Raw genomic sequence first — 83823 nt, 5'->3', positions numbered from 1 at the left:
CTGCCGCGCCGGCGCCCCGCGCCGCCCGTGTCGCCCCGCGCCCGGCGCCGGCAGGAAGCGACGACTACGAGCTGCCGCCGCTGGAACTGCTCACCGAGCCGCCCGCCAGCGAGCCGGACTACGAGCTCTCCGAGGAGTTCCTCGACCGCAATTCGGTGAAGCTGCAGCAGGTGCTGCATGATTTTGGCGTGCGCGGCGAGATCATCGACGCCAATCCCGGCCCGGTGGTGACGCTGTATGAGCTGGAGCCGGCCCCCGGCATCAAGTCGAGCCGCGTCATCGGCCTCTCCGCCGACATCGCCCGCTCGATGAGCGCGATCTCCGCCCGCGTCGCCGTGGTGGAAGGGCGCAACGTCATCGGTATCGAACTGCCCAACCAGCGCCGCGAGACGGTGTGGCTGCGCGAGATGCTGGCCAGCCACGAATTCGAGGCCGCCCGCGCCAAGCTCGGCATCGGGCTGGGCAAGACCATCGGCGGCGAGCCGGTCATCGTCGACCTCGCCCGCATGCCGCATCTGCTGGTCGCCGGCACCACGGGTTCGGGCAAGTCGGTCGCCATCAACACCATGATCCTCAGCCTGCTCTACCGGCACCGCCCGGACCAGTGCCGGCTGATCATGATCGACCCGAAGATGCTGGAGCTTTCGGTCTATGAGGGCATCCCGCATCTGCTGACCCCGGTCGTCACCGACCCGAAGAAGGCCATCGTCGCCCTGAAATGGGCGGTGCGGGAGATGGAAGACCGCTACAAGAAGATGAGCCGCCTCGGCGTGCGCAACATCGACGGCTTCAACGCCCGCGTGGCGGAGGCCACCGCCAAGGGCGAGATCATCACCCGCACGGTGCAGAAGGGGTTCGACAAGGAAACCGGCGAATTGCTGGAAGAGGAGGAGATCATGGATCTCGCTCCCCTCCCCTTCATCGTCATCGTGGTCGACGAGATGGCCGACCTGATGATGGTCGCCGGCAAGGAGATCGAGGGAGCGATCCAGCGCCTCGCCCAGATGGCCCGCGCCGCCGGCATCCACCTCATCATGGCCACACAGCGCCCGAGCGTGGACGTGATCACCGGCACCATCAAGGCGAACTTCCCCACCCGGATTTCCTTCCAGGTGACGAGCAAGATCGATTCGCGGACCATTCTCGGCGAGATGGGCGCCGAGCAACTGCTTGGCCAGGGCGACATGCTCTACATGGCCGGTGGCGGGCGCATCTCCCGCGTGCACGGCCCGTTCGTCTCCGACCAGGAGGTCGAGCGCGTCGTCGAGCATCTCAAAAGCCAGGCGCGGCCGGAATATCTGGAAGAGGTCACCGCCGAAGAAGACGAGGAGCCCGCCGCCGACGACGGCGCCGTGTTCGACAAATCGGCCAATGGCGCGCTCTCCGGCGAGGATTGCGGCGATCTCTACGACCAGGCGGTGGCGCTCGTCATGCGCGACAAGAAGGCGTCCACCTCCTACATCCAGCGTCGGCTGCAGATCGGCTACAACCGCGCCGCCTCGCTGATGGAGCGGATGGAGAATGAGGGCTATGTCGGCCCGGCCAACCATGCCGGCAAGCGCGATATTCTCCGCGAGACGCGCTGAGCCGCCTCGCCCCGCCTCCGGGCGGGGCCGCTGTTGACGACCGGCGCCGCCGGAGCGGCAACACAGGCGAAAACGGTAGCCGCGGCCGCTGCGGCAGGCCACCTTGCCCCTTTCCGTCCGGCATCCGGGCGATTAGGTATGCGCCAGCACCCTGTCGCGAAAGGTTCGGCCATGTCCCACACCGTTTCCTACCCCGAAGTCCAGCTCTTCATCGACGGCAAATGGCGTGGGGGCAGCGGGCAGGACGGCGCGCCCGCCAGCCAGAAGGTGATCAACCCGGCGACGGAAGAGGCGATCGGCACCGTCGCCCATGCCGGCCGCGCCGATCTCGACGCGGCACTCGCCGCCGCCGAGAAAGGTTTCGCGCTGTGGCGCCACACGCCCCCGCACGAGCGCTACAAGATCATGCGCAAGGCGGGCGAAATCCTGCGCGAGCGCCATGAGACCATCGCCACCCTGATGACGATGGAACAGGGCAAGCCGCTGCCCGAGGCGCGGATGGAGACGCTGACCTCCGCCGACATCATCGACTGGTTTGCCGAGGAAGGCCGCCGCCAGTATGGCCGGCTGATCCCCGCCCGCGCCGCCGGGGTGCAGCAGGCCGTCCACCGCGAGCCGGTGGGCGTCGTCGCCGCCTTCACCCCGTGGAACTTCCCGATCAACCAGGCGGTGCGCAAGGTCTCGGCCGCGCTCGCCGCCGGCTGCGCGGTGATCCTCAAGGGGCCGGAGGAGACGCCGGCGAGCTGCGCCGAGCTGGTGCGCGCCTATGCCGATGCCGGCGTGCCTGCGGGCGTGGTCAACCTTGTCTTCGGCGTGCCGGCGGAAATTTCGCAGTACCTGATACCGCACCCCATCGTGAAGAAGATCTCCTTCACCGGCTCCACCGTGGTTGGCAAGCAGCTCGCCGCGCTGGCCGGCGCGCATATGAAGCGCGTCACCATGGAACTGGGCGGCCATGCCCCCGCCGTGGTGTTCGAGGATGCCGACGTCGAGGTGGCGATCAAGCTGCTGTCGGGCGCCAAGTTCCGCAATGCCGGGCAGGTCTGCGTCTCGCCGACCCGCTTCCTCGTGCATGAGGACCTGTATTCCCGCTTCGTCGACGGCTTCACCGAAGCCGTGAAGGGCGTCAAGGTCGGCAATGGCCTGGACGAGGGCGTGCGCATGGGCCCGCTGGCCAATCCGCGCCGGGTCGAGGCGATGGAGGCGCTGACCGCCGACGCCCTCGCCAAGGGCGCCACCCTGCACACCGGCGGGGCGCGCATCGGCAACAAGGGCTATTTCTTCGAGCCGACCGTGCTGACCGACCTCTCGCCGGATGCGCGCATCCTCAATGAGGAGCCGTTCGGCCCGATCGTGCCGATCCAGTCCTTCACCTCGACCGAGGCGGTGATCGCCGAGGCCAACCGGCTGCCCTACGGCCTCGCCGCCTATGCCTACACCACCTCCGCCGCCCGCGCCGACGCGTTCGCCCGCCGGGTGGAGAGCGGCATGATCTCGATCAACCATCACGGCCTCGCCCTTCCCGAAGTGCCGTTCGGCGGCATCAAGGATTCCGGCTATGGCTCCGAGGGCGGCACCGAGGCGATGGAGGCTTATGTGAATACCAAGTTCGTCACCCAGCTCGGCGTGTGACCGAACGACCGCACGAGAGCAGTGGCATGACGCCGTCTGGAGCGGTCAACGGTAAAATAGCACTCGCCAGCGTTTGCGATGTGGGGTGTCCGTACAGCGGCCTCCACATCGCGGGTCCCGTTATGGACCGTCTCCGGCGGCGGGGCCCGTGCATTTAGTATTGCCCATTGCTTGCCATCGGGCGCGTCAAACGCTCTCCGGATGATCGGAGGGCGGCCCGGGACACTATTGCTGCGCCTTGATGACATCGCAACGATGAGACGAAACAAGCGCAATAATGACGTTTTAGGCGTCGCCGTTATTGACACGTAACTTATAGAGTGAAGAATTCACTATAATGCGGCGGTTCGCCATTATACTGGGAAGCAGAAATTTCTTCCGCGGAAAGGACACCGTAACGATAACGTGGATGTCGCCTTGTTGAATAAGGCGCGCAAGGCGCTGGGCCGTCAGGACATCGGTTCCCCGGGCCACGACTGGCTCCTGCGCCTGAATACATTCCGGCACCGGCGCCACAATAAGATTGTGAACAAGGCGATCACCACCATCGAAAAGATGCAGGCGCAGGCTTTTGACTGAATAGTCGGATCCTGTCCGGTGACATTCGAGCGATATTCGCGGCGGCACTCTGACCTGGAACAGTGACGATAGAGCCTTCTCCGATCCGGTGGCTCCTCCTGATCAAAAAGGCACACTGGACAAGGTGACAGCTTCGTCGACGCTGCCCCTGCCCCGCCCACAGGCCGGACCGCAGGACCTTTTTGGTCGAATGCCCCCTCCTGTGCTCCATTGCGCCGATGACCGACAAAGCCGCGCTTGCGATTCGCCCTTCTCTCCCGGCCGAGGCCTTTGCCGGCCCGCTCGCGCTGGTCGGCTCCGGCGCTCCGCTCGTGATGGTGCTGGGCGGCGCGGGCACGGGGAAGACCACGTTCCTGCATGCGCTGCGCAAGCATGGTGGTGGCCGACAGGCATTTCTCGCGCCCACCGGCGTCGCCGCGCTGCAACTCGGTGGGCAGACCATCCACTCCTTCTTCGGCCTGCCACCGCGCCTCGTCGACCCCGACCAGGTGCGTCCGCGCACGCCCAAGCGCACCTTGATGAAGAAGCTGGAGCGGCTCGTCATCGACGAGATTTCCATGGTGCGCGCCGACGTGCTCGACGCGGTGGACCGCTCGCTGCGCATCGCCCGCGGCACTCCCGAGCCGTTTGGCGGCGTCCAGGTGGTGCTGGTCGGCGACTTCCTGCAACTGCCGCCGGTCGTGCCGATGGCCGAGCGCGAGATACTCGGCCGTCTCGGCTACGAGGGCCCGTTCGCCTTCGACGCCCGCGTGCTGCGCGAGGTGGAGCCGGCGCGGCTGCCCTTCCTGCAGGTCTACCGCCAGACCGACGATGCCTTTGTCGGCCACCTCGCGGAACTGCGCACCGGCCGTTATGTCGGCGACGCCATCGCCGCCATCAACGCCGCCTCGCACCGCGAGCATCGGCCCGGCCGCATCCCGGTGGTGCTGGCACCGACCAATGCGCGCGTCGATGCCTATAACCGGCGCGGCCTCGAGGCCCTGCACGATGACGGCCGGCTGTATGAGGGCAAGAGCGAGGGCGAGTTCGACCTTGCCAATGACCGGCTCCCGGTGCCGGAGACGCTGGCGCTCAAGGTCGGGGCACGGGTCATGACGGTGCGCAACCATCCCGAGCGGCAATGGGTCAACGGCTCGGTCGGCACCATTACCGGCCTCGCCCCGGACCGCGCCTATGTCCGGCTCGACAGCGGCGGCATCGTCGAGATCGAGCGCACCAGCTGGGAGCGCATCCGCTACGACTGGGACGAGGCCACCGGCAAGGTCGCGGCCAAGGTGGTCGGCACCTACACCCAGCTCCCGCTCGTGCCCGCCTGGGCGGTAACGGTGCACAAGGCGCAGGGGCTGACGCTGGAGGATGTGCGGATCGACTTCGACAGCGGCGCCTTCGCCGCCGGGCAGGCCTATGTGGCGCTGTCGCGGGCGCGCACGCTGGAGGGGCTTTCTCTGGCCCGCCCGCTGCGCGCCTCCGACATCCGCATCGACCGCCGCGTCGCCGCCTTCACCGCCGCCTTCGAGAACGGCGGCGCGCTGGGACCGGCGGTGCGGGCGTTCGACGCGGACTGACCTCTTTACATATTCCTACAAGATCCATAGATTACTCTCCACACGGAGAGACGCCATGAGCTGGATCGGCCTTCGCCGCCACCGCGACAAGCTGCTGTTTGCCCTGGCCTACAGTGCCGTGGTCGCGGCCGTGCTGTTCCTGCACCCCTTGTCCGAGAGGCGCGAGCCGGTGGCCCTCGCCATCGCCGGCGAGACCGCACGCTGAGCCGGCGCGCGCCACTGGTGGAATTGCCGCTGATCCCTCATTCATGCGATGCACGGGCGGCGCCGATTCCGCGCCCCGCCGATTCATCCCCTTTGTGTCGCCACGCGCGCGGCCGAGTGACGAAGCGGACATGCTGACCAACAAGGGCAAATACGGCCTGAAGGCGATGCTTTTTCTCGCCAGGCTCGAACCGGGTTCAACCGCGATGGGACAGGAAATCGCCACCGCCAACAACATCCCGAAGAAGTTCCTCGACGCCATCCTGCTGGAACTGAGGAATGCCGGCATGCTGCGCTCCAAGAAGGGGCCGGGCGGCGGCTATGCGCTTTCCAGGACGCCGCGCGAGATTCGCATCGGACACATCATCCGTGTACTCGACGGCCCGCTGGCGCCACTCAACTGCGCCAGCAAGAGCGCCTATGTGCCCTGCCAGGACTGCGAGGATCTCGCCTCCTGCGCGGTGCGCATCACCATGAGCAAGGTGCGCGACGCCATGTCCGACATTCTCGACGGCATGTCGCTGCACGACATGGTGGTGTTCGCCCGGGTCCCGGACGCCGACCTGATGTACAACATATGACGCCGGGGGCTTCGCTCGGGGCGGGCCTCCTCGGCCTCGTCGCCCATGACAGCAAGAAGGACGAGATGGTCGCCTGGGCGCTCGCGCACCGGCAGACCCTCGCCCGCTTTCCCATCGTCACCACCGGCACCACCGGCGGGCGCATCCTCGACGCCTGTCCGGAACTGCGGCTGACGCGGCTGAAGAGCGGGCCGCTCGGCGGCGACCAGCAGATCGGCGCGCTGATCGCGCAGGGGCAGGTGCGCGGGCTGGTGTTCTTCGTCGATCCGCTCACCGCCCAGCCACATGATGTCGACGTGAAGGCGCTGATGCGGGTGGCGCTGGTCTACGACATCCCGCTCGCCCTCAACCCCGCCACCGCGCAGATGCTGATCGCGGCGCTGCGGGAATAGGGCTCGGGCGATTTTCGACCTTTGCGCCGTCCCGGCCGGGCCGCGTGCGGCCCCAGGGCCGGCCCGATGGACGCCCTATGACGCCGGATGCCTCTCGGGTCTCGTCGCGAACGGAATTCGCCCAAGCGCCCATGCCGAATCCGGATCGGCGGCGCGCAGGCGCAGCCGGAGCGCCGCGTCGGGACCCGGCCTGCGCCTTCAGAAGAAGGCCTGGTGCCCGGTGATGGCACGGCCGAGGATCAGCGCATGGATGTCGTGCGTACCCTCATAGGTGTTCACCGTTTCCAGATTCACCATGTGGCGCATCACCGGGAACTCGCCGGAAATTCCGTTGCCGCCATGCATGTCGCGGGCGTGGCGGGCGATGTCGAGCGCCTTGCCGCAATTGTTGCGCTTGAGCATGGAGATCGATTCGACCGGCAGCCGGCCCTCGTCGAACAGGCGGCCGGCGCGCAGCGCCAGTTGCAGCCCGAGCGTGATCTCGGTCGCCATGTCGGCGAGCTTCTTCTGGATCAGTTGCGTCGCCGCCAGCGGCTTGCCGAACTGCTTGCGGTCGAGCGTGTACTGGCGGGCGCTCGCATAGCAGGCTTCCGCCGCCCCCATCACCCCCCAGCCGATGCCGAAGCGGGCACGGTTGAGGCAGCCGAACGGACCCTTCAGGCCCGAGGCGTCCGGCAGCAGGTTCTCTTCCGGCACCTCGACCCCGTCCATCACGATCTCGCCGGTGATCGAGGCGCGCAGCGAGAGCTTGTTCTCGATCTTCGGCGTCGACAGGCCCTTCATGTCGCGCTCCAGCAGGAAGCCGCGGATCTCGTTGTCGTGGGCGGCCGACTTCGCCCACACCACCGCGAGGTCGGCGATCGGCGAATTGGTGATCCACATCTTGGCGCCGGAGAGGCGGTAGCCGCCGTCGATCTTCTCGGCGCGGGTGCGCATGCCGGCCGGGTCGGAGCCGGCGTCCGGCTCTGTCAGGCCAAAACAGCCCACCATCTCGCCGGTGGCGAGCCTGGGCAGGTATTTGCGCTTCTGCGCCTCGCTGCCATAGGCGTTGATCGGGTGCATCACCAGCGAGGACTGCACGCTCATCGCCGAGCGGTAGCCCGAATCGACCCGCTCCACCTCGCGCGCCACCAGCCCGTAGGAAACGTAGCCGAGGCCGGCGCCGCCATATTCCTCCGGGATGGTGGGGCCGAGCAGGCCGAGTTCGCCCATCTCGGTCATGATCTCGCGGTCGAAGCGCTCCTCCATGAAGGCCGAGGTCACGCGCGGCAGCAGGCGCTCCTGCGCGTAGTCGCGCGCCGTGTCGCGCACCAGGCGCTCTTCCTCGGTGAGCTGGCCTTCAAAATCGATCGGATCGGCCCAGTCGAACAGGGTCTTGCCGGGCTTGACGGCGGCGGTGGACGGCGCGGCGCGCATGAAAGCTCTCCCGAATGCCGGCGGCGGAGACGGGATGGGCGCCGGCGCCCTCTCTTACAACGTCGCCGGCGCGGATGCATCCGGGCGGAGGTCGCAGAAGCGGGGAGCGCGCACCGCCCGCGCCGCCTCGTCAGCGCACACTGAACAGCACCGGCACGGTGAAGGAGATCGTGCCCCCGCCCACTTCGGGCGGCGGGGCGGGCACCGGCGAGGCACGGCGCACCATCGCGACCGCCTCCCGGTCGAAGCTGGCATTGCCGGACGAGCCCACCAGCCGCGCCGAGAGCACCCGGCCCGACCGATTTATGCTGAAGGCGACGCGCGCCTTGCCGGCCCCGCTCTCGCCGCTGGGATAGCGTTTGTGACGATTCAGGTGCGCCATCAGCCGCGACCGCCAATTGGCCGGCGCACGGCTGTTGGATGTCGCCGCCCCGGCAGTGGGCGCGGCAATGCGGTCCGAGCGCTGGGCCTCGATCGAGGGCGCGGCGGAGGTGCGCGGCGCCGGGGGAAGATCGCTCTTCTCTTTCTTCTTCGGCTTGGGCTTCGGCTTCGGCCGCTCCTTCGGCGGATCGGGCTTCTCTTCCGGCGGCGGAATTTCCTGGGCGAGCGGCGGCGGTGGCGGCAGCGGCACCTCGATGTCCTTGGCCGGGCTTTCCGGCACTTCCGGCACCGGCTCCTCCTCCGGCACCGGCTCGGGCGGCGGCGTGTCCTCCACCTCCTCGGCCAGCGGGTCCGGAGGAACCTCCTCCTCCACCTTCTCCTGCGCCTCGACCATCTGCGGGCCGGGCGGCAGTTCGACCGGCTCGGCGGCCGGCGCCACCGGCATCTCCGCCAGCTCGATCATGATCGCCGCCGGCTCCTCGGCCGCGACGATGGGTGGTTCGCTGAGGATGTAGCCGAGCGCCCCGCCATGCACGGCGAGCACGATGGCACCGCAGGCGAGCCAACCGCTCGCCTCGCGCAGGCGATGTCCCGGGGTTCCCTTCAGCAGCAGAAGGCTCATGGAGCCGGCGCCCCCGGCGCGGGCGCGGCAGGCGTTGGGGAAACAGGCGCGGGGGAAACAGGCGCGGCGGATGCGGGAGCGGGGGATGCGGGAGCGGGGGATGCGGGAGCGGGGGCATCCGATGCTCCGGCAGGTCCGCCAGCCGGGGCGCCCGCCGGCGCGGTCCCCGGCGCAGCGGCCGGCTGGCCGGTCATCTCGATGCCGACCAGCGCGATCTTGAGGTAGCCGGCGCTGCGCAGCAGGTTCATCACCTCCATCAGCTCGCCATAGTCCACGGTCTTGTCGGCGCGCAGGAAGATGCGGGTGTCGCGCTTGTTCTCCGTGGCGCGGTCGAGCGTGGCGCCCAGCGTCTCGCGCGCCACATCGTCATTGCCGAGCGCGAGCACCAAATCGCTCTTCACGGTAAGATAGACCGGCTTGTCCGGGCGCGGCTGCACGGTGGCGTTGGAGGCCGGCAGGTCGACCGCCACATCCACCGTCGACAGTGGCGCCGCCACCATGAAGATGATGAGCAGCACCAGGATCACGTCGATGAACGGCGTGACGTTGATCTCATGGTTCTCGACCAGATCGTCGGTCTCGGTGCTCTGAAGCTTGGCCGCCATGTCGGCTACTCCGCCGCGGCGCGCACGCGCTGCGGGGCGGCGCGGCTGGCGTCGCGCCGGTCGAGATCGCGCGAGAGCAGCCGCAGTACCTCTGCCGAGGCGTCGCCCATCAGCACCCGATAACCCGACACCTGGCGCGAGAAGTGGTTGTAGATCACCACCGCCGGGATTGCCGCGACGAGGCCGATGGCGGTGGCGAGCAGCGCCTCGGCGATGCCGGGCGCCACCACCGCGAGATTGGTGGTCTGCGCCTTCGAGATGCCGATGAACGAGTTCATGATGCCCCACACCGTGCCGAACAGGCCGACGAAGGGCGCGGTGGCGCCGATGGTGGCGAGCAGGCCGGTGCCGCGGGTGATGGCCCGCCCCGCCGCCACCTCGATGCGCGACAGCGAGATCGACACCCGTTCCTTGATGCCGTCGGCCGGCAGCGGGCCGGAGCGCTGCAGTTCGAGATCGGTGGTGCGCAGCATGGCGCCGGCCGGGCCGCGCGGGTCGCCGCGCCGGGCCTCGTCCAGGGTGGCGCTGGCGAGATAGCCCTTAAGCGCGCGCCGCAGCCGGCCCTTGGCGAGCGCAAGCTCCATCGTCTTGGCCAGCCACACCGTCCAGGTCACCACCGAGGCGAAGGCGAGGCCGATCATCACCGCCTTCACCACCCAGTCCGCCGCCATGAACATGCCCCACGGCGACAGGTCATGGGGAAGCTGGGCGGCGACGGTGGGGTCCTCGCCCGGGTCGAGCGGCAGGCCGGGCATTGCCGGATCGGCGGTGGTGGCAGCGGCGGTGGCGGGATCGGCAGCGGCGGAATCCTGCGCCGAAGGCCCGGCAGCCGGGGAATCGCCGACCGGCGCCCCCGTCGCCTCCGGGCTCGTCGTCCCGGGATTCACGGCGTCACCGGTCACTGGCGGCACCAGCGGGTCCGCCGCCGGCGGCGCAGACGTCCCCGGCGTCGCCGTGGAGGGCGAGGCCGCCGGTGTGGACGAGGCCGGCGCCGGCGCTGCGGGAATTGGCGCGGAAGGGCTTTGCGCGGCGGGCGCCGACGGAGCGGCGGGCTGGGCGGCGGGCGCGGGCTGAACCGGCGGGCTCGCCCCTGGCGCCTGTCCCTCGACCTGCGCCCACGCTCCCACCGGACCGGCAATCAGGAGCACAACGGCGAGAAGCGCGTTCAGGGCCGGGCGGTGCGGAAGGGTCGTGCGTGTCGTCGACATGGCGGCTTTCCGAAGTTCCGGTTGGCCCACCGCCGCGACCGCGCGTGTGCGGATGTATCGGCGGAAGCCTCCTCAGTTCCGGCTTCCATAAACCCGCAGTGACGGCGTCGACAACACTAAAACGTTGGGAAACACAAATGTAGAATTCTTCGAAACAAGGACTTCAGCAGGAATATACAATTTAACATCGTTCCAGACTAAGCATTCATCCCACCTGAACACCGATCACCTTGCCGGGGTTGAGCGTCTGGGCGGGATCCAGCGCTGCCTTGACCCGGTGCATCAGCTCCAGCGCGACCGGATCGGCGTAATGCGCCAGTTCTTCCCGCTTCAGCCGGCCGATCCCGTGTTCGGCGGCAATGGAACCGTCCATCTCGGTCACGATGTCATGCACGATGCGGTTGAAGGTCTCCCACAGCGCGATGAAGGCCGCCTTCTCCATGCCCTCGGGCTGGCTGAGGTTGAAGTGGATGTTGCCGTCGCCGACATGGCCGAACGGACACGGCCGCAGCCCCGGCAGCGCCGCCAGGCAGGCGGGCAGTGCCCGCTCCAGGAACTCCGGCACGCGCGACACCGGCACCGAGACGTCGTGCTTGATCGAGCCGCCCTCGTGCTTTTGCGCCTCCGACATGTCCTCGCGCAGGCGCCACAGATTCGCCGCCTGGGCCTCGCTGGCGGCGATGACGGCGTCCAGCACCTCCCCCGCCTCCATCGCGGCCGCCAGCCCCTCCTCCAACAGCGCGCCGAGGTCGAAGGCGCGGGTCGGCGAGGAAAGCTCGGCCAGCACGTACCACTCATAGGTATTGGCCAGCGGGCGCACCGCGCCGGGCATATGCTTCAGCACCGTCTCGACCCCGAAGCCGGACATGAGTTCGAAGGTGGTCAGCGCGTCCCCCGCCTCCCCGCGCAGGCGCTTGAGCAAGGCGAGCGCGGCAGCGGGGTCGGGCACGGCGAGAAAGGCGGTGGCGCGCTGCGCTGGCTGCGGGAACAGCTTCAGCACGGCGGCGGTGATGACCCCGAGCGTACCCTCGGTGCCGAGGAATAGCTGCTTCAGGTCGTAGCCGGCATTGTTCTTGCGCAGGCGCTTCAGCCCGTTCCACACCCGCCCGTCGGCCAGCACCACCTCCAGCCCCAGCACCAACTCGCGCGCATTGCCATAGCGCAGCACGGCGGTGCCGCCGGCATTCGAGGACAGGTTGCCGCCGATGCGGCAGGAGCCCTGCGAGGCGATGTGCAGCGGAAACAGGCAACCGGCTTCCTCCGCCGCCGCGTGCACCTTGTCGAGAATGCAGCCGGCCTCCACCGTCATCGTCATGTCGACCGGGTCGACGGCGCGCACGCGGTCGAGCCGGGCGAGCGACAGCACCATCTGTCCGAACGGCATCTGCCCGCCGACCAGCCCGGTATTGCCGCCCTGCGGCACCAGCGCCACGCCGGCCCGCGCGCAGGCCTCGACGATGAACGCCACTTCCTCGGTGGTTCCCGGCCGCAGCACGGCGGGCGCCTCGCCCTGATAGAGCCCGCGCTCCTCGCGCAGATAGGGCGCCATATCGGCCGGATCGGTCAGCACATGGGCCGCGCCGATGCGCTGGGCGATGGAGGCGAGCAGGGGCGAGAGGGCGGGCATGAGCATTCCTGAACTATCGGGAGGCGTCGATGACGAGAACGTGGCCGGCGCCACCATAATCGAGGATGGCGCGGTCGGCAGTGAGCAACGGCGAGCCCAGATGCCGCGCCGTGGCGATGATGATGCGGTCGGCCGGGTCGGCGTGCAGCGTGCCGGGCAGGCGCACGCTGTCCACGGCGATGGCGGGCTCCAGCGCTGCCAGCCGAAGCGCGGGCAACGCCAGCACAGTCTCCAGCCAGGCGCCGACATCATCGGTCAGCGCCAGTCGGCCCTTCTGCACGAGAAGTGCAATTTCCCACGGCGTGATGGCGGAAACGAACACGCTTCCGGCCTCGCTGGCCCGCTCGATGGCGTCGCGCGCCTGTCGGCCGAGACGCGCGTCATCTTGCAGCGCCCAGACCAGCACATGCGTATCGAGAACGATCACGAATGCGCCGCCCAGTCGCCCTCGTCTGCCGCCGGTTCAAACGGGTCGTCATAGCGGGTGACGACGCCACGAGAGGCGCCGATCAACGGTCGCGCCGGCGAGGGTCTGACGGGGCTGAGCACCGCCACCGGCTTGCCCCTGCGGGTGATGGTTACCGGTTCGCCGGTCTCATTCATTTCGTCGATCAATCGCAGGCATTCGGCCTTGAACTGAGCGGCCGCAACGACCCTGGCACTCATGAACCTGCCTCCGCGAATTTGTACAGGAGTTATGTACATCATTCGCCCGCAATGGCAAGGTTGGACCGCGCCGGCCGGGCGTAATGCCGGACCTGACACTCGCACCCGACATGGCTCCATTGTCGCCCCACCCCTTGCCCCGGCGCGGCTTTGCCCCTATCCCCGCGCCATGGCGCCTCCTCTCCTTCTGCTTCAAGACACCAAGCTTACCTTTGGCGGCACGCCGCTGCTGGAGGGGGCGGAGCTTTCCGTCTCCGCCGGCGAGCGCGTCGGCCTCGTCGGGCGCAACGGCTCGGGCAAGTCCACCCTGCTCAAGATCGCCGCCGGCCTGGTCGCGGCCGATGGCGGGGCGCGCTTCGTGCAGCCGGGCGCGACGGTGCGCTATCTGCCGCAGGAGCCCGACCTCACCGGCTTCGAGACCACGCTCGCCTATGTCGAGGCCGGCATGGGGCCGGGCGATGCGGAATACCGCGCGCAGTACCTGCTCAGCGAACTCGGCCTCACCGGCCTGGAGCATCCCGCCAACCTGTCCGGCGGCGAGGCGCGACGCGCGGCGCTGGCCCGCGTGCTGGCGCCCGAGCCGGACATCCTGCTGCTCGACGAGCCGACCAACCATCTCGACCTTCCGGCCATCGAATGGCTGGAAGCCGAGATCGCCTCGCTGCGTTCCGCGCTCGTGCTCATCAGCCATGACCGCCGCTTCCTGCAGGACCTGACCCGCGCCACTGTCTGGCTCGACCGGGGCCGCACCAAGCGCATGGAGCGCGGCTTCGCCTTCTTCGAGGAATGGCGCGACCAGGTGCTGGAGGAAGAAGAGCGCGACCAGCAGAAGCTGGCCCGCAAGATCGTCGCCGAAGAGCACTGGATGCGCTACGGCGTCACCGCGCGGCGCAAACGAAACGTGCGCCGCGTCGGCGAACTGGCGGCCCTGCGCGCCCAGTTCCGTGACCATCGCGGCGCGCTCGGCACCGTCACCATGGCCGCCACCGAGGCCGAGGTCTCCGGCAAGCTGGTGATGGAGGCCGAGCACATTTCCAAGGCCTATGGGGATCGCGTCATCGTGCGCGACCTCTCCATCCGCATCCAGCGCGGCGACCGCATCGGCATTGTCGGGCCCAATGGCGCCGGCAAGACCACGCTGCTGAAAATGCTCACCGGCGAACTGGCCCCCGACAGCGGCAAGGCCAAAATGGGCACCAATATCGAGATGGCGACGCTGGACCAGCGCCGCGCCGCGCTCGACCCCAACCGCTCGGTGCGCGAGACGCTGACCGACGGGCGCGGCGACCAGGTGTTCGTCGGCGGCAATCCGCGCCACGTCATCGGCTACATGAAGGACTTCCTGTTCACCCCGGAACAGGCCGGCACCGCCGTGTCGCGGCTGTCGGGCGGCGAGCGCGGGCGGCTGCTGCTGGCCTGTGCGCTGGCGCAAGCCTCCAACCTCATGGTGCTGGACGAGCCGACCAACGACCTCGACCTTGAGACGCTCGACCTCCTGGAAGAGATGATCGACGACTATGCCGGCACCGTGCTGCTGGTGAGCCATGACCGCGACTTCCTCGACCGAACCGTCACCGCCACCATCGCCTATGAGGGCGACGGCAATTGGGAAGTCTATGCCGGCGGCTATTCCGACATGGTGGCCCAGCGCGGCCATGGCGTGAAGATGCGCGCGGCGGCAGCGGCGGCGCCCAAGGGGACGAGCGCCAAGGCCGCGAACAGGAACGCCGGCAGCACCACGCCCGCCCCGGCCTCGTCCAAGCGCAAATTCTCCTTCAAGGAGAAGCACGCGCTGGAACAGTTGCCCAAGCGCATGGCGCAGCTTGAGTCGGACATCAAGCGTATCAACAACACGCTGCACACGCCGAATTTCTACACCCGCGACCCCGCCGGCTTCCAGAAGGCCACCGCAGAACTGACCAAGGCGCAGGCGGAACTGGCCAAGGCCGAGGAAGAGTGGCTGGAGCTGGAAATGCGGCGCGAGGAAGCCGGCGGGTGAGCCACGCGGGACCGTGCAAGGGCGCGGCCTGCGTGCTTCGAGACGCGGCTTAGGTCCATCATCCGATCTGAACCGCCCTCATCCCCGGGCTTGACCCGGGGACCCAGCCTTGCCGCCGTGAGCCAATGGAAACCTGGGTCCCCGGGTCAAGCCCGGGGATGAGGGAGAGATCAGAGTGCCGTCATGATGCTCATCCCCCTCACCTCCCCGGACGACCCGCGCATCGACGCCTATCGCGTCATCAAGGAGCGCGATCTGGTCGGGCGCGGCGGGCGCTTCATCGTCGAGGGGCGCACGGTGCTGGATGTCGCGCTCTCGCCTCGCAACCGCTTCGCGTTGGAATCGCTGCTGCTGGCGGAAAGCCGGGTCGACGCACTCGGCTCCCTGCTGGCGCAGGCGCCGCCCGAACTACCCATCTATACCGCCAGCCAGGCGATTCTCGACGGCATTACCGGCTTCCACATCCATCGCGGCCTGCTCGGCGTCGGGCTGCGCGGGGCGCTGCCCTCGATGGCGCAGACCATCGAAGCCCTGCCGGAGGCGGCGCTGGTCGTGGTGCCGCTCGGCATCGCCAATCACGACAATGTCGGCGGCATCATGCGCAATGCCGCCGCCTTCGGCGCCGACGCGGCACTGTTCGACTTCGCCTCCTGCGACCCGCTCTACCGCAAGGCGATCCGCGTCTCGGTCGGCGGCAGCCTCGTCGTGCCCTTCGCCCGCGAGGGTTCGGCGGAAGCGCTGGTCGACCGCCTCGCCGCCGCCGGCTTCGAGCTTCTGGCCCTCAGCCCCGCCGGCGAGACGACGCTGGGCGAGGTGCAGCCCGCCCGCCGCACCGCCCTGCTGCTGGGCGCGGAAGGCCCCGGCCTGCCCGGCGCCATCCTCGCCCGCACCCGCACCGTGCGCATTCCGATGAGCGCCGGCTTCGATTCGCTCAATGTCGCCACCACCAGCGGTATCGCGCTGCATGCTCTGGCCGGCGGCCGGTAAAGCACGCGTGAGAGGCGAATCAAGGCTCGACAATCCCGGCACCGAAGCGCATTCTCAGGTGCACTTCTACAGGCGGGCAGCCGTCTGATTGATCGTCAACTCTTCAAAGCCCGAGGTTCACGCCTCGGGCTTTTTTCTGTCCGGCGCCGCTTTGGGCGGGCGGCTTTTGCTGATATGGCGGCGACCGCGCGGCTCGATCTTTGGCCGGGAGACGGAACCGATTAGGTTGGCACGACCTGATCGACGCGGGCTCCCGCCCGGCCCGAACGGAAGCTGAACGATGCCGGACCTGCCTCACCCTTCCCGCCCCGAGATCGTCAAGCTCGGCGGCAGCCTCATCGGCCACCCGCGCCTGCCGGCGCTGCTCGACGCGCTGGCGCGCCGCGGGGCACCGCTGGTGCTCGTCGCCGGGGGCGGCCCGCTGGCGGATGGCGTGCGGGCACTGCAGCCGCGCCTGGCGCTCTCCGATGCCGCCTGCCACCGCATGGCGATCCTCGCCATGGAGCAGACCGCCATCGCCTTTGCCGACCTCAGCCGCGATCCCTCGGCGCCCGGCCTCGCTCTCGCGGACACCCGCGAGGCGCTGGCCGAGGCGCACGCGCAGCGCCGCGCCGCGTTGTGGCTGCCCGCCCGCATGGTGCTGGCGGCGAGCGACCTGCCGGAGAGCTGGGAGCTGACCTCGGACAGTCTCGCGGCGTGGCTGGCGGAAAAGCTCGGCGCCGCCCGGCTCACCCTGGTCAAATCGCTCGCCGCCGCGCCGGGCAGCACCGCCCGCGAATGGGCCGCGGCCGGGCTGGTCGACCCGCTCTTTCCCGGCTTCGCCGCGCGGCTTTCCTGCCCCGTCGGCCTGACGACGGCGCAGATGCTGCTCGCCGCCTGCAACCATGGGGATGCCGCCGCATGAGCGCGACCAAGGGACGCTACCCGCGCTGGGCCTGGGCGCTCACCGGCTCCGGGCACTTCTTCACCGAATCCATCGCCCTCATAAAGTCGCTGGACGCGGTCGACCTGTTCGTCTCCAGGGCGGCTGACGAGGTGCTGCGCATGTACAAGCAGGACCTGCCGAAGGACACCCGCATCTTCAAGGAGACGACGGCCAGCTCCGCCCCGGTCGGGCGCTTCTATGAGGGGCTGTACCACACGCTGGTGGTCTCCCCGGCCTCCTCCAACACGGTGGCGAAGGCGGTGTTCGGCATCTCCGACACGCTGGTGACCAACTGCTTCGCGCAGGCCGGCAAGTGCCGCGTGCACGCCATCGTCTTCGCCTGCGACACCGCGCCGGAGATGATCACCATGGCGCCCAAGGGGCCGGTCTCGGTCTACCCGCGCCGCATCGACCTTGAGAACACTGCCAAGCTCAAGGAATTCGACGACACCGTTGTGGTGGAATCGATCGGGGAGCTGGAAGCCGCCATCGCCGCGCGGCGCCTCCACCTCGCGGACCGGGCCGCCTCCTGAGATGGCGGACGAGCGCGCGCCCGCCTCCCCGGCCAGCCCCGCCGGCAAGCCGGAAAAGGTCGCCCTCGTCACCGGCTCGCTGGCCGAGCCGCGCCTGACCAGGATCGCTGGCGAGATCACCGATGCGAGCCTCGACCCCGTCGTCGTCAATGTCGGGGTCAAGGTCGCCGCGCTGATGACGGCGGAGATCGTCGAGCGCCGGCTGAAGCTGCCCGAGGGCACCGACCGGGTACTGATGCCCGGCCGCTTCCGCGGCGACCTCGACCGGCTGGAACGCTTCTTCGGCGTGCCCTTCGCCCGCGGCCCGGACGAGGTGGCCGACCTGCCGGACTATTTCGGCCAGAAGCGCCGGGCGGCGGACCTCTCCCGGCACGACGTCACCATCTTCGCCGAAATCGTCGACGCCACCGTGCTGGATCTCGACGCGCTGGTGGCGCGCGCCTTGTTTCTCCAGGGCGAGGGCGCCGACGTCATCGACCTCGGCTGCCTGCCGGACACGCCGTTCCCGCATCTGGAAGACGCCATCGCCGCCCTTCACGAACGAGGGCTGAAGGTCAGCGTCGACAGCTTCGATCTTTCCGAACTCGCCCGCGCCACCCGCGCCGGCGCCGACTACCTGCTCAGCCTCAACGAGACCACGCTGGACGTCGCCAAGGAAGGCCCGGCGGTGCCGATCCTGGTGCCGGCGACGCAGGGCGACCTCGCCTCGCTCTGCCGCGCGGTCGATGCCTGCCTGGCCTCGGGCCAGCCCTTCTATGCCGACCCGATCCTCGACCCGATCCATTACGGCTACACCGCCTCGGTGGTGCGCTATGCCGAGCTGCGGCGGCGCTATCCCGATATCCCGATACTGATGGGCATCGGCAATGTCACCGAGCTGACCGATGCCGACACGACAGGGATCAACGCCATTCTGATGGGGATGATATCCGAACTGCACATCCAGGCGGTGCTGGCGGTGCAGGTGAGCCCGCATTGCCGCACGGCGGTGCGCGAATTCGACCGCGCCCGGCGCGAATATTTCGCCGCCCGCCAGGCCGGTGCGCTGCCGCAGGGCTTTGGCGGCGGGCTGATGGGCCTGCGCGACCGCAAGCCCTATGCCGCCGCGCCGGACGAGATCGCCCGCCTCGCCTCGGAGGTGCGCGACCGCAATTTCCGCATCGACGTGACGCAGGCCGGCATCCACATCTACAATCGCGACGGCCACCATGTGGCCAGCGAGCCGTTCGCGCTGTTTCCCCATCTCGGCGTCGAAGCCGATGGCGCCCACGCCTTCTATCTCGGGGTAGAAGCCGCCCGCGCCGAGATCGCCTTCAAGCTCGGCAAGCGCTACGCGCAGGACGAGGGGCTGAAATGGGGCGCGGCGGGCGAGATCGCCGGCAGCCCCGAGGAAGCCCACCGTTTGACATTCAAGGAAGCCGGCACGACCTTGCAGGCCAAATCCGCCAAGGCGAAAGCCGGAGAAACCCCGTGATCCGTGAAGCCATCGTCACCACCCGTTCGCTGGAAGGTGAGCCGCATATTGCGCCGATGGGCGCGACGGTGATCGAGGGCGGCTATCTGCTACAGCCTTTCCGCCCCTCGCGCACGCTGGACAATCTCGCCCGCACCCGCATCGCCGTGGTCAATTTCACCGACGATGTGCGCATCTTCGCCAGTTGCGTGGTCGGCCGCCGGCTGAATGTCGACGTCAGGAAGGCGACCTATATCGACTGCCCGCGCCTCGCCGACGCGCTCTCGCATGACGAGATCACCGTCGAGCGGGTGGAGGACGACCCGCAGCGGCCGAAGTTCTTCTGCAAGACCTATCATTCCGAAGGCCATACACGTTTCGAGGGCATGAACCGCGCCAAGGCGGCGGTGCTGGAGGCAGCTGTGCTGGTGAGCCGTCTGAACATGCTCCCCGACGAGAAGGTCGACCAGGAGATGGCCTATCTCGCCATCGCGGTGGAAAAGACCGCCGGGCCGGAGGAACTGGAAGCGTGGGGCTGGATGCTGGAGGCCGTGGCGCAGCACCGCAGCCGGCGCGCCTCATGAGCGCGCCCGCGCCCGGCCTGCTGGCCAGCGTCACCGATCTCCACGAGATGGAGCTGGCGCGGGCCGGCGGCGCCGACATCGTCGATCTCAAGCAGCCGGCCTTCGGCGCGCTGGGAGCCTGGAGCACCGACGCGCTGGCCGCCGCGGTCATGCTGTGGGGCGCCTGGGGGGAGCAACTGGGCGAGCAGGCGCGCCCGGCGCTGAGCGCCACCGCCGGCGACCAGCCGATGGTGCCGGCGCTTGTCCGCGCCGCCGCCGAGCGCGTCGCCGGGACCGGCGTACCGATCGTCAAGATCGGTCTTTCCCGCTCCCAGCACACCAATGAATGCATCGAGGCGCTGGCCCCGCTCGCCAGCCGGGTGCGGATGATCGGCGTGCTGTTCGCCGATGAAGGGCCGGATTTCGGCGTGCTCGCCGCGCTCGGCCGGGCCGGCTTCGCCGGGGTGATGATCGACACCGCCGACAAGAAGGCCGGGTCGCTCACCGCGCATCTCGACCCGCTCACCCTCGGCCAGTTCGTCGCCGAGGCGCGCCGCCACGGGCTCCTCACCGGGCTCGCCGGCTCGCTCGCGCTCGACGACATCCCGTCCCTCGTCGGCGTCGGGGCAGACTATCTCGGCTTTCGCGGCGCGCTGTGCGAGGGCGGTCGCAGCGGCACGCTCGACCCGGTGCGGCTCGGCCAGGTCCACGCCCGCCTGCGCGAACCGAGCGACCATTAGCGCCCATCCTCCGTCGTCATCCCGGCCGAAGCACCGCGCAGAGCCGGGATCGCAGACCGATCGCCTCCCGGGAAGCGATCCCGGATCGATCCTGACGGATCGTCCGGGATGACGGCGCGCGACGACTCTCCCACCTTGACTTTACCTTTCGGGAGGTTCATTCCCCCGCCCGCCGCGTGTCACCGCGCCGCAATTGGAATCCCCTAACCATGCCCTGCGACAGTACCAGTCGATTGTCCGGCCCGTGGCGGCCGGCGCCGTGAGCCGGCCTCGGGGTTGAGATCCCGTTTCGGCTCCCCGCGCCGCCTGTAAATGGCCGGTCAGCGGAAAGAGAGCCGAAATGGACGAACGGACGGAAGACCGCCGCGACGATATGTTCGTCGATGCCGCAGCCCTGGCGGCCGAACTCGCCGAAGAGCACCCCGCCGACATCGCCGAAGCGCTTGACGAGCAGGAACCGAGGACGGCCTCCGCCGTGCTCGCCAGCCTGCCGCGCGAGCAGCAGGTCGAGGTGCTGGACGGCCCCGACGTCGACCTCACCAGCGAGTTGATCGAGGCGCTGCCGGTCGAGGAGGCGGTGCGCCTCGTCTCCGACATGTCGGCCGACCGCGCGGCGGACCTGTTCCGCTGGATGGACGAGCCGGCCCGCTCGCATCTGTTCGCCCGCCTCGCGCCGGAGACGCAGGCCGAGCTGAACCGCCTGCTCGCCTGGCCTGAGCACAGCGCCGGCAGCCTGATGACGACCGAATTCGTCACCGTGCCCTCCACCTGGACGATCGGCGAGACGCTGCGCCATATCCGCGAGACCGAGCGCACGCGCGAAACAATCTACGCCATCTACGTGCTCGACCCGGACACCCAGAGGCTCGTCAAGGCGGTGACGCTGCGCCGCCTCATCACCGGCGAGCCCGAGCAGCCGATCCTCGAAGTCGCGCCCAAGCACGACCCCATCACCACCGACCCGCTGATGGACCGCGAGGAGGTGGCCAAGCTGATCTCGAAATACGACCTGCTGGCGGTGCCGGTGGTGGACGAAAACGAGCATGTGCTCGGCATCGTCACCGTCGACGACATGATCGACGCGATCATCGAGGAAGGCACCGAGGACGCGCAGAAATTCGGCGGCATGGAAGCCCTCGACGAGCCCTATATGGAGATCGGCTTCTTCAGCATGCTGAAGAAGCGCGGCGGCTGGCTCTCCATCCTGTTCCTCGGCGAGATGCTGACCGCCAACGCCATGCAGCATTTCGAGGACGAGCTGGAGCGCGCCATCGTGCTCACCCTGTTCATCCCGCTGATCATGAGTTCGGGCGGCAATTCCGGCTCGCAGGCGACCTCGCTGATCATCCGCGCGCTGGCCCTGGGCGAGATCAAGCTCAAGGACTGGTGGCGGGTGGCGCTGCGCGAGCTGCCCTCCGGCCTCGTGCTCGGCGCGATCCTCGCCACGCTGGGCATGACGCGCATCACCGTCTGGCAGCTCGCCGGTTTCCACGATTATGGCGAGTACTGGGTGCTGGTGGCGGCCACAGTCGGCGCGGCGCTGGTCGCCATCGTCACCTTCGGTTCGCTGATCGGGTCGATGCTGCCCTTCGTGCTGCGCCGGCTCGGCTTCGACCCCGCCAGCGCCTCGGCACCGTTCGTGGCCACCTTCGTCGACGTCACCGGGCTGGTGATCTACTTCTCCGTCGCCATGGTGATCCTGCGGGGCACGCTGCTTTAAAGCTGGGCAACGTCATCCCGGCCGAGCGCAGCGAAAGCCGGGATCGCCATCCGTAGCGGAACGCGATCCCGGATCGGCCTTCGGGCCGTCCGGGATGACAAATCGGACGACGGCTAAACCCCCGCCAGCACTTCACCCTGCCCGCCCATCAGCGTGTCGCCGACGATCCGGCGCGCATGGGTCCAGCCCTTGAGCATGTCCTTCAGCTCCGGCACCCGGCGGGCGAGCAGGCGCAGCGCCACCAGTTCGTGGCTGCCGGTGTCGATGAAGCCGGCCGGCAGCTCGGGCACCGCATGGGTGAAAATCGTCCCGCGCTTCATGCCGCGCCCCGCCAGCCTGCCGATGGCGCCGCCGACGCTCACCGTGCCGGCGATCATGCCGGTGGCCAGCCCCTCGCCGGCATCGCCGCCGATGGTGATGAGCCCGCCGCGCTGGCGTTCGGCCGCGCGCGGGCCGGCATTGCCGCCGATCCTCAGCACGCCGCCGGAGAGGCCGCGCCGCGAACCCGAGCCCGCCGCGCCGGCACGGGCACCCGCATGGCCGGCGAGTTCGATCCGCCCACCGGACATTTCCGCGCCGAGAAAATCGCCGGCATCGCCACTGACGCGCAGGAAGCCGCCGCTCATGCCCCGCCCGGCGAAGGCGCCGACCTGGCCATCGACGATCAGCTCGCCCTCCGACATGCCGGCGCCGACGCCGTCGAGGCGCGGATCGCCGATCTCGATCAGCAGCACGCCGTCCGGCGCGCCCTCGACGAAGAACAGTTCCGCCAGCTTCACGCTCCGCCCGCCATGCGGCACGGCGAGGTGCTCCAACTCGCGCAGCGAGAGCGGACGGGTAACCGAAGGCGTGAGGCCGGAAAGGTCGACGCGGGCCTCGAAAGGCGCGCGCGGCTTCAGGGAAACCCCGCTCATGCCGTCTCTCCCGCGCCGTTCTGCATGATCTCGCGCAGCTTGAAGTGGAACGGCCCGAGAGTGCCGCCGTAATTGCCGGCGTCGATCGCCACCACGCCGCCCTCGCTGCCGAGAGCGCAGACGGCGGAGATGCCGACCTTTGTGGCTTCCGCCACCGCCGCGAAGCTCACCCCGTCGATGACGATTTCCAGCACCGAGCCGACCTCTGCCGGCAGATGGCTCGGCACCGTGCCGCGCAGGGTCGGGCAATAGGCGTCATTGGTGGAGGCGAACAGGCCCTTATATTTCGAGCCGACCTTGGAGCCGGAGCGCACCACCCCGCCGGGGAACGGCAGGATGATCCCCTCGACCTTGCCCATCGCCGCCACCGCCGCCTCGGCCGCCCTCAGCGCCTGCCCGCGCGAGCGGGCGAGGATGAGGAAATTGCCGCCGCCGACACCCTCCACCGAGCCGGTGTCCTCGTCGCAGACGAACTCGCCCTCCATGACAGGCAGGCGCCAGAACCTCTTGTCGCCGATCTTCTTGGAAATCTGGTGCCCGTCGGCGAAGTAGCGGATGGTCTTGGCCAGCGGCACCCTCTTGCCGGTCTCGATGCCGGCATAGCAGGCGGTGGTCGGGCAGGTCAGCACGCACTGGCCGAGGCGCAGCGGCACCACCTTCTTCAACTGCTTGAAGTCCATCGCGAAGATGAGCAGGGACACGCCCGGGCGCCTGTCCGGCGTCTCCTCGGGTGTGAGCGTGCGCTCGATCCCCGCCTCGCAGCCGCAGCCGATCACCGAGGTGGCGAAGCCGGTGGTGGTGCGGCCGGCGATCAGTGCCCATTCCGGCGTGTCGGCGGTGACGATGAGGCGGGTGCCCACCATCGGGAAGGCTTCCGCGAAGGTGTCGCGGATCTCGACGCCATTGAGGATCATCGGGCGCCCTCCACGACCATCCTTCGAGGCTCGCTGCGCTCGCACCTCAGGATGACGTTGCTCTTGAAGAAGGCCGTCATCCTGAGGTGCCCGGCAACGCCGGGCCTCGAAGGATGCTCAGGCCGAAGACCGCACTCCATCCGGGCCCTCACGACGCCCCCCCTTCGCATTTCAGGATGGTCGGCCCGGCGCCGTTGCGCAGTTCGCCGTCGCTGACGCGGAAATGCTGGGCCTTCAGCCCCACCGCCTCGTCGAACCAGCGCTGCATGTCCGTGTCGACCGAGCGGTCGAAGTCGGGGCGGGCGACATGGGTGGTGCCCTGCGCGAGTTCCACCACCACGCCGTCCTTGACGATCAGCCGGCCACCCTTGAACACCAGCCGCGCCGCCGAGAACATCGCCTCGCGGTCGGCGTCCTCCGCGTGCACCGCGATGTCGGCCACCGCGCCGGGGCCGAGATGGCCCTTGTCCTTGAGCCCGAGAATGCGGGCGGGGCCGGCGCGGGTGAGGATGGCGATCTCCTCCAGCGTGTATTCGCGGGTGATCTGCGCCAGCAGCGTGTGCGCCTGCGCCGCCTTGTTGAGGGTGGCGAGCTGGGCGTTGCGGAAATCGCGGTCCATCAGCAGGCGGATCAGGTGCGGATAGGTGGTGAACGAGCCGCCATTGGGATGGTCGGTGGTCAGGAAGATCCGCCACGGGTCTTCCACCAGCAGGAACAGTTCCAGCCCGATCGCCCATTGCAGCGCGTTGACGAACGACTTGTCCTTGTACTCGAACGGCACCACGCCGCAGGCGGCGTCCAGCTCGATATCCATGCCGATGGACTTCTTCGGGCTGGCGAGGCCGCGATTGCGGTATTGCGACATGTAGTCGGCCGAGGCGGTGACGGTCTGGCCGAACATCACCTGCCCCACATCCACGGAGATGTTCGGATTGGCGTTGACCATTTCCGCGATCCGCGCCGCCGAGGAGGAAAAGCGCTTGTCGCCCTCGGTGCCGTAGGAATGGAACTGCAGATGGGTCAGGTGCAGCCGCCGTCCCTCGGTGGCGAGGATGGTGGCGAGCGTCGTCTCGTCATTGCCCGGCACGCCGAGATTGCAGCCATGCAAATGGATCGGGTGTGGCAGGCCCAGCTCCGTCACCGCGCGGATCAGCGTGGTCAGCACCTTGCGCGGGCTCACCCCGTAATGCGGGTTGGCCTCGTCGAGGTCCATCTTGCGGGCGTTGAACTTGAAGGCGTTGATGCCGCCGGGATTGACGATCTTGATGGCGAAGGCCTGCGTCGCCTCGATCATCCAGCCGACATAGGCGTTGACCTGCTCCTGCCCGGCGCCGGCCGCCAGCAGGCGCTGGAAATAGTCGTCATTGCCCAGCACCAGATAGGCGCCGGTGTCGAGATTGGGGATGTCGGCCATCTCCAGATGCGCGCCGCGCGCATTGGCGCCGAGCATCGCCGGCTCGAACACCGTGGTGTAGCCCAGTTCGGCGTAGCGGCAGCCGGTGGCGTGCGCGGTCGGCACCGCCCGCCCGCCGCCGCAGCCGCAGAAATTGCCCGGCATTTCGGGAAAGGCTCGCCGGTCCTCCTGCATCAGCAGGCGGGCGAGGTTCATCTTGCCGCCGGCGATATGGCTGTGCAGATCGATGCCGCCGGCCATGACCACGTCGCCGCCGAGGTCATACTCGGCGTCCGCCTTCAGGCCGGTGGGGGCGACGATGCGCCCGTCCTCGATCTCGATGTCACGCATGGCGCCGGCGGCGACGCCGTTCTCGCCATTGGCCGGGTCGAGCACGCGCCCGCCCTTTAGCCGCAGTCTCATCTACCCCTCCGCTATGCGACGCACAGCCTCGGCGACGCTGGGGAGCGTCGCGACGCGCAAGGCGCCGAGCGGCAGGCTTACGATGGAATCCATGCGGAACACCGTGCCGGCGTGGTCGACGCCGGGAGTGCCCACAGGGATGAGAACATCAGGTTCAGTGTCGAATACTGTCTCGGGATGGGCAAGCGCGATCAGCTTGCCGGTGAAGTTCATCGCGGCGAGGTCCGGCGGCGGCTCAGGCCGGAACGCCGAGACCCACACCAGCACGTCGGCGTCGGCCAGCGCGGCCTGCGTGGCGAACAGCGCGCCGTCATGCGCGCTTGCCTGCCCCCGCACCGCGGTGCGGAACGGATAGCCGAGCCGCCACAGCAGCAATTGGTTGGCGCCGATGATGTTGTCGCGTCCGCCGAGCGGAAACACGCCGCCGCGGGTGGAAAGGTTCAGCGTGTCGACGAGCGCGGTCGCCCGTTCCGCCACCAGATCGCCGTCGTCGAGTTCCGCCGCGTTCCAGGTCACCACCGCGTAATGAGCGTTGCGCAGTTTCTCGGCCAGCGCGGCCAGCGCCTCCGCGCCGATGCCGCCGAAGCTCTCCCCCGGCGGCCGGCGGCCGGCGACGAGGCTGCCCAGCGCCTCCAGCGCCGCCACCGGGTCGGCACTCGCGTGATGAACGATGCTGGCGCCGGCAAGCTGCGCGCTCGCCTTCTCGCCCGGCGCGCCGCCGAGAAAGACCACGGTGCGGCCCTGGTCGGCGAAAAGCGGCGTGGCGGGGAACAGCCGCTCGAACAGCCGGCCCCAGGTCGCGGCGGGGTCGTCGCCGACCACCAGCAGTACGTCGCAGCGGTTGCGCACCTCGGCCAGCGTGGTCGACAGCCAGCCGGTGCGCTGGGCGGCGGCGTAGTTCCGGAACAGCCCGTCCGAGGCGTAATGGTCGAGCACGCCGCCGAAGCGGATGGCGAGATCGACCAGCGCGCCGGCGCCGGCCATGTCGGCGCCGAACCCGCCGATCAGCGGCGAACGCGCCGCCGCGAGAATCTGATGCGCCACACGAGCCGCATCGGTCGGACCGGCCTCCTCACCGGCCACACGCGCCACCGGATCGGGCACATCGATACGCCGCAGCAGCCGCGCCGCCTCGGGGCAGACCGGAGCCCTGGCGCGAATCGCGCGGCCCTCGACCTCGACGGCAAGGTCGTCGCAGCCCAGCCCGCAGAAGCCGCAGGCCACATTCTCGATCGTCTGAACCTCGGCCATGGCCAACTACCTGATCAATCAATCGTATTTGATGTAGGCGAAGCGCAGGTCGCCGCGCGGCGTGCCTTCCAGCGCGCTGTCCGGCTCGCCCCCCGGCTGCCAGCCGACGACCTCTTCGATCTTCTTCGCCAGTTGAAAATCCCGCTCGGTGATGCCCTTGGCGTCGTGCGACATCAGCCGCACCTCGACCCAGGCATAGGAGGCGGTGATGTCGGGATGGTGCCAGGCTGCCTCGGCCAGATGGCCGACGGCGTTGATCACCATCAGCGTGCCCTTCCAGCTCGACGTGCGATAGGTGCGTCGAATCCAGCCGTCCTGCAGCTTCCAGTGCGGCAGATCGACGGCAAGGCGTTCCTCCACCTCGTTGTCGGTGAAGGTTTTTTTCGGGTCCAGCGCCATTTCCTGGCGTCCTCCTGGCGGCGTATGCCCGTTCTGTCGCGGGCGGCATTTACTGATTCGGTAGCACGCCCGCGCCGCATCCGGCAAACCCGGAAATCATCACCCGGCTTGTCCCCGACGCCCTCCGGGTCTTACCATGGCGTTCGAGGAAACGCTGGTGAACACCACGACACGTCAATTCCGCACCGCGAGCGAGCAACTGGACCGGGCGGCGGTGCGCATCACCGCGCCGGGCCGGCTGCATCTGGGATTCCTCGATCTCGCCGGTACGCTCGGCCGCCGCTTCGGCAGCCTCGGCATCACCCTCGACCGCCCCTCCACCGTGGTGCGCCTGCGCCGCGCCGGACGGCTCGTCGCCAGCGGGCCGGACGCTGGCCGGGCCGTGGCGGCGGTGGAGAAGGCGGCGGCCCGCTTCGGCCTCGACAAGCGGGTGGAAGTGGTGGTCGAGGCGGCGCTGCCGCCCCATTCCGGCCTCGGCTCCGGCACCCAGCTCGGGCTCGCCGTGGCGACCGGGCTGTGCCTCATCAACGGGCTCGACATCTCCCCGCGCGAGATTGGCGCGGCTTTGGGTCGCGGCGCCCGCTCGGCCATCGGCATCGGCGCCTTCACCGAGGGCGGGGTGATCCTCGACGGCGGCAAGAAGCGTGGCTCGGAGGCGCCCCCGCCCGTTCTCTCGCGCCTGCCCTTCCCCGAGAACTGGCGCATCCTGCTGGTATATGACCAAGGCCATCAGGGACTTAGCGGCATCGAGGAAGTGCAGGCGATGGAAGGCCTGCCACCTTTCGCCGACACGCTCGCCGGGCACATGGCGCGGCTGGCCGTGATGGTCGCGCTCCCGGCGCTGGCCGAAGGGGATGTGGATTATTTTGCCGCCGCCGTGGGCGAAATGCAGCGGCTGCTCGGAGAGCACTATGCGAGTGCACAGGGGGGCCGCTATACAAGCGGTTCCGTCGCCGAGGTGATGGATTGGCTTGAGGCGCGCGGCCTGCGCGGCCTCGGCCAGAGTTCCTGGGGTCCCACGGGTTTTGCCATTCTCGGCAGCCCCGAGGAGGCCGACCAGCTTCTCAGCGAGGCCCGCCTCCGCTTTGGCGACCGGCCCGCTCTGGCTTTCGACTGCGCCCGCGGCAGCAATGCCGGGGCGCGGGTCGAATGGCTTGCCTGCGTCGAGCAGTGCTAGCGACGGTTTTGGCGTAACGCCCGCGTCGCTCCCTCATCTTCCGCACGAGAGGCCGCAAGGCCCGATTCTGACCTAGGGAACGCACGCAATGGCGGATATCGCCCCCATTCTCCACATCATCTCGCCGCTTCGCCATGTCAGCCCGTTCGACGTCAACATGGCGGTCGATGCCGGCTACACCACCATCCTCCCCTATTCCGGGGTCACGCTCGACGAGGTCGGCGACCTGACGCAGGACATGATGTTCTCGCGCCATCCCGACGCCGCGCCCCGCACCGGCCTGTTCATCGGCGGCAAGGATGCGGGCCTCGCGCTCGACATGGCCAACAAGGCGAAGAGCGTGCTGTTTCCGCCCTTCGAGATTTCCGTCTTCGTCGATCCCGCCGGCTCCTTCACCACCGCCGCCGCCATGGTGGCGGAAGTGGAGCTGAAGCTGCGCCCTACCCGCCCCGAGGGGCTGAAGGGCGTGAAGGTGCAGGTCTATGGCGCCACCGGCGTGGTCGGCGGCATTGCCGGCGTCATCGCCGCGCAGGCGGGCGCGCAGGTGACGCTGGTCAGCCACCGCGACATCGAGGCGGTGGAGACCAAGGCGCGCGACTTCAAGCAGCGCTTCGGCGTCGACCTCGCCAGCGCCACCGGCAAGAGTGAAGACGGGAAGCGCGCGCTGGTCACGGATGTCGAGGTCGTGCTGGCCTGTGGCCGCGCCGGGGTGGAAATCCTCTCCGCCGACGTGCTGGCCGAGGCGAAGCACCTCAAGGTCGCCGCCGACGTCAACGCCGTGCCGCCCTCGGGCATTGCCGGCATCGACGCCCATGCCAACGGCACCCCGCTCGCCCACGGCGCGCTGGGCATCGGCGCGCTGACCATCGGCCATCTCAAATACCGCGTGCAGCATGAACTGCTGGAGCGCATGCGCGTCGCGCCGTCGGCGATGACCATCGGGTTCGAAGATGCCTTCCTCCTCGCGCGATCCCTCACGGCCTGAGGGCAAAGCCGATGTCGTGCTTGTCGGCATCGCCGCGCGCGGACTGGCCGCCTCCGCCCGCCGCGCCGGCCTGCGTGCGCTCGTCCTCGACCTGTTCGCGGACACCGACACGCAGGCACTGGCGCATCGCGTCGTCCGGCTGCGCCGCCGCGGCGGGCTCCGCATCGACCCGGACGACCTGCTGGAACAGCTCGCCCGCCATGCCCGGCCGGACATTCCGCTCGTGCTCGGCACCGGGTTCGAGGACGCGCCGGACCTGGTCTCGGAGCTGGCGCGCCGCTTCCGGCTGGTCGGCAGCGCCGCGCCCACGCTTGCCCGGCTCAAAGACCCGTTCCGCTTCGCACGATTGCTGGCCGAACTCGATATCCCGCACCCGCGCATCTTCACCGGCAGCGCGCCGGACAGCGTGCGGTTGTTGGAAAAGCGCGTCGGCGGCGCCGGCGGGGGGCATGTCCGCCCGGCGGTGCGGCCGCGCGGCGAGGGCTGGTATCTGCAGGAACGGCTGGAGGGGCGCAGCCTCTCCGCGCTGTTCCTCGGCAATGGCCGCGCCGCGCGGCTTCTGGCCTTTTCCGAGCAATGGTGCGACCCGTGCGACGGGGCGCCATTCCGCTATGGCGGCTGCGCCGGGCCGATCGGCATCGACGGCGGGATCGCCCGGCAGGTCGCCGGCGCACTCGACCGTGTCGCGGGAGCCTCCGGTCTCCTCGGCCTCGCCAGCGCGGACCTCATCGTCCAGGCCGAAGGCTGGCACCTCATCGAGGTCAACCCAAGGCCCGGCGCGACGCTGGACATCTTCGACGCGCCGCCGATGCCGCCCCTGCTGCGGCTTCATCTCGATGCCTGTGCGGGCGAACTGCCGGACCTCCCGCTCCTTGTCCCCGGCGCGGGCGTGGCGGCCCGGGCCGCCGGCGTATTTTACGCACCCGCCGCCCTCGCCCCGGGGCCGGATGCGCTGCCCGACTGGGTGGCCGACCGTCCCTCCCCGGGCACGCGCCTCGCGGCGGGGGAGCCCGTCTGCACGGTGTGGGCGACCGGGCACGACCTTTCCGAAGCCCGTGCCGTTCTGGCGCGGCGCATGGATCATCTTCGGTGCGGGCTGAGCATGGCCAGCCGCGCTGCTGCGGAGTAACTCTCCCATGGCAACTCTCCATCTGGAAAACCCGAGGCCGAGCGTGGCCGCACTGGCGGCGCCGCTGGTCGACAACCTCGTCGCCAATGCCCTCGCGCTGCGCCTCGGGGTGAGCCGCAGCCCCTGCGGCGCGCGCCTCGTCGATGCCGGCATCGCCGTGCACGGCGGGCTGGAAGCGGGCCGGCGCATCGCCGAAATCTGCCTCGGTGGCCTCGGCGCGGTGAGCCTCGCCACCAGCGGGCGTTTCGCGCGCTGGGGCACGATGGTCACGGTGACCACCGCCGACCCGGTCATCGCCTGCCTCGGCAGCCAGTATGCCGGCTGGAGCCTGGCGGAAGGCGATTTCTTCGCCCTCGGCTCAGGCCCGGCCCGCGCGCTCTGGGCGAAGGAAGCGCTGTTCGAGGAACTCGGTTATCGCGACAGCGCCGACCACGCCTGCCTGGTGCTGGAAGTCGACAGACTGCCGCCGGACGTGCTGGTCGCGCGGATCGCGGAAGAGTGCGGCATCGCGCCGGACAAGCTGACGCTGATCCTCACCCCCACATCCAGCCTCGCCGGCACGGTGCAGATCGTCGCCCGGGTGCTTGAAGTGGCTCTGCACAAGACCCACGCCCTGCACTTCCCGCTCGACCGGGTGGTGGACGGCATCGGTGCCTCGCCCTTGCCGCCGCCGGCGCCGGATTTCGTCGCCGCCATGGGCCGAACCAATGACGCGACGCTTTATGGCGGCGACGTGCAGCTGTTCGTCACCGGGCCGGAGAGCGAGGCCCGCGAACTCGCCGAAGGCCTGCCCAGCTCCACCTCGCGCGACCATGGGCGCACCTTCGCGGAGATCTTCACCTCCTATAAGGGCGACTTCTACGCCATGGACCCGATGCTGTTCAGCCCAGCGCGGGTTACCGTGACGGCGCTGGAAACCGGCCGCAGCTTCACCTTCGGCGCATTCCACGACGATATACTGGAGCGCTCCTTCGCATGAGGCCGGAACGATCCGATACGGTCGTCATCTTCACCGAGGACGCCGATTGGCACACGCGCCGCCTCAGGGCGGGGATCGAGCGCGAGGGCCTCGAGGTCCTCGTGCTCTCGCTCAACGATTGCGGCTTTGCCATCGGCGAGAGCGCGCACGGCCTCGTGTTGCCCGGCCTTGGCGACAGGCTGCCGGCCGCCGCCTTCGTGCGCCTCATCGCCAAGGGTTCGACCGAGCAGATCACCGCCCGGCTTGGCCTGTTGCACGCGCTCGGCACGCTCGGCGTCAAGGTGATGAACGATGCCCGCGCCATCGAGCGCTGCGTCGACAAGTCGATGACCAGCTTCCTGATCGCGCAGGCCGGCCTGCCGACGCCGCGTAGTTTCGTGAGCGAAAACCGTGCGGCGATGCAGGCGCTGGTCGACGAGGCGCCGGGCGACATGGTGCTGAAGCCGCTGTTCGGCGCCCAGGGGCGCGGCATACGCCGCATTGCTCCCCGTTCGCCCTTGCCCGAGCCCGACAAGGTCGGCGGCATCTATTATCTCCAGGACTTCGTCGCCGCCCCGGGTGCGGAAAGCTATCAGGACTGGCGGGTCTTCGTCATTGGCGGGCGGGTGGCCGGCGCCATGCTGCGCCGCTCGCCGGTGTGGATCACCAACATCCACCAGGGCGCCGTCGGCGTGGCCGCGCCGTTCGATGCCCGCGCCCATGATCTCGCCATCCGCGCCACGGCGGCGGTCGGGGCCGACTATGCCGGGGTCGACCTGATCGAGGACGCGCAGGGGCGGCTCCAGGTGCTGGAGGTCAACTCCATGCCGGCCTGGAAGGGCCTGCAGAAGGCCACCGACACCGACATCGCCGGCGCCCTTGCCCGCCACCTCGCCGAAGCGCTGTCCGTAGCCGTGCCGGCATGAACGCCGAGGCCATCGCGGGCGCCTTCCGCGCCGCCTGCCATGCCGAACTCGACGCGCTGAAAGCGGGCAACGTGCACCGCTTCAGCGCCGGACACGGCATGGAGGTGGCGCATTTCGAGCGGGCGGCGCAGGCGGCGGCGCCATTCCTCGCCGCGCCGGGGGAGCGGGTCGGGCGGCGGATCGAGACCGCGGTGGCGGCCTCGCTGGCGGCAACCGGCCTCAACACCAATCTCGGCATCATCCTGCTCTGCGCGCCGCTTGCCGCCGCCGCCGAGCGGCCGGGGGCGTTGCGGACAAACCTCGACGCGGTGCTGGCCGGGCTCGACCTCGCCGACGCCGAGGCCGCCTTCCGCGCCATCGCCGCCGCCAGCCCCGGCGGTCTTGGCCGGCCGGCCGCGCATGATGTGGCCGAGCCGGCCCGCATCGGGCTCCAGGAGGCGATGGCGGAGGCGGCGGGCCGCGACCGCATCGCCCGGCAATATGTGACGGGCTTCGCGGATGTGTTCGATATCGGCCTTGCCCGCTTCATGGAACTCGCAGGCACCGTGCCGGAGGCCCGCACCGAAGCGGTGCATCTCGCCTTCATGGCCACCTTTCCTGACAGCCACATCGCCCGCAAGTTCGGGCTGGCGACGGCCGAGCGGGTGCGGGCCGAGGCGGCGGAGGTCGCGGCGACCGTCGACTTCCATGCCCCGGCGGAAGCGCGCCGCGCGCCGCTGCACGCCTTCGACATGAGCCTGAAGGCGCGCGGGCTCAACCCCGGCACCAGCGCCGACCTCACCGTCGCCACGCTGTTCGCCGGCGCACTGCTCAGCCCATGAACGCCGCGATGTCCGCCCGCGACAGCCGCCCGTCATGCAGCGCGCTGGCCAGCAGCACGCCGGCGACGCCAAGGTCGGCCAGACGATGAAGGTCATCCGCACCGCGCACGCCGCCCGCCGCATAGACCCGCCGGCCCTGCGCCCGCGCCAGCACGCCGGACAGCCTTTCGATGTCCGGCCCCTGCCCGGCGCCGACCCGCGCCAGCGTCATCACGATCACCGCCTGCGGCCAGAGACCGGCGTCGGCGTGAAGCTCGGCCGGCCCGCGCGGGCCTTCCGCGCCGTAGTCGAGCGAGAGCAGCCCCGCGCCGCCCGCCAGCGCCGCCTCGGCCTCGGCGCGGCCGGCGAGGCTTTCGCTGCCGACCACCGGCCGGCCCGGCCCGTTCGCCACCCGGCGCGACAGTGCCGCCGGGGTGGCCTCGCCGGCATCGACCCACAGGCCGAGCCCGGGATGGCGCGCGGCGAGGCGACCCAGCACCGCATCATGGCCGCTTTTGCCGGCGATGGCGTCGAGATCGGCGATGTAGAGCGTGCGGAAGGCGCCGAGCGCCAGCAGTCCGTCGGCCACGTCGAGCGGGGCGGCGGAGGCGGACAGCGGCGTCTCGATCGGCCGATAGGCCTCGCGGGCGCCGCGCCTTGCATGGACCACCGCACCTCCCATCAGGTCGATCACCGGTATAAGTTCCACGCTGGGCATCCTTTTCGGGCAGATCGTTGAATGTTGGTTTTCGTGGTCGAAACGATCACCGGTGGCGGCCATCTCGGCGCGGCGCTTCCCGCCTCGCTGATAGCGGAAGGCGCGCTGATGCGCGACACGCTGATCGGGGATCTGGAGGACCTGCCGGGCGTGCGGGTCATCACCACTCATGATGCGCGCTTTCCCGCGCCGCCGCGCGGCACCAGCACGGCGCTGCGCCTCGGCGACGATCCGTCGTCGGTGTGGAAGCTGATGGCGCAGCAGGCGGATTGCTGCTGGCCGATCGCGCCGGAAACCGGCGGCATCCTCGAACGCCTGGCCGAGGAGTTGCGCGCGCAGTGCCGCCGCGTGGTGGCGCCGGACGCGGAGACCATCGCGCTGTGCGCCAGCAAGCACCGCACCGCGCAGGTGCTGGCGGCGGCCGGCGTGGAGGTTGTCCCCACCTGGCGCCCCGAAGCACTGCCGGCCGATGCGAGCGGCCCCTTCGTGGTCAAGCCGGATGACGGCGCCGGCGCGGCCGGCATCCACATTCTCCAGCAGGCGCCGCCCTTTTCGCCCGGTCTCATCGTCCAGCCGCTCATCGCGGGCGAGGCGGCGAGCCTCACCTTGCTCTGCCAGAGCGGGCGGACCCATGTGCTGGCCGCCAACCGCCAGCATATGGCGCGCGCGGACGACACGCTGCGCTTCACCGGCGTCACCGTCGGCGCCTTCCCGGTGGACGAGGCGCTGCGCTCCCTGGCCAATCGCCTCGGCGCCGCCCTGCCGGGCCTGCACGGCCTCGTCGGGGTCGATTATATCGCGACGGCGGCGGGTCCGGTGGTGGTGGAGGTCAATCCGCGCCTCACCACCGCCTATGCCGGCCTGCGCCGTGCGCTGGGGGTGAACCCGCTCGCCTTCGTCGCCGAGTTGATCCGCGACGGCGTGGTGCCCGACCTGCCGCATCTGCCGCCCGCCCTTCCCGTCGAAGTCCTGACTGTCGAGGTCCTACCGTGAACAAGATCGCCCGCCTGGGATGGGACGTCGGCGGCGCCCATGTGAAGCTCGCCGCCTTCGGGCAGGATGGCCGGCTGAAGGCCGTGCGCATCGCGCCCTGCCCGGTGTGGAAGGGCGAGGCGCCTCTGGCCACGACCCTGCGCGAACTGCGCGCCGAATTCGCGCCCGGCGTGCCCTCCGCCGTCACCATGACCGCCGAGGGCGCCGACCTCTGGCCCGACCGCCGCGCCGGCGTGGTGGGCACCGCCGCGCTCCTGATGCGCGAACTCGCCGGCGCCCCGCTCGCCCTGTTCGCCGGCCCGGAAGGCTTCGTGCCGCCCGAGCGCGCCGCCGAGCATGCCGATCATATCGGCTCGGCCAACTGGTACGCCACCGCCGCCGTTCTCGCCCATCTGCTGCCCGGTGGCGTGCTGATCGACATCGGCTCGACCACCACCGACCTCATCCCCTTCGGCAGCGACCGGGTGTCCGCACACGGCTTCAGCGATGCCGAGCGGCTGGCGAGCAACGAGCTGGTCTATACCGGCGCCGCCCGCACGCCGGTGATGGCGCTGGCGGCGGAGGCGCCGTTCGAGGGGCGCTTCCTGCCGCTGATGGCCGAGCATTACGCCACCACGGCCGACCTTCACCGCCTGACCGGCGACCTCACCGCGGACGCCGACCTGCACCCCAGCGCCGATGGCGGGCCGAAGACGATGGAGGCCAGCGCGCGCCGGCTGCTGCGCATGGTGGGGCATGATTTCGCGCCGCCCATGCTGCCGAAGGCGAAGGCGCTGGCCCGCCATCTCGCCGAGGCGCAGCTCGCCCGCGTCAATCGCGCGCTCGACGCCGTCGCCTCCGGGATGGAGAGCGAGCCGGAACTGCTGGTCGGCGCCGGTGTCGGCCGCTTCATGGCGGCCCGCCTCGCCGAGCGGCGCGCCCTCGCCTATCTCGACCTCGCCGAGGTGCTGACCGACGACCCCGCTCTCTCCCGCCAGGCCGCCGATTGCGCACCCGCCGTGGCGGTCGGCCTGCTCGCCGCCGCCCTCGCGCCCGCCTGACCCACACAGAACCACACCGGAACCCCGCCCATGTCCGACCGCCCGATGTCCGACCGCGTCTTCCTTCGAGGCGTCGAACTGCACGCCACGCACGGCCTGCTTGAGGAGGAAGCGCGGCTCGGCCAGCGTTTCACCGTCGACATCGACTGGTGGCTGGACGCCGGCGACGCCGCCGCGCACGACAATTACGGGGAGACGGTGGGCTATGAGAAGGTGTTCGCGGTGATCCACGAGGTCTCGTCCGGCCGGCGGTTCCACATTCTGGAAGCCTTCGCGCAGACGATCGCCGAGACCGTGCTGGCCCGCTATCCCCGGATCGAGAAGGTGCGCGTCGAGATCCACAAGCCCTCCGCTCCCATCGCCGGCATCTTCCGCGACGCCGGCGTGGAGATCACCCGCGCCCGCTGACGATGCGGCGCATCCCCCTCGATTCGACTAACCGAGCAAATGACGACCGATTCCCGGCGGCAGGGCGACACCGACGCCCCGGCGCGGGGCTTCCGGTAGCGGCATGGAGGGCTTACGTGTTGGGGAATATCTGTCGAGTAATACTCATCCCGTTTCTGTGGAGTTGATCATGTCGCGCGATGCCGTGCCCCAGCCCGTCCGTCTCGGCGACTATCGGCCACCGGACTGGCTGGTCGACACGGTGCATCTGGATGTGCGCCTGCACCCCACAGCCGCCCGCATCGTGGCGCGGCTGGCGTTGCGGCCGAACCCGGAAGGGCGCGAGGGCTCGCCGATCGTGCTCGACGGCGACGAGTTGAATCTCAAATCGGTCACGCTGGACGGCGCGCCGCTGGCCGGCAGCGCCTATGTCGCCACCTCCACCGGCCTCACCCTGCTGGCGCCGCCGCAGCGGGCGCTGACGCTGGAGATCGAGACCGTCGTCGACCCTTCCGCCAATACCCGGCTGATGGGGCTGTACCGCTCCAGCGGCACCTACTGCACCCAATGCGAGGCGGAGGGCTTCCGCCGCATCACCTATTTCCCCGACCGGCCGGACGTTCTCGCCGTCTACACCACCCGCATCGAGGCCGAGCGCGACGAGGCGCCGGTGCTGCTCGGCAATGGCAACCCGGTGGAGGCCGGCGCGGTCGAGGACACCAGCCGTCATTACGCGGTGTGGCACGACCCGTGGCCGAAGCCGTCCTATCTGTTCGCGCTGGTCGGCGGAAAGCTGGACCGGATCACCGAGGATTTCGTCACCGCCACCGGCAAAACCGTCGAACTCGGCATCTATGTCGAGCCGGGCAAGACCGCGCGCGCCGGCTACGCCATGGACGCGCTCAAGCGCGCCATGCGCTGGGACGAGGAGGCGTTCGGCTGCGAGTACGACCTCGACGTGTTCAACATCGTCGCCGTGGCCGATTTCAACATGGGGGCGATGGAGAACAAGGGCCTCAACATCTTCAACGACAAATACGTGCTCGCCAGCCCCGAGACCGCGACCGATGCCGACTACGCCAATATCGAGGCGATCATCGCCCATGAATATTTCCACAACTGGACCGGCAACCGCATCACCTGCCGAGACTGGTTCCAGCTCTGCCTGAAGGAGGGCCTCACCGTCTTCCGCGACCAGGAATTCTCTTCCGACCAGCGCTCGCGCCCGGTGAAGCGGATCGCCGATGTCCGCCTGCTCAAGGGGCACCAGTTCCCCGAGGATTCCGGCCCGCTGGCGCATCCGGTGCGCCCCTCCAGCTATCGCGAGATCAACAATTTCTACACCGCTACCGTCTATGAGAAGGGCGCCGAGGTGGTGCGCATGCTGAAAACCGTGCTCGGCGACGAAGGCTTCCGCGCCGGCATGGACCTCTATCTCGACCGCCATGACGGCGACGCCGCGACGGTAGAGGACTTCCTCGCCTGCTTCGCCGACGCCAACGGGATCGACCTGACGCAGTTCGCGCTCTGGTACGCCCAGTCCGGCACGCCGCGGCTCGCCGTCTCCGGCCATTGGGACGAGGCCGCCCGCAGCTACCGGCTCGATGTCGCGCAGACGCTGCCGCCGACGCCGGGGCAGAGCGAGAAGCTGCCGATGGTCATTCCGCTCGCCATCGGCCTGGTCGGCCCGGACGGCCGCGACCTGCCGCTCGCCCTCGACGACGGCAGCAATGCCGAGCGCGGCGTGCTGCTCGTCACGAAGCCGCGCCAGAGCTTCGTGTTCCGCGATGTCCCCCACCGGCCGGTGCCCTCGCTCAATCGCGGCTTCTCGGCGCCGGTGAAGCTCTCCAGTGACCTTTCGACGGCGGACCTGCTGTTCCTTGCCCGCCACGATTCCGACCCGTTCAACCGCTTCGACGCGACCCAGACCCTGGCCCTCAGCCATCTGCTGGAAGCGACCTCCGCCGTGCGCGCGGGCGGCGAACAGCCGGCGCCGGACGCCCTCGTCGAGGCGCTGGCGGCAACGCTCGGCGACACCTCGCTCGACCCCGCCTTCGTGGCGCAGGCGCTCTCCATCCCCTCCGAGGCCGACGTCGCCCGCGAGATCGGCGAGGATGTCGATCCCGACGCCATCCACGCCGCCCGCACGCGGCTGCGCCACGCGGTGGGCGAGGCCCTGGCCCCCGCGCTGGAGGCCGTCTATGCCCGCCATGCGCCGACCGGGAACTATTCGCCGGACGCCGCCTCGGCCGGCCGGCGCGCACTGCGCAACACCTGCCTCGATCTTCTGGCCGCCGGCGGCACGGCGAAGGGGATCGCGCGGGCGCAGGCGCATTTCGGCGCCGCCGACAACATGACCGACCGCTTCTTCGCGCTCGCCGTGCTCGCCCATGCCGCGCCCGATGCGCGGGAAGACGCGCTCGCCGCCTTCCACCGGCAGTTTCGCGCGGACCCGCTGGTGGTCGACAAATGGTTGGCTTTGCAGGCCCAGATCGCCGAGCCGCAGACGCTGGAGCGGGTGCGCGATCTCACCGGCCATGCCGATTTCGACTGGAGCAACCCCAACCGGGTGCGCGCGCTGATCGGCACGTTCGCCGGCCTCAACCCGACCCAGTTCCACCGCGCCGACGGCGCCGGCCACGACCTTGTCGCCGGGGCGGTGATGGATATTGACGGACGCAACCCGCAGCTCGCCGCGCGGCTGCTGGCCGCCTTCAAGAGCTGGCGCTCGCTGGAGCCGGTGCGGCGCGCCTCGGCCGAGGCGGCACTGCGCCGCGTGGCCGGAAAACCCAGCCTGTCGCCTGATGTGACCGACATCGTCAGCCGCTCGCTGGACTGACGGCGGCGCTCCCGCGCCCTCCCGGCCCGCAGCGATGCTTGCCGGGAGAGGTTCGGCCGGAAGAGGTTCGGCCGCAAGGGGGCGGGGCCGAAGCTTCAGTACTCGACCACGCCGTCGAGCGCGTAGTGCTTGACCGTCTTGCGGTTGGCGATCAGTTCGTCGACCGTCGGCCTACCTGTCATGGCGCGCTCCAGCGCCAGCTTCATCGCCTCGTAATTGGTGCGGTAGAGGTCGGCCTTGTCGAGATTGGCGTCCTCGGCGCAGCGCGGGTCGAGCCACACCATCACGATCATGCAGAGTTCGTCCGCCTGGTCCTTGGGCAGGATGCCCTCGGCGAGCGCGTCGACGATGGCGTCGCCGATGGCGCCCTGCACCACGCCGCCAAGCAGGTCGACATATTCCAGCGTGTGGATGGTGGCCTTGGTGGTCATCATCGTCGCCGGGCGCACCTGCTGGTTCAGGTCACGCACCACGAACATGCGGGTGTGCCCCTGCACCTGCCCCATCATCGAGGCGAAGGCATGCCCCGCCGGGCCGCGGACCGAGCCGATGAGAACCTCGGGCATCGCGTCGGTGAACTGCCCCTCGGCGGCGAGCACGGTCGCCTCGCCGGTGCGGAACCAGATGTCGCTCATGTGAACCTCTTTATTTCAGCAGCCACCCGCAAACCGGGCAAAAGCGCATAGCACCGGCGCCCGCGCGGCGTCCATGCGGCGCGGCCGCCGCCATGCGACACCCTTCCTGTCACCAGCCGCCACCCACCCAGGCACCCGCGCCACGTCCGCAGGTTGTCAATTCGTTAACTTGACTCCCCGGGACTCTGGACAGGAGGGGGTCGATTCGATTCAAATCGGAGTGATTCGGAGAGATGCGGCACATCGCTCCTGTCTACGTGGGAACGGGTTTTGGGACTTCGGGGGAGGCCGGCGATGGCTCGCGCCAACGCTGCAGGCGCGTCCGTGCGCGTACAAGCCATGCGTGGGCTTGCACGTTCGGTGGCGCGACCTGCGTATCAGCGATTGGTCGACGCCGAGCCCTTCATGCGCAAGGCCGTCCCGGCGCTGATCATTGCGTTCATCGCCTCGGTCGCCATCGCCGCGATCGTGCAGATCAACGCCTACCGTACCGAAGCCATCGCCAAGGCGAAGGACGACCTCGCGCTGTTCGCCGCCGCCATCGCCAGCGAAGCCGGCCGCCAGCCGGCCGGCTCAGTGAGCCCGGACGCGCTGTTGACCAACGCCCTGCCGCCGCGCGCCGCCGAGGATGGCCGCCGCTACGGGCTGATCGACCAGAGCGGCACAGTCGTCGCCGCCCATGATGCCGCCGCTACCGCGGCCGAGCAGATCAGCCAGCTTCTCGCCAATACACAGGCACTTACCATCTTCGCCGAGAATGCCGGCGTGCTCGACGTGGTCATGCCGGACGGCACCGCCGCCCTCGCCACGGTACGCAACCTGCCCAATGGCGCGCTGCAACTGGTCGTGGTGCAGCCGCTCTCCGGCGCGCTGGCGACCTGGCAGTCGGACACCATCCTCACCGTCACCCTGCTGTCGACCACCGGCGCGGTGCTGATGATCCTCGGCTTCGCCTTCCACTGGCAGGCGACCCGCGCCCGCGAGGCCGACGGAATCTACGAGACGGTGCGCGCGCGCATCGACACCGCGCTCTCGCGCGGCCGCTGTGGGCTGTGGGACTGGGACATGGGGCGCGGCCGCATGTTCTGGTCGGAATCGATGTTCGAGATGCTCGGCCACGAGCCGCGCGAGGACCTGATTTCCTTCGGCGAGGTGGCGGGCCTCGTCCACCCCGACGACACCAACCTCTACGACATCGCCCGCGAGATCGCCGACAAGCCCGGCCGCACCATCGACCGGGTGTTCCGCATGAAGCACGCCGACGGCCACTGGATCTGGCTGCGGGCCCGCGCCGAAGTGGTACCCCAGCACAATGGCGAGCCGCCGCATCTGGTCGGCATCGCCGTCGACGTGACCGAGGAGCGGCGGCTGGCCGAGCGCACCGCCACCGCCGACATGCGCCTGCGCGACGCCATCGAGAGCATTTCCGAATCCTTCGTGCTGTGGGACGCGCAGAGCCGGCTGGTACTGTGCAATTCGCGGTTCCAGTCGCTCTACGGCATCGGCGACGCCCATGTGGTGCAGGGCACCGATTTCGAAACCATCGCCTCGCTGGCCCGCCAGCCGGTGGTGCGCATCCCGCTGCGCCCGGAAGACCGGCCGGAGGAAGGCGCGCGGGCGTTCGAGGCGCAGTTGGAAGGCGGGCGCTGGCTCAAGGTCGCCGAGCGCCGCACCAAGGATGGCGGCTACGTCTCGGTCGGCACCGACATCACCGCCCTCAAGCGCCATGAAGAGCGCCTGATGGAGAGCGAGAAGCGCCTCATGGCGCTGGTCGCGGACCTGCGAAAATCGCAGCAGACGCTGGAGATGCAGGCGCTCCAGCTCGCCGAGCTGGCGCAGAACTACGCCGACGAGAAGACCAAGGCCGAGGACGCCAACCGCGCCAAATCCGAATTCCTCGCCAATATGAGCCATGAGCTGCGCACGCCGCTCAACGCCATCATCGGCTTCTCGGAGCTGATGGAGAGCGGCCTGTTCGGCCCGCTGGGCAACGACAAGTACAACGAGTACTGCCGCGACATCCGCGATTCCGGCCGCTATCTGCTCGACGTCATCAACGACATTCTCGACATGTCGCGCATCGAGGCCGGGCGCATGCAGCTCAACCTCCAGCCGGTGCGGCTCGACGAGGTGGTGGCCGACGCCATCCGCGTCATGTCGGTGCGCGCCGGCGAGAAGCAGCTCACCATCGTCGACGATTCCGATGCCGCCGTGGCGGTAGAGGCCGACAAGCGGGCGCTCAAGCAGATCACCCTCAACCTGCTCTCCAACGCCATCAAGTTCACGCCCGAGCAGGGCCGGGTCAGCCTGCGCACGCGCCGCTCCAAGCACGCCGCGCTGCTGGTGATCGAGGACAGCGGCATCGGCATCCCGAAGAGCGCGCTGGCCAAGATCGGCCGCCCCTTCGAGCAGGTGGAAAGCCAGTTCACCAAGACCCACAAGGGCTCGGGCCTCGGCCTCGCCATCGCCAAATCGCTGGTGGAGCTGCATGGCGGCTCGATGCGCATCCGCTCCTCCGAGGGCGTCGGCACCACCGTGGTCATCCGCCTGCCGCTGAACGGGCGCCCCGCGCTGCAATACCGCAGCAGCCGCATGCTGCCGGCCGAATAAGATCGGGTCATGAGCGAAGCCGAGGAACATGCGGTCGACTGCGTCGTGGCTGGGGCCGGCGTGGTCGGCCTCGCCATCGCCCGCGCGCTGGCGCTTGCCGGGCGCGACGTGCTGGTGCTGGAGGCGACCGGCCTCGTCGGCTCGGACACCTCGGCCCGCAACAGCGAGGTCATCCATGCCGGCCTCTATTACCGGCCCGGCACGCTGAAGGCCCGGCTCTGCGTGGAGGGGCGTGCCGCTCTCTACACCTATTGCGACGAGCGCGGCATCCCACACCGGCGCTGCGGCAAGCTCATCGTCGCCACCAGCACGGCGGAAACCGCCGGGCTCGCCGCCATCGACGCCCATGCCCGCGCCTGCGGCGTCACCGATCTCCAACCCCTGAGCGGCGCCGAGGCCCGGGCGATGGAGCCGGCGCTGAAGGCCGAGGCGGCGCTGCTCTCGCCCTCCACCGGCATCGTCGACAGCCACGCGCTGATGCTCGCTTTGCGCGGCGACCTGGAAGATGCCGGAGGCATGATCGCTTTCAACGCGCCCATCCGCGGTGGCGAGGTGACGGCGCACGGCATTCGCATCGAGGTCGGCGGCGCGGAGCCGATGCGGCTTGTCTGCGCGCGTTTCGTCAACGCCGCCGGCCACGGCGCGGTGCCGCTTGCCCGCGCCATCGCCGGCATTCCGGCCGCGGCGATCCCGCCCGCCTATTTCTGCAAGGGCTCTTATTTCACCCTGTCCGGCCGGGCACCGTTCACCCGGCTGGTCTATCCCGTCCCTGAGCAGGCCGGGCTGGGCGTGCACCTGACGCTCGATCTCGGCGGGCAGACCCGCTTCGGGCCGGACACCGAATGGGTCGACGCGCCGAATTACGATGTCGATCCGGCGCGCGGGGAGAAATTCTACGCCGCCATCCGCCGCTACTGGCCGGCACTGCCGGATGGCGCGCTCCAGCCGGCCTATGCCGGCATCCGGCCGAAGATCGTGCCGGCCGGCGCGCCGGCGGCGGATTTCCGCGTCGACGGCCCGGCCGAGCACGGCGTGCCGGGGCTGGTGCAGTTGTTCGGCATCGAATCCCCCGGCCTCACCGCCAGCCTCGTCCTCGCCGACCTCGTGGCGGCAAAGCTGGGCTGAGGAGCGCCGCCCCTATCCCCGAAGCGCCGTCATCCTGAGGTGCCGCCGCAGGCGGCCTCGAAGGATGCTCGTCAAGCCGCCATCCTTCGAGGCTCGCGGAGCCTGTCCCCGGGCTTGCCGGAGGCAAGACCCGTGGGCTCGCTCCTCAGGATGACGACGCTGAACGGGTCGCGGGCGTCACGCCCGCCTGCGGCGGCGTTTGGGTTCCGCGTGCAGCAACCGCTCGAAGGTCGCCCGCACCGCCTGCTGGGTCTCGAACAGCCGCGCTTCCAGCGTCGAGAAATCGGGCATCGCCCCGGCCCGCGCCAGCAGCCGCCGCAGCGCCGGGCTGGCCTCGGACGGCTTGAACGGGCCGGTGAGCGCCAGGCGCAGCACCTGCGTCAGATCGTGCAGCAGCCGGCAGGCATCGGCCAGCAACTGCCCGTCTTGCGCGTCGAGAATGCCGACGCGCTGCGCCGCCTCGACCACCCGCAGCGTCGAGGTGTCGATGATGCGCGGCTCCTGCGCGGCATAGGCGAGCACGAGATACTGGGCGATGAACTCGATGTCGATCAGCCCGCCCCTGGCATACTTCAGGTCCCACGGGTCGTCGTCGCCCTTCTCGTCGGCGATGGCGCCGCGCATGTCGACGATGTCGGCGGCGAGCCGGCGCGTCTCATGGGTGCCGGCAAGCACCTGCGCGATCGCCGCCTCCACCCGCGACCGGAAGCCGGGCGAGGCCGCCACCACGCGGGCACGGGTCAGCGCCATGTGCTCCCACGTCCAAGCCTCCTCGGCCTGATAGACCTTGAAGCGCGGCAGGCTCGTCGCCACCGGCCCGGAGCGGCCGGAGGGCCGCAGCCGCAGATCCACCTCGTAGAGCTGGCCGGCATTGGTCGGGGTGGTGAGCGCGCTGACGATGCGCTGGGTCAGCCGGGCGAAATACTGCCCGCCATAGAGCGGGCGCGGGCCGTCGCTCTCGGGGTGCTCGGCGTCGAAATCATAGAGCACGATCAGGTCGAGATCGGAGCCGGCGGTCATCTCCCTCCCGCCGAGCTTGCCCATCGCCAGCACCGCCAGCTCCGCCCCCGGCAGGGTGCCGTGCGCCTCGCGAAAGCGCGCCATCGCCGCCTCCTCGAGCGAGCGGATCAGCACATCGGCCAGCCGGGCGAAGGCCTCGCCGGCGCGGGCGGCGGGCAGCGTGCCGGAGAGGATGCGCACGCCGATCAGCACATGGCACTCCTGCCGGAAACGGCGGGCGCGGTCGAGCCGGTCCTCCTCGTCCTCCGCCTGGGCGAGATCGGCGGCGAGCCGGGCGGCCAGTTCCGGCTCGTCGGGAAGCGCGCCGAAAAAGGCGGGGTCGAGCAGCGCGTCGAGCAGCGAGGGGCGGTGCGCCAGCATCTCGCCGAGGCGCGGGGCCGTGCCGAGAATGGTGGCGAGCAGGCGCACCAGATCGGGATTGTGCCGCAGCGCCGCCAGCAGAGGCTGGGCGGTCGGCATTTCGCGGAAGAAGCGGTCGGCGGCGTTCAGCCCGGCATCGGGGGCACCGCCACGCGCCAGCGCGTCGACCAGCAGCGGCACGACCGCTTCCAGTTCCTCGCGCGCGCCGTCCGGGCGCAAGGCGCGGGGCTCGCCGGCCAGCCAGCCGCGCACCGTGGCGCTCGCCACCTTGGGCTCGGCATAGCCCAGCCGGTGCAGTGTCGCCAGCGTCTCGCGGTCGTCGGCCTTCTCGGGAAATTCCAGCCGCCCTTCCACCGCCGCGCGCGGCGGGGCGTCCTCGAACAGCTTGGAGTAATGGTCCTGCACCCGGGAAAGCCGCTGCACCAGCGCCTGCGCGAAGGCGGCGCGGTCCTCATAGCCCATGAAGCGGGCGAAGCCGGCCAGCGTCTCCCCGTCCTCCGGCAGGCTGTGGGTCTGGGCGTCCGCCACCATCTGCAGCCGGTGCTCCACCCGCCGCAGGAAATGATAGGCCTCGCTCAGTTCGTCGCGCGCCGCCGCTCCGATCCATCCGGTCTGCGCCAGCACGGCGAGCGCCTCCAGCGTGCGCGGGGTGCGCAGGCGCGGGTCGCGCCCGCCGGCGATGAGCTGCTGGGTCTGGGCGAAGAACTCGATCTCGCGAATGCCGCCGCGCCCCAGCTTGACGTTGTGGCCCTCCACCGCGATCGCCTCATGGCCGCGAAAGGCGTGGATGTCCTGCTTCATCGCGTGGACGTCGGCGATCGCCGCATAGTCGAGCGCGCGGCGCCAGACGAAAGGCGCGAGCTGCTTGAGGAAGTCGTGGCCGAGATCGAGGTCGCCGGCGACCGGCCGCGCCTTGATATAGGCGGCGCGCTCCCAGGTGGCGCCCTCGCGCTCGTAATAGGCCAGCGCCGCCTCCACCGAGAGCGCGGCCGGGGTCGAGGCCGGGTCGGGCCGCAGCCGCAGATCGACGCGGGCAACGTAGCCCTCGCCGGTGCGCTCCTGGATCAGCCGCACCAGCCGCTGCGTCATCCGCACGAAGAACGGCGCCGCCTCCACATCCTTGGCCAGCGGGGCGATCTCCGGGTCGTACAGCACGATCAGGTCGACATCGCTGGAATAGTTCAGCTCGCGCGCCCCATGCTTGCCCATGGCGAGCACGGTGTAGCCGAGGCCTACCCCCCCGCCCTCGGCCGCGGATTTCTTCAGCTTGCGCGCGGAAACGCCCTCGCGGGCGAGGAAGTCGACTGCCGCCGAGAGCGCCGCATCCGCCGTGGCGGTAAGTTCGCCGGTGACGGTGGCGAGATCGAACACGCCGCCAATATCGGCCAGCGCCACCGTCAGCGCGGTCTCCGCCCGCAGCCGCCGCAGCGCCGCCATCACCTCGGCCTCGTCCGTCGCCGCGCCGACCGTCGCCACGGTGGCGGCGCGCGCGCGGGCCAGCGCCTCGACCGGCTCGGCCACCAGCAGCGCCGCCAGCCGGGCCGGGTCGACACGGATGAGATCGGTCAGGAAGGGAGAATGGGCGACCACGCCCGCCAGCACCGCCCGCGCCTCCTCATGGGCGGCGAGAAGGGCCTCGATCCGCGTCCGCACGGGTTTCGGCGCGCCGGCGATAGCGTCCTTTACGGCGGCTGGAAGCGCCTGCGGCACCGGATATCCCGACGGGCGCCGCAGCCTCGCGATGAGGCTTCGATCGCCGGCCGCCGCCGTGCCGCTCTTCCTTGCCGCCATGCTGTCGTCGCCCCCTTTACGTCTTGCCGCTCGAGTCAGGCCCGGTTCAGTCCGCCCCGGTTCAGTCCGCTCCCACCTCGTCGGAGAGGTCGAGCGGCAGGTCGATAACGATCCGCAGTCCCGGATCGTTGCCTTCCAGCGACAGTGTGCCGCCGTGCAGCCGTACCACCGCTGCGACCAGAGACAAACCCAGCCCGAAGCCGGGGCGCGTGCGGCTCGCCTCCAGCCGCACGAAACGCTCCAGCGCGCGCGGGCGATCCGCCTCCGGGATGCCGGGGCCGCGATCGGCCACCACCAGCCGCAGGCGCTCGCCCTCGCGCCGGGCGGTAAGGGTGATGTCGCGCCTCTCGCCCGGCTCTCCCTCGTGTATTTCCGGCGCGCTGTACTTGATGGCGTTGTCGATCAGGTTCGCCAGCGCCTGCTCGAACAGCTCGCGCACGCCATGCATCGGCAGCGGCCCGGCGACCTCGGCCCGCAGATCGAGCCCGCTCTCGTCCGCCACCGGCTCGTACAGCTCGGCGACGCCCGCCACCGTCGCGGCAAGGTCGAAGCGCAGCATCTTCGCGCTCGCCTGCCCGGCCTCGGCGCGGGCGATCATCAGCAGCGCGTCGAAGGTGCGGATCAGGCCGTCGGATTCCTCGATGGTGCGCTCGGTGGCAAGGCGCCATTCCTCCTCCGACTGCGCCGTGCGCAGCGCGTCCTCGGCGCGGTTGCGCAGCCGCGTCAGCGGGGTCTTGAGGTCATGGGCGATGTTGTCCGACACTTCCTTCAGCCCCGCCATCAGCGCCTCGATGCGGTCGAGCATGGCGTTCAGGCTGAGCGCGAGCCGGTCGAACTCGTCGCCGGCGCCGGAGATGGCGAGGCGCCCAGAGAGGTCGCCGGCCATGATGCCGTCGGAGATCGCCGTCATCTGGTCGATGCGCTTGAGCACCCGCCTTGTGATGAACAACCCGCCCGCCATGCCGAGCACGACCAGCAGCGCCAGCCCCCAGACCGCCGGGCCGATGATGATCTGGCGCAGTTCCTCACGCTCGACGACATCGCGGCCGATCAGCAGCCGGTATTCGCCGGGCAGGAAGATCACATGCACCAGCGCCCGGCTCGGCGCGGCGGAGGCATCCTCCGAGCGCAGATAGTCGATCTCCCGCCAGCCCTGCCGATCGAGAAAGTTCAGCGGCAGGTTCAGCACATTGCCGCCGAGCGGGTCGCCGTTGAAGCTGGTGATGAGCAGCAGCCCGGCATCGGGCGCGCGGGCACGGCGGTTCACCAGCTGCACCAGCCGGGTGATGCCGCCGCGCTCGAACTGCGCCTGCATGAAGCGGGTGTCGTTCTCGATCGCCTCCACCGCCTGGCGCGTCACCAGCCGCTGGGTATGCCAGCCGAGATAGGCGATGACCGAGCCGGCGAAGACGGCGAAGACGACGAGATAGGCCGCGAGCAGCTTGAACGCGGTGGTGCGGAAGAGCTTACCGAGCGCCGTCACGAACAATGTATCCCGCGCCACGCACCGTATGGAGCAGCGGCGGATCGAAGCCCTTGTCGATCTTCGAGCGCAGCCGCGAGACGTGGACGTCGATCACGTTGGTCTGCGGGTCGAAATGATAGTCCCATACATTCTCCAGCAGCATGGTGCGGGTCACCACCTGCCCGGCATGGCGCATGAGATATTCGAGCAGGCGGAACTCGCGCGGCTGCAGCACGATCTCCTGGCCGGCGCGGGTGCAGCGATGCGCCAGCCGGTCGAGTTCGAGGTCGGCGACGCGGTAGACCGTGTCCGCCGCCTGCGGCCCGCCGCGCCGGGCCAGCGCCTCGACGCGGGCCAGCAATTCGGTGAAGGCATAGGGCTTGGGCAGGTAGTCGTCGCCGCCGGCGCGCAGGCCGGTCACGCGGTCGTCCACCTGGCCGAGGGCGGAAAGGATGAGCGCCGGCGTGGTGTCGCCGCGCCCGCGCAGGTCGGCGATCACCGAAAGGCCCTCACGGCGCGGCAGCATGCGGTCGACGATCAGCACGTCATAACCGCCCTCGCGCGCCAGCATGAGTCCTTCCTCGCCATCCGACGCCACGTCCACCACGTGGCCGGCCTCGCGGAACGCCTTGCGCAGATAGTCGGCGGCGTCGCGGTCGTCCTCGACGATGAGCAGGCGCATGGGCGACTCTTCGGCGCTCTTTCGGGCTGCCCTCCTTATATCCGCGAGGTCGATGACCGGGCCATCCTTGCCCCGCGCGGAATCGGAGGCGGCGGTGGGATTCGAATTCGTCTCCATGTACGTCATTTCGAGCCTCGCGCCTATATTGCATCCCGCCGGCGATACCGTGCCGGGGTCCTGGCATCCGCTGGCGATACCGCCGGGCTGCCTCCAAAAAGGATGACGCGGGAAGTCCTTTCGGACTCCCCGCGCCACCGAACCGGCCGCAGCCCAAGGGGCGACGGAACGAGCCGCAACCGGAACTCTCGGTCAGCCGCGCTGGTCGCCCAGGGAGATGGCGACGAAACGCGTGCCCTGCTCGGACTTGACGCGCATCAGCACGGCCTTGCGGTTGTCCTTCTTGGCGGTGGCGAGACCGTCGCGGACTTCCGCGGGGGTCATCACCGGCTTGCCGCCGACGTCGAGGATGACGTCGCCCGCCTTGATGCCGCGCTCGGCCGCCGGGCCGTTCGGGTCGACCTCGGTGACGACGACGCCGATGTCACCGGCGCCGGCGACGCCCTTGGCCGGGGCGAGCGACAGGCCGAGGCGCGGAACGCCCTTGCCGTCGGTCTCGCCGTCATCGGCATTGGCCTTGCCGGCCGAGGCGACGTCGGTGGGCAGCTGCTCCAGCGTGACCGGGATGGTCATCGACTTGCCGTCGCGCAGCACGCTCAGCTTGACGACCGTGCCGGGCTTCTTGCTGGCGATCTCGCGGGACATCTCGCGGGAGTCCTTCACGTTCTCGCCGTCGATCGCCGTCACCACGTCGCCGGGCTTGAGGCCGGCCTTCTCGCCGGGCGTGCCGGGCTGCACCTGGGCGATCAGCGCGCCCTCGGCCTGCTTGAGGTCCAGCGCCTCGGCGACCTCGTCGCTGACCGGCTGGATCTGCACGCCGACATAGCCGCGCGCCACTTCGCCGCCATTCTTCAGCGCCTCGACCACCTCGGAGACGGTCTCGGAGGGAATGGCGAAGGCGATGCCGACATTGCCGCCCGAGGGGGACACGATGGCGGTGTTCATGCCGATCACGTCGCCGTCGAGGCTGAAGGTCGGGCCGCCCGAATTGCCGCGATTGATCGGGGCGTCGATCTGGATGAAGTCGTCATAGGGGCCCGAGCCGATGTCGCGGCCGCGGGCCGAGACGATGCCCGCCGTGACCGTGCCGCCGAGGCCGAACGGGTTGCCGACCGCGACCACCCAGTCGCCGACGCGCGGAGCCTTCTCTGCCAGCTTGACCCAGGGGAAGTCGCCCTTGCCCTTGACCTTAAGCAGCGCCACGTCGGTGCGCGGGTCGGTGCCGATCACCTTGGCGGTGTAGCTCTTGCCGTCGGTGGTGGTGACGTCGACCTCGGTGGCGCCGTCGACGACGTGGTTGTTGGTCACCACATAGCCATCGCTCGAAATGAAGAAGCCGGAGCCCTGGCCGACCACGCCGCGATGGCCGGGACCGCGACGCGGACCCATGTCCGGACCGCCGGGGCCACCCGGGCCGAAGCCGAAGCGGCGCATGAAGCGCTCGATCTGCGGGGGAATGTTCTGGCCCATGCCGTCCTCGTCATTGGAGGCGACCTGTTCCTCGTCCTTCTTCACCTTCACGCTGACGACGGCGGGCGAGACCTTCTCGACGATGTCGGCGAAGGAGAAGGTGCCGGCCGGCTGGCTGGTGGAGAGCTGCGCCTGGGCGGGGGAGATCACCTCGGGCAGCACGAAGGCGCCGACAGCGCCGCCGGCGAGGGCGAGAGTGAACACGCCGGCGAGCAACCGGGAGCGGCTCTTGCGCAGCGTGGAGGAGGCAGGGGTGCGGGTCAGATTGGGCGCGGTGCGCGACATGAGTCGTTCCTCGTTCGACAAATCACTCTCCCCACCGGGAGCGTTGAACGAGAACGTAGAGGCCGTCGCCTTAACGCAGTCTGGCGGCGGCGTTAAAGTTTCGTAACGTCCGCCGGGCCTTCCGGCGAGGCCGTGCCGCCGAGCGCGACCCGCAGGCGCGCCTCTTCCTCCGGCGACAAAGGCGCCACCGCCGGGGCATCGGCGGAGCCCGCCTGCGCGGCGCGGCGGCGATAGGCGACGAACAGGCCGATGCCGCCGAACACCAGCACCGCGAACGGCGCCAGCCACAGAATGGCGTTGGCCCCGTGCCAGGTCGGGCGCAGCAGCACGAACTCGCCATAGCGGGCGACCAGATAGTCCATCACCTCGCGGTCGCTGTCGCCGTCCTGGATGCGCTCGCGCACCAGCAGGCGCAGGTCGCGCGCCAGCGGCGCGTCGGAATCGTCGATCGACTGGTTCTGGCAGACCATGCAGCGCAGCTCCTTGGAGAGCTCGCGCGCCCGCGCCTCCTGCGCCGGGTCGGGCAGCACCTCGTCGGGCTGCACGGCGGCAGCCGGGGTGACGGCGAGCGCCAGCGTCAGCAGCAGAAAGGCGAAGCCTGCGCGCATCGCCCTCATTCCGCCGGCACCGGTGAGGCGGGATCGGGCTTCACCTTCGGCTTCTTCGCCGGCTTGGGCGCGCCGACGCGCAGGCGCCGGTCGCTGAGCGACAGCGCGCCGCCGAGCGCCATGATGATCGAGCCGATCCAGATCAGCGTCACGAACGGCTTCCAATAGGCGCGCACGCCCACCCCGCCGCCCGGCAGTTCGTCGCCGAGGCTCACATAGAGCTGGCTGAACCCCATGGTGCGGATGCCCGATTCGGTGGTCGGCATGTTGCGGGCGGTGAACAGGCGCTTGGCCGATTCGATGGTGCCATGCTCGACCCCACCGCGTCGGACCGAGAACACCCCGACGAGGTCGCGGTAGTTCGGCCCGTTGCGCGGCTCCAGCCGGTCGAGGGTCAGCTCGTAGCCGCCCACCTCGAAGCTGCCGCCGACCTTCACCCCGGCGATGCGCTCCGCGTTCCAGCTGGTCTCGGCGATGATGCCGAACAGACAGACGCCGACGCCGGCATGGGCCAGCGCCCCGCCGAACACCGCGCGCGGCAGGCCGCGCAGCCGGGCGAAGGCGGTTGCCCTCGGCACCCGGCCGAAGCCGGCGCGCTCGATCACTTCGGCCACCGCGCCGATCACCACGAAGGCCGCCAGCCCCATGCCGAACGGCGCCAGCACCGGCCCGCCGCCCTGCGCATAGGCGGCCAGCGCCGCGATCACGATTCCCGCGCCGAAGGCCGCCATCAGCCGCTGGCTGGCGCCGATCAGGTCGCCGCGCTTCCACGCCAGCAGCGGCCCGAACGGCATGGCGAACGCCACCGGCAGCATCAGCGCGCCCACCGTCAGGTTGAAATAGGGCGGCCCGACGGTGATCTTCGAGCCGTCGAGGGCCTCCAGCGCCAGCGGGTAGAGCGTGCCCACCAGCACCGCCGCGGCGGCGGCGGTCAGCAGCAGGTTGTTCAGCACCAGCGCGCCCTCGCGCGAGACCGGCGCGAACAGGCCGCCCTGGCGCAGCATCGGCGCCCGCAGCGCGTAGAGCGCCAACGAGCCGCCAATGAAGAACACCAGGATGGCGAGGATGAACACGCCGCGCGAGGGATCGGTGGCGAAGGCGTGCACCGAGGTCAGCACGCCCGAGCGCACCAGGAAGGTGCCGAGCAGCGACAGCGAGAAGGCGAGAATGGCGAGAAGGACGGTCCACACCTTCAGCGCGTCGCGCTTTTCCATCACCACGGCGGAATGGATCAGCGCGGTGCCGGCGAACCACGGCATCAGCGAGGCGTTCTCCACCGGGTCCCAGAACCACCAGCCGCCCCAGCCGAGTTCGTAATAGGCCCAGTAGGAGCCCATGGCGATGCCGAGCGTCAGGAAGGCCCAGGCGGTCAGCGCCCAGGGCCGCACCCAGCGCGCCCAGGTGGCGTCGATCCGGCCCTCGATCAGCGCCGCGACCGCGAAGGCGAAGGTGATGGAGAAGCCGACATAGCCGAGATAGAGCAGCGGCGGGTGGATGGCGAGGCCGATATCCTGCAGGATCGGGTTGAGGTCCTGCCCCTCGGCGGGGGGCGGAATCACCCGGGTGAACGGGTTGGAGGTGAGCAGGATGAACAGCAGGAACGCCGTCGCCACCGAGCCCTGCACGCCCAGCACATTGGCCTTCAGCCGCGCCGGCAGGTTGTTGCCGAACAGCGCCACCAGCGCCGCGAAGATCGCCAGCACCAGCACCCACAGCAGCATGGAACCCTCATGGTTCCCCCAGGTGCCGGTGATGCGGTAGAGCAGCGGCTTGGCCGAATGCGAGTTCTCCACCACGTTCAGCACCGAGAAATCGGACTGCACATAGGCCACCACCAGCGTCGCGAAGGACAGGCCGACAAAGCCGGCCAGCACCAGCGCCAGCGTCGTGCCCACCTTCATCAGCGCCGCGTCGCCGGCCCGCGCGCCCCAGATCGGGATCACCGTCATCAGGATGGCGACGGCGAGCGAGAGCACCAGCGCGTAATGGCCGATTTCCGGGTTCATGGGCGGGTACCCCGATAAGCATCCTTCGAGGCCGCGTCGCGGCGCCTCAGGATGACGGTATGACCAGGAGGATCGTTGCGGGGAGCAACGTCATCCCGAGGCGCTCGGGCAGCGCCCGAGCCTCGAAGGATGCTCTGAGCAACGCGGCTGGAGCGTCCGACACTCCTCACGGCGTCGCCTCCCCTTCCTTCCACACGCCCTGCTTCTTCAGCGCCTCGGCGACTTCCTTGGGCATGTAGTTCTCGTCATGCTTGGCGAGCACGCTGTCCGCCGCGAAGCTGCCGTCGGGCGCGATGACACCCTCGGCGATCACCCCCTGCCCCTCGCGGAACAGGTCGGGCAGCAGGCCGACATAGGCCACGCTCATGTCCGCCCCGTGGTCGGTGACGACGAAGCGCACATGGGTGCCGTCAGTATGCGCCACGCTGCCATCCTTCACCAGCCCGCCGAGCCGCAGCCGCGTGCCGGGGCGGGTGCCCTCGGCGGCGATCTCGCTCGGCGTGCGGAAGAACACGATCGTGTCGTTGAGCGCGAACAGCACCAGCCCGGCGGCGATGCCGAGCATGCCGAGCGCGCAGGAAATGACGAGAAGGCGGCGTCCCTTGCGGGTCATGGCGTCAGCTCCCGAGCCCGAGTTCGCGCGCCAGCGCGTCGATGCGGCCGAGCGCGGCGGTGTCGCCGGCGAAATGCTGGCGCGCCTGCCCGGCGGCGCTCTTCGCCTTGGCCCCGTCGCCGAGCACGCTCCAGGCCCGCATCAGCCGCAGCCAGCCGTCGATATCGTCGCCCTGCTCCGCCAGCCGCGCTTCCAGCCGCTCCACCATGCCGCGGATCATCTGTTGGCGCTGCGCGGGCGTGAGGCTCTCGGCGGCCGCCACATCGGCCGCGCCGGGGCCGGAAGCGGCGGCGGGGGCCGGCATCTCGGCGCCGACACGGGCAAGGGCGTCGCCCAGCAGGCCGCGCCAGGGCGCGTCGGCCGGCGTGTCGGCCGCCAGCGCGCTCCAGATCGCGGCCGCCTGCGCGTTCCTGCCGTCCTGCTCGGCGGCGAGGCCGAGGAAATAGCGTGCCTTGGGGTCTTTCGGGTCGGCGGCCAGCGCCGCCTCGAACGCCGACTTGGCCGCGCCCGTCACCACCCCGCCGGCCTGCGCCATCAGCGCCTCGCCGAGCCCGGTCTCGCGCACGGCACTGGGGCCGAGCAGCCGGATGGCATTGGCCCAGGCCCGCGCGGCATCGTCGAAGCGGCCGATGCGGGCATAGATCGGCGCCACCACCTCATAGCCGCGCCCGTCATCCGGATTGGCTTCGAGATGGGTCTCGACCTTGCGGATGAGGATGGCGATGTCGGAGGGGTTCGGCTGCGCCTCCAGCCGCTGCGCCAGCGGCTGCGGCGGGTAGAGCGGCGAGCCGAGCCAGAGATACAGCCCGCCCGCCAGCAGCGGCACCCCGACCAGGGCGATCGCCGCCACCAGCCGCCGGCGCCGGTCGCCGCCGGACACGGCGCCTTCCTGCCCGATCTCGGCCGTGGCCCGCAGGATGCGACGGGCGACCTCGGCCCGCGCCGCCTCGCCCTCGGCCGTGCCGATGAGGCCGGTGGCGCGGTCGCGTGCGATCTCCGCCAGCTGGTCGCGATAGACGGCGAGGTCGGCGTCGGCGGTGCCGGCGGCCCGCGTCGCCGCGCCGGTGCGCAACGGCCACAGCACCGCCAGAATGGCGGCCGCCGTCATCAGCGAAAAGGCGATCCACAGCAACATTAGTCTTCCTCTAATGCGCTGGGGTAGCCGACCGGGACGCCGACGCCAATCCGTAACACCCTCGGTCGGATCGACGCAGGCTCACAGTCCCGCGAGTTCGCACCCGCCTGCGTCACCCCGCCACGGGGCGCGCAGGGCAGACGCGGGCTCAGCCGGCGACCGGCGACCAGGTGCCGTCGGGGTTGCGGCAGGCGGTGCCGCGCGCGGTCTGCGGCTGGCCGTTGATGTAGATGGTGTGGGTGAATTCGCGGCATTTGGGCGAGCCGCCACGCGCATAGGCCGGGCCGGGGACGATGGTGCCATAGGCGCCGCTGTCGCCGCGCCAGCTCACCGGCGCGCCCGGATTGCCATATTCCAGCGCCTGCGTCTCGGCCTCGCGAGCGCGCTGCCGGTCCTGCTGGTCGAGCGCATTGCCGATGGTGCCGCCGATCAGGCCGCCCACCGCCGCGCCGACCAGCGTGCTGGCGGTGTTGTGGCCGGCGAGCTGGCCGATCACGCCGCCCGCCACCGCGCCGATGGCCGCGCCGCCGACCGTGTTCGGATTTTCCTGCGCGGTGCTGCAGCCCGCGAGGGCCCCGGCGACAAGGCCCACGGCCACGAATTGGTATGCGCGCATGAAATTTCGTCCTCCAGCTTCGACACGGCACCTTTCGCACCAAGGAAGAGCAATAGGGCGAAAGCGCGGCCCCGTCACCTCTACCGCGCCACCTCAGGCGGCCGGCAGCCGGACCACGCAGCGCAGGCCGCCGAAGGGCGAGCGGCCGAGCGTCAGCCGCCCGCCATAGAGCCCGACCAGTTCGGCGACGATCGACAGGCCGAGCCCCGAGCCCGGCTGGGTCTCGTCCAGCCGCTTGCCGCGCTTCAGCGCCTCGGTCTGCTGCTCGGGGGTCAGGCCCGGCCCGTCATCGTCGATGACGATCTCGAAATAGTCCCGCCCGCCGCTGCCGCCCGGCATCGGGGCGACGGCGATCTCGACCAGCGAGCGCGCCCATTTGCAGCCATTGTCGACGAGGTTGCCGAGGATTTCCTCAAGGTCCTGCCGCTCGCCGCGAAAGCGCACGCCGCCGGCGACCTCCGCCTCCACCGCCACGCCCTTGCCGCGATGCACCTTGGCCAGCGTCGCGGCGAGCCGGGCGACGATCGGCTCAACCTCCTCCACCGTGGTGACGACGGAGGCGCGCGCGGCCATCCGCGCCCGCTCCAGATGATGCGCCACCTGCTCCTTCATGATGTGTGCCTGCTCGGTCACCTTGGCGGCGAGCGCGGGGTCGACGGCACTGCCGCGCGCCGCCTCGTTCTGCAGCACCGAGATCGGCGTTTTCAGCGCATGGGCGAGGTTGCCGACATGGGTGCGGGCGCGCTCGACGATCTCGCGATTGGTGTCGATCAGCGCATTGACCTCGGCGGCGAGCGGGGCGATCTCCACGGGATAGGCGCCCTCGATGCGGTCGGCCCGGCCGGTGCGCACCTCGTGCAGGGCGGCGAGCATGCGCTTGAGCGGGCGCAGGCCGAACAGCACCTGGAACACCAGCGTCAGCAGGAAGGCCGCCCACAGCACCGCCAGCGTCACCGCCAGCGCCTGGTCGAACGCCTCGACCTCCTCCTCGATCTCGCCGGCATCGGCCGCCACCGCGACGGCGTAGCGCCCGTCCTCGCCGAGGTCGACCACCCGCTCGACGATGCGCAGCCTTTGCCCGGCGGGGCCCTCGGCATACCCCTCGCGCAGCCCGGAAACGTCGGAATTCTCGCTGCGCTCGAACAGCAGCGGCAGCTTGCCCTCGGGCATGGAGCGCGAGGTCTTCACCTGCGGGGCCGGCCCGTCGGTGCGGGCGATCTGCCAGTACCAGCCGGAAATCGGGAAATTAAACAGCGGGTCGCCCAGCGTGGTCGGCTCCGGCATGGTGCCGGCGGGCGAATTGGCGACGTCGGCGACGATGGTCTTGAGATAGACGTCGAGCCGCTGGTCGAAGGACCGCTCCACCGCCGCGCGATAGACCGAATGCAGCGCGAACCCGGTGATCGCCAGCACGGCGACGCTCACCACCGTCGCCGAGACGAACAGCCGAAGCGCCAGCGAGCCGGCGCGCATCAGCGCAGGGGCTCGCTGCGCGGGCTTTCGGGCGCCACCAGCAGATAGCCCAGCCCGCGCACGGTCTGGATCACGTCGACCTCCAGCTTCTTGCGCAGGCGCCCGACGAACACCTCTATGGTGTTGGAATCGCGGTCGAAATCCTGGTCGTAAAGGTGCTCGACCAATTCGGTGCGCGACACCACCCGCCCGCCATGATGCATGAGATAGGCGAGCAGCCGGTGCTCGTGCGAGGTCAGCTTCACCTGCCGGCCATTCACCGTCACCCGGCCCGAGCGGGTGTCCAGCATGACCGGCCCGCAGGTCAGTTCGCTGGCGGCGTGGCCGGCGGCGCGGCGCAGCAGGGCGCGGATGCGCGCCAGCACCTCCTCCATGTGGAAAGGCTTGGCGACATAGTCGTCGGCGCCGGCGTCGAAGCCCTGCACCTTGTCGCTCCAGCGGTCGCGGGCGGTAAGAATCAGCACCGGCATCTTGCGCCCCTCGCGCCGCCACGCCTCCAGCACGGAAAGGCCGTCCATCTTCGGCAGGCCGATATCGAGCACCACCGCGTCATAGGGCTCGGTGTCGCCGAGGAAATGGCCTTCCTCGCCATCATGGGCGCGGTCGACGGCATAGCCGGCCTCGACCAGCGCCTCGACCATCTGGCGGTTCAGATCGGGATCGTCCTCGACGACAAGCAGGCGCACGGCGGTTCCTCAGGCACGCCGCGCAGGGTGAGCGCGGCGCGCCGAGCATGCCACCGCGCGACGCCGATGTCAGGTGCGGGCCGCCAAGCCGAGGCAGCCGCAAGGCAGGCGGCTCCCTCTCCCCGCCGGGCAAAGCGAAGGAGTTGCCTCACCCCCTCCCGCGCCAGCCGCACAATTCCCGCCCCACCGCGTTGTGCGCCTTCACCTGGCGGATGGTCGGGTCGGTGTCCTCAATCGCCCAGTTGATCGGCGCGAACGCCCCGCACGCGCCCCTAGTCGCGGCGGAAGGCGTCGTCGTCGCGCAGCCGGCCGTCGTCAGCATTGCGCCGATCAGCATCAGCCCGCGCGCGCCCCGCGCGTTCGATCGTGGAAAGCACATCGCGTTCTCCCTCCGCCACACAGGCCGCCCGGCCTTCCAGGCGTCCCTTGAGATAGATCCCCCCGGCCAGCGCGAGGGCGGCGAGGATCAGCGCCGCGCTCCGCCCGAGCGGGCTCGCCAGCAGTCCCAGCAGCACCGTCACCGCGCCACCTCCCCGGCATTGATTCGCGCCAGCGCCCCGCGCAGCGTCAGCCCCACGCCGGCCAGCATCAGCGCCGCGAACAGCCATTTCAGCGGCTCGGCGAGGCCGGCCAGCGGCGCCAGCCGGTCGGCCTGCTCGGCCACCACCGCGCCGAGCGCGCCGGCCCCGCTGATCAGCCCGCCCGCTCCTTCCGGCGTGCGCGAGAGCCTGGTGTCGGCGGGCCGCGCCCGCGCCGCGCCGGCGCTGTCGGGCGCTTCCGCCACCGCGGCACCGGCCGCGCCCGCCATCCGCTCCGCCACGGCCCGCACCTCGGCGACGCGGCGGGTCCAGCCGGCGCCGAAGGTGGCAAAGGTGCGCAAGGTCCGCAGCATGGCGAGGCGCCGGTCGCACACGCCGTCGACCAGCGTCGCCGCGTCGCGTCCCGCCAGTCCCGCCAGCGTCGCCTCGCCGATCTGGCCGTCGGCGGCGACCTTCAGCGTGCGCTGCAGCCATTTCGCCGCCTGGGCGGGGCCGGAATTCACCGCCGCGTCGAACAGCGCGTAGTCGAGCCCGGCCGGCAGATCGTCGCCGCGCACCGCGTCCCAGTACTGGCGCCGGTAGATCGCCGCCACCTCGCCCGGCTCGATCCGCCGCACCGGCCGCTGCGGCAGGCCATGGCGGGCGCGCCAGCCGTCATAGACGCGCTGGGTGACGCCCTTCATGGTCGCCCCGCCGGGATCGGCGGGGTGGTCGGCATAGCCGCCCTCATGGACGAGCACGCGCTTCAGCGCCTCGTCGAAGCTCGATGCGGTCATTGCATGGCTCCGTTGCACGATTTTTTGGGTTATTTCTGGGGATTAAGGATATGTTAACCACGCCACTACCGGAGCACGGTTGCAAAAATACCGGGCTTCCGAGACCATTTTTGCGATTAGCTGGCTACGGACGAGAGGCTCCGCTCGGCATGGCAAGAGAAGATCGACTCGTTGAAGACCTGCGCGGCATTTTCGATGAAGCACGCCGCAGTTCCGGCCAGGTTCAGGCCGAAGCGCTGCTGGCCGTGGCTCCGGTGGTGCTGAAAAGCGGCGACCCGGAGCGCGAGCGCGGCGTCGCCTATATGCGTGACCGGCTCACGCCCGAAAGCTACCGGGCGATCTGCCGCGCCATCGGCGAGGAGCTCGACCGGCTCAACGCCGAGATCGTCCGCCTGAAGCGGTTCGAGAAGATCGCCGGCGTGGTCGAGACCGCGCAGCGCCGCATCGTCGCGCGCCCGCCCGTCCTGACCCGGCCGGTCGTCACGGCGGCGAGCAAGGCCGCACCGGCCGGCGTGGCGGCACCGCGGCCCGCCGTCTCCGCCGCGCCGGCGGGCGCATCCCATCCGGCTGGTCCGGTGCCCACCCCGCCGGGCCCGGCCGAATAGCCGGCACCGCACGGCTCAGGGGGCTGGTTCGATCCGCCACTCCGGCGGCATCGCCACCAGCGCCACCCGTTCGTCCGCCGTCAGCAGCGCCTCATAGACGGACGGCGGCAGGCCAAGCCCGGCATCGGCCGGCGTGCCGGGAATTTCCAGCGCGGCGCGCCCGTCGCTCGGGTGCGCCCGCCATGTCCACAGCGCGCGGGTGACGAGGCCCGGCAGCGCCGCCAGGTTCGCGGCCTGATAGGCGGCCCGGGAGCGCGCCCGCGCCTGCGCCTCGCTCGGCAGGATGAGCAACATCATGGCCGCACCTCGTTGAGGGCCGCGTCGAGGGCCGTGGCGTCGAGCGCGTCGCGCGCCATCGCCACCGCGCTCATCTGCCCGGCCATGAAGCCGATGACGTTGGCGGCGCCGATGGTCGGTGGATCGACCGACGCGCCGCTATAGCTCGGCCCGCCCGGAGGCAGGAATTCCGCCGCCGTCGTCACCCCGTCGACCGTGATGTCCGCCGTCGCGGCGAGGTAGTCGATCCGGCCTGTCAGCGCGCGCCAGCCCTCGGTCCAGGCCCCGCCGATATGGGTGAGCGCGGACACCCCGGTGCGCCGGCCCGAGACGCGCGCGGAGCCGCTGACCAGGCTGATACCGGAGCGAACGCTGGTGCCGCTGAAGACATCGCAGAACGGCCACGGCGCCAGCGCCGCATTGGTCGCGTTCACCACCACCGCCACCGTGGTCTGGTTCACCTCCTGCGAGAAGCCCGCCGCGTCCTGAATCCTGAGGCAGTCGTTCGCGCCGTCGAACACCAGCACCGGCCGGCCGTTCGGGCCGCTGTCGAGCACGCCGGCACTGACGAGGCGCGGCTGCGCCGCCGCGATGGTCTGCAGCGCGTGCCGCCCCTGCCCGCTCTGGTCGTACCAGCTCACGGCATAGGCGCTGCCGGCGCCGGCGAAGGCGAACAGGCTCGCCGTGTCCAGCGCCCCCGCGCCGGTGAAGCCGATATCCAGCTCGGCGCCGTCGCTGGAGCGGCGCACCCGCACGCCCGGCCCGGCGTGGCCGGTCAGCAGCCGGGTCAGCCCGAAGGCCGCGAAGAGCTGGCCGGCGAAGCGGTCGAGCGGCGGCCGTGCCGGAGCGGCGCCGTGCCGGCGGGTGAGATCGAGGGCGAAACCGAACGCCGCCATCTCAATCGACCCGGTGGATGACGAGCCCGGCCGTGGTGCCGGTCGCCAGCACGCGGCGGACCAGGAATTCCAACACGCTCACCTGCCCGGGGGCGAGCGGCAGGGTCAGCGGCGCGTCGTCCGCCGCCTCGACGGTGAGGATGCGCACCGCCGCGCTCGCCAGCGTCGCCGGCACGAACACCCGCAGCCTTGCGTAGCGCGGCAGGTCGGTGGCGTCGCTCGGCGTCACCAGGGCACCGGAGCGGCCGAGTCCGGCCGGCGAGAGGGCGCGGCGGTGCCAGGGGTCCTTGGCGGAATCATAGGGCATGGATCGCTCCGAAGGTCAGAGGGTGAAGGCGAGATAGGAGAGGACGAGGCGCACCCGCCCGCCGGTGAAGCTGCCGCCCAGCGCGGTGACGCGCAGCGGCGTGTCGGCATAGAAGGCCTGCGGGCCGATCACGCCGATATTGCTGGCCCCCAGGGCGACGCCAAGCAGCCCGCCGAATTTCGAGGTCTCGCCGGCGATGCCGACCTCATAGGCGCTCGCCCCGGTCACCGCCGCCACCGTGCGGCTGGCCACGGCGAGGCAGATCGCCCGGCTGGGAATGAGCAGGGTCGAGGCAACGAAGGCCCCCGCAAGGGTCACCTCCTCCTCCACCGCGCGCAGCGTCGCGGTGGCGCCGGAGGGCGTCATCGCGAGGGCGTCGCGCCACGCGCCGCCGTCGAAAAGCAGCGAGCGCGCCTCCGCGCCCACATAGGCGCGCCAGCCGGCGCGGGGCTCCAGGAAGCGCCAGCCGCCGTCATGAAGCGCGATCTCGCCCTCGTGCCCGGCCCAGGCGCCGGTGGCGCCCGCCGCCACGATATGCCGGTCGCCCGGCACGGAGGCCGCCGGCGGCGCCATGCGGGTGCGGTCGAGCACGGCGAGCTGCGCCGCCGCGTCGAGCAGCGCCAGCGCCTCATTATGGGTGACGTGCTTCTGCGCCTGCGCCGCCGCCAGCAGCGGCAGCGCGAGATGGGGGGTGGTCTCGCTCATGGTGGTGTCCTGTGCAGTTTGGCGGTCAGAGCCGCAGCCGGGCGGTCAGCGCCGCGCCGGCGCCGACCTCGGCGGAGAGCTGGGCGATCCGCACGTCGAGGAAGGTTTGCGCCGCGCCGAAATCGGCGATCTCGTCGCCCGCCGGGTAGAGAAGAGAGGGCGCCGTGGTGGTGAAGCGCCGCCTGACGCTTGCCCCGCCGAGGATCTCGACCTCGTAGGCCTCGCCGGTCTCGCCCAGCGGCACCTCGACCAGGTCCCAGGAATCGCCGCCGCTGCGGGTGCGGCGGGTCCAGCTCAGCGTCACCCCGGCCGCGCCGCGCCGCGCCCGCGCATGCACCGGCGCGAACGGGCGCAGCGCCGCCGACGAAAGCGTGGCGGCGATCTCGGTCACCGCCGCGTCGCCATGGTCGCGGTCGGCGCCGCTGATGCGATAGACGACCGCGCGTCCGACAAGGTCGAGCCCGCGCGCCACCGGCACCAGATTGGCGTCGATTTTCATCAGTCGCGTGCCCGCGGGCCAGGCCGTCGCCGCCCGCGCCTCGGTGCCGAGCTGGCCGCGCAGCAGCCCGGACAGCCGCCAGCGCGCGGCGCCGATGAGTTCGGCCTCAACGAACTGGATCACCTCCACCGCGCCGGCCGGGTCGATCAGCGCCAGCGCATTGGCCCCGCCCAGCACCGCCTCCTCGCTCGCCCCCGCCACCAGCCCGCCATCGAGTTCGATGTCGAGGCTGGCGCGGTGCCAGCGCCAGACCGGGCCGGGAGCGAGTTCGGTCAGCGTCGCGCCGGTCACCGCCGGCGCCGCCAGCGTGGCCAGAGGCTGGAAGCTGCCGCCATCCACCGCCCGCCACACCGCGAGGCTCCCCGGCCACGGCGTCACGAAACCGCCGATCCACGCCAGGGCGGGCGTCGCCTCCCCGCTCTCCAGCGGCAGCTCGACGAGATGCACCAGCGGCGGCCCGTCGCCGCCCGGCAGATCGACCGCGCCGGCCCGCCCGTCGCGCACCGCGAGGGCGAACACCGCGGGGTCGATGCCGCGCGCGCTCACCGCCCGCGCCTCGCGGTCCTCGATCGAGACGATCTCCAGCAGCCGGGCGCGCCCGTCGCGCTCCCAGCGCAGAAGGTCGCCCGGCTCCAGCGCCAGATGCCCCGGCGGCAGGGTCAGGTTCACACGGTCGCGCCCGGCCCAGGCATCCTGCAGCCACATGTCGGCGAGCCCGGCGGCGAGACCCGGATCGGCCACCATCGCCACATCCAGCCCGGTCTCCGCCCGCGCCGCCCCGGCGAGCCGCCGCGAGACCGCGGTGGCGCGGCGGTAGTCATTATTGCCGTCGATGAAGCCAAGCGTGGCGGAAAGCGGCAATTCGCTCTCCGCCGCCCGCACCAGCGACGGCGCGGCGATGCCCTCGCCGGCGACGATGTCGTCGTCGTCCAGCACCGCCCGCACCCGCCCGCCGCGCGGGCGCAGCGACAATGCCCCGCCGCGCTCGTTGAGGTCGAAACCGAAGGCGCGCGCCAGCGGCTCCAGCGCCGCCCGGGCGGTCATCGGCCGGTCGACCACATAGCCGTCGACAATGCCGCGCAGTTCCCCGCTGGCGAGGTCCGGCACGCCGAAATCCGCCGCCAGCGCCTGCGTCAGCTCGGCCAGCGGCGCCGCCCCCAGCCGGCCGGTCAGCCAGTGCCCGGTCTGCCAGTTGGCGCCGTCCGCCCACACATTGGTCGCGCGCGGAAACACCGGGAACGGCCGCGCGTCCCAGGTCCACAGAGTGATCGCGGCGGGGTCGACCATGCGCCCGCCGGGCAGGCCGGCCGCCGCCGGGTTCAGCGCCGTCGAGCCGGCAAAGCCGGCCAGCGTCGCCTGCAGATGCCGGCGCTGGATCAGGTCGTCGCGCGCCCCGTTGGAGAAGGGCGGCAGCCCGCCCTCGGTGGATTTGGGGTCGGGAAAGGCGCTCGGCCGGTTCGCCCCCTTGTCCACCGCCGGGCAGCCGATCTCGGTCAGGCGCACCGGCTTGGAGCCGGGCACGAAGCCGGTCGGGCTCGCCTGCCGCACCCCGCCGACGCGCTCATGATGAGCGTTCGCCCACCAGCCGGCGAGGTCCTTCTGGCGGAACAGCCATGCCTCCCCATAGGCGCCGTCGGTGATCGGCGCGCGCGCCTGCGCGGCGCGGGCGGCGTCATCGGGGTAATACCAGTCGAACGCCTCGCCGCCGTCGAGATTGCCTTCGAGATAGGCGGGGTCGTGGCCGCTCTCGAAGCTCTCGGCATCGAGATGGGCGTCGCCGTCGCGCCAGTCGGCCAGCGGCGGGTACCAGTCGATGCCGATGAAATCGAGCGCCGGCGACGCCCATAGCGGGTCGAGCGGAAAGCGCACCTCCGCCCCGCCGCCGAGGACATGGGCGCCATATTCGGTCCAGTCGGCGCCATAGCCGATCTGCGTCCCCGCCCCGAGCATCGCCTTCACTTCGCCGGCCAGCGCGGCGAAGGCGGCGGCGGCGGGGTAGGTTCCCGGCGCCGAGCGCACCCGGGTCAGCGCGGCCATTTCCGAGCCGATGAGGATTGCCTCCACCCCACCGGCGATCTGCGCCAGCCTGGCGTAGTGCAGCACCATGCGGCGCAGGCCCCATTCAGCCGGGCCGGAATAGGTCACCCGCCCGCCCGAGGCGCCGAAATGGGCCGCGCTCGCGGTGCCGAACAGCGCCGTCACCTGGGCGCCCGCCGCCGCGGTCCCGTCCGGCGAGCCGGCGACACCGGGCGCGGGGTGGCAGGTGATGCGCCCGCGCCAGGGATGGGCCGGCTGCGAGGCCGCCCCGCTCCACGGGTCGGGCAGCGCGTTGCCGGCGGGAATGTCCATCATCACGAAGGGGTTGAGCGTCACCTTCAGCCCGCGCACCTTCAGCGCCGCGATCGCCGCGATCACGCTGGCGTCGGAGGGCGTGCCGCCATAGGCCGGCTTGCCCTCATACTGGCTCACCAGCGCGGCGCTGGCGCGCGTCTGCCCGGCCACCTGCCACGCCTCGGCGAAAATGCCGATCTGGGTCGGCTTGACCCGGCGCTCGACGGCGGGACGGATCTGGCACTGGCCGGCCCTGAGGTCGGTGCCGAACCAGGTCACCACCAGCGCCACCCGTTCCAGATTCGGGCAGGTGGCGAGCAACTGGTCGAGCGAGGCGGAAAAGTCGCTGGCATGGGTGGTCACATGGCGGTTTTCCAGCTGGTAGACCCCCGGCCGGTCGACCCGCAGCACCTCGCGCGGCTCATAGCCGAACTCGGTGGCGCCGGGGATCAGCGTCACCGCCCGCACCGCGCCCTCCAGCGCGCCGACCGCCCGTTCCACCTCGACCGAGATCTGCGGCAGGCGGTTGCCGAAGCGCGCCAGCGCCAGCCCCTCGAACACCAGATAGGCGAGGCCGCGATAGGCCGGCGCCGCCGGTGCGCGCGCCTCGATCAGCGGGTCGGGAAGCTGGTCCTCGGCGCCCAGATGCAGGCGCAGATTCAGCCCGCGGGTATCGAGCAGCCGCCCATCGGCCCAGATGCGGCCGATGCGCGTCACCTTGCCCTCGCACAACCCCACCGCGAAGCTGCCGAAATAGGCATAGGTCGTGGTGCTGCTGCCGCCGCCCGCCAGCCCGCCGCCCTTGCCGCCGGCGGACTGCGTCTGGGTGGAGACCACTTCCTGCACCGGCGCCGCCCAGATCACCTGCCCCGACAGCCGCGCCCGTCCATAGAGACGCGGCAGCGCCGCGCCCTCGGTCGAGGTCATGGTGCCGAACTCGCTGAGGCGCGGCCCTTCGCTGCGCTGTCCCGGCGTCAGTATCAGCGAATCGATGGCCGAGCCGCCCAGCGCACCCAGCGCCCGCCCGGCCAGCGCCCCGAGCGGCCCGAACAGCGCCCCGCCGACCGTTCCGCCCAGCGTGCCGAGAATGAGTGTGGCCATGCTCTTTTCCAATCCTTTGCCGTGGCAGGGCCTGCTCCCTCTCCCCGGCGGGGAGAGGTGCAAAGGCCGTGTCCCGGACCAGCCGCGCGCCGCGCGGCGCCGATCCGGGACCCAGGAGAGACTCTTTGGCCGAAGCGATTTGCGCTGGGTCCCGGCGCGGCACTCCGCCTACGGCGTCGCTGGGCCGGGACAAGGAGCGTGCGTTCCTCCCCCTCACGCGCCGGGAAAGGCGAAGGCGAAGGCCAGCCGGCGGCGCCACCAGGGGGCGAGGAACACTTCCGCCACCGCCGCCCCGTCATGGGCGTGCACCATGCGGTCCGCGCTCACCAGGATCGCCGCGTGCTTGGCGGGAAAGCCTTCGCGCCAGCGGAACAGCAGCACGTCGCCCGGCGCGATCGCCTCAACCGCGAGCGCGCGCATGTGCCGCCCCGCCGCCTGCGCCATCTGCTCGGCCTTGGTCGCCTCGGCCCAGTCGGGCGCGTAGGCGGGCAGGCCCTGCGGCTCCGGCCCCACCACCGCCCGCCACACCCCGCGTATGAGGCCAAGACAGTCGGCCCCCTGCCCCTTCAGCGAGGCGCGGTGCAGATAGGGCGTGCCGATCCAGCCCCGCGCCTCGGCGATGAGGCGGGCGCGCACGTCTTCCGCGCCCATCGTCACTGCCCTCCCGGCAGGGCGACGCGCAGCACCGCGTCATTGCCCGGCATGTCGGGGAAGCCGCGAAAATTCAGCGAATTGGCGAAGCGGTCGCGGCAGGTCTCGAACCGCTTGTCGCAGCCGGCGGTGACGGTGAAGCTCTCCCCCGGCAGGGGCGTGTCGGGCGGGCGCTGCCACAGTTCCAGCCGCACCCCGCCGGCAAGCGTGTGCGCCTTCACCTCGGTGGCGAAGCCCGCATTGGCGCCGCCGGTGAACGCCAGCCGCCCCTGCGCGAACCAGCCCGCCGCATAGGCGTCGAGACCCGCCGCCACGATCAGCCCCGGCCCTTCCGCCGCGCTCACCGTGCCGTGGCCGGTATAGGCCGGCGCGGCCAGCGCCACCTTGCAGCGCCCATCGCCGAAATCGGCGTCACAGCCGGCGGTGAACAGCCGCCCGCGCACGACGTTGAGCGCCGAAGCGAGGGAGCGCAGCTCGGCGGTGAAGCGGCCCTCGCTGCGCCGCACCTCGCCGAGGCTGGCCCGGCGCAGCCGCAGGAAGCTCGACGGCGCCGACCAGTCGGCGAGGATCAGTTCGATCCCCGCCCCGTCATAGCGGCCGGCATCGAGGTCGGCCTCGTCGATCAGCTCGGATGTCAGCGCCGCCGACATCTCCGCCCCGCCCACCGCGAAGCCGAGCGCGGAGGCGTCCTCGCTGCCGGCAACGCCCGAGGCGGCGCGGAACAGCGTGCCGTCGACGCCGAGGTCCTCGTCATGCTCGGTCAGCGCGATCACCACGCCGTCGCGGCGGGTGATCCGCCAGCAGCGCGCCAGCGTCGTCACCCCGCTCGCCAGCGACGCGGCAAGCCCGGCGGAAAGCTCTCTCATGGCCGTATCTCCAGGATCGGGATGCGCGGGATCGCTCCGGCCTCGAAGGCGGTGAGGTTCACCTCGAGGAAATCGGTATCGAAGCGCACCGGCACGTCGAACAGGAACCCCGCCGTCACGCTCGCCCCGGCCGCAGGTACATGGCCGGCGAGGAAGGTGACGACCCCACGCGTCGCATCGAGGGTGAAATGCGTGCCGGCCGTCCGCTCCGCCCCGTTCACCGCCACCCGCGCCGAGCCGGCCACCGGCTTGACGATCGGCCGCGCATAGGGGGCGTGGGCGCCGCCATAGGTTTTGGCGAGGGCGAACTGCGCCCGCGCGCCATCGCCGGTGCCCAGCGTCTGGTCGAGCGGCGTCACCGCCGCGCCCGGCACGGCCGAGGCATGGTCCAGCCGGTCGCGCCAGCGAAAGCCGTGCAGCCGCCCGCGCCGCTCCTCGAAGAAGGCGACCACGGCGGAGAGCTGCGCCAGCGATGTCACCCCGTAGCCGGCATCCCAGCGCCGGCGCGAATGGGCGAGCCTTGTATTGCGTTCCTCGCGGCCGGTGAGCGTGGTGACGATCTCGGTCGCCCGCTCCGGCCCCCCCGCCGCGCCGAGCGCGATGTCGAGCGGAAACAGCGTCTCGTGAAAGGCGGGCATTCAGAGGCTCCTTTCCCCGCGCGCAACCGTGCGGGCGATCAGGCCGGCGAGATAGGCGTCGGAGCGGCGGAAGGCGCTCGCGTCCGGCGTCGCGACATTCACCGTCACCTGCGTCGTGCGCCCGCCGCCCTGCGCGGCGACGCCGAGCCGGCCGTCCGCCCCCCGCGCCAGCGGCAGGATCGCCTCCGCCCCGCGCTCGCCCATCAGGCCGAGCGAGCCGCCGGCCATGGGGAAATAGGTCGGTGCCGCCACCACCCCGCCCTGCGCGAAGGGAGTGACCCGCCCATTCGCGAACGCGCCGCCCTTGGCGAACCCGGAAACGCCACCGAGCGCCCCGCCGAGCGCGCCCTGCAGCAGGCCGGAAAGCCCCTGCTCCAGCGGCTTGAAGGCGATGTCGAGCGCAAGCGAGGACAGCCGGCTGGCCAGCGTGCGCAGCACGTCGTCGGCCTCGCGGCCCTTCAGCGTCGCCCCGGCCAGCGCATCGCCTACCGCCCGGCCAAAGCCCCGCGCCAGCCGCTCGGCTTCCGCGATCTCGCGGCGGAAGGCGCTGGTGTCGGCGCTGATCTCCACGTTCAGCCCGTCGTCGAATTCGGCGTTGTCGGCCATCTCGGCCCTCCTGTCAGTCCGGGAACCGCGCCATCAGCGCACCGAGCCCTGTTCGGTCGAGCGGCGCCCGCGCCGGGCCGGCGAAGGCCCGCAGCGCCGCCGCCAGTTCGCGCGGGGTCAGCCGCCAGAACGCATGCGAGGAGAGCCGCAGCCGGCCGAAGCCCAGCGCCATCGCCTCCCCCCAGGGGAAGGGCGGTGGCCCGCCCTCCCCGGGGAAGGGCGGTGGCCCGCCCTCTATCCCGCCGGCTCCGGCGCACCGGGCAAAGGGGCGGCGGCGCCCTCCGCAGCGCCGCCGAAGGTGGCGGCGATCAGCTCGCCGACCAGCCGCGCGAAGCCGGCCGCCCCGCCCGGCATGGTCATCCGCGCCACCTCGTCCTCGGTGACGGCCTCGCCCGCCCCGCGCAGGCCGGCGGCGAGGAGGCGGATGGCATCCTTCGCCGCCAGCCGGCCGCGCGAAAACCGCTCGGTCAGCGCCACCAGGTCTTCGGCACCGAACGCGTCCTCCAGCTCGGCCAGAGCGCCCAGCGTCAGCACCAGCGTGCGCCGGCGCCCGTCGAGTTCGGCGGCTATTTCACCGCGATGCCGGTTGGCCATTGAGTGGATCCTTGCTGCTGCCCGAAGGCGGTTGAAAACCTGCCCTCATCCCCGGGCTTGACCCGGGGACCCAGTCTCCCCCGCCGCCGCAGCGGCTGATTTATGGCTGCCCGGGTCAAGCCCGGGCATGAGGGTAGAATGGGCTATGTCCCTCACAGCGCCGCGAAGGTCAGTTCGCCGGCGCTCTCCAACGCGATGTCGAACGTCACCTCGCGGTCATGCTCGGCGGCGAATTCCAGCGCGGTGATCTGGAACGGCCCGGCGATGGTACCGAAATCGGGCACCACGATCTGCGCGTTACGGATCGTCCCGTCGAAGAAGCTCTGCCGGATCAGCGCGTCCGACGCCGCGTCCTTGAACACGCCGGAGCCCGCCACCGCCGCGCGCTTCACCCCCGCCCCGGCGAGCAGTTCGCGCCAGCGCCCGGCGCTCTCGGCATGGGTCACGTCGACCGGCTCGGCGTTGAACGCGATCTGCCGCGAGCGCAGCCCCGCCACCGTGGCGAAGGCGGTGCCGTCATGGATCTTCAGCAAGAGGTCCTTGCCCTTCTGCGCCGCCATCGGTGGCTCCTTTGCTTGTCACCGCTCCGACCCGAAGGTATTCAGAGACGGTTAACCTTCAGGGTCTAGATTAAATCCCGTGCGATGCCGGCGAGGCGTCTTTCCGCCTTCACAGTTTGATTCCGCACTTCGCGCCAAGTGACTTCATCTTCAGATTCAACTTCACGCGGATTCACGAGTCCGTGGAATCCCTTGCGCAGCTTTCCTGACAGGATCGGAAAACCTCAACCTGTTTCCGTCACCGCCCGAAAGCGCAGCAGCGCGCGGTAGGTTCGCCCGCCTGGCTCGCGCCGGATCTCGGCCGAGGAAGCGCGCAGATTGACCAGGCGATGCCCGTCGAGGACCAGCGGCGCGTCGTGCAGCACCTGCTGCACCAGATGCGCCAGCGCGTGCGCCTCGCCATGCCCGCCCTGGCGCGACCAGCAAACCAGCGTCAGCCGGTGCTCGGCGCCGCTCTCGGTGGCGGTGGACCAGTCCAGCACCTGCGCCTCACCGAGCGTCACATAGGGAAATTCCGCCCCGTTCGGGGGCACGTCATGGATGCGCGGCCCGCCCAGCGCGGCGAGCAGCGGGACGTCGGCCATCAGCGCCGCATGGATCGCCCGGCGCAGCGCGACCGCGGGCCCGCTCATCGCGGCCTCCCGGCGGCAAGCTGCGCCAGGAGCCGGCGCAGCGCCTCCAGCCCCTTCAGCCTCGTGCCGAACTTCATGGCGTCTCCTCCCGGCAGTCGCAGACGAGGTAGCGGCCGCGCCCGTCCGGGTCGCTCACCGCCTCGACCAGGAAGCGCCGCGCCCCACACCGCAGCCGGTCGCCCGGCTGCACCGTGGCCGGCGCCCGCACGGTGACGGTGTGGGCGAGCAGCGCGCCGGGCCGGTCGGCGATCTCCGCCGGCGTCCCCCGCGTCTCCACCGCGCCCCACAGCGCGTCGACCGCGATGAAGCTCACGCTCGCGCCACCGAGCCCGTCCGGCGTCGTCACCGGCGTCTCCTGCACCAGCCGGTGCCGCAGGGCTCCGATGGCGCTCACAGTCGTGTCACCCGGAACGGCGCCACCAGCGCGTCGAGCCGGGCGGGAAAGGCCGCCCCCGGCCCGGCCACGTCGCGGTGCTCGTAGAAATGCGCCAGCACCACCCGCACCGCCTCGATCAGCGGCGAGGGCACATGGTCGGCGCTTGCCCCGTGGCCGGCGGTGATGTCGAGCGCGATGCCGGCCAGCGGCCGGCCGGGTTCCGGCACGGTACCGCGCGCGACCCGGATCAGCCCCGGCAGCCGCGCCGTATCGGTGGTGAAGGCGCCGAGCGGCAGGGCGGTCTCGCCGCCATCCGCGTCGATCACCCGGGCGGCGGTGATCGCCTTCAGCGGGTTCACCGGCACCGCGATCAGCCCCGAGGCTGGCCAGGCGTCGCGCACGATCCGCCAGCTCTGGTCGATCAGCACGCGCCGGGTCAGCGCCTCCACGGTCGCCCGCGCGGCGGTGACGAGCGCGGCGATCAGCCCGTCCTCGGCCTCATGGTCGACGCGCAGATAGGTCTTGGCCTCGGCGAGCGTCAGCGGCTCGGCCGTCGGCCCGGCGAGAAGGATCGCGGGCATGGTGCCTCCCTCATGTGATGGTCGCCGCAGCCGGCGATTGACGTGTCGTCCCGGCGCCGCCACAACGGCCCCGCCCCCTTACGGAACCCGCCGATGCACCGCCTTGCCGCCGCCCTTCTCGCCGCCCTGCTCCTCGCCACCCCTGCCCGCGCCATTGTCGGTGGCGGGCCGGCGGACGAGGCGCTGAAGGCGGAGACGGCGATGATCGTGTCGACGCGCGGCGCCACCTGCACCGGCGTGGTGCTGGGGCCGAACGTGCTGCTCACCGCCGCCCATTGCGTCGAGCCGGCGGCGGATTACGCGGTGGTGGTGTTCGAAGGCGGCACGCCGCGGCTGATCCCGATCGACCGCAAGGCGGTGCATCCTTCCTTCGACCCGAATTCGTTCGCGACCCGGCGCCCGACGCCGGACCTCGCTTTGGTGCGCCTGTCCGGGCCGCTGCCCGCCGGCTTCCGGCCGGCGGCACTGACCGATCAGGTGGCGCTGCCGGCGCGGCGCACCGCCTTCACCGTCGCCGGCTATGGCGTGACCCGGGATGGCGACGGCAAGAGCGCCGGCACGCTGCGCACGGTTTCCCTGCCCAGCATCGGCACCACAGGCGGCATCATGGTCCGCTTGTCGGATGGCGCCGCCAAAGGCGGCTGCACCGGCGACAGCGGCGGGCCGGTGCTGATCGAGGGCGTGGTGGCCGGCATCATCGGCTGGTCGACCGCGGCGGGCGGCGCGCGCGGCTGCGGCGGCGTCACCGGCGCCACCCTCATCGGCCCGCAGCGCGCCTGGATCGACGCCACGCTGCGCGGCATCGTCCGCTAGGGGCGACGGCTTTTAGGGTCGACAGCTTTTAGCGTTGACGGCTTTCCGTCGCGTAAACTGTATCGCGCACGTATCTGTCGTGTGCGCTCCATCCCGTTTTTGCCAGAGGCAAACACGCAGATGTTATTGCATTCATGCAAGGCATCGAGCGCCTTATCACAACTGGCGATGCGCTGATGCCGGGATTAACTTCTGTCCATGAAAAAGGCGCGGCCGTCACGGGCCGGCCACCCCTCTCTCTGGAGACACCATCATGAACAAGATCCTCATCGCCGCCGTCGCTCTCGCCACCTTCGGTTCGGTCGCCGCGCAGGCCGCCGACGGCCGTGACCCGACCGTCTATGGCGCCCCCGCCACCGCGCAGGGACAGGTCGTCGAGGGCCGCAACGCCACCCTGGCGCTGCCGACCGTTTCCGACGCCTACATCAACCAGGCCGTCGAGGCGAACGCCCGTTCGACGCGCTGATCGCGACGCCTTCCCCTTCGCCTTCCCCCTCCGGAGCGGCGCCCCCATGCGAGCGAGCGCCCCTCCCTCTTCAAGGAGCATTCTCATGAACAAGATCCTCATCGCCGCCGTGGCTCTGGCCGCTTTCGGTTCCGTCGCCGCGCAGGCTGCCGGTCGTGACGCCACTGTCTACACCCGCGCTGTCTCCCCCAAGGTGCAGAGCCAGCAGGTCGTCGAGGGCCGCAACGCCACCGTGACCCTGCCGGCTGTCTCCGACGCCTATATCAACCAGGCCGTCGAGGCGAACGCCCGTTCGACCCACTGATCGCGACGCCTTCCCCCTTCGCCTTCCCCCCCGGAGCGGCGCCCCCATGCGAGCGAGCGCCCCTCCCTCTTCAAGGAGCATTCTCATGAACAAGATCCTCATCGCCGCCGTGGCCCTGGCCGCTTTCGGTTCCGTCGCCGCGCAGGCTGCCGGTCGTGACGCCACTGTCTACACCCGCGCTGTCTCCCCCAAGGTGCAGAGCCAGCAGGTCGTCGAGGGCCGCAACGCCACCGTGACCCTGCCGGCCGTCTCCGACGCCTATATCAACCAGGCCGTCGAAGCCAACGCCCGCTCGACCCACTGAGCGGGCCGGACTTCCCGAGACTGACCGTCTCCATTGGGGCGCCCCTCACCGGGCGCCCCTTTTTTGCGTCGTGCCGTTCTTACATCGCGTCTCAGGCGGCGAATTTCAGCAGCTTGATGGCGTCGAAATCCTGCACCCCGCCGCCGACCCGCTTGGTGGTGTAGAACAGCACATAGGGCTTGGCCGAATAGGGATCGCGCAGCACCCGCACCCCGGCCCGGTCGACCACCAGGTAGCCGCGGCGGAAATCGCCGAACGCCACCGAGAGGCTGCCGGCGCCGATTTCCGGCATGTCCTCGGCCTCATAGACGGGAAAGCCCATCAGGTGAGGCGGCGCGCCCGGCGCGGTCGGCGGCGCCCACAGATACTGCCCGTTCTCGTCCTTCAGCTTGCGCACCGCCCCTTGCGTGCGCCGGCTCATCATGAACGAGCCGTTCTGCCGGTAGCCCGCCTTCACCGCATAGACCAGGTCGACCAGCGGGTCGGCCGGGCTGGTGCTGGGAAAGTCGCCGGCGGCGCCGGTGGCGATGAAGCCGAGCTTTCCCCACACAAAGGCGCTTTCCGCCACCGTGTCATAGGCGAGAAAGCCCTTCGGCTTGCCCACCCCGTCGCCGGTCACGAACGCGGTGCCCTCCTGCGCCGCGAACGCCGCCTCCACCTCGATGGCGAGCCAGTCGTCGATATTGACCGCCGCATCGTCGAGCAGCGTCTGGGTCGCCGCCGGCATGGCGTAGAGTTCCATCGCCGGGAAGGCGATCTCGTCCAGCACCGGGCTGGCCGTCTGCGCCCGCGCGCCGGTCTCCGCCACCCAGCCGACCGCCGGGCCGGAGGTCATGAACGGCTTCTTGTAGGTGCCGGCGGAAATCACCCGGACATCGGCGATGGCACGGATCGGCGAGAGCGCGGCCAGCCGCTTGCCGATCTCGCGCTCGGTCTCGTGCGGCACCACATAGCCGCCATCCGCGCCCACCCCGGCGGAGAGCGCCTTGGCCTCCAGCCGCTTCAGCCCCGCCGCCTCGCCGGTGCGGACATAGGCGTGGAAGGCGGCCTTGTGCTCACGCGCGGCGAGGTCGGCGGCAAGGTCGCCGCCACCGCCGCCCAGCGCCGGACGGCGGGCCTTCAGCACCAGTTCGTCGATCAGCGCCTTCTGGGTGTCGAGCGCGGCGTTGAGCCGCTCCACCTTGTCGGTGGTCACGACGTCACCGCCGCGCCGCTCCAGCGCGCCGAGCCGCTGGTCGTTGGCGTCCTTGAACGCCTCGAAGGCGCTCATGAATTCCTCGAAGGCGGCCGAGACTTCCGGGCCGGCGGCGGATTTCAGTTCAGGTGCGGGATTGGTCGGCTGCATGGGTTTCATGTCCTGTTCGGAAGGGAAACGTCGAAAGAAAAGCGGGGGGCCGCTTGCTCTCCCCGTCGGGGGGAGAAGTCTCACCTCGCGGCACCGAACCGCCCGCCTCACACCAGCACCGGCCTCAGTCCCGGCGCGCCGCGCAGCCGCCGGGCGCCGCGGCGTATGGCGGTGGCGAGCGAGACGCCGGCCCGCTTCACGCTGGCGATTCGCGCGTCCGGCTGCATCGGGAAGGTGACGATCGACACCTCCCACAGGTCGATGCGCGAGAGCCGCCGCACCCGTGTGCCCGGGTCGGTGCGCCCCTCCACGGTGCGGAAACCGATGGACAGCCCGTCGATCGCCCCGGCGCGCATCAGCGCCAGTACCTCGCGGGCGCGGGCGACATCCAGCGTCAGCCGGCCCTTGACCAACAGCCCGACCGAATCCTCCTGCAGGCTCGCCCAGGCCCCGATCGGCTCGGCCGGGTCGTGCTGGAACAGCATGCGCACGCCCCCCGCCCCGCGCTCGGCCAGCGAGCGGGCGAAGGCGCCGGGCAGGATCAGGTCGCGGCCGAGATCGACCCGGCCGAACAGCGCCGCATAGCCCTCGAAGCTGCCATCGGGCGCGATGCTGGCCAGCGCGCCGGGAAGCGCCTTGGTCTCGAAACGGGCCGGCTTGCACGGCGCGGCGCCTGCCGGCGCGCTCATGCGCCCTCCCCGGGGCCCGCCGCCCCCGCCAGTCCGGCGCGGCGGGTGGCGGCGGCGCGTTCCAGCTTGCCGAGGGTGCGGCCGAACTGGCGAAACACCTGCGGCGCCTCCCCCGCCCGGCTCGGCGCCGGCAGGCGCGGGGCAAGCCCGTTGAAACGGCCGGGCAGGAAGGCCCGGATACGCGGGTTGGATGTCATGGCGGGTCTCCGAACAGGGTGTTGAAGCGCGCGATCTCGCGCACGAAATCGTCGAAGCGGCGCACCGCGCGCCCCAGCTCGCGCAGCGCGATGCCGGCCAGCACGGAGGCCCCCAGCGCCCACATCAGCAGCGCCAGATGGGCGATGTCGGCCTTGTCGGCGAAGGCGGCGACGAGCGGTTGCATGGGCGGGCTCCCGATGGGGCTGCCGACGGCGGACCCTCATCCCCGGTTGACCCGGGGACCCAGGCATTCCAACGGCGCGGCACTCAGTCTCTGGGTGGCCGGGTCAAGTCCGGCCATGAGGGAGCGTTTGGAACCCCGTCATGCTGAGGTGCCGGCGCCCGCGCCGGCCTCGAAGCACGCAGCCCCCTACCCCCGCACCCCATAGCCCACCGCCTGTCGCTTCTCGTCATCGGTGAGGAAGCTCGCCTCGCCCACCCGGCGCCACAGCGCCTCGCGCTCGCCGTGCAGCGCCTCGATGGCGTCGATATCGGGCTCCAGCGCCAGCCGCCCCGGCCCGAAGGCGGGGCCGAGCCACAGGCACAGCTCGTGCAGCAGCCGGCGGCCGAGCGGCAGGATCGCCTGCCGCCACAGCACCCGGCTGGCTTCGGCGTAATTGGCATAGGTGGCGTCGCCGGGAATGCCCAGCAGCATCGGCGGCACGCCGAAGGCCAGCGCGATCTCGCGCGCGGCGGCGTTCTTCGCCTCAAGAAAATCCATGTCCTTGGGGGTGAGCGAAAGCGGGCGCCAGTCCAGCCCGCCCTCCAGCAGCAGCGGGCGGCCGGCATTGGCGCTGCCGGAGAAATTGGCCTCCAGCTCCTCCTTCAGCCGGTCGAACTGCTCGTCCGAGAGGTTGCCGGCCCCGCCATAGACCAGCGCGCCGGAGGGCCGGGCGGCATTGTCGAGCAGCGCCTTGTTCCAGGCGCCGGCGGCATTGTGCAGGTCGAGCGCCATCTGCGCCGCCTCCAGCGGCGGGGCGCCGTAATGGTCGTCGAGCGGGTTGAACAGCGCGACATGCAGGATCGGCGGCGGCACGCCCGCGCCGCCTTCTTGCACGAAGCGCACCGCGCGCCCGCCCGCCGTGTAGTCATAGGCCTGCGCCCAGCCATCGGGGCCGGAGACCACGCGCATGCGGTCGGGCCGCAGCACATGCAGCTCGCGCACCGCCTCATCCACCGACACCGCCTCGACATAGGCATTGCCCGCGAGCAGCAGATGCGAGGCCAGCGCCTCCAGCAGGCCCGGGCCGGAAAGGCGCGGGTTGGGCTGGGCCAGCAGATCGAGCAGGGGATGGGCGAGAGTCTCGCGCCCGTCCTCGGTCAGCACCGGGCGCAATTCGCCCACGCCCTGCGCGATCAGCCGCACGCAGCGATAGGCGACGGCGTTGCGCTGGTAGCCCTCGCGGGCCAGCGCGCCATAGTCGCGCGGCGTCCACTGCGCCCGCGCCGCGCCGAGCAGCGCCACCAGCGCCTTGGTGCGCGAGGCCTTGGCCTCGGGCGGGGCGGCGCGCCCGAGCGAGAAGGGAAAGAGCTTCATGATCGGGGGCTCCGGTTGAAAAGAAGGCCGTCATCCCGGCAGAAGGCGGAGCCGCGGAGCCGGGATCGCTCTCCGGCGGACCAACGATCCCGGAACGGCCTGCGGCCGTCCGGAATGACGCGGAACATGGCGAAAGCCTCACACCCGCCGCACCCGTGGCGCCACCGCGCGCGGGCCCAGCGCCAGCGCGGTGACCGCCCAGACCAGCGCGTCGAGCCGGTCGGGCGAGCGGCCATTGGAAAGCCCGTCCGGGCCGAAATCGCAGAGTTCGTCCTCCAGCGCCGGGAACGGCCCGGCATGGCGCACCCGGCCCTGCTCGTAGAGCGCGGCCACCGGCTCGGCGCGCAGCCATTTGCCGCGCGTCGCCCGCACTTCGCTCACCGGCACGGTGGGGTCGATGCCGGCGAGGATGGTCTTCACCATCTCGCCGCCCTGGTTGACCTCCACCACCACCCGGTCGGCCTCCAGCTTCTGGAACAGGCCGATGGCGCGGGCGCCCCAGCCATTGGGCGAGAGCCCTTGCGCGCTCTCGTCGGCCAGCACATGGACGATGCCGTCGGCGTCGATCCCCGCCGCGATCAGCCCGCAGGCATCCGCCCGCCGGGTCGAGGAGGCCGGCGGGTCGACCGCCACCACGATGCGCGCCATCCGGCCGGTCAGTTCCGGCGCCGCCGCCTCCCGCCCCGCCTCCAGCCCGGCGCGGTTCCACAGCGCGTCGGCGCGGTCCTCGATCAGTTCGCCGTCGATCTCCTGCCGCCCGAGCCGTGTGCCGGCATAGCGGCCGACCACGGTCTGCAGAAAGCTCGGGGCGAGATGGGCGGCGTTCTCCCCCGTCGCCATCCGCGTCACCGCGCTGCGCGGGTCTTTGAGCAGCGCGCGGATCAGCGCGGTCGGGCGCGGCGTGGTCGTCACCATCTGGCGCGGCCGGGCGCCGAGCCGCAGGCCGAATTGCAGCATGTCGAACGCCGCCTGGGCGTAGCGCCATTTGGCCAGCTCGTCGCACCAGGCGGCGTCGAATTGCGGCCCGCGCAGGCTCTCGGGGTCGTCGGCGGAAAAGCCCTGCGCCACCGCGCCATTCGGCCATTGCAGCCGGCGCCGCGTCGGCTCCCACAGCGGGCGCTCATGACGGGGGTGGATGGCGAGCAGGCCGGAGACGCCTTCCACCATCACCTCGCGCACATCGGCATGGCTTTCCGCCACCAAAGCGAGCCGCCCCGCCCTCGGCCCGGCGCGGCCATGGACAAGGGCGCGCACCCATTCGGCGCCGGCCCGCGTCTTGCCCGCCCCGCGCCCGCCGAGCATCAGCCAGGTCAGCCAGTCGCCGCCGCCCTGCGCGAGGGCGGGCGGAAGCTGGCCGGCGCGGCCGATCAGCGGCCAGTGGTGGCGCAGCCAGTCGAGCGTGGGCGCGTCGAGCGCGGCCAGCGCCTCAGGAAGCTTCCCCGCCCGCCAGCACGCGCTCAAGCGTGTCGCCAAGCTCCCGTCGGAAGGTGTCGGCGTCGCGGTTGGCGTCATCGTCGTCCCTGTCCGGCTCCAGCTTTTCCAGCGCCGCGAGTTCGCGCAAGGAGCGCACCAGAATGGCCAGGGTGCGCGCGGCGCGCTCGCCATCGGCGTGGCTGGCCTCCGGCTTCATCGCGGCGTTGAGCCCGGCGCGCCCGACCAGCCGCTCGATGGCGGCGATCTCGGTCTCGATGCGCCGCACCAGCCGGGCGATGAGTTCGCGCCGGTCGGCGGGCGGGCCGGCCGCCACCGCCCCGGCGCCGGCCGCGACGGGTTCGACGGTCGGCGGCAAAGCGGGCGGCGGCAGGGCGAGTGGTATGCGCGCCTTGCGCGGTTGCCAGCCCCAGAGCCGCACCCGGTGGCTCAGGGTCGATTTGGCGATGCCGAGCATGTCCGCGACCTGCTTCACCGGCACATTGGTGAGTTCGTAGAGCCGGCGCGCCTCGTCGAGCGCCTCCGGCGAGACAGGCCGCGCGGGAATCGCCATGCCACCTCCGCAGATCGAGCCGGGAAACAAAAAGCCGGCCCGAAGGCCGGCCGGAAACGAGCGCCCCGCGGGAGGCCGCGAGGGGGTCAAGGGATCAAGGGGTCAAGGGGTCAAGGGGTCAAGGGGTCAAGGGGTCAGCGGGCAGGACCTCGCCGCCTTCCGACGCAGTTGTGGAGCATGACCAAAACCTACCCGGCCAGCGTCACGCTGTCAAGGACTATTTTCCTATAATGGGACAACTAACTTCGCCCCGTGTCGCGGGACCCGCCGCGCACCGCCCTCATCCCCGGGCTCGACCCAGGGACCCAGCCTTTCCAACGGCACGGCGCCGAAGGTCTGGGCGGCCGGGTCAAAGCCGGCCATGAGGGCGAAGGGGATAGATGCGCATCATCAGCGGCACAACGTGCCGCGCCGATCCGGGACCCTAGGATGACTCTTCGACGAAACCGGGCCCCGTCGCAACTTCCTAATGCCCGGGCTTGGTCCGGACAGGTATAATTTGGGTAAACTATCTGATGTTGTCAGAATATTCCGGCATAGTATTATGTTGGAATGAACATCTGGGAATCTGCCAAACGTATCGCGCGGGCCCCATCGGGGGTCGTCGGGATATTCTTTATCCTGATTTTAGGGGTATGGGGACTAAGCCAGTTCGTTTCAAACGTTGCTGGACTTTGGCAACAGATCAAATTTCTGTCGTATACCCCGTATTGGCCGGCGGCGTGTGCCGCACTGGCTATCGCCTGCTTTGTGATCGCAGCCCGAAATTCTTGCCGCGACGAAAATAAAAAACGCGACGCGCAGAAAGAAATAATAGAATATTTTCATTCCCAGATTAATAATATGATAGATAAATCAAATTTAGAACGGAAATATATTTCCGGAATAATTTTGATACTTCATCAGCTTCCGAAAATAAGATTATCAAAGAATCGATTGGCTGCTACATTTGAACAAGCTAGATCTATTATTTATGGTGATTCTACAGAAAATTTAGACAAAATACATAAATTGCGTAGTTGTTGGGAGGATGAACGAAATGAGATAGAAAAACTTTTAATTACGATAGGTTATTCTGTAAAACTTCCCGATAAACCTGATTTAGAAACAAAGGTTCGCGGATTTGACGAGTTGCCGCCTGACGTTTACGAGGATTGGCATGCTATTTGCTTAAATCATGCCCGTGGAATTAATATCCTTGATAATGAGATCGAGAAGATAGAGAGGACTGTCCTATCAGTCTTGAGTAGTCGGTCGGCTTAGCCGTGGACCGCCTTACCGTATCAAGTGCCGCGCCGATCCGGGACCCAGGATCATACTTCGGCCGAATCCCGACCATCCGAGAGAACACAGTCAAGCCCGGCCATGACGGCGGATAGGGATGGCGGATGGCAACAGGACAGGGCAGCCAAGGCGACAAGACGCACATCGCAGCCCCCCCCTCACTCCCGTTCCACCCGCTCCAGTGTCCCCAGCCCGAAGCCGTCGAGGTCCTCGATCGTCACCGCCGCCGCCTTCCCGTCCGCCCCCAGCGCGAAGCTCACCGCCGAGGGCATGTCCGGCAGTTCGGCGGCGGGGATGAAGGAGAACAGGTCGCGGCTGACATGGGTGAGCGGGAAGCGCGCCTGCCCGTCCGGGCCCAGCCGCAGTTCCAGCCCCTCGCCCGCCACCCGCACCTGCGCCGCGCCGACATAGGCGTTGGCGTAGCGCCCGACATAGGCTTTGAGCGGGGCCGCCGGCAGCGCGTCGGCGGGCGGCGTCAGGCGTTCGCGGGCGGCCTCCACCGCCGGGCCGAACATCCCCGCGAACAGCGCGCTCCACGGCTCCATCCAGTCCTTTTCCATCGCGCCGTCGAAGACGAGGTCGAAGAAAGCGTCGCCCAGCCCTTCCGGCACGCCGGTGGGGAAGGCGTTGGCCAGCACCACGATGCCGATATCGGCGTCGGGGTAGAGCGTCACCAGCGTGCGCGCGCCCATGCTGAAGGCGCCGGCATGGCCCCAGCTCAGCCCGTGGCGGCCGAACTCGACATTCCAGCCGAGCCCGTAGAACGAGGCGGCGCCGGTCACCGGGTGGGTGCCGCGCGGCATCAGCGGCTGGTGGGTGGCGTCGAGCGCCGCCGGCGCGATCACCCGCCGGCCCTCGAACATCCCGCCCGCCAGTTCCAGCCGCATCCAGCGCGCGAGATCGCGGGCCGAGGAGGAGACGCCGCCGGCGGGGGATTGCGCGTCCGGGGCACGGGTCAGCGTCGCCGCCCAGTGGCCGGGCCCGCCAATATGCAGTTCGGCGCGGTTCTCATGGGCGAGGAAATCGGCATGGCGCGAGGAGGTCGAGGCCATGCCGAGCGGGGCGTAGAGCTTTTCCCGCGCCACCTCTTCCCACGGCTTGCCGGTCGGCGCGGCGGCGGCCACCGCCCCGGCGGTGAAGCCGAAATTCGAATAGGAATAGCCGGCCCGGAAGCTGGAGGATGGCGGCACCAGCCGCAGCCGGCGCAGAATCGTGGCGCGGTCATAGCCCAGCGCCTCCAGCTCGTTACCGGCATCGCCCGGCAGGCCGGAACGGTGCGCCAGCAGGTCGCGAACCGTCACCTGCTGGCTGGGATAGGGCTCCTTGAGCTGGATCGAGGGGTCGAGCGAGGCCACCGTGCTGTCCCAGTCCAGCACCTTCTCGCCCACCAGCGCCGCCACCACCGTGGCGGTGATCGGCTTGGAGAAGGAGGCGAGCTGGAACACCGTGTCGGCATCCACCGCGCCGGGCTTGCCGGCCTCGCGCCGGCCGTAGCCCTTGAGGAACACCACCTTGTCCCGGTGCACCACCACGATGGCGAGGCCGGGCACCTGCCCGTCCGCCACCGCCTTGGCCGCCAGCGCGTCGAGCTTCGGCAGCGCCGCGTCCAGCCGCCCGGCCGTGACCTCGCGCGTCACCCCCTGCGCATGGGCGGGCGGCGCGAGGGCGCCGGCGAGCAGCGCGGCGAGCGAAAAGGCACGGGCGAAAGACAGCATGGGGCGGCTCCTGGTCGGATGCCCCCCAGTGTGGACGAGACGGCGGCAGGCTCAAACCCCGCCGCCGGTCGGTGTCGGCGAGGGCGCGCCTCGGCCCGGCCTTAGCCGGCCCTCAGCCGGCCTTGGCATGCGCCGCCAGCAGGTGGATCTCCTTCACCAGCGCGCCGACGCCGCCGGTGAGGAACTTCACCGTCTTCTCGTCGGTGAAGGCGCCGTCCTTCACCTTGTCGCCGACATTGGGGATGGCGAGATGGGGATAGGCGACCACGCGGGCGCCCGCCGCGCTCAGCGATTCGCGCAATTGCGCCTGCGCCCGGATGCCGCCGGTGGAGCCCGGCGAGGAGGTCAGCACCAGCACCGGCTTGCCCAGCAGCGAGCCCTTGGCATAGGGCCGCGAGCCCCAGTCGACGGCGTTCTTCATCGCGCCCGAGGGGCCGTAATTATATTCCGGCGAGGCGAAGATCACCCCGTCCGCCGCCGCGATCGCCGCGCGCAGCGCCGCCGCGCCCTCGGGCTGGGTGGCACCGTCCTCGTCCTGGTTGTAGAGCGGCACGTCGTTGAGCACGAGCACGGTCAGGTCGGCGGTGGGGGCAAGGGCGGCCTTCAGCGCTTCCAGCACGGCGGTGGAATAGGCGCCGGAGCGCAGGCTGCCGGAAATGCCGAGAAGCTTCGGGCGGTCGGTCATCGCGAAAGAACTCCAGATGAAAAGCGTGGGTGTCGTTGCCAGATTGTGGCGGCGGGCCGCGCGGCTCAAGCCCCTTTCATTGCGATGCCGCACAAAACCTCTTGCGCCGCAGCGCCCGGACACGGCGTCGGGGCGGCCCGAGGCCCGGTCCCACCGGCAGGCCGGCCGCGCCGGCGTTTGCGCTGCGGCAGAACCATGCTACCGAATCCTCCCGTTGCGCCGCCTCCGCGAGAGACCCGCCCGTGATCCTGACCGACCGCGACATTCTCGACGCCATCGCCGACGGCTCGGTCGCCATCGAGCCGTCCCCGCCGGAGACGTTCTACGCCCCCAACGGCGTCGACCTCCGGCTCGATGCCCGCCTCAGCCTCTACCGCGCGCCGGAACCGGGCGAGGACCCGGTGATCGACCCCGCCGGGCCGGGCTACACGTTCCGCGAGGCGATCACCCGCATGGCCGGCGACATCGACATCGGCGCCGACGGCTTCGTGCTCGATCCCGGCCGGCTGGTGCTGGCCTGGACGCTGGAGCGGGTGGACCTGCGCCCCGGGGCGCGGCTGACCGCGCGGGTGGAGGGCAAGAGCTCGCTCGCTCGCATCGGGCTCATCGTCCACCTCACCGCGCCCACCATCCACGCCGGCTCGACCGGGCAGATCCAGCTCGAGATCATCAATCTCGGCCCGCGCCCGATCCGCCTGCGGGCGGGGATGAAGGTGTGCCAGCTCATTCTGGAGCAGACGCTGGGCGTGCCCCAGCGCGGCTATGGCGGCCAGTTCGCCGGCCAGCGGGCGGCGGGTCAGTAAACAGCGGACAAGACGACATGCAGCCACGACCGATCAGGTGGAGAAACCTGATCGGTGAACCGATGTCGTGTCGATAAAAGCGCGCCGCGGGCGGGCGCGCGGGGCGTCAGCGGCCGACGCGCTGCTTGCGGGCGGCGTAGCGCTCGTCGCGGCGGGCCTTGGCCTCGGCCTCGGCGGCGGCGGCCTGCTCGGCGGGGAGCGCCAGCGCGGCGGCTTCGGCTTCCTCGGCG

Annotated in this window: 83 protein-coding genes and 3 pseudogenes; 34 read left to right on the top strand and 52 right to left on the bottom strand. The window is 70.5% G+C overall.

Going from position 1 to position 83823, the window contains the following annotated elements; translation table 11 throughout:
- Positions 1-71: 71 nt before the first annotated feature.
- From KHC23_RS21530 to KHC23_RS21500, 7 genes and pseudogenes are all read left to right on the top strand, one after another.
- Positions 72-1586 (top strand): annotated as a pseudogene (locus KHC23_RS21530) (DNA translocase FtsK); the annotation flags it as partial.
- A 171-nt stretch (positions 1587-1757) separates the two neighbouring features.
- Entirely contained in the window at positions 1758-3218 is a 1461-nt protein-coding gene (locus KHC23_RS21525; protein ID WP_213375626.1) for an NAD-dependent succinate-semialdehyde dehydrogenase, read from the top strand.
- 405 nt (positions 3219-3623) lie between these two features.
- A complete protein-coding gene (locus KHC23_RS21520) occupies positions 3624-3797 on the top strand; it encodes a hypothetical protein (RefSeq protein ID WP_213375624.1) in 174 nt (57 codons plus the stop codon).
- A 218-nt stretch (positions 3798-4015) separates the two neighbouring features.
- A complete protein-coding gene (locus KHC23_RS21515) occupies positions 4016-5362 on the top strand; it encodes an ATP-dependent DNA helicase (protein WP_213375622.1) in 1347 nt (448 codons plus the stop codon).
- A 55-nt stretch (positions 5363-5417) separates the two neighbouring features.
- Positions 5418-5567 carry a hypothetical protein gene (locus tag KHC23_RS21510; RefSeq protein ID WP_213375621.1) on the top strand — a complete coding sequence of 50 codons (150 nt, stop codon included), beginning with the start codon at positions 5418-5420 and terminating at the stop codon, positions 5565-5567.
- Positions 5568-5697: 130 nt separating this feature from the next.
- Positions 5698-6147, top strand: coding sequence for an RrF2 family transcriptional regulator (locus KHC23_RS21505; protein WP_213375619.1), 450 nt, complete (start codon positions 5698-5700; stop codon positions 6145-6147).
- The gene (locus KHC23_RS21500) at positions 6144-6539 is read left to right on the top strand and encodes a methylglyoxal synthase (protein WP_213375617.1); all 396 of its coding nucleotides are present in this window, start codon (positions 6144-6146) and stop codon (positions 6537-6539) included. Before KHC23_RS21505 ends, KHC23_RS21500 begins: the two co-directional genes overlap by 4 nt.
- Before the next feature lie 198 nt (positions 6540-6737).
- On the opposite strand, the gene KHC23_RS21495 is transcribed toward KHC23_RS21500, so the two are convergent.
- From KHC23_RS21495 to KHC23_RS21465, 7 genes and pseudogenes are all read right to left on the bottom strand, one after another.
- Complete coding sequence (locus KHC23_RS21495) at positions 6738-7955, bottom strand: acyl-CoA dehydrogenase (protein WP_213375615.1); 1218 nt, start codon at positions 7953-7955, stop codon at positions 6738-6740.
- Positions 7956-8085: 130 nt separating this feature from the next.
- Positions 8086-8958, bottom strand: a complete 873-nt coding sequence (locus KHC23_RS21490) for an energy transducer TonB family protein (RefSeq protein ID WP_213375613.1) — start codon at positions 8956-8958, stop codon at positions 8086-8088.
- A 119-nt stretch (positions 8959-9077) separates the two neighbouring features.
- Positions 9078-9563: pseudogene (gene exbD, locus KHC23_RS21485) on the bottom strand (TonB system transport protein ExbD); the annotation flags it as partial.
- 5 nt (positions 9564-9568) lie between these two features.
- Positions 9569-10771, bottom strand: coding sequence for a tonB-system energizer ExbB (gene exbB / locus KHC23_RS21480; protein ID WP_213375609.1), 1203 nt, complete (start codon positions 10769-10771; stop codon positions 9569-9571).
- Positions 10772-10976: 205 nt separating this feature from the next.
- On the bottom strand, positions 10977-12398 hold the full coding sequence (locus tag KHC23_RS21475) for an FAD-binding oxidoreductase (RefSeq protein ID WP_213375608.1): 1422 nt from the start codon (positions 12396-12398) through the stop codon (positions 10977-10979).
- A 13-nt stretch (positions 12399-12411) separates the two neighbouring features.
- Positions 12412-12825 carry a type II toxin-antitoxin system VapC family toxin gene (locus KHC23_RS21470; RefSeq protein ID WP_213375606.1) on the bottom strand — a complete coding sequence of 138 codons (414 nt, stop codon included), beginning with the start codon at positions 12823-12825 and terminating at the stop codon, positions 12412-12414.
- A complete protein-coding gene (locus tag KHC23_RS21465; protein WP_213375604.1) occupies positions 12822-13064 on the bottom strand; it encodes a type II toxin-antitoxin system Phd/YefM family antitoxin in 243 nt (80 codons plus the stop codon). The genes KHC23_RS21470 and KHC23_RS21465 overlap by 4 nt, the downstream gene beginning before the upstream one ends.
- Before the next feature lie 169 nt (positions 13065-13233).
- On the opposite strand from KHC23_RS21465, the gene KHC23_RS21460 reads away from it, so the two are divergent.
- From KHC23_RS21460 to mgtE, 8 genes are all read left to right on the top strand, one after another.
- The gene (locus tag KHC23_RS21460) at positions 13234-15063 is read left to right on the top strand and encodes an ABC-F family ATP-binding cassette domain-containing protein (protein WP_213375602.1); all 1830 of its coding nucleotides are present in this window, start codon (positions 13234-13236) and stop codon (positions 15061-15063) included.
- Positions 15064-15246: 183 nt separating this feature from the next.
- Entirely contained in the window at positions 15247-16050 is an 804-nt protein-coding gene (locus KHC23_RS21455) for a TrmH family RNA methyltransferase (RefSeq protein WP_213375600.1), read from the top strand.
- A 280-nt stretch (positions 16051-16330) separates the two neighbouring features.
- The gene (locus KHC23_RS21450; protein ID WP_213375598.1) at positions 16331-16954 is read left to right on the top strand and encodes an amino acid kinase family protein; all 624 of its coding nucleotides are present in this window, start codon (positions 16331-16333) and stop codon (positions 16952-16954) included.
- A complete protein-coding gene (locus KHC23_RS21445) occupies positions 16951-17508 on the top strand; it encodes a flavoprotein (protein ID WP_213375596.1) in 558 nt (185 codons plus the stop codon). The genes KHC23_RS21450 and KHC23_RS21445 overlap by 4 nt, the downstream gene beginning before the upstream one ends.
- 1 nt (position 17509) lies before the next feature.
- The gene (locus KHC23_RS21440) at positions 17510-18982 is read left to right on the top strand and encodes a DUF6513 domain-containing protein (RefSeq protein WP_213375594.1); all 1473 of its coding nucleotides are present in this window, start codon (positions 17510-17512) and stop codon (positions 18980-18982) included.
- Positions 18979-19545: a DUF447 domain-containing protein gene (locus tag KHC23_RS21435; RefSeq protein ID WP_213375593.1), complete on the top strand. Its 567-nt coding sequence runs from the start codon at positions 18979-18981 to the stop codon at positions 19543-19545. Before KHC23_RS21440 ends, KHC23_RS21435 begins: the two co-directional genes overlap by 4 nt.
- A complete protein-coding gene (locus KHC23_RS21430) occupies positions 19542-20264 on the top strand; it encodes a (5-formylfuran-3-yl)methyl phosphate synthase (RefSeq protein WP_213375591.1) in 723 nt (240 codons plus the stop codon). Before KHC23_RS21435 ends, KHC23_RS21430 begins: the two co-directional genes overlap by 4 nt.
- 340 nt (positions 20265-20604) lie before the next feature.
- Complete coding sequence (mgtE, locus tag KHC23_RS21425) at positions 20605-21984, top strand: magnesium transporter (RefSeq protein ID WP_213375589.1); 1380 nt, start codon at positions 20605-20607, stop codon at positions 21982-21984.
- A gap of 113 nt (positions 21985-22097) precedes the next feature.
- Here mgtE and KHC23_RS21420 read toward each other — a convergent pair whose 3' ends face one another.
- The 5 genes from KHC23_RS21420 to KHC23_RS21400 form a co-directional block, all read right to left on the bottom strand.
- Positions 22098-22898 carry a formylmethanofuran dehydrogenase subunit C gene (locus KHC23_RS21420; protein WP_213375587.1) on the bottom strand — a complete coding sequence of 267 codons (801 nt, stop codon included), beginning with the start codon at positions 22896-22898 and terminating at the stop codon, positions 22098-22100.
- On the bottom strand, positions 22895-23812 hold the full coding sequence (gene fhcD / locus KHC23_RS21415) for a formylmethanofuran--tetrahydromethanopterin N-formyltransferase (protein WP_213375585.1): 918 nt from the start codon (positions 23810-23812) through the stop codon (positions 22895-22897). The genes KHC23_RS21420 and fhcD overlap by 4 nt, the downstream gene beginning before the upstream one ends.
- 148 nt (positions 23813-23960) lie before the next feature.
- Positions 23961-25628, bottom strand: coding sequence for a formylmethanofuran dehydrogenase subunit A (locus KHC23_RS21410; RefSeq protein WP_213375583.1), 1668 nt, complete (start codon positions 25626-25628; stop codon positions 23961-23963).
- On the bottom strand, positions 25629-26879 hold the full coding sequence (locus KHC23_RS21405; protein ID WP_213375581.1) for a formylmethanofuran dehydrogenase: 1251 nt from the start codon (positions 26877-26879) through the stop codon (positions 25629-25631).
- Between the two features lie 18 nt (positions 26880-26897).
- A complete protein-coding gene (locus tag KHC23_RS21400) occupies positions 26898-27278 on the bottom strand; it encodes a 4a-hydroxytetrahydrobiopterin dehydratase (RefSeq protein ID WP_213375579.1) in 381 nt (126 codons plus the stop codon).
- 136 nt (positions 27279-27414) lie between these two features.
- Here KHC23_RS21400 and KHC23_RS21395 point away from each other — a divergent pair, with 136 nt between their 5' ends.
- The 6 genes from KHC23_RS21395 to KHC23_RS21370 all read left to right on the top strand — a co-directional run bounded on the left by KHC23_RS21395 (position 27415) and on the right by KHC23_RS21370 (position 33274).
- Positions 27415-28455, top strand: coding sequence for a beta-ribofuranosylaminobenzene 5'-phosphate synthase family protein (locus tag KHC23_RS21395; RefSeq protein WP_213375577.1), 1041 nt, complete (start codon positions 27415-27417; stop codon positions 28453-28455).
- Positions 28456-28543: 88 nt separating this feature from the next.
- Entirely contained in the window at positions 28544-29440 is an 897-nt protein-coding gene (locus KHC23_RS21390) for an NAD(P)-dependent methylenetetrahydromethanopterin dehydrogenase (protein WP_213375575.1), read from the top strand.
- The gene (locus KHC23_RS21385; protein ID WP_213375573.1) at positions 29406-30569 is read left to right on the top strand and encodes an ATP-grasp domain-containing protein; all 1164 of its coding nucleotides are present in this window, start codon (positions 29406-29408) and stop codon (positions 30567-30569) included. Before KHC23_RS21390 ends, KHC23_RS21385 begins: the two co-directional genes overlap by 35 nt.
- 7 nt (positions 30570-30576) lie before the next feature.
- Entirely contained in the window at positions 30577-31548 is a 972-nt protein-coding gene (gene mch, locus KHC23_RS21380; RefSeq protein WP_213375571.1) for a methenyltetrahydromethanopterin cyclohydrolase, read from the top strand.
- Positions 31545-32453, top strand: a complete 909-nt coding sequence (locus KHC23_RS21375; protein ID WP_213375569.1) for a RimK family alpha-L-glutamate ligase — start codon at positions 31545-31547, stop codon at positions 32451-32453. Before mch ends, KHC23_RS21375 begins: the two co-directional genes overlap by 4 nt.
- Positions 32450-33274 (top strand): triphosphoribosyl-dephospho-CoA synthase, encoded by an 825-nt coding sequence (locus tag KHC23_RS21370; protein ID WP_213375567.1) that lies wholly within the window; start codon positions 32450-32452, stop codon positions 33272-33274. The genes KHC23_RS21375 and KHC23_RS21370 overlap by 4 nt, the downstream gene beginning before the upstream one ends.
- Here KHC23_RS21370 and KHC23_RS21365 read toward each other — a convergent pair.
- The gene (locus KHC23_RS21365) at positions 33264-33971 is read right to left on the bottom strand and encodes a HisA/HisF-related TIM barrel protein (RefSeq protein ID WP_213375565.1); all 708 of its coding nucleotides are present in this window, start codon (positions 33969-33971) and stop codon (positions 33264-33266) included. The genes KHC23_RS21370 and KHC23_RS21365 overlap by 11 nt on opposite strands.
- Before the next feature lie 21 nt (positions 33972-33992).
- On the opposite strand from KHC23_RS21365, the gene KHC23_RS21360 reads away from it, so the two are divergent.
- The 4 genes from KHC23_RS21360 (at position 33993) to pepN (ending at position 39230) form a co-directional block, all read left to right on the top strand.
- Entirely contained in the window at positions 33993-34964 is a 972-nt protein-coding gene (locus tag KHC23_RS21360) for an ATP-grasp domain-containing protein (RefSeq protein WP_213375564.1), read from the top strand.
- Entirely contained in the window at positions 34961-36004 is a 1044-nt protein-coding gene (locus tag KHC23_RS21355) for a hydantoinase/oxoprolinase family protein (RefSeq protein ID WP_213375562.1), read from the top strand. Before KHC23_RS21360 ends, KHC23_RS21355 begins: the two co-directional genes overlap by 4 nt.
- Before the next feature lie 30 nt (positions 36005-36034).
- On the top strand, positions 36035-36412 hold the full coding sequence (gene folB, locus KHC23_RS21350) for a dihydroneopterin aldolase (RefSeq protein ID WP_246544846.1): 378 nt from the start codon (positions 36035-36037) through the stop codon (positions 36410-36412).
- Positions 36413-36581: 169 nt separating this feature from the next.
- On the top strand, positions 36582-39230 hold the full coding sequence (gene pepN / locus KHC23_RS21345; RefSeq protein WP_213375560.1) for an aminopeptidase N: 2649 nt from the start codon (positions 36582-36584) through the stop codon (positions 39228-39230).
- 95 nt (positions 39231-39325) lie between these two features.
- Here pepN and fae read toward each other — a convergent pair whose 3' ends face one another.
- Positions 39326-39865 carry a formaldehyde-activating enzyme gene (gene fae / locus KHC23_RS21340; RefSeq protein ID WP_213375558.1) on the bottom strand — a complete coding sequence of 180 codons (540 nt, stop codon included), beginning with the start codon at positions 39863-39865 and terminating at the stop codon, positions 39326-39328.
- Between the two features lie 405 nt (positions 39866-40270).
- On the opposite strand from fae, the gene KHC23_RS21335 reads away from it, so the two are divergent.
- Together KHC23_RS21335 and KHC23_RS21330 are read left to right on the top strand one after the other, a co-directional pair.
- Positions 40271-42475, top strand: a complete 2205-nt coding sequence (locus KHC23_RS21335) for a PAS domain-containing sensor histidine kinase (protein WP_213375556.1) — start codon at positions 40271-40273, stop codon at positions 42473-42475.
- 9 nt (positions 42476-42484) lie between these two features.
- Entirely contained in the window at positions 42485-43600 is a 1116-nt protein-coding gene (locus tag KHC23_RS21330) for an NAD(P)/FAD-dependent oxidoreductase (protein ID WP_213375554.1), read from the top strand.
- Between the two features lie 177 nt (positions 43601-43777).
- On the opposite strand, the gene KHC23_RS21325 is transcribed toward KHC23_RS21330, so the two are convergent.
- The 13 genes from KHC23_RS21325 to KHC23_RS21265 all read right to left on the bottom strand — a co-directional run bounded on the left by KHC23_RS21325 (position 43778) and on the right by KHC23_RS21265 (position 59242).
- On the bottom strand, positions 43778-46771 hold the full coding sequence (locus KHC23_RS21325; RefSeq protein ID WP_213375552.1) for a bifunctional [glutamine synthetase] adenylyltransferase/[glutamine synthetase]-adenylyl-L-tyrosine phosphorylase: 2994 nt from the start codon (positions 46769-46771) through the stop codon (positions 43778-43780).
- A gap of 61 nt (positions 46772-46832) precedes the next feature.
- Positions 46833-48254: a sensor histidine kinase gene (locus tag KHC23_RS21320; protein WP_213375550.1), complete on the bottom strand. Its 1422-nt coding sequence runs from the start codon at positions 48252-48254 to the stop codon at positions 46833-46835.
- Positions 48238-48918 (bottom strand): response regulator transcription factor, encoded by a 681-nt coding sequence (locus KHC23_RS21315; RefSeq protein WP_213375549.1) that lies wholly within the window; start codon positions 48916-48918, stop codon positions 48238-48240. The genes KHC23_RS21320 and KHC23_RS21315 overlap by 17 nt, the downstream gene beginning before the upstream one ends.
- A 309-nt stretch (positions 48919-49227) precedes the next feature.
- Positions 49228-50790 carry a Do family serine endopeptidase gene (locus KHC23_RS21310; RefSeq protein ID WP_213375548.1) on the bottom strand — a complete coding sequence of 521 codons (1563 nt, stop codon included), beginning with the start codon at positions 50788-50790 and terminating at the stop codon, positions 49228-49230.
- A gap of 92 nt (positions 50791-50882) precedes the next feature.
- Complete coding sequence (locus tag KHC23_RS21305) at positions 50883-51407, bottom strand: cytochrome c-type biogenesis protein (protein ID WP_213375547.1); 525 nt, start codon at positions 51405-51407, stop codon at positions 50883-50885.
- Positions 51404-53404 carry a heme lyase CcmF/NrfE family subunit gene (locus KHC23_RS21300; protein WP_213375546.1) on the bottom strand — a complete coding sequence of 667 codons (2001 nt, stop codon included), beginning with the start codon at positions 53402-53404 and terminating at the stop codon, positions 51404-51406. Before KHC23_RS21300 ends, KHC23_RS21305 begins: the two co-directional genes overlap by 4 nt.
- A 166-nt stretch (positions 53405-53570) precedes the next feature.
- Positions 53571-54017, bottom strand: a complete 447-nt coding sequence (gene ccmE, locus KHC23_RS21295; protein WP_213375545.1) for a cytochrome c maturation protein CcmE — start codon at positions 54015-54017, stop codon at positions 53571-53573.
- A 4-nt stretch (positions 54018-54021) separates the two neighbouring features.
- Positions 54022-55152 carry a c-type cytochrome biogenesis protein CcmI gene (gene ccmI, locus KHC23_RS21290; RefSeq protein WP_213375544.1) on the bottom strand — a complete coding sequence of 377 codons (1131 nt, stop codon included), beginning with the start codon at positions 55150-55152 and terminating at the stop codon, positions 54022-54024.
- A gap of 148 nt (positions 55153-55300) precedes the next feature.
- Positions 55301-55768, bottom strand: coding sequence for a glycine zipper domain-containing protein (locus tag KHC23_RS21285; protein WP_213375542.1), 468 nt, complete (start codon positions 55766-55768; stop codon positions 55301-55303).
- A 93-nt stretch (positions 55769-55861) separates the two neighbouring features.
- Positions 55862-57241 (bottom strand): ATP-binding protein, encoded by a 1380-nt coding sequence (locus KHC23_RS21280; RefSeq protein WP_213375541.1) that lies wholly within the window; start codon positions 57239-57241, stop codon positions 55862-55864.
- A complete protein-coding gene (locus KHC23_RS21275) occupies positions 57241-57927 on the bottom strand; it encodes a response regulator transcription factor (protein ID WP_213375539.1) in 687 nt (228 codons plus the stop codon). The genes KHC23_RS21280 and KHC23_RS21275 overlap by 1 nt, the downstream gene beginning before the upstream one ends.
- A gap of 272 nt (positions 57928-58199) precedes the next feature.
- Positions 58200-58448: a hypothetical protein gene (locus tag KHC23_RS21270; RefSeq protein ID WP_213375537.1), complete on the bottom strand. Its 249-nt coding sequence runs from the start codon at positions 58446-58448 to the stop codon at positions 58200-58202.
- Positions 58445-59242: a glycoside hydrolase family 108 protein gene (locus tag KHC23_RS21265; protein WP_213375535.1), complete on the bottom strand. Its 798-nt coding sequence runs from the start codon at positions 59240-59242 to the stop codon at positions 58445-58447. The genes KHC23_RS21270 and KHC23_RS21265 overlap by 4 nt, the downstream gene beginning before the upstream one ends.
- 149 nt (positions 59243-59391) lie before the next feature.
- On the opposite strand from KHC23_RS21265, the gene KHC23_RS21260 reads away from it, so the two are divergent.
- Complete coding sequence (locus KHC23_RS21260; protein WP_213375533.1) at positions 59392-59847, top strand: hypothetical protein; 456 nt, start codon at positions 59392-59394, stop codon at positions 59845-59847.
- A 15-nt stretch (positions 59848-59862) separates the two neighbouring features.
- On the opposite strand, the gene KHC23_RS21255 is transcribed toward KHC23_RS21260, so the two are convergent.
- The 15 genes from KHC23_RS21255 to KHC23_RS21185 form a co-directional block, all read right to left on the bottom strand.
- Positions 59863-60144 carry a hypothetical protein gene (locus KHC23_RS21255; RefSeq protein WP_213375531.1) on the bottom strand — a complete coding sequence of 94 codons (282 nt, stop codon included), beginning with the start codon at positions 60142-60144 and terminating at the stop codon, positions 59863-59865.
- On the bottom strand, positions 60141-61019 hold the full coding sequence (locus KHC23_RS21250; RefSeq protein ID WP_213375530.1) for an arabinofuranosidase catalytic domain-containing protein: 879 nt from the start codon (positions 61017-61019) through the stop codon (positions 60141-60143). Before KHC23_RS21250 ends, KHC23_RS21255 begins: the two co-directional genes overlap by 4 nt.
- A 1-nt stretch (position 61020) precedes the next feature.
- Positions 61021-61326 carry a spike base protein, RCAP_Rcc01079 family gene (locus tag KHC23_RS21245; protein WP_213375528.1) on the bottom strand — a complete coding sequence of 102 codons (306 nt, stop codon included), beginning with the start codon at positions 61324-61326 and terminating at the stop codon, positions 61021-61023.
- A gap of 15 nt (positions 61327-61341) precedes the next feature.
- A complete protein-coding gene (locus KHC23_RS21240) occupies positions 61342-62031 on the bottom strand; it encodes a DUF2793 domain-containing protein (RefSeq protein WP_213375526.1) in 690 nt (229 codons plus the stop codon).
- A 25-nt stretch (positions 62032-62056) separates the two neighbouring features.
- Positions 62057-65962, bottom strand: coding sequence for a baseplate multidomain protein megatron (locus KHC23_RS21235; protein ID WP_213375524.1), 3906 nt, complete (start codon positions 65960-65962; stop codon positions 62057-62059).
- Between the two features lie 213 nt (positions 65963-66175).
- Positions 66176-66613, bottom strand: a complete 438-nt coding sequence (locus KHC23_RS21230; protein ID WP_213375522.1) for an NlpC/P60 family protein — start codon at positions 66611-66613, stop codon at positions 66176-66178.
- Positions 66614-66615: 2 nt separating this feature from the next.
- On the bottom strand, positions 66616-67479 hold the full coding sequence (locus KHC23_RS21225; protein WP_213375520.1) for a DUF2163 domain-containing protein: 864 nt from the start codon (positions 67477-67479) through the stop codon (positions 66616-66618).
- On the bottom strand, positions 67476-68117 hold the full coding sequence (locus KHC23_RS21220; RefSeq protein WP_213375518.1) for a DUF2460 domain-containing protein: 642 nt from the start codon (positions 68115-68117) through the stop codon (positions 67476-67478). The genes KHC23_RS21225 and KHC23_RS21220 overlap by 4 nt, the downstream gene beginning before the upstream one ends.
- On the bottom strand, positions 68118-68723 hold the full coding sequence (locus tag KHC23_RS21215; protein WP_213375516.1) for a phage tail tape measure protein: 606 nt from the start codon (positions 68721-68723) through the stop codon (positions 68118-68120).
- 13 nt (positions 68724-68736) lie between these two features.
- Positions 68737-68961, bottom strand: a complete 225-nt coding sequence (locus tag KHC23_RS21210) for a rcc01693 family protein (protein ID WP_271188564.1) — start codon at positions 68959-68961, stop codon at positions 68737-68739.
- Positions 68958-69317, bottom strand: coding sequence for a gene transfer agent family protein (locus KHC23_RS21205; protein WP_213375512.1), 360 nt, complete (start codon positions 69315-69317; stop codon positions 68958-68960). Before KHC23_RS21205 ends, KHC23_RS21210 begins: the two co-directional genes overlap by 4 nt.
- 152 nt (positions 69318-69469) lie before the next feature.
- Positions 69470-69877 (bottom strand): phage major tail protein, TP901-1 family, encoded by a 408-nt coding sequence (locus KHC23_RS21200; protein WP_213375510.1) that lies wholly within the window; start codon positions 69875-69877, stop codon positions 69470-69472.
- Between the two features lie 224 nt (positions 69878-70101).
- On the bottom strand, positions 70102-70509 hold the full coding sequence (locus tag KHC23_RS21195; protein WP_213375508.1) for a DUF3168 domain-containing protein: 408 nt from the start codon (positions 70507-70509) through the stop codon (positions 70102-70104).
- A 73-nt stretch (positions 70510-70582) separates the two neighbouring features.
- Positions 70583-70903, bottom strand: coding sequence for a head-tail adaptor protein (locus tag KHC23_RS21190; RefSeq protein ID WP_213375506.1), 321 nt, complete (start codon positions 70901-70903; stop codon positions 70583-70585).
- Positions 70900-71466, bottom strand: coding sequence for a head-tail connector protein (locus tag KHC23_RS21185; protein ID WP_213375504.1), 567 nt, complete (start codon positions 71464-71466; stop codon positions 70900-70902). The genes KHC23_RS21190 and KHC23_RS21185 overlap by 4 nt, the downstream gene beginning before the upstream one ends.
- 93 nt (positions 71467-71559) lie before the next feature.
- Here KHC23_RS21185 and KHC23_RS21180 point away from each other — a divergent pair, with 93 nt between their 5' ends.
- The 4 genes from KHC23_RS21180 to KHC23_RS21165 all read left to right on the top strand — a co-directional run bounded on the left by KHC23_RS21180 (position 71560) and on the right by KHC23_RS21165 (position 73353).
- Positions 71560-72279, top strand: coding sequence for a S1 family peptidase (locus KHC23_RS21180; RefSeq protein ID WP_213375503.1), 720 nt, complete (start codon positions 71560-71562; stop codon positions 72277-72279).
- 253 nt (positions 72280-72532) lie between these two features.
- A complete protein-coding gene (locus tag KHC23_RS21175) occupies positions 72533-72745 on the top strand; it encodes a hypothetical protein (protein WP_213375502.1) in 213 nt (70 codons plus the stop codon).
- Positions 72746-72830: 85 nt separating this feature from the next.
- Positions 72831-73049, top strand: coding sequence for a hypothetical protein (locus tag KHC23_RS21170; protein ID WP_213375501.1), 219 nt, complete (start codon positions 72831-72833; stop codon positions 73047-73049).
- A gap of 85 nt (positions 73050-73134) precedes the next feature.
- Positions 73135-73353, top strand: coding sequence for a hypothetical protein (locus KHC23_RS21165; RefSeq protein WP_213375501.1), 219 nt, complete (start codon positions 73135-73137; stop codon positions 73351-73353).
- Positions 73354-73444: 91 nt separating this feature from the next.
- On the opposite strand, the gene KHC23_RS21160 is transcribed toward KHC23_RS21165, so the two are convergent.
- The 7 genes from KHC23_RS21160 to KHC23_RS21130 all read right to left on the bottom strand — a co-directional run bounded on the left by KHC23_RS21160 (position 73445) and on the right by KHC23_RS21130 (position 79106).
- Positions 73445-74698, bottom strand: coding sequence for a phage major capsid protein (locus KHC23_RS21160; RefSeq protein ID WP_213375882.1), 1254 nt, complete (start codon positions 74696-74698; stop codon positions 73445-73447).
- 107 nt (positions 74699-74805) lie between these two features.
- Positions 74806-75387 (bottom strand): HK97 family phage prohead protease, encoded by a 582-nt coding sequence (locus KHC23_RS21155; RefSeq protein ID WP_213375500.1) that lies wholly within the window; start codon positions 75385-75387, stop codon positions 74806-74808.
- Positions 75384-75584 carry a hypothetical protein gene (locus KHC23_RS21150; protein WP_213375499.1) on the bottom strand — a complete coding sequence of 67 codons (201 nt, stop codon included), beginning with the start codon at positions 75582-75584 and terminating at the stop codon, positions 75384-75386. The genes KHC23_RS21155 and KHC23_RS21150 overlap by 4 nt, the downstream gene beginning before the upstream one ends.
- Positions 75581-75769 (bottom strand): hypothetical protein, encoded by a 189-nt coding sequence (locus tag KHC23_RS21145; protein ID WP_213375498.1) that lies wholly within the window; start codon positions 75767-75769, stop codon positions 75581-75583. Before KHC23_RS21145 ends, KHC23_RS21150 begins: the two co-directional genes overlap by 4 nt.
- Before the next feature lie 186 nt (positions 75770-75955).
- Positions 75956-77122: a phage portal protein gene (locus tag KHC23_RS21140; protein ID WP_213375497.1), complete on the bottom strand. Its 1167-nt coding sequence runs from the start codon at positions 77120-77122 to the stop codon at positions 75956-75958.
- Between the two features lie 138 nt (positions 77123-77260).
- A complete protein-coding gene (locus tag KHC23_RS21135) occupies positions 77261-78583 on the bottom strand; it encodes a DNA-packaging protein (protein WP_213375495.1) in 1323 nt (440 codons plus the stop codon).
- Positions 78549-79106 carry a hypothetical protein gene (locus KHC23_RS21130; RefSeq protein WP_213375493.1) on the bottom strand — a complete coding sequence of 186 codons (558 nt, stop codon included), beginning with the start codon at positions 79104-79106 and terminating at the stop codon, positions 78549-78551. The genes KHC23_RS21135 and KHC23_RS21130 overlap by 35 nt, the downstream gene beginning before the upstream one ends.
- A 552-nt stretch (positions 79107-79658) precedes the next feature.
- Here KHC23_RS21130 and KHC23_RS21125 point away from each other — a divergent pair.
- Positions 79659-80369, top strand: a complete 711-nt coding sequence (locus tag KHC23_RS21125) for a hypothetical protein (protein ID WP_213375491.1) — start codon at positions 79659-79661, stop codon at positions 80367-80369.
- 179 nt (positions 80370-80548) lie between these two features.
- On the opposite strand, the gene KHC23_RS21120 is transcribed toward KHC23_RS21125, so the two are convergent.
- Positions 80549-82105 carry a serine hydrolase gene (locus tag KHC23_RS21120; RefSeq protein ID WP_213375489.1) on the bottom strand — a complete coding sequence of 519 codons (1557 nt, stop codon included), beginning with the start codon at positions 82103-82105 and terminating at the stop codon, positions 80549-80551.
- A 112-nt stretch (positions 82106-82217) separates the two neighbouring features.
- A complete protein-coding gene (locus KHC23_RS21115) occupies positions 82218-82790 on the bottom strand; it encodes an NADPH-dependent FMN reductase (RefSeq protein WP_213375487.1) in 573 nt (190 codons plus the stop codon).
- Positions 82791-83032: 242 nt separating this feature from the next.
- Here KHC23_RS21115 and dcd point away from each other — a divergent pair, with 242 nt between their 5' ends.
- Positions 83033-83593, top strand: coding sequence for a dCTP deaminase (dcd, locus tag KHC23_RS21110; protein ID WP_213375485.1), 561 nt, complete (start codon positions 83033-83035; stop codon positions 83591-83593).
- Between the two features lie 106 nt (positions 83594-83699).
- On the opposite strand, the pseudogene KHC23_RS24930 reads toward dcd, so the two are convergent.
- A pseudogene (locus KHC23_RS24930) lies at positions 83700-83823 on the bottom strand (DUF6481 family protein); the annotation flags it as partial.

It is taken from the genome of Ancylobacter dichloromethanicus (assembly GCF_018390645.1).
Classification (GTDB): domain Bacteria; phylum Pseudomonadota; class Alphaproteobacteria; order Rhizobiales; family Xanthobacteraceae; genus Ancylobacter; species Ancylobacter dichloromethanicus.
The sequence above is the reverse complement of the archived record's forward strand: the minus strand, read 5'-3'. Positions and strand labels throughout refer to the sequence as shown.

What these genes read in the sequence shown, in the direction of transcription:
- fhcD (WP_213375585.1), bottom strand. Translation starts at nt 23,812, where the DNA reads ATGATCCTCAATGGCGTCGAGATCCGCGACACCTTCGCGGAAGCCTTC.
- KHC23_RS21205 (WP_213375512.1), bottom strand. Translation starts at nt 69,317, where the DNA reads ATGGCCAACCGGCATCGCGGTGAAATAGCCGCCGAACTCGACGGGCGC.
- KHC23_RS21195 (WP_213375508.1), bottom strand. Translation starts at nt 70,509, where the DNA reads ATGAGCGGGCCCGCGGTCGCGCTGCGCCGGGCGATCCATGCGGCGCTG.
- ccmE (WP_213375545.1), bottom strand. Translation starts at nt 54,017, where the DNA reads ATGACCCGCAAGGGACGCCGCCTTCTCGTCATTTCCTGCGCGCTCGGC.
- KHC23_RS21395 (WP_213375577.1), top strand. Translation starts at nt 27,415, where the DNA reads ATGGCGTTCGAGGAAACGCTGGTGAACACCACGACACGTCAATTCCGC.
- KHC23_RS21245 (WP_213375528.1), bottom strand. Translation starts at nt 61,326, where the DNA reads ATGCCCTATGATTCCGCCAAGGACCCCTGGCACCGCCGCGCCCTCTCG.
- mch (WP_213375571.1), top strand. Translation starts at nt 30,577, where the DNA reads ATGGCAACTCTCCATCTGGAAAACCCGAGGCCGAGCGTGGCCGCACTG.
- KHC23_RS21125 (WP_213375491.1), top strand. Translation starts at nt 79,659, where the DNA reads ATGAACATCTGGGAATCTGCCAAACGTATCGCGCGGGCCCCATCGGGG.
- KHC23_RS21420 (WP_213375587.1), bottom strand. Translation starts at nt 22,898, where the DNA reads ATGAGCGGGGTTTCCCTGAAGCCGCGCGCGCCTTTCGAGGCCCGCGTC.
- KHC23_RS21285 (WP_213375542.1), bottom strand. Translation starts at nt 55,768, where the DNA reads ATGCGCGCATACCAATTCGTGGCCGTGGGCCTTGTCGCCGGGGCCCTC.
- KHC23_RS21465 (WP_213375604.1), bottom strand. Translation starts at nt 13,064, where the DNA reads ATGAGTGCCAGGGTCGTTGCGGCCGCTCAGTTCAAGGCCGAATGCCTG.
- pepN (WP_213375560.1), top strand. Translation starts at nt 36,582, where the DNA reads ATGTCGCGCGATGCCGTGCCCCAGCCCGTCCGTCTCGGCGACTATCGG.
- KHC23_RS21185 (WP_213375504.1), bottom strand. Translation starts at nt 71,466, where the DNA reads ATGCCCGCGATCCTTCTCGCCGGGCCGACGGCCGAGCCGCTGACGCTC.
- KHC23_RS21175 (WP_213375502.1), top strand. Translation starts at nt 72,533, where the DNA reads ATGAACAAGATCCTCATCGCCGCCGTCGCTCTCGCCACCTTCGGTTCG.
- KHC23_RS21490 (WP_213375613.1), bottom strand. Translation starts at nt 8,958, where the DNA reads ATGAGCCTTCTGCTGCTGAAGGGAACCCCGGGACATCGCCTGCGCGAG.
- KHC23_RS21120 (WP_213375489.1), bottom strand. Translation starts at nt 82,105, where the DNA reads ATGCTGTCTTTCGCCCGTGCCTTTTCGCTCGCCGCGCTGCTCGCCGGC.
- KHC23_RS21310 (WP_213375548.1), bottom strand. Translation starts at nt 50,790, where the DNA reads ATGTCGCGCACCGCGCCCAATCTGACCCGCACCCCTGCCTCCTCCACG.
- KHC23_RS21335 (WP_213375556.1), top strand. Translation starts at nt 40,271, where the DNA reads ATGCGCAAGGCCGTCCCGGCGCTGATCATTGCGTTCATCGCCTCGGTC.
- KHC23_RS21495 (WP_213375615.1), bottom strand. Translation starts at nt 7,955, where the DNA reads ATGCGCGCCGCGCCGTCCACCGCCGCCGTCAAGCCCGGCAAGACCCTG.
- fae (WP_213375558.1), bottom strand. Translation starts at nt 39,865, where the DNA reads ATGAGCGACATCTGGTTCCGCACCGGCGAGGCGACCGTGCTCGCCGCC.
- KHC23_RS21200 (WP_213375510.1), bottom strand. Translation starts at nt 69,877, where the DNA reads ATGGCGGCGCAGAAGGGCAAGGACCTCTTGCTGAAGATCCATGACGGC.
- exbB (WP_213375609.1), bottom strand. Translation starts at nt 10,771, where the DNA reads ATGTCGACGACACGCACGACCCTTCCGCACCGCCCGGCCCTGAACGCG.
- KHC23_RS21430 (WP_213375591.1), top strand. Translation starts at nt 19,542, where the DNA reads ATGAGCGCGCCCGCGCCCGGCCTGCTGGCCAGCGTCACCGATCTCCAC.
- KHC23_RS21315 (WP_213375549.1), bottom strand. Translation starts at nt 48,918, where the DNA reads ATGCGCCTGCTCATCGTCGAGGACGACCGCGACGCCGCCGACTATCTG.
- KHC23_RS21250 (WP_213375530.1), bottom strand. Translation starts at nt 61,019, where the DNA reads ATGGCGGCGTTCGGTTTCGCCCTCGATCTCACCCGCCGGCACGGCGCC.
- KHC23_RS21405 (WP_213375581.1), bottom strand. Translation starts at nt 26,879, where the DNA reads ATGGCCGAGGTTCAGACGATCGAGAATGTGGCCTGCGGCTTCTGCGGG.
- KHC23_RS21260 (WP_213375533.1), top strand. Translation starts at nt 59,392, where the DNA reads ATGGCAAGAGAAGATCGACTCGTTGAAGACCTGCGCGGCATTTTCGAT.
- KHC23_RS21410 (WP_213375583.1), bottom strand. Translation starts at nt 25,628, where the DNA reads ATGAGACTGCGGCTAAAGGGCGGGCGCGTGCTCGACCCGGCCAATGGC.
- KHC23_RS21155 (WP_213375500.1), bottom strand. Translation starts at nt 75,387, where the DNA reads ATGAGCGCGCCGGCAGGCGCCGCGCCGTGCAAGCCGGCCCGTTTCGAG.
- mgtE (WP_213375589.1), top strand. Translation starts at nt 20,605, where the DNA reads ATGGACGAACGGACGGAAGACCGCCGCGACGATATGTTCGTCGATGCC.
- KHC23_RS21305 (WP_213375547.1), bottom strand. Translation starts at nt 51,407, where the DNA reads ATGAGGGCGATGCGCGCAGGCTTCGCCTTTCTGCTGCTGACGCTGGCG.
- KHC23_RS21170 (WP_213375501.1), top strand. Translation starts at nt 72,831, where the DNA reads ATGAACAAGATCCTCATCGCCGCCGTGGCTCTGGCCGCTTTCGGTTCC.
- KHC23_RS21255 (WP_213375531.1), bottom strand. Translation starts at nt 60,144, where the DNA reads ATGATGTTGCTCATCCTGCCGAGCGAGGCGCAGGCGCGGGCGCGCTCC.
- KHC23_RS21475 (WP_213375608.1), bottom strand. Translation starts at nt 12,398, where the DNA reads ATGCCCGCCCTCTCGCCCCTGCTCGCCTCCATCGCCCAGCGCATCGGC.
- KHC23_RS21385 (WP_213375573.1), top strand. Translation starts at nt 29,406, where the DNA reads ATGCCTTCCTCCTCGCGCGATCCCTCACGGCCTGAGGGCAAAGCCGAT.
- KHC23_RS21180 (WP_213375503.1), top strand. Translation starts at nt 71,560, where the DNA reads ATGCACCGCCTTGCCGCCGCCCTTCTCGCCGCCCTGCTCCTCGCCACC.
- KHC23_RS21225 (WP_213375520.1), bottom strand. Translation starts at nt 67,479, where the DNA reads ATGAGAGAGCTTTCCGCCGGGCTTGCCGCGTCGCTGGCGAGCGGGGTG.
- KHC23_RS21370 (WP_213375567.1), top strand. Translation starts at nt 32,450, where the DNA reads ATGAACGCCGAGGCCATCGCGGGCGCCTTCCGCGCCGCCTGCCATGCC.
- KHC23_RS21510 (WP_213375621.1), top strand. Translation starts at nt 5,418, where the DNA reads ATGAGCTGGATCGGCCTTCGCCGCCACCGCGACAAGCTGCTGTTTGCC.
- KHC23_RS21300 (WP_213375546.1), bottom strand. Translation starts at nt 53,404, where the DNA reads ATGAACCCGGAAATCGGCCATTACGCGCTGGTGCTCTCGCTCGCCGTC.
- KHC23_RS21165 (WP_213375501.1), top strand. Translation starts at nt 73,135, where the DNA reads ATGAACAAGATCCTCATCGCCGCCGTGGCCCTGGCCGCTTTCGGTTCC.
- ccmI (WP_213375544.1), bottom strand. Translation starts at nt 55,152, where the DNA reads ATGTTGCTGTGGATCGCCTTTTCGCTGATGACGGCGGCCGCCATTCTG.
- KHC23_RS21460 (WP_213375602.1), top strand. Translation starts at nt 13,234, where the DNA reads ATGGCGCCTCCTCTCCTTCTGCTTCAAGACACCAAGCTTACCTTTGGC.
- KHC23_RS21115 (WP_213375487.1), bottom strand. Translation starts at nt 82,790, where the DNA reads ATGACCGACCGCCCGAAGCTTCTCGGCATTTCCGGCAGCCTGCGCTCC.
- KHC23_RS21240 (WP_213375526.1), bottom strand. Translation starts at nt 62,031, where the DNA reads ATGAGCGAGACCACCCCCCATCTCGCGCTGCCGCTGCTGGCGGCGGCG.
- KHC23_RS21160 (WP_213375882.1), bottom strand. Translation starts at nt 74,698, where the DNA reads ATGCAGCCGACCAATCCCGCACCTGAACTGAAATCCGCCGCCGGCCCG.
- KHC23_RS21440 (WP_213375594.1), top strand. Translation starts at nt 17,510, where the DNA reads ATGGCGGACGAGCGCGCGCCCGCCTCCCCGGCCAGCCCCGCCGGCAAG.
- KHC23_RS21325 (WP_213375552.1), bottom strand. Translation starts at nt 46,771, where the DNA reads ATGGCGGCAAGGAAGAGCGGCACGGCGGCGGCCGGCGATCGAAGCCTC.
- KHC23_RS21330 (WP_213375554.1), top strand. Translation starts at nt 42,485, where the DNA reads ATGAGCGAAGCCGAGGAACATGCGGTCGACTGCGTCGTGGCTGGGGCC.
- KHC23_RS21220 (WP_213375518.1), bottom strand. Translation starts at nt 68,117, where the DNA reads ATGCCCGCCTTTCACGAGACGCTGTTTCCGCTCGACATCGCGCTCGGC.
- KHC23_RS21445 (WP_213375596.1), top strand. Translation starts at nt 16,951, where the DNA reads ATGAGCGCGACCAAGGGACGCTACCCGCGCTGGGCCTGGGCGCTCACC.
- KHC23_RS21500 (WP_213375617.1), top strand. Translation starts at nt 6,144, where the DNA reads ATGACGCCGGGGGCTTCGCTCGGGGCGGGCCTCCTCGGCCTCGTCGCC.
- KHC23_RS21150 (WP_213375499.1), bottom strand. Translation starts at nt 75,584, where the DNA reads ATGACATCCAACCCGCGTATCCGGGCCTTCCTGCCCGGCCGTTTCAAC.
- KHC23_RS21515 (WP_213375622.1), top strand. Translation starts at nt 4,016, where the DNA reads ATGACCGACAAAGCCGCGCTTGCGATTCGCCCTTCTCTCCCGGCCGAG.
- KHC23_RS21360 (WP_213375564.1), top strand. Translation starts at nt 33,993, where the DNA reads ATGTTGGTTTTCGTGGTCGAAACGATCACCGGTGGCGGCCATCTCGGC.
- KHC23_RS21455 (WP_213375600.1), top strand. Translation starts at nt 15,247, where the DNA reads ATGATGCTCATCCCCCTCACCTCCCCGGACGACCCGCGCATCGACGCC.
- KHC23_RS21450 (WP_213375598.1), top strand. Translation starts at nt 16,331, where the DNA reads ATGCCGGACCTGCCTCACCCTTCCCGCCCCGAGATCGTCAAGCTCGGC.
- folB (WP_246544846.1), top strand. Translation starts at nt 36,035, where the DNA reads ATGTCCGACCGCCCGATGTCCGACCGCGTCTTCCTTCGAGGCGTCGAA.
- KHC23_RS21215 (WP_213375516.1), bottom strand. Translation starts at nt 68,723, where the DNA reads ATGGCCGACAACGCCGAATTCGACGACGGGCTGAACGTGGAGATCAGC.
- KHC23_RS21230 (WP_213375522.1), bottom strand. Translation starts at nt 66,613, where the DNA reads ATGGGCGCGGAAGACGTGCGCGCCCGCCTCATCGCCGAGGCGCGGGGC.
- KHC23_RS21140 (WP_213375497.1), bottom strand. Translation starts at nt 77,122, where the DNA reads ATGAAGCTCTTTCCCTTCTCGCTCGGGCGCGCCGCCCCGCCCGAGGCC.
- KHC23_RS21365 (WP_213375565.1), bottom strand. Translation starts at nt 33,971, where the DNA reads ATGCCCAGCGTGGAACTTATACCGGTGATCGACCTGATGGGAGGTGCG.
- KHC23_RS21235 (WP_213375524.1), bottom strand. Translation starts at nt 65,962, where the DNA reads ATGGCCACACTCATTCTCGGCACGCTGGGCGGAACGGTCGGCGGGGCG.
- KHC23_RS21280 (WP_213375541.1), bottom strand. Translation starts at nt 57,241, where the DNA reads ATGCGCGCCGGCTCGCTGGCGCTTCGGCTGTTCGTCTCGGCGACGGTG.
- KHC23_RS21400 (WP_213375579.1), bottom strand. Translation starts at nt 27,278, where the DNA reads ATGGCGCTGGACCCGAAAAAAACCTTCACCGACAACGAGGTGGAGGAA.
- KHC23_RS21145 (WP_213375498.1), bottom strand. Translation starts at nt 75,769, where the DNA reads ATGCAACCGCTCGTCGCCGCCTTCGCCGACAAGGCCGACATCGCCCAT.
- KHC23_RS21375 (WP_213375569.1), top strand. Translation starts at nt 31,545, where the DNA reads ATGAGGCCGGAACGATCCGATACGGTCGTCATCTTCACCGAGGACGCC.
- KHC23_RS21130 (WP_213375493.1), bottom strand. Translation starts at nt 79,106, where the DNA reads ATGGCGATTCCCGCGCGGCCTGTCTCGCCGGAGGCGCTCGACGAGGCG.
- KHC23_RS21265 (WP_213375535.1), bottom strand. Translation starts at nt 59,242, where the DNA reads ATGACCGCATCGAGCTTCGACGAGGCGCTGAAGCGCGTGCTCGTCCAT.
- KHC23_RS21505 (WP_213375619.1), top strand. Translation starts at nt 5,698, where the DNA reads ATGCTGACCAACAAGGGCAAATACGGCCTGAAGGCGATGCTTTTTCTC.
- KHC23_RS21525 (WP_213375626.1), top strand. Translation starts at nt 1,758, where the DNA reads ATGTCCCACACCGTTTCCTACCCCGAAGTCCAGCTCTTCATCGACGGC.
- KHC23_RS21390 (WP_213375575.1), top strand. Translation starts at nt 28,544, where the DNA reads ATGGCGGATATCGCCCCCATTCTCCACATCATCTCGCCGCTTCGCCAT.